Below are 113,403 nucleotides of genomic sequence, written 5' to 3'. Positions count from 1 at the left end.
ATCACCTATGGCATCGATTACGATGGTGCGCAGATATCGCCCTATACCGAGCTGCCAGGGCTTGAGCAGCCGCTGCTGTACTGGACTCCGTCCATCGCGCCCTCGGGTATGACCCTGTACCGCGGCGAACTGTTTCCGCAGTGGCAAGGCAATCTGCTGGTGTCTGCATTGGCCGGACGGGAAGTCCGCCGGGTAGTGCTCGATGGTACCGAAGTGGTTGAGCAGGAGAGTCTATTCAAGGAGTTGGGTGCTCGTTTTCGTGATGTACGCACCGGGCCGGATGGGGCTGTCTATCTGTTGACGGATAGCGCCAATGGCAGCGTGTTACGGGTCACTCCCGGTAATTGAAATCAGTCGCTTGGCCGCTGTGTTTTGTCCCGCTGAAATTGGGCGCGATACGTTTTTGGTGTCGCGCCGTACCAGCGGCGAAACGTGCGGCTGAAGTTGCTGGTGTCCTGGTAACCCAGCTTTTCTGCTACGCGCTCTACGCTTAGTTCGGTATGGGCGAGCAGCCAACCCGCTTGCTCACTGCGCAATCTATCCATAATCTGCTGATAGCTACTCCCCTCGCTGTGCAAATGGCGAATCAGGGTGCGCGCGGTGACGTGTTCCTGTTCGGCCATTTGCGCTAGCGTGGGGTAGTCTTGCTCACATTCCAGCAACCGCTGCTTTATGCGTTCACTTAGTGCGCCGCCACGTTGCAGGCGCTGAAGTTGATGTTCGCAATCACGTACAGCGTGCTGGCAAGCCTCGCTATCCGCGCCAAGGCACGGCTCCTCCATTAGCCCCGCTGGTAGGTGGATACGCAGGGCATCTGCATCGAAGCGCCAGTCGCGCGCGTAACCTCTAATCTCTTTCGACCAGTCCGGTTCTGGCAGCGGCCAGTCAATGCGGATGACGTCATGCAGCGGCTGGCCGCCAAGGGTTTCCAGTAGGCGTAGCAGGGCAGTAGTGAAGTGGCCCAACAGGTACTCGCGAATGGCTGCGGGCATCCGCGACTCGTCCAGCACCAGTACGGGTGGCTGCTTGCGCTCCCATCGGAAAGCGCCCAAGTGCTGGCGCAGGCTGCTGTAGTGTTCGGTGAGGCCGATGGCTTCGCCAATGGTGTTGGCGGTGACCGCGGCGTAGCCCGCTGGGCCATGCGCGCTAACGTCGGTGTGCATGCCTACCGCAAAGCCCAGCCAGGGACAGCCGCTAAGCCTGATGGCGCTAGCTAAAAGGCTTTGCAGGCTGCTCATGTTAAGGAAGTGATTGCTGTGCAGTAGCGCGTCCCAGTCTAGCGGGCTGTCGGCCTGTATCTGTTCGCTACTCAGCCCCTGACGTAACAACTCGGCGTAGACCAATCGAGCGTATACGGGATGAACAGCCGGGCTGAGCCAGAATTGGTTGGACTGCATACTGAACCTTGTTGTGTTTTATGAGTTGGCGGCAGTAGCTGTTGTCACAATATGACGATAATTTGCCGGTTGCAACGGGTGTTGCGGTTAACGGCTGAGCAGAAGATAGGACGGTCATAGCCATAACAACAAGAGGATGACTGCATGACTGCAACTGCTGCGCAAGATAATGGCCTTTCAGGCTACGTGGACCGCAAACGCCGCCTTTGGCTGTTTTCGTTGATGGTGCCAGGGCTGGCACTGGTCGGTCCGTTGCTTTATATGCTGGTGTCGCCGCAGATCATCTGGCTGTGGTTGTCGACCCTGTTCGGCTACGTCGTAATCCCCATGCTGGACGGCGTGCTGGGAGAAGATCTGAGTAATCCGCCGGAAGAGGCGGTTCCCGCCCTCGAGGCCGATAGCTACTACCGTTATGTGACCTACGCTCTGGTGCCCATTCTGTGGATCAGCTTTCTGGTCAATATCATTTTTCTCGGTACCCACGATCTGCCCTGGTATGGAACTCTGGCTGTCATTCTGGCGACCGGCGGCTCGCTCGGTTTTGGCCTGAATCTCGGGCATGAGATGGGGCACAAGAAGACATCGCTGGAGCGCTGGTTGGCAAAGATTACTCTGGCTTTGGGCTGTTATGGGCACTTTTTTGTAGAGCATAACCGCGGTCATCATCGCGATGTGGCTACTCCGGAGGATCCCGCTTCAGCTCGCATGGGCGAGAGTATTTACCGTTTTGTGTTTCGCGAGATGCCCGGCGCCTTCTTTCGTGCCTGGGATCTTGAAGCTCAGCGGCTGGATCGCTGCGGCAAGTCGGTATGGAGTCTGGAAAACGAGATTCTGCAGCCTGCGCTGATCAGTGCTGTGCTCTATGGTGGGCTGATTGCCTGGCTGGGTATCGAGATGCTGCCAATCATGCTGCTGATTGCCTTTTGGGGCGCTTTCCAATTGACTCAGGCCAATTACATCGAACATTACGGCCTGTTGCGTAACAAGCAGGCGAACGGGCGCTACGAGCGTTGCCAGCCGCACCATTCGTGGAACAGCAATCACCTGTTTTCCAATTGGGCGCTTTTTCATCTTCAGCGTCACTCTGATCATCACGCTCACCCAACACGGCGATATCAGTCGCTACGTGACTTCCCCGATCTGCCACGTTTACCGAATGGCTACTTTGGTATGTACCTGCTGGCCTACTTCCCGCAGCTCTGGGCTAAGGTGATGGATAAACGCCTGCTCGCTGCGGTTGATCGTGATCCGGAGCGCATCAATTTCTTGCCGGCGAAGAAAGAGATGTTGATGCGCCGCTACAATCTGGGGCCGCAAGAACAGGTGCCAGAGGAGGTTTTGGCATGACGCGATACCGTTGCCCGGAATGTGACTACGAGTATGCCGAAGCGCAGGGTGATCCCCATCAGGGATTCGCGCCGGGTACGCCCTGGGAGGCGTTGCCGGACAGTTTTACCTGTCCGGATTGCGCGGTGCGCTTCAAGGAGGACTTTACGCTGGTCGAGGATTCATAGCGGCCACACCCACAGCAGCATGGGAATGCTGACGGTAACGACCAGCAGCTCCAGTGGCAAGCCGAGGCGCCAGTAATCGCCGAAGCGAAAGCCACCGGGACCGAGGATCAGGGTATTGTTCTGATGGCCAATAGGTGTCAGAAAGGCGCAGGAGGCGCCTATCGCCACGGCCATCAGAAAGCTGTCGGCATTGACGTGTAACTGCCCGGCCACGCTCAAGGCGATGGGGCACATGACGGCGGCGGTAGCCGCGTTGTTCATGAAGTCGGATAGCGTCATGGTGACGATCAGGATTAACGCCAGGGCAATGATCGCATTGCCCTGAGCCAGATGTTCCAGCAGCGTTTTGGCCAGCAGGTCAGCAGCGCCGGTACTCGCCATGGCGGCGGCCAGCGGCATTAACGCAGCCAGCAATACGACAATCGGCCAATCCACTGCCTCGTAGATTCGGCGTAACGGAATGACGCGTGTCAGCATGTACCCCAGCACGCCGGCGATAAAAGCAACGGCTGCCGGGAGTATGCCAAAGGCGGCAAGACCGATGGCCCCCAGCATAATACTGATGGCGTATAGAGCCTTGCGGCGGTCAGGGATCAGAATGCTGCGTGCCGCCAACGGCACACAGCCATACTCACTGGCAAAGCCGGAGATGGCCTCTGGTGGTCCCTGCATCAGGAGTACGTCACCGGCTTCAATCGCGGTCCAGCGCAGGCGACGAATGGACCTGTGGCCCTGCCGCGATATCGCCAGCAAATTGATACCAAACCGGGTGCGTAGTTGAATGTCCGATGCGCTTCGACCCAGAATGTCTGCGCTGGGCTGAACGGCCAACTCGCGCAGGGTTATTTCATCGGACTGATCGGGTTTGCTGTTTTTTTCTTTGCTCGTCTCTTCGCTCGCGTCCGGATCTTCCTGCGGGCGGCTAGCATCGCTTACGTTGGCATCCTGCTCGGCGTGTTCGTCGCCATCTTCCGACTCGCTGTGTTTTTCTGTCGTACTGGTAGGTACCGCTTCTTCCAGTTTTAAGCCAAGGCGTGTCAACGAAGCGCCAAGTCCCTCTGGTTCTGCCTCAATAACCAGGATGTCACCGGCATGCAGTATTCGGCTGGGCATAGGGGCGGTGACGCGGAAGTCGTTGCGGACCATACCGACAATCTGGGCATCGCTCTCGTCCAGCAGTTTCTCCACTTCCGCGAGGGTCTTGCCGTCGGCCTTGCTGTCAGCGTCGATATGCACTTCGGTCAGATAGGTGCCGGTATCGAAACTTCCGACATCGGGTTGCGTGCGATGCGGCACCAGCCAGCGGCTGGTCAGCACGACAAAGACAATCCCTGCTGCCGCAACTGACAGGCCCACGGGAGTGAAATCAAACATGCCAAAGCTGCCCAGCTCCTGTTGCGCGCGAAAGCCCGCTACGATCAAGTTGGGTGGGGTGCCAATCAGCGTAGTCATGCCGCCGAGAATGGTGCCGAAGGCCAAGGGCATGAGCACTTTGCCGGGTGGTAGCCCTTCGCGCGCAGCGAGTTGCAGGGCCAGTGGCATCAATAGCGCCATGGCACCTACGTTATTCATGAAGGCGGAGAGGAAAGCGCCAAGCAGAGTCAGCACTATCAGGCTGAGCAAGGCGCCGCCGCGCTTGGGCAGGACGCGCTGCGCCAGCGCCTCAACAGCGCCGGTGGTCTGCAAGCCTTTGCTGAGAATCAACACTGCTGCCACGGTGATGACTGCAGGATGGCCGAAGCCGACAAAGGCGTCAGCCGCTGGCGTCAACCCGCTTACTACGCAGGCCATCAGCGCGGCCAGGGCGACCACATCGTGTCGCCAGCGCCCCCAGAGGAACAGGGCAATAGTACAACCCAGAATCAACAGAATCAGTTGCTGACTGGCATCCATGAACAGCCCTCGTTTCGGCCCGGTTACGCTGAAGGTGCGTTGCGTGTGCGCTTACGACAGTAAGCGAACTTTAAAGCGACGGCCTTTGATCTTGCCTTCACTCAGTCGAGCTAACGCTTTTTTGGCCTGATCCCGGCGAATAGCGACCAATGCTTGATAGTCGCTGATGCTGATTTTGCCAATAGCATCGCTCGCTAATCCGGCTTCACCGGTCAGCGCCCCCAACAAGTCGCCGGGACGCAGCTTGTCCTTGCGACCGCCTGCGATAGCCAGTGTAAGCATTGGTGCTACCAGGGGTTCGGTGAGTGTGGTCGGCAAGCTATCCAGCTCCTGCCAGTCCAGGGGCTCTTTACTATTGTCTTCGATTGCGCGCGCGCGCTTTAGCTCACGTGGTGCGACCAGACTGAGTGCCAGGCCTGACTGCCCGGCACGACCACTGCGGCCGATGCGATGAGTATGCGCCGAAGGATCGCCAGAAAGTTCAACGTTGATGACCGCTTCCACGCCTTCAATATCGATACCGCGCGCAGCGACATCGGTGGCGGTCAGGACACTGCAGCTTTGGTTGGCAAATAGTGCCAGCACCTGATCTCGATCACGTTGCTCCATATCGCCGTGAATGGCCTGCGCACTGATGCTGTTGGCATTCAGGAAGTCTGCCAGCTCCTGGCACTGCTGGCGCGTGTGGCAGAAGGCGATGCATGGCTGCGGACGATTGGCCGCCAGCAGTCGCAAAACGGCGTCAAAGCGTTGAGCGTCTTCGATTTCGTAGAAACGCTGGGTTATGGGGTTGCTCGGGCTCGCGTCATTGATGGTGACTTGTTTGGGGTTGCGCATGAAGTCACTGGCCAAGGATTTCAGCCCTGCCGGGTAGGTCGCGGAGAACATCAGCGTCTGCCGCCGCTTGGGCGTGTGGCCGATAATCTCGCGTATGGGATCGACGAAGCCCATATCGAGCATGCGATCAGCTTCGTCCAGTACCAGGCAGTTAAGGCTATCGAGCTTGAGGGTGCCGCGGGCCAGGTGGTCCTGGATGCGCCCTGGGGTCCCAACGATAACGTGCGCACCTTGTTCCAGAGAGGCCGCTTGCGGCCCAAAGGGCGTGCCACCACAGAGCGTGATGATCTTGATATTGGGCAGTCCCCGAGCGAGGTTGCGCAGCGCTGTGGCGGTTTGCGTTGCCAGTTCACGGGTTGGGCTCAGCACCAGTGCCTGGCAACCAAAGAACTGAGGATTCAGCGGTGTAAGCAGCCCAATACCGAATGCAGCGGTCTTGCCACTGCCGGTGCGTGATTGGGCTAACAGGTCATCACCCTGCAGAATCAGCGGCAGCGCTTCTGCTTGAATCGGCGTCATGCTCGCATAGCCCATTTGTTGCAGGGTTTCGAGCATGGCCTGAGGAAGTGTTAGCGAGTCGAAGGAAGTCTGGGTCACGGGGCAAGCCTGGCGCAAAGAAAGGGCCTGCAGTGTATCAGATCGCAGCTCTCTACTAGCAGCAGGTCAGCGCTTGGCGGGCCTGGCAATCAAGTCGGATGGAGAGAGAGCTCGCCGTTTATTGCCATACAGTCGTGCGGTTTCGCCCCTCTGCTTTGGAGCGATAGAGCGCTTTGTCTGCGCGCTCGATCAGATCCTGATACTTTTCAATATCGGGCGTTATTCCCGCAACGCCGACGCTGACAGTGAACTTCAGCGGTGTGCCCTGATGCTCAATCTGTTGCCGCTCAATACTCTCCCTGAGACGCTCGGCAAACTGCTCGGCACCTTCCAGCGAGGTATCCGGCAGCAGTATGGCAAACTCTTCACCACCGTAGCGCCCGCAGAAGTCGGTCTCTCTGGCCAACTGTTCGGTCAGTCTTGCTGCTGTGCGGATGACTTCGTCGCCAGCCTGGTGGCCAAAGCTATCATTGATTTTTTTGAACTGATCGATATCCATCATTACCAGGCTGACCTGATTGTCGTAGCGCTGGTAGCGAGCGAACTCGTGCTCAAGACAGCTTTCCCAGTAGCGGCGGTTGAGTAGCCCGGTTAAACCATCGCGCAGTGCCAATTCCTGCAGCTTGGTGTTGGCCGACTCCAGCTGACGCTTATTCACGGCAACGCCGGTCACGTCATAGATAATCAGACATACGCGGTCGGTTTTGCCGGTAATGCTGCTCAGCGGCAGGATAGTAACGTTCTGGTACATCTCGTCGGCCAGCCCGGTGATGGGCTGGTAGCTTTTGAAACGAAACAGGTTGGGGCGCTGCTCCCAGATGGTAAAGGCACGGGTACCCAGCATCACCGAGGTTTCAACTTTCTGTGTGAACCAGGCCTGGTCAATTTCCGGGAATAGCTCGAACAGCGATTGCTGGTTTACCTTGTCCGAGCCGAAGCCGGAATGGTTCTCCATAAAGCTGTTCCATACTTCTATCTTGTAGTCGCGATCCATGACTACCAGGCCTACATCGATACTTTGCACAATATCGAGCAGCCAGTGAAGTTCATTGATGTCAAACTGAGCAGCCATGCACCTTGCCTTTTTCAGTTGATCATAAAGTCTAGAGTTTCCCGCAGCCGAGGCACGGAATCTTCGGTGAACAGCAGCAACAGGTCGAAATGAATCTCCAGGTCTTCCAACCCGTAGCTGATCTCTACAGCCAGGGTGCGCTTCCAGCGACGCTGATTAATGCGTATCAAATCTTCAATGGGGCAATGTTGCCCAAGCACCATTGGGTGGCCCTGTGAAAGGGAAATATTGAGCTGTTCAGACAGGCCGTTGAGGCAGGCTCCAATGATGATGCTGGCTAGATCGAGCAGCATCTCAAGCTGAGCGCTCTCATCTTCCCGCGTGTTCAGGAGGTGTGCAACGTCGCCGATCTCTGAATCATGAAATATCAGCAATGCCTCGCCGGCCACCCCGGCGCCAATAAAGCCCTGACAGATCGCAGAAAGGCGCTGACCGCGCTGTGCGTCGGCTAACGCCATATGCAGCTCGCCGACTTCCAGGATGTTGACGTTGGGAATAGGTAACTTGATAAAAATACCGAGTACCCGGCCCAACAGCTCTGCGGCGCGGCCCATCGCGACGTTCGAGACCTCGCGAAAGGCATCTCGGAAAGACACGGTAGGCAGATGCAGATCGCTTTCTCTGCTCTCTGCAGGTGCCTCTGTCAAAGGGATCTCAACACCGAGCGAATTTAGGGCTTCGGCAAGTTGTAATGGATCGGCCGGCTTTTTCAGGAACGCCTTGGCTCCCAGTGCCTTTGCCCGCCGTACGGCTTCTTCCTGCACATCGCCGGATACAACGATGACGTCCGGTGTCAGCGCCTCTTCGCGCAGCGCCGCAAGGACGCCGAAGCCATCCAGCTCAGGCATCGTCAGATCCAGGAGTACTACCTGCCCAGCTCCGGCACGAATGGCTGCAAGTCCCTCAAGGCCATTTGTAGCTTGCGTGATCCGGAATGGCCAATTTGCTGGCAGCGCCCGAATCAGCTGCTTGCGAGCCATATTGGAGTCGTCACATACCAGCAGGGAAATTGCGGTCACTTTGAGATCCTTGGCACTATTGTCGGTTATCGCTGCTACTATCTAGTCTCTGGGCAGATGGCCATCACCTGATTTGTGTTGCAGCATGACAACATCTTGGCCCATTGAGAAGCGATTGAGGTAAAAGTTAGCGTTTTTTTGATCATTATTCGCACTACTTCCGGTTATGTGGATACTATTGTCCTCTCCTTTGTTCTGAAGTCTGTTGCCTCGCTCCAAGAAAAGAGTATTTCAAGAGGAAAAGAATGGCCGAGCAACTTGAGCAAGATCAAAGCCATCGCCGCTCCGTGTTGCGCGCGCTGTTGTGGCTTACGCTCCTCTTTGGTTTTACCTTTGCAGGTTTAAATATCTATCGAGGGCTATATCTTTTGGCTGCCATTGAGGTGGCCTATGCTTTATTCAGCTTCAGTTTGTTGCCCATCATTCCCAAGACAAAGCATCTTGATGCTTGGACAATCGCGTTTCTGGTTCCTTTTTTCTGCATCATGGTGTTCGCTTTGGTGCTGCCCAATACGTCCTTCACCGTCTTTGCCTGGATTCAGACTATCCCCATTATTTCTTACCTGCTATTGGGGCAGCGCGGTGGGCTGTGGATGTCATGCATCTTTATTTCAGCCGCGATTGTTGCCTTCAACGTGCGCTATATAACGGGTGAAAATGCGATGAATGCGCTCATTGTTACCAACCTGGCGTTCAGCAGTTTGGCCGTTATGCTTTTTTCGCATATTTATGAGCGTAGTCGAACGCGTAATGAAGCCCGGTTGATTGAGCTTGCCGGTACCGACAGTTTGACCGGCATTGCCAATCGGATGCGTATGGGTGAGGAATTCACTCGCTTACGCAGCCAGGCCGAGCGCAGCGCAATGGCGTTGTCTCTGGTGGTGCTGGACGTCGACAAGTTCAAGCACGTCAATGATCAATATGGACACGAGACAGGTGACAGGGCGTTGCAGCATATTGCGGGCAAACTCTCAGAGCGTTTGCGCGGTTCTGATATGGTCTGTCGATTGGGTGGCGAAGAGTTCGCTCTTTTGTTGCTGGGCGCGGATCATCAGCAGGCGGCAAAGTTGGCTGATCATTTGCGTCAGCAGGTCTTTGCAACGCCGTTGAAGTTGAACGGTACCGAGCTGCAGATCAGTTTCAGCGGGGGGGTCGCCACCTTGTCAGATGATGGCGATGACCTCAGTACGTTGTTGAAAGTGGCTGACCAACGCATGTACGAGGCCAAGAGCTCCGGGCGTAACCGGATCGTTTCTGCGCATAACCCTGTTCCAGAATCCCTGGTCAGCAGCTGATCATCGGCTTTCGTTGCGTTTGGTTCTCGGCGTTTCTCTCTTATCTCCAGCTACACTGGTAACTAAAGGTCTGATTAGTCAGGAGGGCAGAGCCATGCAGATTGGCGTTCCAAAAGAGATCAAGAATCACGAGTACCGCGTGGGTCTGACGCCGCAGTCGGTACGCGAACTGGTACGGCAGGGGCACCAGGTGTTCATCGAGTATGACGCGGGCACGGCCATCGGCTACAACGACGCTCTTTACCGTCAGGCGGGAGCCGAGCTGGTATCAGTTGATGACCTGTTCTCGCAGGCTGACTTGCTGGTTAAGGTCAAGGAGCCACAAGCCGAGGAGCGCGCCCGGTTGCGGCCGGGACAGGTGTTGTTTACTTATCTGCATTTGGCGCCGGATCGCGTTCAGACTGAGGAGCTGCTGGCCAGCGGCGCTATCTGTATTGCCTATGAAACGGTGACCGATGCGCACGGGCGGTTACCGTTGCTGGCACCCATGTCAGAGGTGGCCGGGCGTATGGCTATTCAGGCTGGCGCTGGCTGCCTGGAGAAAGCGAGAGGCGGTCGCGGCGTCCTGCTGGGTGGGGTGCCGGGTGTGCCGCGTGGCAAGGTAGTTATTCTTGGCGGCGGTGTGGTGGGGAGTAATGCCTTGGCCATGGCGGTTGGCCTGGGTGCAGATGTCACTGTGCTGGATAAGAATCCGGACGCCTTGCGACGTCTGGATGCCCTGTATGGCAACCGCATCAACACCTTGTACTCAACGGGTGCGACGCTGGAGGAACAGTTGTTGGGTGCCGATCTGGTTATTGGCGCTGTGCTCATTCCTGGTGCGGCGGCGCCTAAACTCATCAGTGCAGAGTTGGTCGCACGCATGCAGCCTGGGGCTGTGCTGGTAGATGTGGCTATTGACCAGGGCGGTTGTGCGGAAACGTCCGCCCCCACGACCCATGATCAGCCGACGTATATCGTCGACGAAGTGGTGCATTACTGCGTGGCAAATATGCCGGGCGCGGTAGCACGTACCTCGACCCAGGCGCTGAATAACGCAACCTTGCCTTTCGTGCTGGCGCTGGCCAACAAAGGCGTGAAGCGCGCACTGGCTGATGACGCGCATTTGGCCCATGGGTTGAATGTTAGCGGCGGTGCGCTGTGCAATGCGGAAGTCGCCGAAGCATTGGATATGCCGTGTCAGGTACTCAGTGAGGTGATTGCCGGGTTACCGGACTAACTATATTGTTGCCCAGCTTTGTGCCGCTAAGCGTTTTCCTGGCGCAGCTCGGCAATGAGCTGGTCTTTTTCTGTCCAGAGCTGGCTGACCCACTGCTGGAAACGCGCGCGATACTCCGGGTCCAGACTGTAGTCACCCGCCACCAGTTCAGCGGGTAGCGCGCGGCCACGAATGTCGACGGTAATGCGCGATACTTGGCCGCTGACCAACCGCCAAAAGCCTGGCGGACGGTCACCCGGGTAAAGAATCGTGACGTCCAGCACTGAACTCATTTGCGCGCCGAGCGTGGCGACGACAAAGGCAATGCCACCCGCCTTGGGTTTGAGCAGATAGCGATAGGGCGATTGTTGTTGGCGATGTTTGGCCGGTGTGAAACGTGTGCCCTCCAGATAATTGACGACCGTCACCGGTAGTTTCTGAAATTTCTCGCAGGCCCGGCGGGTAATCTCCAGATCCTTGCCTTGATCCTCCGGATGCTTCGCCAAATGGGCTTTGCTATAGCGCTTCATGAAGGGGTAGTCGAGCGCCCAGAAAGCCAGGCCCAGGAAGGGAACCCAGATTAGCTCGCGCTTGAGGAAGAACTTGAAGTAGGGCGTTTTGCGATTGAATGCGTTAACCAGCGCGGGGATATCGACCCAGGATTGATGATTGCTGATGACCAGGTAGGATTGATCTGCTTTGAGTGGAGTATCGCAGCGCACATCCCATTTGGTCGGCAGCAGAAGGTGAAAAATACCCTTGTTGACCTCTGCCCAGGTTTCTGCGATCCACATGACGCCCTTGGAGCAATGGCGTCGCAGGTCAGTATTGGGAATAGCGACCTTGATGATACCCAGTATCAGCATCGGGCCGATACCAATCAGGGTGTTCAGCAGAATCAACAGGCAGGTCAGCAAACCCGTCAACCAATGGGGCATGGGTAAGTATCCCTTTTCGAGCAAAGAAACAAGAATACCGGGTTTCGCTCGTGCCACGCCAGCCTGCTCTTGGCGGTTAACTCACCCTAACGGGTGATGTTGCGTTGGCGGTGGCGCTTCTATTGTCATGGCATCGCTATAACCGCCAGATCCTGAGGCTTGGCAGCAAGGTGCCAAGCTGGTGGGGCACCGCTGAATAATAACAAGAGGTTACATGTCGTCGTCTGATGCTCCATCCACGACCTTTCTGGATGATGCCCCGGCTGTGGGTCAGCCGACCCTGACCATGCCTTGGAGTACTCGTTTTCTGCTGGCGGCGATCAGCGGTGTGATGATGTTTGCTCCCTGGGTTAACCCGGCGTTGTTCTGGACCGGTTGGCTGGCCGGTCTGCCACTGCTCTTTGCCGTGCGTGGGACCCGGCTGCCGGCAGCCTTTTTACTTGGTTGGGTGGCTGGTGCTCTCTGCTTTGCCGGAGCCAGCCATTGGATGATCGACTTTATGATCCATCTCAAGGGGCTCTCATGGCTGGCTAGTGCCTGTCTGGCGATGCTGTTCTGGTTGTATACAGGGCTTGCCGTGGGCTTTGCTTGTCTGCTGTATCGCTGGGTGGCTGAGCGTTTGCCGCGTCTCGACCTGCTCACCTTTCCTCTCGTAGTGACCGCCGTGATGGCTGTTTTTCCGCAGCTTTTCGTTACCGATTTTGCCGAAGGCCAGGTTCGCTTTCTGGTTGCGTTGCAAGGCGTAGATCTGTTTGGTGCCAAGGGCCTGAATATCATAATGCTGATCTTCAGTACGCTTGTGTTTCATTTTTTGCAGGCTGCTCACCGCGGCGACCGCGCGGCTGGTTGCGCTATGCTGACGGCCGCAGGTGTATTACTGCTGTGGTTTGGCTACGGCGTATACGCCTTGAATTACTGGGATACCCAGGCGCGTCATTGGGAGACGACCCGCATTGGATTGGTGCAGCCCAATGACCCGCCGCGTCGGCGTATCCCTGAGCCGCGTGCGGGGTTTACCCGAGAGGCGCCGGAAGAAATGCTGGCTAGCCGCCGACTGGCGAGGGCGGGAGCACAATGGATAGCTTGGCCTGAAGCACGCTATAAAGGGTATTACGATCTGTTCACCGTTCGTGATGGTTACGCCAAAGAGGTCAGGCGGTGGGGCGTGCCGTTGTTTTTTCACGATGTTGAAACGCGTTGGTTGAAGTCTCAGCGGGTGAGCTATAACACCGTTGCCTGGTTGGCCTCCGATGGCGTGCGCGCGGGGCAGTATCGCAAGGTCAAGCGCATGCCGTTTGGTGAATACCTGCCGGCGTTTTTTGAGCTTCCGGGCGTTGTCCAGGTTACCAAACTTTTTATGGGTGACTATCTGCGGCCGCTGGGAGCCGGTACAGAGCATATGCAGTTCAATGCCGGTACTATGCGGGTGATCCCCAAGGTATGTTATGAGACGGCCTTTCCCGAGTTTGTAGCGGACTCCATCGGCGCTGACGCGGCCGGAAAGCTGCTGCTGTTTCTCTCCCAGGACAACTGGTTTGGTGAAACCTCGCAACCTTTCCAGCATCGCGATATGTCCATCGTACGGGGCGTGGAAAACCGCGTGCCTATGGTGCATCTGATCAATAACGGTCCCTCGGTTGCAATCTCTCCCAGCGGGCGAATTATTGCTAGCACACAGGCATTCTCAAGGGCGGAGTTGCTGGTCGATATACCCTTCTCGGCACAGTCGGGTGGCAGCTTTTACAGCCGTCATGCTGTGTTGGTGCAGCGTTGTCTCTACGCCGCCCTGGCCTTGCTATTGCTTGGCGCGCTTATGGCTGGGCGCCGCTCGCGGCGCAGTTAGAGGGCGTCTGCACGGTACACGCTTTCCCCGTCCTTAATTGTTTCCATGACCTTCAGCTCCAGTAGCTGCTCACGCGGCAGCGTGATCGGGTTTTGCGACAGTACAACCAAGTCAGCAACCTTGCCCTTTTCAATAGAGCCTTTGCTGTTTTCCTCGAAGTGCTGGTAGGCCGGCCAGATGGTCATTGCCTTGAGTGTCGTCAGCGCATCCAATCGCTCTTCCGGCCCCAGGATGACGCCGCTACGGGTGACTCGATTGGTCGCACTGTGCAAGATGCGCATGGCGTTGGGGAATGTGACGGGCGCATCAGAATGGATGCTGAACTTGATTCCTGCGCGGTAGAGTGTACCTGTCGGCGAGATAAATTTAGCCAGCTCCGGCCCGGCTACCGATGAACTATGCCAGTCGCCCCAATAAAAAGTGTGCATGGGATACAGCGAAGGGAAAATGCCGAGTCTGACCAGTTCGGGTATTTGATCCGCTCGCAGATACTGTCCGTGAATAAGCACGGTGCGAGGATCCCTGGTATCGGGTATATCTTGTTGCACTGCATCGGTCAGGCGGATCAGTTGATCAATAGCCGCGTCACCGTTTGCATGCACCAGTACCTGCCAGTCATGGTCATAGGCCTGCTTCATTATCCTGCGTGCTTCGGCCTCGTCAGCGAATAGCGGATGACCGCTATAGTTGGCATCCTCATGCTCGGGTGGCTGGAAGTAAGGGTGGGTAAACCAGGCTGTCTTGCCTTGTGGCGAGCCGTCGAAGGTTAGTTTGACGCCGCCGATACGAAAGTGATCGGCATAGTCACGAGACATCAGCGGCCCTTCAAGCATAGGGTTCTGTAGATTGCTGACCAGGTCCGGATAAGCAACTACGTCGACCTTGAAGTATCCCGCCTTGGCAGCCTGCGCAAGGCCTTGCAAGGTATCGGGTGAGGTGCGGCCGTCCTGAATAGTGGTGAAGCCGTTGGCCAGGTAAATGTCTTGCGCCTGCGTGAGCATGTCGATGCTCTGTTGTGGCGTAAACTTGGGTATCAGCTTAAGCAAGGCGCCAATATGCGCGTTCTCTGCCAGCAAGCCGTTAGGAGTGACGCCGTCTTTCTCGCGGTAAATGGTACCGCCCTCTGGATTGGCTGTATCGGCATTGATTCCTAATACTTCCAGCGCCTTGCTGTTGTAAACCCCCAGATGACCTGACTGGTGAATGGCCATGATGGGCAGGCTGGTGGATACCGCATCCAGCTCCTGTCGGGTGGGGTGGCGCTGCTCCTGCAACTGCGAATCATCGTAGTTGAAGCCGATCAGTATGCCGTAGTCCTGCGCGCGCGAACTGCTGTCCAGGTATTCCCTCAGTGCTGTCTGCAGCTCGGCGATCGAGCTGCCGGGGCCGTCTGGAGGCGGCAACAGGTTGGCAGCGATGGCTTGGATGCCAACAAAGGAAAAGTGGCTGTGAGCGTCGACAAAGCCAGGAATCAGAGTGCGACCTTGCAGGTCGTGCAGTTGGGTTTCTGGTCCGAGAAAATCGGCTTCCAGTTCGGCGCGGCTGCCGACACCGACGATGATGCCATCATCAACTGCGACGGCTTCCACGTTTGGCTGGGCATCGTCCATGGTCAGGACAGGGCCGCCGAAAAAAAGCGCGTCCGCTGGGTTTGTGACCGCTGCCTGCGCTGCACCGGGCAGGGCGAGGGTGCCCATCAACGCTGCTATAGGCAGGTGGAAACCTCGAGGAATGACCGTCATGTGTACTCCTTGTCCAAAACGTTACACCCGAATGCGGTGAACCCTGCTGTCCAGCACACGCACGCATTGCTATCGTCGTGACAGTGTAGACAAGGATGATAAGTCAGGGAGTTTAATGCGCGGCCAGATATGCTCATTGTGCGGCTGAAATAGTCATCTCAGCCTGGCAGTTAGACAAACTGGCCCGCGGTATAGCCAGATGACCAGGCCCACTGGAAGTTGAATCCGCCAAGATGCCCGGTAACGTCCAGCACCTCGCCAATGAAATACAGGCCTGCTTGATGCTTGGCTTCCATGGTCTTGGAGCTTACGTCGTCGGTATCGACGCCGCCGAGCGTGACTTCGGCGGTGCGGTAGCCCTCAGTGCCGGAAGGCTTCAGGCACCACGCATTCAGTCGCTGGCCGATATCGCTCAGCAGTCGATCGCTGAATTCGGCCAATGCCGTATCGTCCTGCTGCGGCCACCAAAGTTGCTGCAGCTCGCTGACCAGCCCCTTGGCCAAGCGTTTGCCCAATAGCGTTTTCAGTCTGCTACGTGGCTGTTCTCGCTTGGCCTGCAGTAGCCATTCAAGGGCATCAATGCCGGGGAGTAAATCAATACTGATTTCATCGCCAGGTGCCCAGTAGTTGGATATCTGCAATATTGCCGGGCCGCTGATGCCGCGATGGGTAAACAGCATGGCCTCGCTGAACGACTGGCCATTGCAGCTGACTTCAATGTCCAGCGCGAGGCCGGACAGTCGCTCACACAGGGGCTTCATGGTGTCACTGAACATGAATGGCACCAGCCCGGCCTGCCTGGGTATGAGTTTCAGACCAAACTGTTCGGCCAGTTGGTAGCCGATGCCTGAACCACCCAGTGTGGGTACCGAAAGCGCGCCGGTGGCGACCACTACGGTGGTACAGGTCAGCTTCTGCGTCCGACCGCTGTGCTGCAGATGCAAGCGATAGCGCGCAGCATTGCCAGTCTCGTTTAGCGCTTCCAGCCGCTCCAGTTCGCACTGAGTGCGGATCTCGACGCCAGCCTGTATACACTCATCTTCCAGCATGGCGACGATCTGTTTGGCGGAGTCCTGGCAAAACAGTTGGCTATGCTTGCGCTCTTCATAGGCAATGCCGTGCTGCTCGACCAGGGATATGAACTCCCATTGGTTGTAGCGCTGGAGGGCAGATTTGCAAAAGTGTGGGTTGCGCGACAGGAAATTGCTTGGCTCGACCATTTGATTGGTGAAGTTGCAGCGTCCGCCACCGGACATCAGGATCTTTTTGCCGATCTTGTTGGCGCGCTCCAGCACCAATACCCGTCTCCCACGCTGGGCCGCGGTAAAGGCGCAGAACAGCCCGGAGGCGCCGGCACCAAGCACTATAACGTCGAAGTCTGCGGAGGTGTGAGTCACGGCGGGCACTTATCGTTGGCTGGCAGGTTTGCCGCGGATTCTAACATTGTTGTTGGTATCCCGGCTGCGACGAATCAGTTCGTCGCCGCGAGCATACTGAGGGTCTTTGCATAAACGGTCGTAGAGCACCAGATTGACGGTCGCAGCCAGGTTGAGGCAGCCTTGGGTAGGGATATATACCACCGCGTCAGCGCGGTCGATGAGCGCCTGCTCCAGAGTGCCGTCCTCTGGGCCAAACACATAGAGCGCACGCTGCGGATGGACGAACTCCGGCAGTGCAACCGCGCCTTCAACCAGCTCAATGCAAACGATCTGCGTGCCAGCGGGCAGTGGCTCCAGCAGAGACTCCACACGTGTGGCAGGAATACGCTGATTAACCTTCTGGGTATCGGTATTGAATTGCGCCGCTCGGTCATGACGAGTGCCGGTATAGCGCACAGCATGGGCGTTGAAGCAACCCGCAGCGCGCAGTATAGCGCCCACGTTGGTCGGGCTCTTGGGATTACTCAGGCCGATCAAAACCTGGGGATCATTCATCTGCTATTCCATTGTCTACCGTGGCTGAATTCGCGCGCTGGGGCTGGGCAAGCCGCTCGCTGCGGGTAGAATACAGGCTTTCTTGCCCAAGCTCAGTAGAGCGGTGGCTGTATACAGATCAATCAGGATACCGATATGCCGCAAGAGCCCAGCGAGATAAAGCACGCAGACCCGCTGCATGGGGTAACGCTAAAGACGATTGTTGGCGATCTGGTTGAGCAGTATGGCTGGGAGGAGTTGGGCAGGCGCATTCCGATCAACTGCTTTCTTAGCCAGCCGAGCATCAACTCCAGTCTCAAGTTCTTGCGCAAGACGCCCTGGGCGCGGACCAAGGTTGAGGCTTTATATATTCAGTCGCAGCGCTAAGTGGCACCTTGCGCCGGCGTTTCTGCCGGAACCCAGCCAAGGGTAGCGGCGGCCAGCAGCAGGTAACGCCCACCCTTGGCCAGCGTGACGATCACGACGAACCTCCAAAGGGGTTCGCGCATCAAGCCGGCAACAATGGTCAGCGGGTCGCCGATAAAGGGCGCCCAACTCATCAGCAGCGACCAGTAACCCCAGCGGTGATAAGTAGCCTGCGCGCGATGAAGTTGTTTCGGTTTCAGAGGAAACCAGCGCTTGTGTTGCAGCTTTTCAAGGTAGCGCCCTAGTACCCAGTTGAGTATGGCCCCCAGTACGTTGCCGGCAGTGGCCACCAGCAATAACAGGGATACGGGGTGGAGGTTTTGCAGGATTAATGCCACCAGCGCAAATTCTGATTGCGCCGGTAGCACCGTCGCAGCGCCAAACGCGATCAGAAAGAGTCCTGCGTAACTTGTCAGATCCCACATGCAGCCGTTTCCTGATTCCGGGGTGGTCAGCATACCGGATTCCGGGCCTTGGCTCGATTTGACGCAGTATTAAGCGCTGTTTTCCCGGATGTATTGCGGCGAAATCATGGGTTTTTTTCCTATTTTCACAAATTATTGCCAAATCGACTGGGCAAGGGTTCTCCCAGGCAGGCAAAGGGCGAATAATCGCGCACTTTTTCTACTACACGACAGGACACTGCATGTCTGATTCATCGCTGGAAGCCCTCCCGTCCGCAGCCGAAGTACCGGCCAAAGTTGCCTCCTGGCTGATTTTGCTGGCGCTCGCGGTCGGTGGTTTTGCCATCGGCACCGGGGAATTTGTGATTATGGGCCTGATGCCTGACATGGCGGCTGACCTTAACGTTAGTGAACCTCAGGTCGGTCACGTCATCAGCAGCTACGCAGTCGGCGTGATGGTGGGTGCCCCGATTCTGGCGATCTTTGGCGCGCGGCTGCGGCGACGGCATCTTTTGCTGCTGCTGATGCTGTTTTTTGCTGCAGGCAATATAGGTAGCGCGCTGGCACCGGGATATCAGAGCTTGATGCTGGCGCGCTTTATCGCGGGTTTGCCGCACGGTGCCTATTTTGGTGTTGCCGCGCTGGTTGCCGCCTCGCTGGTTGCGCCTAATAAACGTGCTGCTGCCGTCAGCCAGGTGATGTTGGGCCTTACCCTGGCCATCCTGATTGGCAATCCTTTAGCTACCATGCTGGGGCAGTCCATCAGTTGGCGTTACGCTTTCGTTGCTGTAGCGGTTATCGCGTTAATCACGGTTGCGATGATTGCACTGTTTTTGCCGCTCGATGCGCAGCATAAACCCAGCAATCCACTAACCGAACTGCAGGCCTTTCGTCGGCCTCAGGTCTGGTTCGCGCTTGGCATCGGCGCCATCGGTTTTGCCGGTATGTTTTGTGTTTTCAGCTACCTGGCGATGACGCTGCTGGACGTAACCAAGGTCGACCGTGCGCTGGTGCCGCTGGCTATGGCGGCGTTTGGTGTTGGCGCCATTATCGGTAACCTGGCAGGTGGCTGGTTGTTTGAGCGCTTGCAGTTCCGCGCGGTAGGTGTAGTGCTGGTCTGGAGCACGCTGGTATTGCTGCTGTTTCCGCTTGCGGCCCAAGCCATGTGGAGCATCCTGCTGGCGTCCGTTGCGGTGGGCAGTATGGTGGCCTTGTCACCGCCATTGCAGACCCGCCTGATGGATGTGGCGGCTGATGCGCAGACGCTGGCTGCCTCTGCTCATCATGCGGCTTTCAATATAGCTAATGCCTTGGGCCCCTGGCTGGGCGGCATGGCGATTGTTGCCGGGTTTGGCTGGACGTCGACCGGATACGTGGGTGCCTTTACCGCGCTTGGCGGGCTCGCGCTCTATTGGTTGGCGCGGCGTCATGAGCGTCGCCATCCATTGCCAGCCTGATAGCCTCAAGCGATCCATATCACTAGGGTGTTTTTTGCAGCAGTCTGGTTGCCCGGCTAAGGTAGTAGGCAGCCAGTCTTTTTCCTCTCTGCAAGGATACCGCCTATGTCGCTGCGCAATGCCGTTCAACTCATCTGCTATCCCAATCGCCTTGGCAGCAATCTTAAAGACCTGCATGCCACGTTGGATAAGCATTTATCAGACGCCATTGGTGGTGTGCATATACTGCCGTTTTTCCCCTCCAATGCCGATGGCGGTTTTTCACCCCTGACGCACAAGGAAGTGGACCCTGAGTTCGGCGACTGGGGGGATATTGAGCGACTGGCCGCTGACTATGATCTGTGTTGCGATCTGACGGTCAACCATATCTCTGACGAGTCGGTTGAGTTTCTCGACTTTCTCGATAAAGGCTATGACTCGCTGCATGCCGAGCTTTTTGTGCACGTTGAGCGCTTCGGCGAGATTACACCGGATGATCTCGCCAAAATCCATATCCGCAAGGAGAAGGAGCCTTTTCGCGACGTGACCTTTGCCGACGGCAGCCGCGGGCGGGTTTGGTGTACCTTTACCGAACGGCAGATCGACCTTAATTACGAGTCTCCGCTGACCTATGCGTTGATGGAAGAATACATCCGCTTCCTGACCGCGCGGGGGGTAAAGCTGCTGCGATTGGACGCCTTTGGTTATACCACCAAGCGCATCGGCACCAGCTGTTTTCTGGTTGAGCCGGACGTTTATCGCATTCTGGAATGGATCAATGAGGTCGCGTTGCGTCACGGTGCGCAATGCTTGCCTGAAGTGCATGACCACACCAGTTACCAGTACGCGATTTCACGCCGCAATATGCACCCATACGGCTTTGCCTTGCCGCCATTGATGCTGTATTCACTGCTGGATGCAAATAGCGTCTACCTGAAGAACTGGTTGCGTATGTGTCCGCGCAATATGATCACCGTACTGGATACGCACGATGGCATTTGTATTCCCGATGTCGAAGGTGTTCTGCCGGACGACAAGATCAAGGAGCTGATTGATAACATCAACGAGCGCAGCGCCGATCCGATTCTTCGGCGATCGGCTGCCCGGGTTAACAGTGTCGGCGCGATCTACCAGCTGACCTGCACCTTTTACGATGCCCTGATGCAGAACGATGACGCCTATATCGCGGCGCGCGCCATCCAGTTTTTCTGTCCTGGCATTCCTCAGGTTTACTATGTTGGTTTGCTCGCAGGTTGCAACGACGAAGAGCTGATGCAGCAGACGGGCGAGCTGCGCGATATCAATCGGCATTTCTATAGTCTGGAGGAGGTAGACGAAGCAATTGAGCAGCCGGTAGTGCAACGCCTGCTGAAATTGATGCGCTTTCGCAGTAATTACCCGGCTTTCGAAGGGCGTTTTGAATTGAACTACTCCAACGATACTAGCGTCGCCATGGCCTGGCGGCATGGCGAGCACTATTGTCATCTCACGGTAGATCTGCGGTTCAAGACAGCGCGTGTTCTCTATCTGGATGAGCATGACCTGAGTGAGCAGCACTTCACGTGCTGAGCGAGCGCGCGGCGCGAGTAAATCAGTCGCCGTTCAGCCGATCTGCCGCCATGTGGGCAGGTCGGGCATAGGCGCGTTCCACATAGCGTGCAAAGGTCGGGCGTTTTTCTATAGTGCCAAGCATCATGCCCCAGCCTAACTGAGATGCGATGTAGACGTCTGCACCGGTAAATTGCGCGCCGCACAGCCAGGGACCGTCCTGCAATGCCGTTTCCAAGGCATTGATCGTATCGGCGTAACTACCGAACCCTGCCATGCGGCTTTGCCCTTCAGGCACTTTCCAGCCCAGGGTACGGGCGGTAACGGCTGTTTCCAGCGGGCCTGCGGCAAAAAACAGCCAGCGCAGATAAATGGCTCGGCGCGGATCATCTATTGCCGGTGCTAGATTATTCGTCGGAAAGCGATCAGCCAGATAGGCACAAATGGCCGCGCACTCGGTAACGATCATGGACCCATGCACCATTGCCGGGACCTTGCCCATTGGGTTGATCGCCAGGTACTCGGGGCTCTTCATCTGCTCGCCATACTCGATCCACACCGTCTCATAAGGGGTGCCGGTTTCCTCCAGCATCCAGTGCGCGATGCGGCCGCGTGATTGTGCATTGGAATAGAGCTTCAATTCGGTCATCTAATGGCTCCTGTCAGAGCTGGTTCTTGAACTTGCATGGGCTAGGCAGCCAGAATCTCCCACAGGCCAATACAACTGATGGCTAACAGGGTGATACCAAGAATGCGGAAGAATTTGCTGGTTTCGCCTTTAAGCATGTGGTCGTGAAAGCGTAGGCCAATAAAATGACCCAGGGTGACGCAGGGCAGTAACCATAGGTGGTGTATCAGCTGCAGATCGACGCCAGCGTAGATGAACGCGGCCATCTTGATTGCAACCAGAATAAACCAGAGGGCAAACAGGGTGTCGCGCAATTTTTCCTTGGCTACATGCTGTGCCGCTACGGCGATGATCAAGGGTGCGCCAATTAACGAGGTACCACTGACGTAACCGCCCAGCATCAGGAACACGGTGTCCACCAGTTTGCTGTTACTGCGAAAGGGGCGGTTGAGAATGTAGGACACCGAATAGGTGCCGACGATGCAGAAAATGATGATGCTCATTACGCTGGCCGGCAGCGTCAGTAGACCCAGCACGCCAATCATCTTTGGCACTATCATGATCCCCAACATACGCCACAAATAGCGCCAGTCGACGGTGCTCTCGCGCACCTCGCCATCGGCTTTGGGGGCACGCTTGCGGTTGTTCAAGAAGATGGTGAGCGAGGAGAACAGCAGCAGGTGTGCGGCAATCAGCGGCAAAAAAACCAACGGATCGTTATCGACCAGCAGCAGAAAGGGCAGTGATAGCACCGCGCCGCCAAATCCTAACCCCGAGCGAACAAAACCACTCCAGACAAATATGAGGCCAATCAGGGCGAGCTGGGATAGCGACAGGTCAGACATGGTGCTCCGCTGAGGCAGGCGAGAAGGGCGCTCAGTTTAGCGGTTAGGCATCCGCTGAAACAATTGTAGCTACCGCAACAGACTGATCCAGCTCGCCTGCGGTGAGCTTCGCAAAGCGGTCAGCGACAGTAACCAAAGTTACTGTTGTCGAGGTGGAAATGATTGGCATGCGGGGCATTGTAGTCCGGCCCGAGGACAGTGCCGAAATAATCACAGGCGGCGTCATGTACGTCATGCAGGAATGCTGACTTGTTTGCTGCGCTTTGATTATTCCAGTCCTTGAGGACGCTGACCCGCACGCCACTTTGGGTAGTAAAGCCGGCGATATCGAAGGCTGCCGCGCTAGCGTGCTGACTACGGCGGGCGTTTTTGCGGTGATAAATGTTGCGGCAAGCAAAGGTGCCGAAGTGCTGGATGCGGCTGATGGACTCACCAAAATGTTGCTCTGCCAGTGGCTGCAGGCGCTGGCGCTCGAACATAAGCCAACTGACGGCGACCGGACAGGTCAGGGTGAAAGGTGCACTAAAGCGAACGCCCGTGCGCTGCACGCGCACTACGTTGCTCAGTGGGCAGCCGGCGACCGGCGTGTAGTCCTCAAGCGGCATATGCTGCAGGGCGTCAGGCTCGGCGCTGTTGAGCAGCGCCAGACAGTGCTGGGGCGCACTTTGCAGTTGGTGCATTTTCCAGCGAGTAACCGGGGTGATGGCATCATCCAGGCTCAGCGGCGTACGCGGGTTCCAGGCTGATGGCAGCGTCCACCAGGGTTGCAGTAGCGCGAACAGAGTCAAAAGTAAGAGCAGGCAGAACAGGGCTGCAAAGCCGGATTTGAATAAACGCACGTGTTAACGGCTCCGGTACAAAGCCAGATCAGTTTCGCTGAATAACTGGAACTCGTCCTCTTGCTCAGCATAATCCCAGCGCTCAACGCTGCACTGGTGGCGTCCCTCATGGCACTCGTGCCTGATCAGATTGACCGAGTTGGGGATGCTACCGCGCACGCGTTGCGATACGGCGGTGCCGGCCTGTGCTGTCCAGCCGGTACGCTGCGTTTCCTGCCCGCTGAGGGGGCGTATGTAAGGCAGGTGAATATGCCCGGCCAACAGCAGGTCCATGCCAGCATCAATCCATTCGGGTACTGCTTGCGCGCGACCAATCAGCAGGTTGGCCTGGTCGGACGCTTCGATGGCGCTCACGGGATGGTGCTGCATCACGACGCGTAACTGTCCCGGATTGGCCTGCCTTAGCCGCTTGGCTACGCGCGCTATCTGCTCCGCGCTCACTTCGCCGTTCTTGTGCCGGGATGGTTTGGTTGAGTTGACGCTGATCACCAGCAGGTGCTCGGTGTCGAGTACGGGTTCCAGTTCTTTGCCGAATGCCGCTTGATAGTTGCGATATGGATAAAAAAGGCGTGCCACTACATTGAGGATCAGCGGGATGTCGTGATTACCGGGCACGGTCAAAACGGGCGCCGGTAACTGGTCGGTGAACGCCTTGGCGGCAGCAAATTGGCCTGGCCGTGCTCGCTGGGTAATGTCGCCACTGAGTAGTACGTGGTCCGGCGCCTGTTGCCTGGCCAAGCGCAGCAGTGCGTCCGGGACGCTGTTTTGTTCGGTACCAAAGTGCGGGTCAGAGATATGCAGTAGGCAGGTCATACGCGCTCCCGCAGTAACTCATTGCGTGGCACCAGCAGGGGTAGATAGTCCTTGGGCACATGAAATTCCAGGGGGGCGCGCAAGCGAAATATCTCACCGTCCATTGCCACCTTGATTCGTCGCCGTGTTGGCCCCAGGCGGACTGTCATTTTGCTGAATCCGAAGCTGATCAGGTTGTCCGCTTCGCCCATGCGGCTGATAAGGCCGCGCGCTACCAGGCCGTAAAGAGCCAGGGTGCTCAGCGGTTTTGCCGTCATGGCCACCAGGTGATCGCGCTGTAGCTCAACTTGCTGATCAACCCCTATGTGTTCTAACTGTAGTGCGTTGTTGCCAATGACGATGGTCTGCGTTTGCAGGGAGCGTGTACTGCCTTCGAAATCGAGCTGCACCGAGAGCTGGCGATGCGCGCGGAACAAGGTGACCAGAGCTGACCACAAGGCAACCCAGCGGCTGCGGCCATAGCGCTGTTTATAGGCCTCACGGTCTTCCAGCAAGGTTGGATACAGCCCCAGGCTAGCGTTCACCAGGAATACTTTGCCGTTCAGCATGCCAACCTGTACGGGCTCAATTACCGAATCAAGCAGGTTTCGAGTGGCGGTTTCAGTATCCTGTGATATACCGTAGGTACGTCCGAAGTAATTGAAAGTGCCCTGCGGCAGAATACCGAAGGGTAAGCCAGTGCCCAGTACCGCATTGCTGACGGCATTCAGTGTTCCGTCACCGCCGGCAGCAACCACTACCCCCTTATTGGCGCGCGCCAATTCAACTGCTTGCTTGGCTGCTACTGCCAGGTTGGCGCCACCCTTTACTTCTATCAGCTCGAATTGCCGACCAGCGGCATTCAGTACTTGTCTGATGCAGTCCTGTACTTCGCTGCCCTGATGTTTGCCCGAGCCGGTATTGAGCACGATATAAAAGGTTTCGTCACCGCGCAGTTGGGGCTGGGGCGCAGCAGGGCGTGAGTCGGTAAAGTTCCGCGGCATTCCATTACCCTGAGGTGGTGGACGCCAGACAGTCTTGCCTGTCGGCGCCAAAGAAATTGAGTCGCTAGTGTTGCTTAGGTCAGTCAAGCAGCTGATGGTTCCCTTGCCGCTTGGCTGAGTGTGAGGGGCGGGGGATGTGAGCAATCGCTTTTGAGCGATTAGCGGAACCTTAAGCAGAAGTTAAGCTGCTGAGCATAGGCTTGGCAGCACATTAAACCAAGACAGGGAATTTCTGATCATGACACCCGCTCCAGCCCGTTATCACCGCTTGAATATCAGCCTGCACTGGCTGATGTTGTTATTGATCGCTGCGGTTTATGCCTGCATCGAGCTAAGGGGTAATTTTCCACGCGGTAGCGATACCCGTGACTTGCTAAAACATCTGCATTTTGCGCTGGGTATGTCGGTGTTTGTGCTGGTCTGGCTGCGACTACTTGGGCGTGCCCTGTTCAAGGCTCCGGCAATCCAGCCAGTGCCGCCGCAATGGCAGACTCGTGTTGCCGGGCTGATGCATCTGGCGTTGTACGCGCTGATGATCGGACTACCTTTGCTCGGCTGGCTGATACTAAGCGCGAGTGGTAAAACGCAGATTTTCGACTGGCTCACCTTGCCTTCGTTGTTGGCGCCGAACAAGGCGTTGGCTGGCGACTTGAAGGAAATTCATGAGTGGGGCGGCGTAGCGGGCTACTGGCTGATTGGTTTGCATGCAGCGGCAGGCGTCGCCCATCACTATTTCTGGCGTGATAACACTCTGACGCGAATGTTGCCGGGCAAATAGACAAGGGTTGCTGGCAGAGTGAGCGGCTTACTCTGCCAGTGCATAGCGGTTACCGCCCTGTTGTTTGGCGCGGTACATTGCCTGGTCTGCGCGCTTGAGCAGGTGTTCCGAGCCTTCGGCGGGGGTCAGGTTTACTGCGATGCCGATGCTGGTGCCGCACTGTACCTCGTGGCCGTCCAGATGATAGACAGCGTTTAGCTTATTGCAGACTTTTTCGGCGACCTGGCAGGCGTCTTCTTCGAGCGTAATACTTTCCAGCAGCAGCACAAACTCATCGCCGCCCATGCGCGCGACCGTGTCGGCTGCGCGCACGACGCTGCGCAGCCTGCTTGCAACTTCCTGTAGTAGCAAGTCGCCAATCGCATGGCCCATGCTGTCGTTGATCTCCTTGAAGCGGTCCAGGTCGAGAAAAAGGAGTGCTATTCCGCTGCCCTCGCGCTCTGCGCGGCTGCGCGCCATTACCAGTCGATCGTTTAACAGTGCTCGATTGGGGAGACCGGTCAACTGGTCATGGTGTGACAGAAATTGTAGCCTGGACTGCATCTGCACACGCTGAACGGCGGTGGCTATCTGCGTGGAGACATATTGCAGTAGTGCGCGGTCCTCTTCGCTAAAAGTAGCGCCGCCCGCTTGACGATGCAGAACCAGTGCACCAAAGGCGGTTTCTCTGGCCAGCAGTGGCACGCCTAGCCAGTTGGCCTCGGTTGTGTCGGTTTCGTCGCCAGCGGTAAATAGCTGTTGCTTGCCATCCGCGATGGTTCTTGAAGCCAGCTCAGTTGGGGTTAGATTGCTGTCACTGCCGTGATAGCGAAAATGAATCTCGCCGCTACCGGGGTCGTGCAGCGCCAGGCTGAAAATACTGACGGGGAGTAGCCGGTCAACAATCTGATGGACGTGACTGCACAGCGTATTCAGATCCTCAGCGTTGTTGGCTGCTTCTGAAATGGCGTATACCGCCGACTGCATGACTTCGTATTGTTTGCGTTCAGTGATGTCGCGCGCGACGGCGATACGTAATTGGTCTTCTTCGGACCAGCGCGACGACCACATGATATGGACGACGCTGCCATCCTTGCGCAGGTAGCGATTTTCGAAGTGCGGGATCAACTCACCGTTACGCACGCGCTGCGCCGCCAGCAGGGTGGCATCAATATCGTCCGGGTGAAGCAGCCCCAGTATGTGGCGCCCGATCAGCTCGTCCTGGGTATAACCGAAAATGCGTTCGCACGCGGCGCTGATGTAAACAAACGTACCATGCTCATCGACCATGCAAACGGCATCAAGCAACATATCGACAAGATGGGGCGCAGGCGGCATCGGAATCTTTGAGTTCATAGTGGCGGCTTACGCATTATGCATGAAACAAGGCCTATTGATTTCGGCTTGGAAGGATGTCCGTATCCTGATGTTATGATGGCATTATAGTCATGTTACGACGGTTAGTCGCTCAACTTTACACTGAAGTGGCGCGCTCTTGGCGCGCATTGTGAACGCAAGATCAATTCTCCTGACTTTGCTCGTTCACCCCGGGGATGCGCCTTTCTGCGGGCCTTATGGCATTAAACGTGAGTTGCAGCAGTATGGGCACAACCGTGCCGAGGCAAGCTGCAACCAGCACGTCGGTTGGCCAGTGTACGCCCAGCACCAGGCGTGATAACGCCACCAGCGCTATCCATAGGCCTGCCAATATGATTGCTGGCAGGCGCGCCGCTGGCCAAAAGCTAGTCGCGCACAGAGCCAGCGCGGTGGCGCAGGCTGCGGTCCCCATGGTATGACCGCTGGGAAAGCTGTAGCCCCAATACCACGCGGTATCCCAGAGTGCCGGCCGCTCGCGCGCGACTGCCATCTTGATCAGGTAGATCAGTAATCCACTACTGATCATTGAGGTCGCCAATAAAAGCGCTTCGCGGCGGTGACGAGCAACGAGCAATACGGCGGTAAGTACTGCGCCGAGCGGTGTCAGGAAGTGCGAAGACCCCGCCAGGGTGACCCATTGGAAGAAGGTGACGGTCGTGGCAGAGGCGTGCTGGTGAAGAAACTCGAGGATCGCAATATCCAGCTCACTGGTTTCACCGCCTAGCACCTCTTGGCTGACCTGGATTGCGATCACCGATAAGGACAGCAGCAACAGCGTTACCGCTCGCCTTTCCTGTAAGCGGGTGTGCCAATGGGGTCGCCGCCAGCGCGCGTAGCTCAACAAGCTGAAGTAAAGCAGTGCGATGCTCAGGAGCACCCCGCCGAAGTCGATTAGGCTGTCTGTCAGCATGCTGGGCCTTGTTGTTTGAATGATGTTGCGACGTGATATTAACGTACCGAGGCGTGTTCTGAATGGTTGAATTTGCCGTTGGCGAGAAAGTGCAGCGTCTGCGCGATGACGTCGGGTGCTTGCATAATGAAGGTATGGGTGACAGGCAAGCTGATGTGGTCGGTCATACCTTCGAGTTTGGTACTTTGTACTGAAACCTTGCCATCATCCGGGTCGGGCAGCATGGTTGAAAGAATCAGGTTGATACTTTGGGTGCCGGCAATAATGCCCAGACTGAAGTTCGGTTGTCCCAGTTGCTTGGGTACGTCTTCAGCTCCGGTGCCCAGTTCTAGTCCGGCAGGACCATTTAACCAACTGAAACCGGCTACATCGGCAAGATTATCAACCACCTCACTGCCCTGATTTGGCGGTGCCAGCATCACCACGTGGCCCAGCTGGCCAAGCTCGTGCTGCGCCAGATAATAACGTACCAGAATACCTCCCAGCGAATGGGTAACGAAGTGCACGGTGACGTCCGGTGCGCAGGCTTGCAATGCGGGTGGTATGGCTATCTCGGCTAACCTGGCTACGGCAAAGTCGCGTGACGGGTAGTTGAGGTTGACCACCTGATAGCCCGCCTTATTGAGCGCCTCTTGCATATCGTTCATGGAGTTACTGGTACGCGCGAGTCCATGCAGGAGAACAACACATTCGCTGGCGCGCGCCTGCGCGACGGCAACAGTGCACAGCACGATGATGACCAGCAAGCGCAATCCGAATCGCAAGGTAGGCATTTGCAGCTCAGATAGTTGGCTTTTCGTCATACATGGCTCTATCGGCATGGTTGAACAGCAGCGTTGCGTTGGCTGCATCGTCTGGATAAAAGGCGGACCCAATACTGACGCCCACGCTCACTGTCTCTCCACCGCTCAGCACAATCGGGGTGCAGATCGCTTCTCGTATCTTGGTATGCAGTTTTGGCAAGTCAGCGTGATCGCCAACCGACTCAAGCACCAGTATGAACTCGTCGCCACCCATGCGCGCTACCACGTCAGTGGCGCGCACTGATGCGTTTAGCCGCCTTGCTATTTCGACCAGCACTTCATCGCCGGCCGCATGACCGAGTCTGTCATTGATATTTTTGAACCTGTCCAGATCTGCAACCAATAGCGCGAAGCGTGTCTGGCGTCGATCAGCACGAGCTTGTGCCTCCTGCAGTCGCTCAGCCAGCAGCGAGCGATTGCCAAGCCCGGTAAGAGGATCATATTTGGCTTGCTGTTCCAGTAGTTGCTGGCTTTGTTGTAATTGCTTGTTGGCCTGCTCGAGTTCGAGTGTGCGCTCGGTTACTCGTGCTTCCAGCAGGCGCTCGCTTTCGCGGACGTTCTCCAGCATCTGCTGACGAATGTGCAGGCTTAATGCTTGCGCTTGGTCGCGTGAGTGCTGAATGTCACTGATCCGATCGGCGAGTGCCAGCGATAGCAGCAACATCTCGAGTCCAGAGCCAATAGCTAGCGCGTTCGCAGTTAGTGCATTAGACGGCAATATGCCGAGATTGTGCAGTGAAATAACGGCTACGCCGGACAAAAAGGATACCCAGGCAAGGACGAAAAAGCGCGCCCCCGGCTCTTTGAAGTAAAGACTTACTGCGCCCAGAAGAAAGGCGCTAGCCGCGAATAGCAGGGAAATCAGATTCACCGCAACGGCGGCCAGATGGTAAGACCAGAATATCGCGCAGATAGCGGTCGCCGCGTAGGCGCAGCTGATCGATGGCATCAGCCACTGCAAATGAATACGCCGAGGCGTTTGTGCTAAAAAGCGCTGCACAAACATGGCGCCAAAAAAACCGGCCGCAGCAACGGCAGTGGTAGGGGTCAGATTGGTAAGCCACGCATTATCTGGCCAGATGAACTGCCCAACCAGTCCTGAAAGCCCGGCCTGGCCGATTGCCAGGCAGCTGATAAAGGCGACATAGATCAGGTATAGCGGGTCGCGCAGTGAGAGGTAAAGAAACAGGTTGTAGACCAGTAGAGCAAGCAGCAGGCCGTAGTAGACGCTCAGCATTGAGTAGGTTAATTGGTCCTGGTGCCAGAGCGCATAGGGTTGCCATAGGCTGACCGGCGCAGCCAGCGTGCCTTCTGAGGCGACACTCAGGTACAGGATGTAGTGGCTGTTCGGTTGTAGTTGTAACTCGAATACATGATTGCGGTGCTGGATGGGTTTGGCGCTAAAGGCGATATGGTCGCCAGAGTGCTGGTGTTGAAAAGGTTCTCCTTCGCGGGCCAGGTAGAGGTCAACATCGTCCAGTGAGGCATGAGCTACTTCCAGCAGCCAGGTGGTTGGCGTATCGCTGGGTGTGTCCAGCTCTGTGCGTAACCAGATTTGTGCCTGGGTCAGGCCAAAGTTACTGGCTTTGGCGCTACTGCTGGCGGGAGCGAAAGCCTGTCGGGAGTAGGCGAGTTGGGCGCCATGCAGATCGGTGGGGGAGCCTTGATGCTGATATACCGACAGTTGCGGTGACAGATTGATATGTGGCTTTGATTCCAGCTCATAGGCTTTTGCGCCGGTACTGAGCAGCAGTGCCAACAGACAGCAAGTCAGCATCAGGCAAAATGTGGGCAGGCTGCGATAACGGTTGGGCATAAGAGTCCGTTTGGTGCTTTTTTTGTCATCCATGCATAGGCACCCAGTTTGCCTTGTGGCAGCAGAGTGCGTTGACCTTCAGTGTAACGGAGCTTGAGCAGACTGGCGAAATTAGCTGCGAGTCCTCCGTCAGTGACTGGCGTGACTTATAGCAAACGGGTTATTGCGCTAAAAGGTGTAGGTTTCGTGCGCCTTGGTGGGTTCCAGTATGGCGGGCGCGGTGGGTGTCGGCTTACTCGGGGGTGGTGATACCGACTGCGGCGCTGGCGCGCTGACGGCGTACTGGCGGAGCGTATTGCTCCATAGCGTCCCCACTTCGCCCACGAAGTGATCGAAACTGGCGGCTTCTGATTCGACTCGGGCCCGGTCCACGGCGTCGGCGCTATCCCACACGCTGGTGCGTTGCTCATTGCGTTCGGTCGCCTCGGCTACGCCATAGATATAACCAGTCCGCACGTCGACCAGCAGGCCCGAGGTGGTTGAAGATACAAAGGCTTTCTTGCTGGGCAGGAAGCCCAGTGTGATGGCAGTGAGAGGCCCCAATGCCTTGCCTTCAACGTGGAAGGCGGTATCGATCGAGTAAATCAGCAGCATATCGGCCTTCAAGCGCGCCGCTGACAGTCGCAGATCCTTGATGCTATCCAGTTGCTCGGGTAGCAGTAGTCGGCCTATTGGGGCTACACCGGCAATTCTATCCATGCTCGCCAGCGTGCTGAAGTCGGCTTCGTCTTCAATGTCGCGGGTGGTTACGACGCTGTAGCGGCCGATACCATAGCTGTCGGTAGTTCGTGAGCTGTAGCCGGGAGATTGCACTCGCGCTACGGCAAGGCGAGCAGGGAACCTGGCGGCAGGCTCGACCGCCATGAGTTCGGCGATGTCACCATCGCCAAGCGATGGAATATTGACCCCGCCAGCAGGCGTTGTATAGGTGGCGCAGCCTTGGATAACGGCAAGGCAAAGCGTCAGGGCGAGGGCGGGCAACTGGCGAAACATGATGGTAGTCCTGATTGAATATGACTAATCCAGCTCGCGTCTATAGGAGTGGCGTGAGCTGGATGATGAGCAATAAAGAGTGTGCAAGGGCGCACGGCACATTCGCGGCGCGATCCTGGTTCGCTACGCGAATATTCGTAGGCGAATCTTATCCTGTTGCCCCCCGGCTACCAAGGGCCAGATAACTTAATTGGGGGCAAACAATTTCTCGATCAGATCTTCTCGCAGCTGCTCGGGAGCGCTTTTCCCTGCGATGCCTTCAGCGAGGATCAGGGGTTTACCTTCCTGGCTGAGCTGCAGCCTGAAGAGCTGGATCACTCGACCCTTGTGGTCGGTGCTGCTCATGCTGCTTTGGAGTGCCAGTTGATCTGGCTGCTTTGCGGCCTGTTTTCCTTGCGCTCCTGACTGACATCCGTGATTCCTTGGTTTGGCGGCGTGGCAGTAAGCGATTAATGGCAAGTCGCTCTGAGATCAGCCCGGCAGATATTTAACGCAGCGCTTTGGCGTTTAGTTGAAACGAGTCGATAAAGTCGCGGATGCGTTGCTCTGCCCCTGGCGTGGCGCCTGCCTGATCAGGTTGTGGGCGGTTGATCCAGATAAAAGCCGCGTTATCGCCGCGTTCCAGGTAGTAATAGCTGTGCCAGATATCCACTTCATCGGCCGTCATACCCAGCGCGCTGCGCTGCGGGATGTGTTGGCCGAAGGTCGCGCTGGTCGCTGTTACACCACTGATTTGCTGGTCCTGCAGGGTGATAGGCTCCAGCGTTGTATTGTAGCGTTCCTCAAACAACTCAAAATACTGGGCGGTAGCCTGGCGGTAAAGCTCGCCCTCCGCGGGTATATTGCCCTTGAACAGGTGCACGCGGTAAACCTCGACAGGGGCTGCCGAGGAGGTGAATTGTACTTGGCTTTCGCTGATATCGAAGGACTCGGCAATGTGCATGCTGCGATAGCTGCCAGTACCGGGTCGGAAGGGCGCGTCAGCCTGGAAGCTGTTGTCCGCTGCGCGGTAGTGCCCATTGTGCAGCTTGCCGGTTATCACGCTGTTGACCATCTGCTCGGTTTCGCTTTGATCTGCTTGCTGTATTGCGCAGGCGCTTAGCAAAAAGGCCAGGCAGGTGGTCGTCAGCAAGCGCAAGCTGAATGAGCGGAGGCGATAAATAGGCATGAGCAGACCATGTTGTAGTTTGGGTTGGAGGGCTAAGTTCAGAGTACAGTATAGCGGGCGCGCAGCTGCCTTTTGCATTCGGACTGCGTACACTGCAGCGCAGTGATAAAGCATAGAGGTATAGCATGGCGATTCTATTTGAAATTGAACAGCGCGATCCGGTGGTTTATCGCCAGCAGACGCGTAAAAGCACGCTGGTGGTCATTTGCCTGTTTGTCTTGCTGGCGATGTCATTATCCGCTCTGTTGGTGGCTTTGTTTGGGCAGCCAGAGGTGAGTAATTTCAAGTGGAATCTGACCGGGGTGATTTTGGGCCTGACGTTGACTGCGCTGATTGTGCGCTATGGGCTGTGGCATCTTGAGCTGATGCGGCCAGCTGCCTATGGCTGGGGTTTGAAGCGCAGTCTGATGCGGATTACCAATATCATGCATCAGGTCAAAGATGGTGTGGCAAGTAATCATCCAGCTGCTATGCAGTTACTGCGTTTCTATCATCTTGGGCTGCTGGAGATGCATCGCCTGGACGGCAACACCAGCGCGCTGGAAGATCTGGTGGCGGAGCGTGAGCAACTGGCCCAGGCCATGCAGACGCAGGGGTTGGCCAGCGACTGTTATCAATTGCACAGCGAGTGGCTGGAGTCAGTCAAGGCGTCAGCGCGCGCTTGAGCTAGCCAAGTTAGTGCAAGCTCAAGAGGCGGGTGGTATGACCCGCCATTCTGGATCTTCAAATTCGCCAATCAGCCGGATATCGCAGTAACGCGAAGCGCCTTTGATGATGCTGGCGATCTCCGGGTTCGGCTTGCCCTCCATAGCGTCGCGATTGGCCTTGCTGTCCCAGTGGGCAATGGCGATCAATGTGCGCGGATCCCCTATCTTGCGATGAAGCTCTGTGCCCCGCGCACCCGGCGCCTGCTGAATCAGCTGGCTGGCGCGAACCCAGGCCTCGGCGTAATCCTCAGCCCGGTAGCCCTCCTTGATCGTTACCTCGAAAATAAATTTCATGCGAGTGCCTCCTGTTGCAGTAGGGCGCTAGTGAACCTGGCATTTTGCGTTGTGTTAACAACACCCCTATTGCGCACCACCGTAGCAGCGACGTTTTTCTTTGTCGCGGCCAATAGCCTTTTGCTGTTCTTTATTGCCTGTCCCAAACCAAAAGAACCCGGCTCAAGGCCGGGTTCTTTTTATCGCTGCGCTGTGCTTACAGGCCGAACTTCGCCTTGAACTCACGGCGACGGCGATGCAGAACCGGCTCGGTGTAGCCGTTTGGCTGCTTGGTCCCTTCAACACAGAGTTCAACCGCTGCTTGGAAAGCTACGCTGTCATCAAAGTTGGGTGCCATCGGCTTGTAGGCCGGATCGCTTTCATTCTGACGATCAACAACCGCCGCCATGCGCTGCATGGTTTCCATCACCTGCTCTTCACTGCAGATGCCGTGGCGCAACCAGTTGGCGATATGCTGGCTGGAGATACGCAGAGTAGCGCGGTCTTCCATCAGGCCCACATCGTTGATGTCCGGCACCTTGGAGCAGCCTACGCCCTGGTCGATCCAGCGCACAACGTAACCGAGGATGCCCTGGGCGTTGTTGTCCAGCTCCTGCTGAATATCTTCCTTGGACCAGTCGGTGCTGGCGGCCAGCGGAATGGTCAGGATGTCATCGACAGAAGCGGGGGTGCGTTTGGCCAGTTCGTCCTGACGCTCGGCAACGTTAACCTGGTGATAGTGCAGTGCGTGCAGGGTAGCTGCAGTCGGTGAAGGTACCCAAGCAGTGTTGGCACCGGCCATCGGGTGGCCGATTTTCTGCTCCAGCATGGCCGCCATCAGATCGGGCATGGCCCACATGCCTTTGCCGATCTGGGCGCGGCCCTTGAGGCCAGTGGCCAGGCCGATGTCGACGTTGTTGTTTTCATAGGCGCCGATCCAGACCGCACCTTTGATTTCACCCTTGCGAATGAAGGCGCCGGCTTCCATGGAGGTATGGATTTCGTCGCCGGTACGATCCAGGAAGCCGGTGTTGATGAAGACAACGCGCTCGCTGGCTGCCTTGATACAGGCTTTCAGGTTGACCGTAGTGCGGCGCTCTTCGTCCATGATGCCGACTTTCAGCGTGTTACGGGTCAGGCCCAGCAGGTCTTCCACGCGACCGAAGATTTCGGTGGTGAAGGCCACTTCCTCTGGTCCGTGCATCTTCGGCTTAACGATATAGACCGAGCCGGTGCGGGTGTTCTTGCGGCTGGTGTTGCCGTTCAGGTTATGCATGGCAATCAGGCTGGTGACAACGCCGTCCATGATCCCTTCTGGTATTTCATTGCCTTCCTTGTCGAGGATGGCGTTGTTGGTCATGAGATGACCAACATTACGAATGAACAGCAGAGAGCGCCCGTGCAGGGTAAGGCTGGAGCCGTCGGCCTGGGTGTACTCACGATCGGGGTTCATGGTGCGGGTAAAATTGCTGCCACCCTTGCTGACTGTTTCAGCCAGGTCGCCTTTCATCAGGCCGAGCCAGTTGCTATAGACCACGGTTTTGTCGTCAGCGTCGACAGCGGCAATAGAGTCTTCGCAGTCCATGATGGTGGTCAGCGCGGACTCCATCAGTACGTCTTTTACGCCCGCAGCATCGGTCTGGCCAACATTGCTGGTCGCGTCGATCTGGATTTCAAAGTGCAGGCCGTTGTGCTTGAGCAGTACAGCGGTGGGCGCGTCTTCGGCGCCGTGGAAGCCAACAAACTGAACTGGCGTTTTCAGGCCTGTACTGTTGCCATCTTTCAGGGCAACAGTGAGCTGGCCATCCTTGATCGTATAAGCCGTTGAATCGACGTGGGAACCTTTTGCCAGTGGAGCTGCCTGATCGAGGAAGCTACGAGCGAAAGCGATGACCTTGTTGCCACGGATTTCGTTGTATCCTGGCCCTTTGGTTGCGCCGCCTTCTTCGGAGATGGCATCAGTACCATAGAGAGCGTCATACAGCGAGCCCCAGCGGGCGTTGGCAGCGTTCAGCGCGAAACGTGCATTCATGACCGGTACCACGAGTTGCGGACCTGCCATTATGGCGATTTCGTCGTCTACGTTCTCTGTGGTGGCATGGAAGTCTGCAGGCTCGGGTAACAGGTAACCGATCTGTTGCAGGAAGGTTTTGTAGGCAGAAGCGTCGTGGGGTTGCCCCTTGTGCGCGTGATGCCAAGCGTCAATTTGCGCCTGAAAGTCATCGCGCTTGGCCAGCAGGGCCTTGTTTTTGGGTGCCAGGTCGTTGATCAGGGCTTCAAAGCCAGCCCAGAAGGCAGTGGCGTCAACGCCGATGCCGGGGATAGCTTGCTGGTTAATGAAGTCGTGGAGAACCTTGGCAACTTGCAAACCGCCAACTTGGACGCGCTCTGTCATTTTGAAAACCCTCACTCTGCTAACAACCTGCGCGCTTTGCGCATCAGGACGTGGAATTTGGAGAGGCAGCATGTTACACGATGATCGGTTGCAAATCATGCTCATAACGTGGAATTCTGTGTGGCCGCGCGGCGTCAAGATCGCTGGTGCGGGCGCGTATCCCTTTTTCTGACTGGACACTTAATGGACCAGGCTTTTATTACTTCCTTTGTCGACCAACTGCCAGGCCTTGAGCCGGGGCGGGCGGTGGACGCGGCTGCGCGACGTTATGCCGGTTACTACGGTATCGATTTCAGCGAGCGTTCGGCACAGCATCTCGGCCGTATTGAGGTGGACGGTTTCAGCGTTGCAGTGCAGGTCTGGAAACCGCCGGTGGCGCGCGGCACCCTGCTTATTCTGCATGGGTACTATGACCACATGGGGCTGTATCGGCATTTGATCGAGTGGGCGCTGGAACAACGGTTTGCCGTGTTGGCCTTTGATCTGCCCGGTCACGGCTTGTCCAGCGGCGAACGCGCCAGTATCGATTGCTTTCTGCGCTATCAGAAAGTGCTTGATGGCGTGCTCGAACAGGCGATGTTGTGGGAGCTGCCAGCGCCCTGGCACATGCTCGGTCAGAGCACGGGTGGGGCTATTCTGATTGATCGCCTGTTGCACGGGCCCTTGCCGCAGGAGTTGGGCCAAACCATTCTAATGGCGCCGCTGGTTCGCCCCAGGCAGTGGGGTTTTTCGCAGATGGGGCTACGCCTGCTGGGCGGCTTTGTGCAACAGTTGGGGCGTAAATTCACCGATAATTCCAGTGATCAGGCGTTCCTGGATTTTATTCGAACACATGATCCGTTGCAGCCGCAGGTGTTGCCGGTGGCCTGGGTGCAGGCACTTGAGCGCTGGATTCCGCGTATCGAGTCGGCCGAGGCAGTGGGGCATCGGCCCTTGATCATTCAGGGGCAGGACGACGGTACGGTAGACTGGCAGCACAATATCCGCATACTGGAAAGCAAATTTGCTGAACCCGATACGCTTTATCTGCCTACCGCAAGGCATCATTTGGCCAATGAAGATTTAAAACTCCGTGAGACATATCTGGCTTGGCTAGCGCCGCGCTTAGGCGGCTAGGGGCAGGCTCGAAAAAGAAAAAGGGGCGCTTTGCGCCCCTTTTTTTGTGGTCTAAATGCTGACAATCAGGGGTTCAGAGCATCATGCGCCGCTGCGTTGGCGGCCTTGAAAAAGGCGCGGCCGTTGTCGGATTCGCTCCAGTCTGCGTAGCTTTTTAACTGGTTGTCATCCAGGTCACGATAAACGTAAAGCAGCGTTTGCGGCAGGTTTGGCTCCATCTGTGCGCGCAGTGCGCCGCGTTGCTGTGTCGCCAGTCCATCAGGAATCTGGAACAGGCCGCCCAGTATCTGGTTGGCGCTTTGCGTCGCCATGTTGGCCAAGGCCATGGACACTTCTTCGCCCATGTCCAGCGCGGGTAGCTGGCTGCCCAGTCGATCTATCATGGCTTGGCGCTCGGCACTGACCTTCTGCAGGGGTACCCCATTTTGCATGGCGCTGACTTCTGCGGGGGAGGTTGCGCGCGTTTCGGCAGCGACGACTTGCTGGCCTATCTCGCTCCGGTAAAACGTCAGCGCCTGTTCCAACTCGTTGTCGCTGAGGTTGACCTGCATGGTGGCAGCAGCGCGCGCGTGCATCCGGTCTGGCTCGAAGCGCGCGGTGCTCTGGCGCATGAGGTTGTCGGCCACAGCGGCGGGTAGCTGCGAAGCGTAACGCTGTTGGGCTTTTTTCAATGCCTGTTGAAAGTGCTCCTGATGCGTTTGCATGCCGGAGAGCTGATACAGCTCGTTGGTGTTGGCGAAGGCCGGAATGCTGAGTGCCAACAGGCCGCTCATTAGGGTTGTTCGAGCGGCGGAGAACAGGGTGTGACGCATAGAAGCCTCTTGTAATGACGAGCGGGCGTCTGCCCGCGCGGAAAAAATCTTGCCAGAGTGTAACCATGACATACAATGCCCGCGCCCATTTTTGTTGGGGCGCGTCGCCGTCCGGCAGCGCGCAATGGAATGCTGGCGGTGGTGTTGGTTGGGCGTTTGCACTTTTCGGTGCGGGCTCGCGGCAAGCCGTCGTATCCAGTTCGAGTGTCACAGCCATGTTCGAGTTCCCCGAGGTGCCGGTCAGCCGCTTTGAGCGGATAGCAGACGAGTTGGCTGAACGCGGCTGGTCCGTACAGGAGCAATTGCTGCCCGAGGCTTTGGCCCAGGCCCTGGGGAGTGAATGCCGGGCGCTATGGCAGCAGGCAGACCTCACTCCCGCTGCGATCGGCCGGGGTGCCGAGCAAGTAGTGGTTCCGCGTATTCGGGGTGATTACACGCGCTGGTTGGATGATTGCCCCCCCTGTGCGGCCAATACGGCTTACCTGGCACTGATGGCTGAATTGCGTAGTGTATTGAATCGTAGCCTGTTTCTCGGGCTCGACAGCTTTGAAACCCATTACGCGCTTTACCCGCCAGGTGCCGGTTATCAGCGGCACCTGGATCGTTTTGCTGATAGCCCGCTCCGCACCATCTCTGTAGTCTCCTACCTGAACCACGCCTGGCAACCGGGCGACGGCGGTGAGCTGCGCCTGCATCTGGACGCAGGTATGCAAGATTTCGCACCGCGGGCTGGCACGGTCGCTATATTTACCAGTGCCGATATTGAGCATGAAGTGCTGGCGGCTGCGAAGGAGCGGGCAAGTCTGGCGGGCTGGTTCCGCCGTCGGCCCGACAACCCGCTGCTGCGTTGACGGTTTTGCTGCGACCCCGCGCCGACTGCACTTTGGCGTTGATGTGCGTTGAATTCAGGGGGCTTTAATGGAGAAGATTCTGGTCAGTCGCTGTCTGCTTGGCCATCCGGTGCGTTATGACGGTGGTGGGTTTGATCCGCAGGCGCAGTTGCTGCGTTGGCAGGACGAGGGGCGGGTGGTGGCGGTCTGTCCTGAAGTGGCAGGTGGGCTCCCGACCCCAAGGCCGCCCGCAGAGATTCCGGGTGGGCAAGGCGCGATGGTACTCGACGGTCTGTTACCCGTGCGGACAATTGAAGGCCAGGACGTTAGCCGCGCTTTTGTCAGCGGCGCTGAACAAGCTGTGCAACTGGCCGCTAGCCAGGCTATTCGCTTCGCGCTGCTCAAGGCGCGCAGCCCTTCCTGTGGTAATCACGAAAATTACGATGGCAGCTTTACCGGTACCCGCGTGAGAGGAGAGGGCGTTACTGCCGCCGCGCTGCGCCGAGCGGGTGTGAGGGTCTTCAATGAGAGTGAAATAGAGCAGTTGGCCACGCTGCTCGGCGAATAGGGGTGCTTAGGCTGTCAGGCGTTGCCGCAAACGGCCGAGCATGCCCATAAAGTTGTTCACCCGGCTCTGTTCTTCTTCAGCGCGTGGCGCCTCGGCTTGGCGCAGCGATGGCGCGTGGGGTTGCCGTCTTGACTCAGCCACCTGGGTCACTGCGGTCTTGATCGCACGCTCCAGCATGCCGCGGCGAACCGGCTTGGGCAAATAGCGAAATATTTGTGCCTGGTTGATCAGCTTTAGCAGCAGCTGGGTGTCCTGGAAAGGGGTTACCACGACAGTGAGTAGTTGCGGGTGAGCCTGCGCCAGGCTCATTAGCAGTGGCCGCAAGTCGTCGTCACCCAAGCGAATATCGCTAAGTAAAATGTCGATTTCGTCTTCGTTAAGTCTGGCCATTGCGCCGTCCAGGCTGCTGACCGCCTGCAGCCCAACACCCAGTCGCGCACAGATGTCCCGGCTTAGTTGCAGGGTTTCGCTGTCGTCATCGATCAGCAGCAGGCGTATCCGTTTTTCCTCCACTAAGCTTGCAGGTTCTGGCGCAGCGACAGGGTTGCGCTTCAGGTAACGTCGGCGATGGCGCACTATTTCTGCCGCTTGTGCCAGGGTGTTGGCAAGATCCTGCTGGTCCCACGGCTTGGTCAGGTAGCGGAAAATGCCGCCACTGTTGAGGGCGTCGACGGCGGCGTCCAGGTCAGAGTAGCCGGTCAGCAGAATGCGCAGGCTATCGGGGTAGGCGTGCTGTATCTGGCTGAGCAGTTGGCTGCCGGTCATCTGCGGCATGCGCTGATCGCTGACGATGATGTCGAACGTATCACCCGCCAGACGCTCCATTACCTTTGCCGGATTGGTCTCGGTGGCGACCTGATACTGGCGCCGAAACTGCAGTGCCAGACTGCGCAATATGCGTTCTTCATCGTCCACAAACAAAATGCGTACTGCGTCATTGTCGTTCATTTCAGGCGCTCCGTTGCAGAGAGGACGGTTGGCTCAGTGGCAGGCTGATGACAAAACGGGTACCGCGACCAGGTTCAGAGGCAAAGCGAATAGTGCCGCCGTGCTGCTGTACTATTTTGTAGCTGATCGCCAGTCCTAACCCGGTGCCTTCGCCCACCGCCTTGGTGGTAAAAAAGGGGTCGAAAATACGCTGCTGGATGTCGTTCGGGATGCCTGCACCGTTGTCCTGAATGGATAGATAGGCGCAGCGCGTATCGGCCCAGCTTTTGATTAAAATCTGACCGCTTTTGGTCATGGCCTGCGCGGCGTTGTTGAGAATGTTCAGCAACACCTGATTGATCTGGGATGGCGTGCAGGTCAGTAGCGGCAGCTCACCTAGCCGGGTTGTCACCAGTGCCTTGTCTTTGAGCGCGTTGCGTGCAATGACCAGCGCGCTGCGCACGCAGTCGTTCAGGTCGATATCCTCGCTCATGGCGCGGTCGAGGCGGGCAAAGTCCTTCAGGCTGACCGCCAGCTCGCCGATCTGCTCAAGCCCGTACAGAGTGTCTTCCAGCAGCGGAGTGAAGTCTTCTTCAAATGTGGCGGGTGAGGCTTGATCAGTCGCCTGCTGTACCCGAGAAAATATCGCCTCGACGGTGTCGGTCGGAGTCGCCGGGTCTTGCAAACACTGGCTTAATTGCGCTTGCGCCGCGGCTAGCTCCAGCAGTGGCTGAACCAGGTCGCGCAGCAGCTGGACATTGTTTTTCACATAGCCCAGCGGCGTATTCAGTTCATGTGCAACACCCGCTACCATCTGGCCCAGCGAGGCCATTTTTTCCGATTGGATCAAGTGTGCCTGTGAATTTTTCAGCTCCTGCAGGGCGCGGCTGAGTGCCTGGTTGCGCTGGTCTACTCGGCTTTCCATCGCCTTGAGCAGGTCCAGTACCGTCCCCAGTCCCTGATAACAGCCGTGCTTATCGACCAGGATAAAGTCTTCGGTAATGGGGTATTGCAGCTGCGCGGTGACGATACGTGCCGCCTCATCGAGTGAGGTGTCGAGCGCGATCACCAGGGATTCGGGGTTGACCGCCTCGGTGACCGAGCGCTTACCCCAGAGATCACGGCCAAAGCGCTGCATAAAAATATCCTGCAGGCGGTAGCGGCTGATCAGACCTAGCGGCCGACCTTGCCTGTTTACCACCGGCAAGGAGAGAAATGCCTTGTGGCTAGGTTGCAGCAGTTGGTCGGCTACATCGCTGATGGTCATCTCGGGGCTCAATGAGCCTACGGGTTTGATCAGCGCGGCGAGGGACTGGATGCTGGACATGGTCTGGCTTCGGTTGCCGGGTTGAAGCGTCATTCAACCAGCGCGAGGTTTCCAGCGTATGACAGTGAAGGGCTCTGTTTTGGGAATCCGGGGTATCAATGGATTAACTTTCAGCGCGCTACTGCCTGCGGGCCAGCCCCGCTCTTGCGCCATAAAAAAGGGGCGCGACCGAAGTCGCACCCCTTTTCAAGCATAGCCAGGCAAGCCCGGCTATAGGCTTCGCTTAGAACAATACGCGGACGCGAATAGTGCCCTTGACCTGCAGGATCTTTTCAAACGCCAGATCAGAGTTGTCGGCGTCAACGTCGACTACGACGTAACCGACTTTCTCGTTGGTCTGCAGGAACTGACCACAGATGTTGATGCCATTGGCGGCAAACACGCTGTTGATTTCGCTCATGACGCCGGGCACGTTCTGGTGAATGTGCAGCAAACGGTGCTTGCCCGGATGCGAAGGCAGCGCCACTTCCGGGAAGTTGACCGAGGTGATGGACGTACCGTTGTCGCTGTAACGCACCAGCTTCTCGGCCACTTCCAGACCGATATTGGCCTGAGCCTCCATGGTGGAACCGCCAACGTGCGGGGTCAGAATGCAGTTCTGGAACTCGCGCAGCGGGCTGATAAACTCATCACCGTTGGCCCGTGGCTCAACCGGGAACACATCAATGGCGGCGCCGTTCAGGTGCTTGTCGCGCAGGGCGGCGGCCAGGGCGTCGATATCAACTACGGTGCCGCGCGCGGCGTTAATCAGAATGCCGCCTTGCTTGATTGCGCGGATTTCCTTCTCGCCCATCATCCACTTGGTGGCGGCGGTTTCCGGTACGTGCAGGGTGACGATGTCAGCCATGCCCAGCAGCTCAGTCAGTGAGCCAACCTGAGTGGCATTGCCGAGCGGTAGCTTGGTGACTACGTCGTAGAAGTAAACTTGCATGCCCAGGCTTTCGGCCAGAACCGACAACTGCGTGCCGATTGAGCCGTAGCCGATGATACCCAGCTTCTTGCCACGAATTTCGTAGGAGTTGTTTGCGCTCTTCATCCAGCCGCCTTCATGGCAGGCTGCGTTCTTTTCAGGAATGCCGCGCAGCAGCAGGATCGCCTCGGCCAGCACCAGCTCGGCTACCGAACGGGTGTTGGAATAAGGCGCGTTGAATACGGCAACGCCCATTTCCATGGCGGCATCGAGATCAACCTGGTTGGTGCCGATGCAGAAACAGCCGACCGCGACCAGTTTGTGGGCGTGGCTGAATACCTCAGCAGTGAGCTGGGTGCGCGAGCGCAAGCCGATGAAATGTGCGTCGGCAACGGCTTCTTTTAGTTGCTCTTCTGGCAGTGAGCCAGAGTGATACTCGATATTGGTGTAACCGGCTGCCTTCAGTGTGTCGACGGCAGTCTGGTGTACGCCCTCGAGGAGCAGAAACTTGATTTTGCTTTTGTCCAGCGAGGTTTTGGCCATGGTGTCAGTTACCCGAATGCTGTTTGAGATGAGCCGAGCAAAACCTTCTGCGATTTAGTCCGACAGAAGTGTCCTGTTTCGGAAGCCGCGTATGCTAGCATAATCTGCCTTTTTTGATGCCTGTCACTGCATGAAATGTACTCAGGCTTGCATGAATTCTGTTTGAGAGCCCGCCATGACCCCAGAAGCCGTGATCGAAACCCTAAAAACCCTGGTTGAACCGGACAAGGTTCGGGTTGACGCCGAGTCGCTCAATACGTGGGGCAAGGACTGGACCAAACACTTTGAGCCAGCCCCTCTCGCCATCGTTTTCCCCAAGACAGTGGAGCAGGTGCAGGCCGTGGTGCGCTTTGCCAATGAGCACACCTTGGCGCTGGTGCCCTCCGGTGGTCGTACCGGCCTGTCGGCGGCGGCTGTTGCTGCCAATGGCGAGATCGTGGTGTCCTTTGACTACATGAATCAGATCAGTGACTTTAATCAGTTTGATCGCACGGTCGTGTGTCAGCCTGGTGTGGTGACGGCGCAGTTGCAGTCGTTTGCCGAGGAGCAGGGGCTGTATTATCCGGTTGACTTTGCTTCTGCCGGCTCTAGCCAAATTGGCGGCAATATCGGTACCAATGCCGGCGGTATCAAGGTTATTCGCTACGGCATGACGCGTAACTGGGTGGCTGGCCTGAAGGTAGTGACCGGTACTGGCGAGCTGCTGGAGTTGAACAAAGACCTGATCAAGAACGCCACAGGCTACGATCTGCGTCAGTTGTTCATCGGTGCCGAAGGTACGCTCGGGTTTGTCGTTGAGGCGACCATGCGGCTGGAGCGCGCACCCAAGAACCTGACCGCCATGGTGCTGGGTACGCCGGACTTCGACTCCATCATGCCGGTATTGCATGCTTTTCAGGATAAGCTCGACCTGACTGCCTTTGAATTCTTCTCCGATAAAGCCATGGCCAAAATTATGGGCCGTGGCGATGTGCCTGCGCCCTTTGAAACGGACTGTCCGTTTTACGCTCTGCTGGAGTTTGAGGCGATCAGTGAAGACATCGCCAACGATGCGTTGGCTACCTTTGAGCACTGCGTGGAGCAGGGGTGGGTGGTCGATGGTGTGATGAGTCAGAGCGAGCAGCAATTGCAGAATCTATGGAAGCTGCGCGAGTTTATTTCCGAAACCATTTCTCACTGGACGCCCTACAAGAACGATATTTCGGTAACGGTGGGCAAAGTGCCAGCTTTCTTACATGAAATTGACACTATCGTAGGCGAACATTATCCCGACTTTGAAATTGTCTGGTTTGGGCATATCGGTGATGGCAATCTGCATCTGAATATTCTCAAGCCGGAAGCGTTGTCCAAGGACGAGTTCTTTGACAAGTGCGCGACCGTCAACAAGTGGGTATTCGAGGTGGTTGAGAAGTACAACGGCTCGATTTCCGCTGAACATGGTGTTGGGATGACCAAACGTGATTATCTCACCTACAGCCGCAGTCCGGCTGAAATTGCCGTGATGAAGTCGATCAAGGCGGTGTTTGATCCGAACGGCATCATGAACCCGGGCAAGATCTTTGCCTGAGTCGAGAACGTCTGCCTGTGAATGTGCATACTTGTTGCAACCGCGTTACCCACTCTTGAATCTGGAGGAATGGCATGATCTATCACCATCGTTATCTGGATGGCTCAGCGGCAAACCTGCCCATGGGCAAGGTGGTCTGCGTCGGTCGTAATTACGCCGAGCATGCGCGCGAACTGAATAATCCGGTGCCGACTGAGCCGCTTCTGTTTATCAAGCCGGCAACCTCTGTGGTTGGCATGGCAGGCGAGATCGAGTTGGTGCAAGGCCGTGGCCCGGTGCATTACGAGACCGAGATTGCGCTATTGATCGGTGAGGTGCTTTCCGGTGAGGTAAGCGACGGCGAAGTCGAAGAGGCTATCTTCGGGGTTGGCCTGGCGCTGGATTTAACCTTGCGTGAGCTGCAGGATGAGCTCAAGGCCAAGTCGCATCCGTGGGAGCGTGCCAAGAGCTTTGATGGCGCTTGCCCGCTTTCGCATTTTGTGCCGGGCGCCGACATCGGCGAACTGGATGCTCTGGCATTGCAGCTGGATATCAATGGTGAGCTTCGTCAGCAGGGCAAGGCGGCTGACATGATTACGCCTATCCTGGCGCTGATAAAGCATATCGCTACCCAGTTCACCCTGTTGCCGGGTGATGTCGTCATTACCGGCACGCCGGCTGGTGTGGGGGTGCTGCATGCGGGTGACACCCTGACGCTGTCGATACCGGGTAAGCTGCAGGTCACTACGCGTATCGCTGGCTGAGGCGCAGTGCGACAAGGCAGCGCTCTAGATGCCCCAGATGCCACTAATTGCTGGCGGCTCTAATGAAAAAAGTGATTGCTGGCTTTCTGTTTCTGCTCCTTCTGGGCACGGCCGTTTTGCATTATCTGCACCTGGATGCGCTGCTCTGGCATGCCTGGCGTCTGAATGGTGAAGCTCACCAGCACGGTGGGCTTTTGCTTAACGACTACCGCGTTGATGTAGAGGCGAGAGCGATTGAAGGGCTCCGTGACGATGTCTCTGCGCTGACCTATAACAACGAAACCAATACCTTGTTTGCCGTGCTCAATGGCGAACCCTTGTTGGTCGAGTTGAGTTTAGAGGGCGCTCTGCTGCGTAAGCTGCGGATCGATGGTGTGCAGGATATGGAAGGGCTGACCCATGTCAGCGGCAACCGCTATGTGGTTGCGGAAGAGCGCAGTCAGCGCCTTTTGGTTATTGACGTGCCGCCGCAAGCTGAGCGGATCGACGTATCGAATGTGCCGAGTCTGGTCATCGGGCTGGATCTGAACGGCAACAAGGGGTTTGAGGGTTTGTCCTGGGATGATAAGGACAAGCGCCTCTTGGTGGTCAAGGAGCGTGATCCGCTGCGGGTGCTGTCGGTTACCGGCTTTGTTGATGCATTGGCTGGTGGGCCGATGGCGGTGCAGATTCAGGAGTTAACGTCCCCAGGTTCGCCTCGCCTTTTTATGCACGATTTGTCTTCGTTGAGCCTGCATGATGAGACCGGTCATCTGCTATTGCTGAGCGACGAGTCACATATGGTGGTGGAGTATGCGGAGAGCGGTGAACCGCTCAGTCTGTTGGGGCTCTGGCGTGGCATGAGCGGCCTGCAGAAGACGGTTCCGCAGGCCGAGGGGCTGGCGATGGATGACCAGCGGAGGCTATACCTGGTCAGCGAGCCTAATTTGTTCTATCGCTTTGTGCCGGGGCGCTGAACCGGGTTCAGTCACGTTCCAGCGTCTTTACCCCATCCTTGGTGCCGAGCAGCAGAACATCTGCTGGACGAGCGGCAAACAGCCCATTACATACCACGCCGACAATGGCATTCAGGTCGCTTTCCAGCTGCTGCGGATCGACGATAGACATGTTGTAGATGTCGATAATCACGTTGCCGTTATCGGTGACACAGCCCTCTCGATACACCGGGTCACCGCCGAGTTTGACGATTTCACGGGCCACGTGGCTGCGCGCCATGGGAATGACCTCGACCGGCAGCGGGAAATTGCCTAGCACCGGCACCAGTTTGCTGGCGTCGGCGATGCAGATAAAGGTTTTGGCGACCGCGGCGACAATTTTCTCGCGGGTCAGGGCTGCGCCGCCGCCCTTGATCAGCTCAAGACGTTCGTTGCTCTCGTCGGCACCATCGACATAAAAGTCCAGGTGGGCAACGCTGTTGAGTTCATACACAGCAATACCGTGGCTTTTTAGCCGTTCAGCCGTCGCTTCTGAGCTGGCGACGGCGCCCTCAAAGGCCAGTTTGTGCTTGGCCAGCGCATCAATAAAGCAGTTGGCGGTAGAGCCGGTGCCTACGCCAATGATGCTTTGGGCGTCCAGGTGTGGCAGCAGGCGGTCTACGGCAGCTTGGCCTACGGCCTGTTTCAGTTCGTCCTGGGTCATGGTCGGCTCCTTTGGGGCGCTAGTGAAATACCGATTATACGGGCTTGCGGTGGCTCACGTGTAGTCGCGCAGGCAGGGATTCGCTAGACTGGCGGCTTTTCACCCGGAACAAGCTGACCTCGCCCATGCTGGAAACCTACGTCAAGAAAATCCTCTCCTCACGCGTGTACGATGTGGCCGTTGAAACCCCTGTGCACGCCGCGCCTTTTTTGTCTGAGCGACTGGGTAACACCGTGCTGCTAAAGCGCGAGGATCTTCAGCCGGTTTTTTCCTTCAAGATTCGTGGGGCCTATAACAAGCTGGCGCAGTTGACTGATGAGCAACGTGCCTGTGGTGTGGTGGCTGCCTCTGCCGGCAACCATGCGCAAGGGCTGGCCTACGCCGCCCGGCATATGGGCGTCAAGGCGACTATCGTAATGCCCCGCACGACGCCCGAGATCAAGGTCAAGGCGGTGCGTGCACGTGGCGGCAAGGTAATATTGCACGGTGATGCCTTTGATGAGGCGCTGGCCTATTCGCAGAAGCTGGTCAAGGAAAAGGGCTTCGTTTACATCCACCCCTATGATGATCCCGACACCATTGCTGGTCAGGGTACTGTGGCGATGGAGGTACTGCGCCAGGTCCAGGGGCCGTTGAACGCTATTTTTGTACCAGTGGGCGGCGGTGGGCTGATTGCCGGTATTGCGGCTTACGTGAAGTACCTGCGTCCGGATATCAAGGTGATCGGCGTTGAGCCGGAAGACTCCGCCTGCCTGAAGGCGGCCATGGCCGCTGATGAGCGGGTGGTGCTGAGTCAGGTGGGGTTGTTTGCCGATGGCGTCGCGGTAGCCCAGATTGGTGAGCATACGTTTGAGGTTTGCCGTCACTACGTCGATGAGGTCGTGACGGTGACGACCGACGAAATGTGTGCGGCGATCAAGGATATCTATGACGATACGCGTTCGATCTGTGAGCCGGCTGGGTGTCTGGGCGTAGCGGGTATCAAGAAGTACGTAGCGCGCGAAGGCTGTACCGGCCAGGTGCTGGTAGCGATCGATTCGGGCGCCAATGTGAACTTTGATCGTTTGCGGCATGTTGCTGAGCGAGCGGAGCTTGGCGAGAAGCGTGAAGCCTTGCTGGCAGTAACCATTCCGGAGAAGCCCGGCAGCTTCAAGAATTTCTGTGAGGCTATTGGTAAGCGCGCCATCACTGAATTCAATTATCGTTATCACAGTGGCAGCGAGGCGCATATTTTCGTCGGTGTGCAAACGCATCCAGAGCTGGACCCAAGAGACGTGTTGGTAGCTCAGCTGGAAAAGGAAGGCTTTCCGGTACTGGACCTGACAGACAATGAGCTGGCCAAGCTGCATGTGCGCCATATGGTGGGCGGCCATGCCGAGCACGTCACTGATGAAGTTGTGTTCCGCTTCGAGTTTCCCGAGCGGCCGGGCGCGCTGTTTAACTTTCTAAACAAGTTGGGTGGGCGCTGGAATATTTCGATGTTCCACTACCGTAACCATGGCGCAGCTTACGGTCGAGTGGTGGCGGGGCTGCAAGTGCCAAAGAGTGAGCGGCACCTCGTCTCGCAAGCACTGGATGCTATTGGCTATCAGTACTGGGATGAAAGCGATAACCCAGCCTACCGTCTGTATTTAGGTTAGAGCGCAGTGTTCTCGTCGGCGCTGCATGTGCGGTTCCGGCCCTGCTCTTTGGCGCGGTAGAGCGCCGCATCGGCCAATTTAATCAGGTCGTGAGGGCGCCACTCCGGCGCTGGTTGCTTGCTTGCTGCGCCGATACTGACGCTGAGTAAGCCGCTGGGATTGCTGGTTTGCGGGTGTGGTAAGCCCATGCTGGCGACCGATTCGTGGATACGTTCGGCCACTTGCAGGCACTGCTTCAGGTCTGCGCCCGGCAAAATCACAGCGAACTCCTCCCCACCATAGCGACAGACACTGTCTCCCTCTCGGGTGAGGCAGCCAGTCAGCGCTCTGGCCAGGCGTTGCAAGGCATCATCTCCGGCCTGGTGCCCGAGCCGATCGTTGAAATCCTTGAAGTGGTCAACGTCCAGCATTGAAAGTCCTAGCGCAAGTTTGTCGCGTCGTAATCTGCGCCACTCTCCCTGTAACGTCTTGTCGAAATAGCGCCGATTGTAGAGGCCGGTCAAGCCATCCTGGTTGGATAGTCTTTTCAGGCGATCAGCGATATCCAGCTGCTCGCTGTTGTTGCGGCCGACGCAGATCAGGTAGTCGCGGCCCATGCGTTGGAGGTGTCGTACACTGATCTCCAGTGGCGTGGACTTTCCTTCACGGTTGACCACGTGTTGCTGAAAAATGGCGTTACCCTGATTGTTAATAAGGCTTTTGACTGCACCTATCCAGGTGCGGGCGTCCGGCATGATCTTTTGCGGTGCGGTGCTGATCAGCTTGCGCAACTCTTCTTCGCTATAGCCCAGGCTTTGCCAGCATGTGCGGTTGAGATACACCAATTCCTGCGGCTCCAGGCCAATAATGAAAAGCGCGTCGTGACTGTGATCGGTCATGTCGATAATCAGCTTGGTACGAGCCTGAGTTCGTTTCAGGCTCTGTTCAATAGTCTGGCGCCTGACTACCTCTGCCTGTAGTTGATGATTGGTCTTTCTCAGGATGGTGTTGCGGCGAGCGCCCAGCAGCGCCAGGTATAGGGAACAGCACAGTAATAGCGCCGTTAGCGTCCCGCTGAGCATGACGATCAGGGGTAGGCGGGTACTGGTGTTGTTCATCAGATGCTGGGTGGGATGAACAACCAGAACAAAATTACGATTTTCACCGAGCATAACCGGGCTGGTAACGCGCCAGCTGTTGGCGATTTGGTCAGTGGTAGGCCGGTTTATCAGTGTCTGGCCGAGTTCTTTCAGTTCGATGCTTAAGCGGTTGGCCTGGAGGTCTCTGAGTAGGTCTGCCATGAGCACTTCAACGCGAAAGATACCCAGAAGAAAGCCGTCAAATTGGGTTTTGGTCTCGCCATCCCGATAAATAGGTACGTAGTAAGCCAGGCCCTGGCCACCCTGTATCAACTTGAATGAGTTGCTAAGTTGCGGCTGGCCTGTAGCTTGTGCTTTGACCAGTAGTGGGTAATTGGGGTGCGCCTTCGGATAGGCGAAGTTCGCCGCTGCTTCATTTCCCGCCAGTGGCTCAATCCAGCGCATGTGGTAGTCAGCGTCGAGCCATTCGATGGCCTGGAAGTTCTCGAAGTCGCGCAGCAATCTTTTTGCGTCGCTTTGCCACAAGTCTGGCTTGCCGTGCTGAAATTCCCAGCGTTGCGCCATACGTACTAACGTCGTTGCCTGTTGCTGAAAACGGGACTCGATCTGTTTGGCGAGACTATTGGACTCTAACTGCAAGCGCGCGCGCGCTTGTTCCTGTTCGGCAGTGAGTAGGGCCTGCCAGGCATAGAAAACAGCAATTAACAGCAGTGCGAACAAAGCTATGATCAGGGCAAAGGTTTTTTTCGCATTGTGGGTGGCTGAGCTAAGTAGCATGGCTGCACTCTACTGATGTTGCCTTACTGATAGCACATTGCTGGCTTTTGTAGTAGCCGGTTTTGCCGCTTTGGGGGGTAGCCCCTTCGGATTAATCGTTCTAGTCGACGCTTGTCAGTATTGCCCACTGTTTTTCGGTGATAGGCATGACCGACAAGCGGTTGCCTTTGTGCAGGAGAGGCAGCTCCGCAAGGCCGTCCATCAGCCTTATTTCCGCCAACGATAGAAGCTTGTGGAACTTTCTTGACAGGGCGACGTCAACCGCCAGCCAAGGCAGGTTTTCTGCGCTGGCTTTAAGGTCGTGGTACGGGCTGCTTGGGTCCAGTGCTGCGCGGTCTGGATAAGGGTTACTGACAATAGTGCCTATGCCTGCGATGCCCGGTGGTTTGCAGCTGGAGTGATAGAACAGAAAACTGTCTCCTGCTTGCATGTTGCGGATGAAGTTGCGAGCTTGATAGTTACGAACGCCATCCCATGGGGACGGGCTGTTACAGGCTAGATCGTCGATGGAAAAACTGTCTGGTTCTGACTTCATTAGCCAGTAGTTCATCAATAGGTCCTTTTGTCTCGAATATTGACATTGGGTTTTATAAATATTATATGAGATAAACTGATACGCCAGCTTGAAGTGTCTCGGAATCCATCAGGTTGGATTTCGGCAGGGGCTGGGTACTGAATAATAATATAGATTGCCGGATAGAGAAGGAGGCAACGCGTGCGACGTAAGCCAGATTTGTTGTGGGTATTGGTTATTGTCTTTGGTTTGGGGGTGGTCACTACCGGGTACACGCAGAGTTATCTGGATAAATCCTCGGAACGTGAAGTGGACGCCAGTTACCCCTGATATTCGGCCCAACACTTCAGGTGTGGGCGCAGCATCAGCTGCTCTTGGTCAGTCACAATGCCGTCCAGCGGGATATCCCAGCTGGCAGTGGGTAGTGAACGGGTCTTTTGGCAGTCATGAGCAAGTCCGATGAGTGCCGGCGACCGCCAGGTATTCCTTCTGTGCCTGTACGCAAAGGCGCGATCATAGAAGCCTCCGCCCATCCCGAGGCGATTACCCTGCGCATCAAATCCAACGAGCGGCATTAATACCAGGCCCAAACGCCAAGGCTTTACCTGCAAACGGCGGTTGAGTAGGGGTTCGCGTATGCCATAGCGATTCCGTGTCCAGCGCTGCCCCGGCAGCAATCGTTGGAAACTCATGCGAGTGCTTGGCCAGCGATTCAATACGGGTAGATAGCACTGCTTGAGCAGGCGACGGCAGCGAGACATTAACGGTGCCGGATCTATCTCGCCGTCGGCCGCCAGGTAAAAGGCAATATGACGACTGCGCAGAAAAAGCGCGCTTTGGCCGAGTCGGCGCGCAAGGCGTTTGCTGGCGTTTTTTTGTTCAGCCCGGCTCAAGCCGCGGCGAGCATTGCGCAGTTGCTTGCGTAATTGCTTGCGGGAGTCGGGCGTCATGGAAAAGGTCCCCAGAGTGCCGCTGTCGGGTTAGCCCTTGAACCCGAAAGTTCAAGGTGGGGGACACGGCGCTGCCTCAGGCTTTCCGTCATGCGGACATGCACACTGGCAACAACGCGTGGCCTCCTGGTACAGGAGTATCGGCTCAGGGACATCTCCGACTGGCAAACACCCCAGGGATGTTTGCCACTATACAGAAAACCCGATGCGAGTTCGATGTCAGTCGCAGTTTGTCTTTCAAAAGGCTTGGTTTTAAGCGTTGAGCTGGCTGGTATAAGCATTTAAAGCAGCGGGCACCAGTTCAGCTTTGGTGGTTTTCCAGCGCTTGATCGAGGCGTTTAACCAAATCGCTGATCTGTGCTTGCTGTTCGTTCAGTGCGCCGCTTTGATCGTGACTGCCGGTCAGCATTTCGTGGCTGATATTGAGCGCAGCCATGACCGCAATGCGTTCAACGCCGATCACCTTACCGCTATTGCGGATGTCGCGCATGGTGGTATCAAGATGGCGCGCGGCCTGCTCCAGGTTGCTTCGTTCTTCTGCCGGACAGCTGACACGATACTCTTTGTCGAGTATGTGCAGGGTGACTGTCAGGGGTTGGCTCATGAGTCGTGCTCCAGGGATTTGAGTCGCAATATCATGGCTTCGACCTTCTGACGGGCCAAATCGTTCTTTTCAATTAACTGTACGCGTTCATCTCGCCACAAACGCTCCTGCGCAAGCAGGTGCTGATTCTGCAGTTTAAGTTGGTCGCAGAGGTCAATCAGTTGGGTAATGCGTTGTGTGAGTGCGTCGATATCGGGTGCGTCCATTGTTGCCATTCTGTCTTCCCGGTGTTGAGCCACTATAGAGGCGGCCCGCAAGGTGGTCAAACCTCGCGCAATGCACTATTGACCGGTGTCCGGATTGGGCTTGCCGCTAGCAGGGCGGTAGATTTACCCCTTGCTGGGCAGGCACAATAGACCCACATTAGTTCATCTGCTTCGAGCGTCCGCGTGCAGGCCATAGCATACCTGTATTCACGACTCGCGGCAGTGCCTGTTTCTCACTTCCAAGAGGCCCGGAAACCACTATGGCTTTGATGCCCGCCGTTTTTGACTATGACCGCTACGCCCAGATCTGCAGCGATGTGGGGGCCGTTGCTCACCCGGCCGAGTTGCACGGCCATCTGGTCGGCCGCCTGTCTGCAGGTGCGCGCCTTGATCATACTACCTGGCTTGCCGTTGCCAACGAGCTGCTGGATGGTTCCGGTAGTTTGCCCGAGGCCGGCAAGGTCGCACTGATTCAGCTCTACGACGCCAGTTTGGCGGAACTCACCGGCAGCGGTTTTGATCTCAGTCTGGTGCTGCCCGACGATAGCGCTACTATTGATCACCGCACCGAAGCTCTCGGGCATTGGTGTGAAGGTTTTCTGGCGGGCTTTGGTCTGGTCGAGCGCAGCGGCGAGCTGAGCGAAGAGGCGGATAGCGTGCTACGTGACTTTGTGGCGATCTCGCAGGTGCAAACCGATCTGGATGAGTCGGAGGCCAATGAGGTCGACTTTATGGAAGTCATGGAGTACGTGCGTATGGCTGTGCTCATGGTCTTTAGTGAGTGCCAGCCAGCTACCAGCGAGCAGGACACCCCACCCGCATCACTGCATTGATCGAGGTCTTCATGCAAATCAGCAAGCAGGATTACGCCCGCCGCCGTAAGGCGCTGATGAATCAGATGGAACCCAACAGCATTGCGATTTTGCCGGCCGCGCCAGTTTATGTGCGCAACCGTGATGTAGAACATAATTACCGACAGGATAGCGATTTCCAGTACCTCACAGGCTTTCCCGAGCCGGAAGCGGTTGCCGTCCTGGTACCGGGCCGTGAGCATGGCGATTACGTGCTTTTTTGCCGGGAGAAGGACAAGGAACGCGAGCTGTGGGATGGTTATCGTGCCGGGCAGGATGGCGCTGTCAGTGAGTATGGTGCCAGTGATGCGTTCCCGATTACGGATATCGATGACATTCTGCCGGGGCTGATCGAAGGGCGCACGCGTGTCTACTACGCGATGGGCGCCAATCCTGAGTTTGATCGTCGTTTGACCAACTGGATCAATCAGATTCGCAGCAAGGCGCGCCTGGGTGCGCAGCCGCCCAGCGAGTTCGTTGCGCTGGATCACTTGCTGCATGACATGCGGCTGTACAAGAGTGCTGGTGAACTCAAGGTCATGCAGCGCGCTGCCGATATTTCCTGTGAGGCGCATACCCGTGCCATGCAAGTCTGCCGTCCAGGCATGTACGAGTATCAGCTGGAAGCCGAGTTGCAGCATACTTTCATGCGCCATGGCAGCCGTTCGCCCGCTTACTCCTCGATTGTGGCTGCGGGCCGCAACGGCTGTATTCTGCACTACACCGAAAACACCTCGCAGATTCGCGACGGCGACCTGATTCTGATTGATGCCGGTTGCGAGCTTGACTGCTATGCCAGTGATATTACCCGCACCTTTCCAGCCAACGGTCGCTTCAGCCCTGAACAACGCGCTATTTATGACATTGTTCTGGCCGCGCAATACGCATCAATCGAGGCGATTGGGCCGGATCGTAGTTGGAACGAGTCGCACGATGCCAGTCTGCGAGTCATTACCGCAGGGCTGGTGGAATTGGGGCTGCTCAAGGGCGATGTGGACGAGCTGATTGCCGCTGAAGCCTATCGCCGCTTTTACATGCACCGAGTTGGTCACTGGTTGGGTATGGACGTGCATGACGTGGGTGAGTACCGCGTCGGCGGCGTCTGGCGCGCACTCGAGCCGGGGATGGTAATGACCGTTGAACCAGGTATTTACATCTCGCCGGACGATGACAGCGTGCCCCGTAAGTGGCGCGGTATCGGCATTCGTATTGAAGATGATGTGGTGGTCACCAAAACGGGTTGTCAGGTGCTGACCGGCAATGTCGTCAAGGAACCGGACGAGATAGAAGCACTGATGGCAGCCGCACGCCAGACGGAGGCGGAGCCCGCGTGAGCAAGGTGATCAGCATTGTCGGTGGTGGCATGGTTGGCGCCAGTCTGGCGCTGGCACTGCAATCGCATGCGCAGCAGCATGACTGGCAGCTGCAGTTGATTGAAAGTCACCCGCCCGGCGCTGTTGATGATCAACCCAGCTACGATGCGCGTTCCACTGCACTGTCCCATGGCAGCCGCTTGTTGCTTGAGCGGCTACGCCTATGGCCTGCTTTGGCGCAGCGGGTTGAGCCTATTGCGCATATTCACGTCTCGGATCGCGGCCATCCTGGGGTGACTCGTTTAGCGGCGCAGCGCGAAGGCGTGCCGGCTCTCGGTTATGTCGTTGAGAACGCGGTGCTCGGCGAGGCCTTGCTTGGCGCGCTGGATCATTCGGTGGTGAGCTGGCAAGCACCAGCGCGGGTCACTCGGGTGGCCGCTGCGCCGCAAGGCTACCAACTGACAGTGGCGGCAGAACAGGGCGAGCATCAGCAGCAATCTGATTTGCTGGTGATCGCCGATGGTGGACGCTCTGGCTTGCTAGAGCAGCTAGGTATTCATCGCCAGAGTCGGCCTTATGGGCAGACGGCGATCATTGCCAACATTACCAGCGCTGACGGACACGCGGGTGTGGCTTACGAGCGCTTTACCGAAAGCGGCCCGTTGGCCTTGCTGCCGATGTCAGAGAAGCGCAGCGCCCTGGTCTGGACGTTGCCTGCAGACGAAGCGGCTGCGGTCGCTGAGTTGTCGGATGCTGCCTTTCTGGCACGATTGCAGGACGCTTTTGGCTTTCGCATGGGCGCGCTGAAGAAGGTGGGTTCAAGACACAGTTATCCGCTTAGCCTGACCGAGTCCGAGGAGCAGGTGCGCTCCGGGTTGGTCGTGCTGGGTAATGCTGCGCACAGTCTGCATCCTATTGCGGGGCAGGGGTTTAATCTGTCGCTGCGCGATGCCATGGCGCTGGCGGATACCCTTGTCGGTGCCGGTCAGGCGCAGTCGCCGGGCGATTTGCGCTTGCTGCAGCATTACCTGCAACGGCAGCAAGCCGATCAACGGCAGACCATTGCCGTCAGCGACTGGCTGACACGTTTGTTTAGTAATCAACGGCCGGTCCTGGCTGCTGGTCGCAACCTGGGTTTGCTGGGAATGGATATAGTCTCGCCACTTAAAACGGTTTTTGCGCGTCAGGCCATGGGGTTGAAGGGATGAGTACAGCAGCGCAGCAGGCGGATTCAACACAGCACTTCGATGTACTGATTGTCGGTGCCGGTATGGTGGGCTCGGCGCTTGCCTGCGCCCTGGCCGATACTCGGCTGCGCATCGGCTTGCTCGACAGCCAGGCACTGGAGCTAATTCCGGCGCCGGTTACTGGTTCGGGCTTTGATCCCCGCGTTAGTGCGCTGAGTGCGGCTTCTGAACAGATACTCAAAGGCTTGGGTGCCTGGCAGCGGCTTGGCCTTAATGCGGGCTTGCCCTATCGCAGTATGTGCGTGTGGGACGCAGAAGGCACTGGTGAGGTGCATTTTGACGCGCAAGCGCTGGGTGAGTCGCGGCTGGGTCATATTGTTGAGAATTACCGGGTGCAGAATGGCTTGCTGCAGCAACTGCACGCCAGCCAGGTAACCTTGTTGCCGGGCGTAAAGGTTCGCGGTCTGGTGCGTGAAGATAGCGGCTGGCGAATTGACGGCAATGAAGGTCAGCGTCTACAGGCACCTTTGATTGTGGCCGCAGATGGCGCGCGCTCTCGACTGCGCGAGTTGGCTGGCTTTGCCATGCGCGAGTGGGATTATCTGCATCATGCGGTGGTTACTACGGTTGAACTGTCTGAGCCACATCAGCACACGGCCTGGCAGCGCTTTTTGCCGAGCGGCCCCTTGGCGTTTCTGCCTTTGCCCTCTCAGAACGCAAAACACTACTGCTCCATTGTATGGTCGCTTTTGCCAGACGCGGCCGCAGAGGTGATGGCGCTGGATGATACGGCGTTCTGCGCAGCCATCACCGAGGCGCTGGAAGCGCGCCTGGGGCCGGTCCTGTCAGTTGATCAAAGAGTCAGCATCCCGCTGCGCCAGCGCCATGCCAAGCATTATGCGATGCCGGGATTGGTATTGGTTGGTGATGCTGCGCACAGCATTCATCCGCTGGCAGGGCAGGGCGTGAACCTGGGTTTTCTCGATGCGGCTGCGCTTAGTGATGTATTGCATGAGGCGTTAGCGCGCGGAGAAAGCCTGGCCGAGCTCGCGGTACTGCAGCGCTATGAGCGTGCACGCATGGGTAGTAATTTGGCGGTCATGGCGGCGATGGAAGGCTTTGAACGACTGTTTCATGCGCAGGCCTTGCCGCTGCGCTGGTTGCGCAATGCGGGTATGACGATCTTTGATCAGGCTCCGTTGATCAAGGCAGAAGTGATGCGACGCGCTATGGGCGTGAGTGGTGAGTTGCCCTCACTGGCCCGGCCATAAGACTGGGCAGTCAGCACTAATAGTTTGATAAGCTAAACTCTAATCATTATCATCTGCCTTCAATTTCTCGACCAAGAGGCGTTTCCATGTCAGTGATTCGCAATGCAGCCGTCATCGGGCTCGCGCTGAGCACACTGGGCAACCTGGCCCAAGCCAAGGAGCTGGTTGTCTATTCCTCCCGTCAAGATCACCTGATCAAGCCGGTGTTCGATCTGTACACCGAAAAGACCGGCACCAATATCCAGTTTATTACTGACAGCGAAGCGCCGCTGCTGGCGCGACTGAAGGCAGAGGGCGCCAACACGCCGGCAGACCTGCTGATTACGGTTGATGCTGGCAACCTCTGGCAGGCAGAGCAACAGGGGGTGCTGCGTGAGGTTAAATCCGACGTAATTGAAGCCAATATCCCCGCTCAGTATCGTTCGGCCAACGGCTACTGGACCGGTCTTTCGCTGCGTGCGCGTACCATTGCCTACTCAACCGAACGAGTTGATCCCGAGACGTTGAGTACCTATGAGGCGCTGGCTGACAGTGAGTGGCAGGGTCGCTTGTGCCTGCGTACCGCGAAAAAGGTGTACAACCAGTCTCTAACCGGCACGATGATCGAGACCCTGGGGGCGGAGCGGACTTCCGAGGTGTTGCAGGGTTGGGTCAATAACCTGGCGACTCCAGTATTCCCGGATGATACGGCGTTGCTGCAGTCCATCGCAGCCGGTCAGTGCGACGTGGGTATCGTCAATAGCTACTATTTCGGGCGCCTTGAAGTGGCCAATCCCGACTTGCCGGTCAAGCTGTTCTGGCCGAATCAGGATGACCGTGGTGTGCACGTCAATATCTCTGGTGCTGGTGTGACGCATTACGCCAAGCACCGCAAGGGCGCGATCGAGTTCCTTGAGTGGCTTACCACCGAGGAAGCGCAACGGGTTTTTGCTGATGTGAATCAGGAGTTTCCGGCGAATGAGTCGGTCGCACCCTCTGCCGAAGTGGCGTCCTGGGGCGACTTCAAGGCTGACAACGTCAATGTTGAGGTTGCTGGTCGTCGTCAGGCGGAAGCCATCATGATGATGGATCGCGTTGGCTGGCATTGATCCTGGCGCAGCTCTGAGCGCTATTTGTCGATATACTGCACGCCCGGTCGCTAGACCGGGCGTTGTTGTATCTGGGTGGGCAGCCGGTTGAAAGACTAGTTGTCTGGCCAATGCTGTGTTTGAACTGGCCCTTGTCTTGGCTGCTTCGCCTTTATTTTTCAACAGCCTGCTGGCAGGAGTTGTTGTAGTGCGCCCTTCCATTGCCGATAAACGCCGTTGGCGTCTGGTTGCCTATGCTGCCGCTGTGTTGGTGCTTTTGCCGCTCGTGGTGCTGGTGCTCAGCTGGAATAGCCTGGATGTAGATATCTGGACGCATCTGCTACAAACGCAGATGGGGCGACTGCTGAGTAATACGTTAATACTCATTATCGGTGTCGCTACCGGGGTGGTGATGTTAGGCGTGAGTCTGGCCTGGTTGACCAGTCTCTGCGAGTTTCCTGGCCGCCGTTGGTTCGATTGGGCACTGATGCTGCCCTTTGCTATTCCTGCTTATGTGCTCGCTTTTGTGATGATCGGTCTGCTGGATTTTGCTGGTCCTTTGCAAACTCTGCTGCGAGATTGGTTGGGTAACGACTTTCGTATGTGGTCGATTCGCTCTACCGGCGGCGTGATTCTGGTGCTGGTACTGGTTTTTTATCCCTACGTTTACATGCTGGCGCGCGGGGCGTTTCTGGCTCAGGGTCGCGGCTTGATGGATGCGGCGCGGGTGCTGGGGCATACCCCGTGGCAAGCCTTCTGGCGTGTAGCCTTGCCCATGGCGCGTCCGGCCATCGGCGCTGGTGCTGCCTTGGCGGTGATGGAGACGCTGGCAGATTTTGGGGCTGTCTCGGTATTCAACTACGACACCTTTACTACCGCGATCTACAAGACCTGGTATGGCTTTTTCAGCTTGCAGACGGCGACGCAGCTGGCCAGTTTGTTGCTGTTATTTGTGTTGCTCGCGCTTTACGCCGAGCGCCGCGCGCAAGGCAGCAAGCGCTTCCCCGGCGCTGAGCGCCCCCGCCAGGGCGCGCTTTACCGGCTGCAAGGTGTACGTGGCTGGCTGGCCTTCGGCTTTTGTCTGCTGGTGCTGGCTATTGCCTTCATCATTCCGGTAATGCAGTTGCTGTATTGGCTGGTCAGCAGCGGCAAGAGTGACTTCGATAGCCGGTACTGGACGCTTATCCGCAACACGCTGCTGCTGGGCGCGATTGCTGCTCTGGTGACAGTGACGGTTGCTTTGCTGCTGGTGCTGGCGCGCAGATTGCAGCCGCTACGCCGGGTACGCTCTGCTGTCGCGTTGGCTAACCTGGGCTATGCGCTGCCGGGATCGGTGCTGGCCGTCGGTATAATGTTTGCTTTCAGCTTTGCCGATAATCAACTGATTATTCCACTGCGGCAGTGGTGGGGCGCCGAGGATCCTGCGCCATTGCTTCTCGGCAGTCTTTTCGCCCTGTTACTGGCGTACCTGATACGTTTCATGGCGGTTGCCAGTGGTCCGCTCGACTCCTCGCTGGCGCGGATCAGGCCGGCGCTGCCTGAGGCTGCGCATAGTCTCGGGCATAACGGCATCAGCGTGCTGTGGCGTATTTATCTGCCTTTGCTGCTGCCCGGTATTTTCAGTGCTGCGCTGCTGGTTTTTGTCGATGTGCTGAAAGAAATGCCTGCTACGCTGTTGATGCGTCCCTTTGGTTGGGACACGCTGGCTGTGCGTATCCACAGCCTGACCGCAGAAGGTGATTGGGCGCGTGCCGCGTTGCCGGCTTTGAGCCTGGTGTTGGCGGGGCTGATACCGGTAATTGTGCTGATTCGGCGTTCGGCAGGGCGTCCGGGTTAGGCCCGGTTTCAGCTGGCATTGCCGACGCAGCGCTGGTTTAAACCATCTGCGTATCGGACCTTCGGTTGAAGTGCTGCAAAGTGATGCGGTTTGCGGCTACAATCCGGGCTTTGAAATCCTACAGAATGAAGGACTGCTGCATGGCCTCGCGGACTCCCCTGTACGAACAGCATCTTGCCGCTGGCGCCAAAATCGTCGATTTTGGTGGCTGGGACATGCCTCTCAACTACGGTTCCCAGCTGGAAGAGCACCATCAAGTGCGACGTGACGTCGGTATGTTCGATGTGTCGCACATGACAGTGGTCGACGTGACCGGCACCGAAGCGCAGAACTACCTGCAGTTTTTGCTGGCCAACGATGTTGCCCGTCTCAAGTACTCTGGCAAGGCGCTGTATAGCGGCATGCTGAACGAGCAGGGCGGCGTGATTGATGATTTGATCGTCTATCTGACCGTGAATGGCTATCGTGTAGTGGTCAATGCCGCGACGCGTGATAAGGACCTGGAGTGGATGAATCGCCAGGCTGAGTCCTTTGCCGTAACGCTGACTGAACGCCCCGACTTGGCGATGATCGCCGTGCAGGGGCCTCGCGCTATCGAGGTTGCCAAGCAAGTGGTAACCGACGCCCGTGCAGCACTTATTGTCGATCTCAAACCCTTTCAGGGCCTGCCTGACGGCGATTGGTTCATCGGCCGGACCGGTTATACCGGCGAGGATGGTCTGGAAATCATGCTGCCCGGTACCGAAGCTGCGGCGTTCTGGGATGCGCTGCTGGCTGCTGGCTGCAAGCCCTGTGGCCTGGGCGCACGCGACACGCTGCGACTGGAGGCCGGGATGAATTTGTACGGCTCGGATATGGACGAAAATATCTCGCCATTGGCCGCCAATATGGCCTGGACCATTGCCTGGGAGCCCGCTGACCGCGAGTTTATCGGTCGCGCGGCGCTGACCGAGCAGAAAGAAGCCGGCGATCAACCCAAGCTGGTTGGGCTGGTCCTGTCCGAGCGTGCGGTCTTGCGTGGTCACCAGAAAGTTATTGTCGAGGGGGTGGGTGAAGGTGAGATCACCAGCGGCACCTTCTCGCCAACGCTTGGCTACTCGATCGCTCTGGCCCGAGTGCCGCGCGGTACAGGCAGCACGGCCAAAGTCGAGATTCGTGGCAAGTTACTCGATGTACGAGTGGTCAAGCCCAGCTTCGTGCGCAAAGGCCAGGCCGTTGTTGAATAAGATTACGTTTCAATTTTGAGGACCTATCAATGAGCAATATTCCCGCTGAATTGCGTTACGCCTCCAGCCACGAATGGACCCGTCTTGAGTCTGACGGCACTGTCACCGTGGGCATTACCGACCATGCCCAGGACTTGCTGGGTGACGTGGTTTTTGTCGAATGTCCCGATGTGGGCCGCCAGGTCAGTGCCGGTGAAGAGTGTGCAGTGGTTGAGTCAGTCAAGGCTGCATCCGACATCTACGCACCTATCAGCGGTGAAGTCATTGCGGTCAACGAAGCGCTGACCGATTCCCCCGAGCTGGTCAACAGCGAGCCATACGGTGCGGCATGGTTCTTCAAGATCAAGCCCAGCGACGTTAGCGAGCTGGACAAACTGCTGGATGCTGACGCCTATGGCGCTGCCATCTGATCTGCGGTCTGTCCTGTTGCAGTAAAAGCCCTGAGTCGCCTCAGGGCTTTTTGCTTTCCTTCTTTTGCTTCATTTGTCTTTTGCAGGTAACCACTCATGAGTAACGCGTTCAGCCTCACTGATCTGGAACAGACCGACGACTTCATCCGCCGACATATCGGCCCCGATGCCGCCGAGCAGCAAGCCATGCTCGACGCCCTCGGCGCCAACTCGCTGGAGGATCTGGTTGGTCAGACCGTGCCGCAGAGTATTCTGCGTAATGAGCTGCTGGGGCTGGGCGCGCCGCGTAGCGAAGCCGAAGTGCTGAGCTACCTGAAGCAGGTCGCCGCGCGCAATCAGGTGTTTACCTCCTGTATCGGTATGGGCTACCACGGCACCCTGACGCCGACGGTGATTCTGCGCAATGTGCTGGAGAATCCGGGCTGGTATACCGCCTACACACCTTACCAACCGGAGATTGCCCAGGGCCGCCTGGAGTCCTTGTTGAACTTCCAGCAGCTGACTATCGATCTGACCGGTATGGAGCTGGCCAGTGCCTCGCTGCTGGATGAGGCTACTGCCGCAGCGGAGGCCATGGCGTTGGCCAAGCGGGTGGCCAAGAGCAAGAGCAACCTGTTCTTTGTCGATGAGGACTGCCATCCACAGACGATTTCAGTCGTACTCACTCGTGCCGAAGCTTTTGGCTTTGACGTGGTGGTGGATGATGTGTCGACGCTGGGCGAGCATGAGGTGTTCGGTGCCTTGTTCCAGTACCCGACTACCTGGGGTGAGATTCGCGATCTCAAGCCACTGATCGAGCAGGTTCAGGCGCAAAAGGGTCTGGCGTGTGTGTCCGCTGACCTATTAGCGCTGGTGAAATTGACCTCGCCGGGTGAGCTGGGCGCCGATGTGGTCTTTGGTTCTGCCCAGCGTTTCGGTGTGCCTATGGGCTACGGCGGACCGCACGCGGCCTTCTTTGCAACGCGCGATGCCTACAAACGCGCTATGCCTGGCCGCATTATTGGCGTGTCGGTCGACGCCCGTGGCAACCGCGCACTGCGTATGGCGCTGCAGACCCGCGAGCAGCATATTCGCCGCGAGAAGGCCAACTCCAACATCTGTACCGCTCAGGTTCTATTGGCCAACATAGCCAGCTTTTACGCGGTCTATCATGGTCCGCAGGGCCTCAAGGTCATTGCCGACCGGGTACATCGCCTGACTGCCATTCTGGCTGCAGGCCTGCAGGCGGCGGGTGTCACTCTGCGTAATCAGAGCTTCTTCGACACCCTGACCCTGAATGTGCCGGGTAAGGCTGGCGAGATTGTCGGACGCGCACGCGCCGCGCGTGTAAACCTGCGTATGATCGACGGTGATGCGGTGGGTGTCAGCCTGGATGAAACCACTACCCGTGCTACGGTTGAAACGCTGCTGGCCGTAATTGTCGGTGAGGCGCATGGGCAGAATTTGTCCGCGCTGGATGCACAAATTATCGGCACTGAGCCGGGCATCCCCGCCGGGTTGCGCCGTACTTCCGATTTTCTGACCCATCCAGTGTTCAACAGCTACCACTCGGAAACCGAGATGCTGCGTTACATCAAGTCGCTGGAGAACAAGGACCTGGCGCTTAACCATTCGATGATCCCGCTCGGCTCCTGCACCATGAAGCTGAACGCAACGACTGAGATGATTCCCATCACCTGGCCAGAATTCGGTCAGCTGCATCCCTTTGTTCCTCTGGCGCAAGCCGAGGGCTACAAGCAGATGATTGACGAGCTGGAAGCCATGTTGCGCGGCATCACCGGGTTTGATGCTATCTGCATGCAGCCCAACTCGGGCGCGCAGGGTGAGTACGCCGGTCTGCTGGCGATCCGCAAGTTTCATGAAGCCAATGGCGATGCGCATCGCGATGTCTGCCTGATCCCTACCTCGGCGCACGGCACCAACCCAGCCTCAGCGATGATGGCCAGCATGCGCGTGGTACTGGTCGCCTGTGATGATCAGGGCAACGTAGACGTAGCCGATCTGCGGCAGAAGGCTGAAGACAACGCCGAGAAGCTGTCCTGCCTGATGATCACCTATCCGTCTACCCATGGGGTGTACGAAGAAGGTATTCGCGAAATTTGCGAGATTATTCACCAACACGGCGGCCAGGTTTACATGGATGGCGCCAACCTGAATGCGCAGGTAGGTCTGACCCGACCAGCCGATATTGGCGCCGACGTGTCGCACATGAACCTGCACAAGACCTTCTGTATTCCGCACGGTGGTGGTGGCCCCGGCATGGGCCCGATTGGCGTCAAAGCGCATCTGGCGCCCTTTGTTGCCAATCACCCGGTGGTGCCGCTGGATGGCCCGAATCCGCAGAACGGTGCAGTTAGCGCTGCGCCCTGGGGTAGTGCCAGCATCCTGCCGATCAGTTGGACCTATATCGCACTGATGGGCGCTATCGGTCTGCGCCAGGCCACCGCCGTGGCCATTCTCAATGCCAATTATCTGGCCAAGCGCCTGGGTGATGCTTATCCGGTGCTCTACAGCGGCCGCAATGGCCGCGTCGCGCACGAGTGCATCATCGACATTCGCCCGCTCAAGGCGGCGTCCGGTATTACCGAGGAAGACGTGGCCAAGCGGCTAATGGACTTTGGCTTCCACGCACCGACTATGTCGTTCCCGGTGGCGGGTACGCTGATGATCGAGCCGACCGAAAGCGAATCCAAAGCGGAGCTGGATCGTTTTGTTGATGCGATGCTGACCATCCGTGCCGAAATCCGCAAGGTCGAGCAGGGCGAGTGGACGGCAGAGGACAACCCGCTGCACAACGCGCCGCATACCCTCGCGGATATCACTGGTGACTGGCAGCGCGCTTATAGCCGTGAAGAGGCTGTGTTCCCGCAGGCGTGGGTTGCCGCCAACAAGTTCTGGCCGAGTGTGAACCGTATCGATAACGTCTACGGCGACCGCAACCTGTTCTGCGCCTGCCCGCCGATCGAGTCCTACGAGGACTAAGCGCGCGTGCGCCCGGTGGTCGAGGCGTTGCCTTCGATTGCCGGGCGCTGGCCGCGAGCCATGGTCAGTACGGCCTCGACGCCGATATTGCAGTTGTGCAGTTCAATGTGACCATGATGTAGCTTGGCAACTTCACTGACAAAGCTCAGCCCGAGCCCGGTGCTCTTGCGCTGACTGTCCGGGCGCGGCAAGGAATAGAAACGCTCGAATACCCTATCCAGCGCGTACTCCGGTACTGACGGTCCTTGATTGCCGATACGTAGCAGCAGGTTCGCGTCCTGTTCCTCAATGCTGACCGTTACCTCGCCCTCTGGCGGGCTGAACTCGATGGCGTTGTCCAGTAGATTGCTGATCGCCTGCTCAATCAGGAAGGCGTCGCCCTGCAGTTGGCTGGCTGCTGCGCAGGTCAGCGATAGACGGACGAATTTCTTTTGCGCCAGCGGACCCTTGGCTTCCAGCTCCTTGCCTGCAATTTCAGCCAGGTCGATGATTTCGGGGTGTTCCAGATGTTTTAGTTTCTCCACGCTGGCGAGTGACAGCAGGCGGTCGATAAGACGCTGCAGGCGTTCTGACTCGTTGTCGATATTGGCCAGGAAGCGGCTGCGCATGGGTGCGGGCACATCGTCTTCCTGCAGTAGCTCGGCGGCACCGCGAATGGCGGACAGCGGCGACTTCATCTCGTGTGTCAGCGTGTGCACGTATTGCTCGACATAGGCCTTACCATCAATTTCCTGACGCATGGCTTCGGTCGCGCTGGCCAATCGGGCCAGCTCGCGGTCCGCCAGCTTCGGTGGGCTGACCCGTTCGCCGTTGCGCGCCCGCTCGACATAATCAACCAACTGCCGCACCGAGCGCGTAAGCCAATAGGCCATGCCCGCACCCAGCAACAGTGCGCCCAGCAGAATAATGCCGCCACGCTGCCAAAAATAGCCGTGTGCCAGGGTGATGAAGGGGTGCAGGCTGGCGTTTGGCTTGCCCAGGGTGAGCACACCAGCCAATTCATCGCCCTGATACACCGGTGCTGCGACATACATGAAGCTGGTTGTTTCATCCTCTGGATCATTGCGCGTCGTGCGCGCGCCGTATTCACCACGCAGAGTCATGGATACGTCGCGCCATTTTGAGTAGTCCGCGCCGATCTGGCTTGCGTCTGTGTGGAAGAGGACCTTGCCTTGGGTGTCTGTCAGGTACAACACTAGCTCGTTTTGGGTTTTGTGGCGTGACCAGATCTGGGCGTCCAGAGGCCTTGCCAGGTACCGTTTGACCGCGTTACTGAATGGGCTGTCGCTGGTAAAGCCGTCGTTCCAGTGCAGCTCAGCTATACCTGCGAGCAGGTTGGCGCTATCGACCATGACCTCCTCGCTGGCCTGACGCACCGAGGAAGGAACCTGATTAAGGATGCTGCTGAGAAACAGCACCGTGGCCAGCCCGGCAATCAGAAACCAGGCGACCAGTAACCGGGTACTCAGGGTCACGCGTGGTCACCGGGTGGTCGCACCTTGATGCTGTAGCCCACCCCGCGGTGAGTGATGATGGGATCGTGACCTGGCAATATGCGTTTCAGCTTGGTGCGAATCCCCTTTATATGGGTATCGACTACGCGGTCCAGGCTGGCAGCGGGGTCATCCCAGGCGGCGTCCATTAATTGATCGCGGCTGCGTACGTGCTCAGGATGCTGCAGCAGGGTGCTGAGTATCAGGTACTCATAGCGGGTCAGGTCCAGCCACTCTTGCTGATAACGTATGCGTCGCCGTGCCGAATCGTCGACAAACAGCGACGCGGTTTCAGTGTTGGCTGGTTCCGGGCGCGCCCGCCGCAGGATGGCGCGCACCCGGGCCGATATCTCGCGCGGACTAAAGGGCTTTACCACGTAGTCGTCGGCACCGATTTCCAGGCCGACAATACGATCTACTTCTTCCTTGCGCGCGGTCAGAAACATGATGGGCACTGATGAGAATTGGCGAATCCTGCGGCATAGTTCAAAGCCGCTCTCGTCCGGCAGGCCGACATCCAGTATCACGAGATCTACGGGATTGTTCTGTAGCCACTGCATGCCATCACCTGCCAGTGCGCACCATTGGGTGGCGAAGCCTTCGGTACCCAGCGCATAGAGCAGCGCATCGGCAATTGCCGGCTCGTCTTCAATTATCAGTATGTTGTCAGCCATGACCTGTTCGCATTCACCATCGAGCGCTGATTGTGGCTGCTCAGGCACCGGCAGCGCAATCATAGGTATGGTTCAAGTGAGGCGCTGACCACATAACGCATCGGCCCGCCGCTATTAAGCGAGGCAAACGGATAACAGGTGACCAGGCGCAATTCAGCGCGCCTGTGCTGTAGCTCAATACGTTCCTCGCGACTGTCGACCACGCGCTGGCTGTCGATACGGTATTGATACTCCTCGCCGTTGGCAGCTTGTATGCGCAGCCGGTCACCGGTTTTCAGGCGCTGCATAAAGGCGAAATGACTATCCTGGTGGCCAGCTAACAGCAAGGTGCCGATATCGCCGGGACCCACCCCGTTGTCGAGTTTGCCAGGACCAAAAGCCAGTGCCTGCCCGCTGACGCCGGACAGCACATAGCTGATGCTGCCATCGGGCGCGGTTAGTTTGGCCACTGGCCAGGTATCGGCCCAGGACCAGGGACGTACCGGCTCGCCACTACTGAGTTGCTGCTCCCAGGCCTGTGCAATCAGCCACTGGGCCACTATGGCTTTGCCCTGCAGCCAGGTGCCTTGCCCAGCAAAGCCGAGGGCACCCAGCAAGAGAGCTACCGCGATCAATTTACGCATGACGTGGCCGTTGCCAATACAGCATAGCCAGTCCAGCCATCAGCAGCATCGCTGCCAGCAGCCAGATCTGCAGCAGACCGAGCGAGGTTTGCGGGTAGGCCTGGTGGTCCATCGGGTTGAGGTTGGGTATCTGCTGGCTGTTCAGCGGCTCCTGCGCTTGACGTACCGGTGTTTTATCGACCGCCACGAAGCTGGTGTAACGGCTTGGCAGTTGATGGCGCAAGGCGACCTCAAGTACCGCTTCACGGATGATGGGTTCTGGCTCACCTTGGGTTATACGATCCATGAGTGACTCTATTTTGCTGCGCGCCCAGAGTGTGGATACGCCCTTGTGCTGTTGTGCCTGTGGCACATCTAATTCTTGCTGCCAGGGCTCGGGCTGGTTGCCGTAGAGGGTGATGCTGCGCGGCAAGCGGTTGAGTTTCATAGCGACCACCAGCGGTTGGTCAGCGTAGAGGTCGGGCAGTTTTTCCGGCCAGATTTCAGCGCTGACGCCTTCATCCATTGCAATGCGCAGGTTGGTCAGCACCGGTGCTTCCAGCTTGCTGAACAGTTGGTTCATCGCCGCGCTGACGCCTTGCCCATCACTGACCGAGGTAAATTGGCCGCGGCCAATATCCGCCGCTTTGCGCAGCAGGTAATTGTTGGGCGCAGCGCCGATACCCACGGTGAACAGCCGTGAAGTGTCCAAGCGGCGGTTGATCAGCGTCAGGACTTCCTGCTCATTACTGACCGAGCCATCGGTAATGAAAATGAGCTGGCGCAGATACCCCTGCTCGCCTTGTTGGCCCAGCGCGTTGGCGATCACAGGCAGCATTTCGGTACCGCCGCTGGCCTCCAGTTGCGCCACCCATTCAGTAGCGGTATCGCGATTTGCCTTGCTGGCCTGGCGGGGCTCCTGGAATAGCTCGCTGTAATCGCTATTGAATTCCAGTACGTTAAAGCGATCTTCCGGCTCCAGGCGCTGGATAGCGTATAGCAGGCTTTCTCTGGCCTGACGCATGCGTGAACCCTGCATGGAGCCGGAGGTGTCGATGATCAGTATTACCTCGCGTGGCTGTCGCTGGCTGATCGCCTCGCGCGCAGCGGGGGAGAGCATCAGCATGGCGTACTGCTCGCCGTCGACTGTTTCGGTAAATATCGATGCCTGATTCCCCGCGTCAGTGGGTAGTTGCCACTCGAGAATAAAATCGCGCTCCATGATTACGGTATTGTTAGCCAGCTCCACTTGATAACCACGGCCGTCGTAGTTGGCAGTAAGTGGATGGCTGGGGCTGTGAATCTGTTGCAGTTCCATGCCTCCATCCAGATAAATATTCAGTCGTGCCTGATGCGAAGGTGCGTCGGTCCATTGCTGCTGCACAATGCGGCCTTCCACCGCCGGTGCGGGTGCTTCGCCAAACTCCAGCGGTTGCGCCGCGGTGTAGCGCGGTGTCATGGTCAGCGGTAGGCGCAGGCTGAACTGGTTGGCGTCGGGGATGAGTAGTTCGGTGTATTCCAGTGTGACGCTGATAGTCTCGCCTGTGGCAATGTTGGCAACCGAGGTGCTGAACAGGTTGGGGCGTCGTTGCTCGGTCAGACCGGTCTGCTGACCATTGGCCTTGGCCTTTTCATAAATGGCTTTGGCCTCGGCTTTCTCATGAATTTCACCGACGATATGGCGCTCGCCGATATCCAGCGTCATCGCATGTACAGCGGCGTTTTCGCTCATCGGCAGCACATATTCGCCCTCGCTGAAACGCTCGCCTGGGTTGGTGAAACGTTGGCGTATGCGCACTTCGGCAACGGGGCCATTGATCTGCACGTCAATGTCAGTGTTGAGTAGCAGAGCGGCCTGCCATTCTGATTCAGCGCCGTTGCGCATTAAGAGCAGTCCGGTCTGTGGTTGGTCCGGATCGGCTTCATTGGCCAAGGCCTGCTGGCCAAACAGACTGCTTATGATGAGTAGCCATCCAATCATGCGTTTCATGCTGAGTCTCCCTGGTTGATTAACGAGTGCCAGTATCGAGAGCTTCTTTGTGAGCATGATGTGGTTTGTGTGTGGTCAGCTATTTTCTGCTTCTGGCGATCTGCGAAGCCAGCCGAGAGCAGTCAGAGGCGTGACTGTGTTCTGGTGCAGAGCGTCTGCCAAGAGTACATTAGAACCTGTCTGCAACAGCACCTGCCACCAGACGGCTTTGGCCGTCACCACCTTATTTGAGCGCAGGCTTTCACTGCGTTGGATGTTGTGCGGGGCCTTGACTGTCCGTTGTCCTATTCAGCCACAGGAGTAGTACCCGCCCATGAGTGAAAACGGTAGCCGCGCCATTCATACTGAACTTGATGCCATTGCCGAAGCTCTGTCCAAGGGCAAGCGCAAGCGTGTGCGTAAAATGCTGCGGACCATGCATCCGGGCAAAGTGGCCAGCGTTCTGGAAGCACTCGATCCAGAGCAGCGGCAAGCTGTCTGGCAGCAGGTGGATGACAACACAGAAGAGCAGGTCTTGCGCCATCTGGATGCGCTGATGGCTGCGGCCTTGCTGCGCGACCCGCTGGATGATGCGTTATCCGACGAGCTGGATGAGGATGACGAACACGGTGCGACGACTCAGATTGCCCGTGTGCGTGACGCGTTGGAAGCGGGCAAGTTCAAGCGGGTGGGCAAGGCGTTTCGGCAAATGCACCCGGCCAAGGCTGCGGGTCTGTTGGAAGCACTGCCGCCGGAAGAGCGGACCAGCGTGTGGGATATGCTGGACGCCGAGCGTGCGGGCAAGATTCTGGTGCATTTGCACGATGAGGTACGTGCTCGGCTGGCGCTGGAAATGGAAGAGGAGGAGCTGGCAGCCGCTGCGCAGAATCTGGATCTGGATGACCTGGTCGACCTGATTCAGGACCTGCCGTCAAATACCGGCCGCGAATTGCTGCAGACCATGGACGTGCGTAAGCGTCAGCAGCTGCTCTCGATGCTGTCCTACCCGGAGGACTCCGCTGGCGGCTTGATGAATACTGACCATCTGTCGGTGCGAGCAGACGTGCGGGTTGGCTCGGTGCTGCGCTATTTGCGCTTGCTGGAAGACCTGCCTGATCATACCGACAAGGTGATGGTGGTTGATCGTAAAAACCGCTATCAGGGCGTTCTGCGCCTCAGTCGCTTGCTCACCAGTTTGCCTGAGGCTCATGTCGGCGATGTGATGGATGCAGAATTCAAAGCGCTTGATGTAACCCTGTCCAGTAGTGAAGTCGCTCGTCGCTTTGAAGATCTCGACATTCTTTCTGCCGGCGTTGTGGATGAGAATAATATTCTGCTCGGGCGTATCACGGTGGATGACGTGATGGACATCATTCGCGAAGACTCAGAGCGCGCGATGATGAACATGGCGGGTCTTAATGATGAGGCGGATATGTTTGCCCCGGTACTGACCAGCGCGCGTCGCCGGGCTGTCTGGCTAGGGATCAATCTGGTAACCGCGTTTCTTGCCGCCTGGGTTATCGGTCTATTTCAGGGCACTTTGGAGCAGATTGTGGCGCTGGCGGTGCTGATGCCGATTGTTGCCAGTATGGGCGGGATTGCTGGCAGTCAGACTCTGACACTGGTGATTCGCGGATTGGCGCTTGGGCAGGTAGAAGGTGGTAACGCGCGCCTGCTGCTGGCCAAGGAGTTGGGGATTGGATTTCTCAATGGCCTGTTGTGGGCAGGCGTAGTTGCTGCACTAGCGATTCTCTGGTTTGGTAGTTGGCAGATCGGCGCCATCATCGGCGCCGCCATTCTGCTCAACCTGCTGTGTGCGGCCTTTGCTGGTCTGCTTATTCCGCTCTTGCTGCGCCGTCTGGGCATTGATCCGGCACTGGCAGGCAGTGTGATACTGACCACAGTAACCGACGTGATTGGCTTTCTTGCCTTCCTGGGGCTTGCGACCGTCTTTTTGCTCTAACGCTTGGCTGCTCAAGCGATCGGGTTGCTGATGCTCTCGATCTCTCGTTTGACCGCCATTGGCTCATCAATGTTCTTGAAGGTCACATCGCTGATGCCGCGGCCGGTGAGCTTGACTGTGCCATAACCGAACATGCGGCCCCAGACACTCTGCTCGATCTCCACGGTTTCGATCGAGGTCAGTTTCATTTCCTCTGTCTGCCGGCTGATGATGCCCTTCTTGAGAATAACCCGCTTGTTAGTCACGCCCTGCTCAATCGAGCGCAGGCGAAAGTACTCGTAGATCGCGACCAACCAGGTAATACCCAAGGTCGGAATGCCCAGCACAATCCAGCAGTACATGGGCACTTTGGCGAACCAGTGCAGTTGAAAGACCTTGTGGACTACTTCACCGGTGGACAGCGATTCTTCGATATAAGACATGATTCACTCATTAAGGATGATGGCGCGAAGAGACAGACTTCTATCTTTCGCGTGTTAACGGAACTCTAACCAAAAGCATGGTGTGACGACAGCGGTGTCATCTGTTTTTCTCTGGCGCTTTAGCCGAGCTGATGCGTCGGCAGCATTGTTTCTGATGGGATACGCAGTGTTTCCGTAATGCCTATTAACTTAGCTTGCTAAATAAATGCACGAAGTTAGACTATTAATTAGCAAGCTAACTAGTTTTTCCGCCAGGCATACCCGGAGATATTGATGACCACGCCCGCTGCCCCCGATCTGTTTCTGTATCAGACCCTCAAACCGTCCATGGGTTCTGCCTTGGGGCGTGTACATCGCCTATGGCGTAACGCAATCAACCAGGCGGTGGGCGATTTGGGAATGACCGAGGCGCGCTGGGCGGTGATGATGCACCTGGATAAAGTAGGTGAGGGCTGTACGCAACAGGCGCTGGCGACCGAGCTGGCAATAGAGATGCCTTCACTGACACGCACACTGAATCAGCTGCAGCAGCAAAAGCTGATTGAGCGACGTAGCCACGCCACTGATCGGCGAGTGCATTGTTTGTGGTTTACCGCACAGGGACGTCAGCGGGTGCAGACGTTGGAAGAGCACATTGCAAAGGTCCGTGAGGAAATCTATCACGGACTATCGCACCAGCAGCTTGACGCTTTTGCCAGCGTGTTACTGAGCATGGAAGGTAATGTGCGGACCCTGCTCGATAAACATACGGAGGAGGGCGCATGACACCCGATCAGGTTTTTGCGCGCTGGGTGCGCGCTGCGCTCATCGTCTTTGCGGTGGTCTTTATTTACTTTCTTGCCGCTGATTTGTGGATGCCCCTGACCCCGCAGTCGCGGGTCATGCATCCCGTTATTCGCGTTGCACCGCAGGTCAGCGGCCAGATCGTCGAGGTGCGGGTCACGGATAATCAGCACGTTCGCGCCGGTGATCTGCTATTCAGCATCGATTCACGTCCCTATGAGCTGGCGGTCAATCAGGCTAGGTTGGCGCTGGAGGCGGCCGAGCGTGATAACTCTGGATACGACGCATCCCTGGCTGCAGCGGAAGGCGAGGTTCGTTCGGCGCAGGTTCAGGTCAATGAGTTGTCGCGTGAACACAAGCGTCTGGCAACATTGTTGAGCAGCGGCAATGTCGCGCAGCAGCTATATGATCAGACCCAGGCCAAGTATCACGCGGCGCAGTCGAGTCTTGCCAGTGCCAAGGCGCGCGCAGAGCAATTGCGCGTGCAACGCGGCATGACTGATGATGACAATCTGCGTTTGCGCCAGGCGCGCAACGACCTGGAACGCGCCGAGCTGAATCTGAGTTATACCGAGGTACGTGCCGAAGAAAACGGCGTGGTCTCCAACTTGCAGATCAAGCCAGGCACCTATGCGGCAGTAGGTAATTCGCTAGCCGCACTGGTCAGTGATGAGGCTGATGTCATCGCCGACTTCCGTGAAAAATCCCTGGTTCACATGGATGAGGGTGAAGACGCAGCGATTGTATTTGATGCCTTGCCCGGCAAGGTGTTTGCGGCTCAGGTAACGGCGGTCGATGCAGGTACCTCACAGGGCCAGCTCTTGCCTGATGGCAGCCTTGCGGCGCCCGAGACCTCTGATCGCTGGGTGCGGGATGCGCAGCGCCAGCGTATTCATTTGATCCTGCAAGACGAGCATGACTTGCTGGCGCAGTTACCCTCAGGTTCACGGGCTACCGTGCAGTTGTACCCCGTTGGTGGCCTGGCCAGATTATTCGGTGGCCTGCAGATCCGTCTGGTCAGCCTCATGCATTACATATACTGAGGCTTGCCATGCGACCCATACTACTGACCAGCAAGCGACAGCTCGAACCCAACGATGTACGCCAGTGCCTGCGTATCGCGTTTGGCGGAGTGCTGGGTTTTATTATTTGCAAACTGGCTGGCTGGAACTATGGCGCTTTTTTTGTGGTGCAGCCCATTCTCTTGTTGGGCATGGTTCCGACACTGAATTCCCACGTCATGCGTCAGTTTGTGGGCAATATGCTGGTGGTCAGCTTTTCGGTATTGATCATTCAGGGCATGTTTGGTGATAAGCCAGTGCCTATGACGATCATGGTGATGGCCATGTTTGCGCTGCTGTTTCGTGAGATGAGTCGCGGGCCTAACTTTCTGTTTGGTGCCATGTCGATAGTCAACATGTCCATGCAGCTGCACTTTGCCAGTTACCCGACTGCAGATATCGGCGACATCGTGGCTTCCAATATCGTTTCGGTACTGACAACGCTGTTCATTGCCATGCTGATGCACGTACTGTTTGCCGACGTTGAGCCGCGTCAGCCACGCCAGATGCCAAGCAAACCGCTGACCAACCAGCGTCATGAGGTGATACTCGCAACGACAGTGGCAACATTGTCGTTTGTCGTATTTCAGGTTTTTAACCTGCAGAGCGGCTTGTCTGCTCAGGTTGCCAGTATTCTGGTGCTCTTTCCGTTGAACTGGAGAGGAGCTGGTCCGGCAGGCTGGAACCGCGCACTTGGCACGCTGGTTGGTTGCAACGTGGGGCTGGTTGTACAGCTTGTACTGATGGATCACTTTGATGTGCTGCCATTTATCGCCGCAGGGCTATGGATCTGCCTCATGCTGTTTGCCCGGATACATCTTCTGGAAGGTGGCTCTGGTGCCGGTTTCGCCGCGCTAACCACCATGGCCATCCTGTTTGGCCAGTACCTGTCGCCACGCCAGGACCTCTTCTATAGCGATCTTTATCGCTTCTTCTCGTTATCTATCGCGGTGACGTTGTCACTGACTGCGGTCTACCTTATGCATCTGCTGCTCAACCGCTTTGCTGCTACTCGTTTTCAGATCTAGAGCTAACAGGGCGTTAGGTGAGCAGGTTGTTCGCTTTGTGTATAAGTTGTGTATAGATTGTTTGCGCGTATGGCGTTAAGTTATGCAGGCAGCGGCTGCCAAGCGTAATGGTCAGTCGCCTGCCGTTGTGTATAGTTTGCTTTGTACAATTATTTTGCTGCTTTTATTAGCGGAACTGAACGCAGTGAATGGCTAAGAAATGAACAGGTTTAAAATGCTGAACTTAACGCTGTCAGGGCTACGCTGATGCTGCGTATGCACTCTCTGGGAGACAATTACCGCGTATTGGTGATTGGCGGTAGCGGTGCGCTCGGACAGGCGTTTTGTGCTGCTCTGCGGAGCGATTCGGCCTGTGCGCAGGTAACCGAGTTAGGCCGAAACACGACGCCGCGGCTTGATCTGGAAGACCCGGTCAGTATTGCTGAATCAGCCGACACTTTGGCGCAGCAGGGCCCGTTTCAGTTAATCCTGCTGGCCACCGGTATTTTGCATGGTCCAGCGGTGCAGCCGGAGAAGTCGTTGGCTGCGATAGAGGCGGAGGCTCTGCGGCGCGTTTTCCAGATCAATACCTTGGGCCCGGCGCTGGTGTTGCGGCATTTTTTGCCCTTGTTGTCTGCTGACGGTGCCATGGCTGTGTTATCGGCCAAGGTCGGCAGTATCGGCGATAATCGATTGGGTGGGTGGTATGCCTATCGTTCGTCGAAAGCGGCGCTGAATATGCTGATCAAGACGGCAGCTATCGAGCTGAGGCGTCAGTGGCCCAAGGCGCGCCTGCTCAGTCTGCATCCGGGAACCGTGGTTTCCCCCTTATCGCAACCCTTTCGCGGTGCTGCCAATGCTCGGCCAGCGGCTCAGGCCGCGGCCGAGCTGCTGGCGGTGGTTGATGAAAGCACTGCGCACGACAGTGGTGGTTTCCTTTCCTACAACGGCGATCGACTGCCTTGGTGATGAAAGGCGCTACACAGGAGGTCTTTATGACCCTGCAGGACATGATAAAGCTGGCTACCGAAGGCAAGATTTGTGAGCTGGAGTTGTTGTCACTGGAAGGTGGCTTTTATATTTTGCGTGCGCAGCTACAGGAGACATGCTGCACCTTGCTGGATAACAAGGGGCAAACCATGCAGCTGCGCTCGACTACGCATCTGCGAGATCTGTTGAGTGACCTTCCGGCATCCGCGCCGCCACTGTCTTGCGTGTTGGTGCAGCACGTTGTACATGATGAAATGTGTGGTGCCCGTGAAGGCCCCATTGAGCCGCTACGTATGCCCTTTTCGCTGACCTCTAGCTGGTAACTTGAGTTGCACCTGGCGGCGCTCTGAACTGCTTGAGCCCGTATCAAGGTTCTCTTTATGCCCTGCTCCCCATTATCAGGTCGCTAAAGATATCAACCGCCAGGATGCGTGCACTTCATAGAGTTCACTGTGATTCATCGGTCGCCTGCTGCGCGCAATCTGCTTGCGCACTCCACGTCGTTGCAGGCTCTGCCCTCTCTGTCGCGGTACTTCGAGCGTTATCTTGAGCAAGGGCTATACTGAATAGTGGCACTTTAGCCAGATCCTATGCATTCACCGTTCAGCCTATCAGGCAGAATACTTGAAATATTCAACCGTTATTTCAACGCTGGCCTTTCTGCTGCTAAGTACGTCTCTTAGGGCAGAGCAATATCAGATCGTGACCGAAGAATGGGCTCCTTATAATTATGAGGAGAACAATCAAATTACCGGTATGACGACTGAAATAGTGCGCGCCATCATGGCCGTTACCGGTGATAACTTCGACCTGGTGCTCCTACCGAGCATGCGAGGCAGTCGCACCTTGAGCGTGCGACCCAAAACGATCTTTTATTCGATGTTTCGCACGCAGGAGCGTGAAGCCCTCTACAAGTGGGTCGGCCCCATAGTGGAAGAGTCTATTTATCCCTATCAGCTTGCCTTTGCTCAAGAGCCGGTCAATACCTTGCAGCAGTTACTTAGCGCTCCGCGGATCACGACGCGTCATGCTGGCCTGATGCCGGATTTATTGCGGTCGCTGGGATTCACCAATCTCGATACAAGCGCTACACACAATCGTCAGCTTTACCGGATGCTGCTGGCTGGGCGCACCGGGATTATTGTCGGCGATACAGCTGCAGGGGTGGCTCACTACAGCCGCAAATTGAGTATAGCGCCTGGCACATTGCGGCAGATACCTATCGAAATCTATCGCTCATCGCTTTATATCGCCTTTAGCCTGGACTCTGAGGGTGAGGTGGTCGCCGCATGGGCTAGCGCTTTGGAGCAATTGCGTCAGTCGGGTGAGGTGGAACGCATAAAGCGTCGTTATGAGATGGTGTCATCACCAGCACCTTAAGCGACTCCCTATCAGTCTGCGGCCCTGGAGAGGGTTAGCGCCGATTTAGCTGCTGCCATTCTTCCAAAGCGAGTAATACGGCGAGCAATAGCAACAAGTCAGGTGTTCTGGTTACTCTTGCAAGCGTGGTATCTGACGCTTATGCAGAAGGTAGTCGGAGTGCTCCACTATGGGGTTGTTGAATCCATTGCTCATCTGGCAGGTTGCCATTCGGCTGTTGTCTGTTTAGTGAGCTTGGGCAGCAGAGATTTTCGGCGAACACCTGTGTGTTTGGGTATCATGTGTCGACTTAATAGGGTAGTTAGGGGCCTTTACATGTTCCGGTTTTTGCGTCCGGTATTGTTTGTCTGTGGCATTCTCGTTTTGATCATGTCGGGGCTTATGGCTTGTGTCGCCCTGTTTGCATGGGTTCGCCAGGATCCTGAAATGGAGGTCTTTCTGATCTCCTGTGGTATTACGCTGGCCTTTGGATTGATGCTGGTCCTTGGTTGTCGCGCTAGTGGGTTTCATCTGATCTCGCGGCAGCTGTATCTGCTGACCAGTCTCAGTTGGGTAATGATGTCTTTGGTCGGCGCGCTACCTCTGTTCTTCAGCCACTTTCAGCTTAGCGCGGTAGACGCGGTATTCGAGGCTGTCTCAGGTATTACCACTACAGGCTCTACTGTCCTCAGTGGCATCGAAAATCTCTCTCCCAGTCTGCTACTGTGGCGCTCGCTGCTGCAATGGTTGGGCGGTCTGGGGGTCATTGGCATGGCGGTATCCATCCTGCCGTTTTTGCGTATTGGTGGCATGCGCTTGTTCCATACCGAGTCGTCTGACTGGTCGGATAAGTCAATTCCGCGAATTCAGTCGTTGGCCCGTCTGCTTGTACTCACCTATCTGACGCTGACGGTCGCCTGCATTACCAGTTATTGGTTGGTTGGCATGACGTTTTTCGATGCCGTGAACCACGCCATGGCGACGGTTTCTACCGGCGGGTTTGCAACGGATGACCGCTCGATGGGCCGCTTTGATGCGCCGATACTCTGGGTCTCTATTTTGTTCATGATCCTTAGCGCTTTGCCGTTTACGCTCCTGATTGGCTTTGCTCGTCGGCCATCGTTAGCATTGCTTAATAATCAGCAGGTGCTGGGCTTTTTCGGCATTATTGTCGCGGTGACCTTGCTGCTGACCGTTGATTTGATCAACCTTAACCTGTTTACCCCCTATGAGGCCGTCACCAAGGCGGCCTTCAATCTGGTTTCGGTGATCACCACCACCGGCTTTGCCGCTGACGACTACACCCAGTGGGGAACCTTCGGTATTGCGCTGTTCTTTGTCGTGACCTTCATCGGCGGGTGCTCCGGCTCGACCAGCGGCGGTATGAAGGTATTTCGCTTCCAGCTCAGTTACCTGTTCCTGCGTACACAAATTCGTAAATTGGTGCACCCTAACGGTGTCTTTGTCACTCAGTACAACGGCAAACCGGTGCAAGACGACATCATACTGTCGGCTATCGCTTTTTCTTTTCTATTTTTCCTGACGCTGGCGATAGTTACCTTGCTACTGGCGATGATGGGGTTGGATTTGCTGACGAGTCTGACGGCAGCAGCGACCGCGCTGACCAACGTGGGGCCAGGGCTGGGTGAGATTATTGGGCCTGCCGGCAACTTTGCCAGCTTGCCTGACGCTGCCAAATGGTTGCTGTCACTGGCGATGTTGATGGGACGCTTGGAACTGTTGACCTTGATGGTACTCTTTACCCCCATGTTCTGGCGCGGCTGAGGACTTTCAGACGCGCAGTAAAATGGTCGGAGATAGTTGATGCGAATCATAGTACTGGGCGCGGGGCAGGTTGGCCGCAGCCTGGTAGAAAATCTGGTCGGTGAGGCCAAAGACATCACTGTGGTGGACATCGATAAACAGCGCCTGCAGCTCCTGCAAGAGCGCTTCCCATCCATCAAGGTAATTTGTGCCCCCGGCTCGCACCCGGTAACGCTGTCACGAGCGGGTGCCGAGGATGCCGATATGCTGGTCGCGGTGACCAATAGCGATGAGATCAATATGATCGCCTGTCAGGTCGCGCAATCGCTATTCAATGTGCCGCGCAAAATCGCCCGTGTGCGAGAGCCCGGCTATATGGAGCAGGGGCAGGCGCTATTCGCCAAGGCGTCGGTACCGGTTGATGTGTTGATCAATCCGGAGGCGCTGGTTACCCGTAACCTGAAGAAGCTGATTCGTTACCCCGGCGCACTGCAGGTCATCAACTTTGCTGACGGCCGTGCGCAGCTAGTTGCGGTACGCGCGCTCAAAGGGGGCGCGCTGATTGGTCATGAGATTTCCTCGCTGCGAGATTTATTGCCCTCTGTCGAAATTCGTGTGGCTGCGATCTTTCGCCGTGATCGCTCGGTAATTCCGCAGGGCGATACGGTGATCGAGGAGGGTGATGAGCTCTTTTTCGTAGCTGCCAAGTCGGATATTCGTGCGGTACTAACCGAGCTGCGGCGGCGCGAAAAGCCTTACAAGCGCATCATGATTGCCGGTGGCGGCAGTGTTGGTGCGCGTCTGGCGCAATCGCTTGAAAGTGCTTATCGGGTTAAATTGATTGAGCATGACTTGCCGCGCTGCCAATGGTTGTCGCAACAGCTGCTGCACACAACGGTGCTGCATGGCAGCGCCTCGGATCGCGAACTGCTGATCGAGGAAAGTATTGAGAGTATCGATGTTTTCCTGGCGGTGACCAATGATGACGAGGCTAATATCATGGCGTCCATGCTGGCCAAACGTATGGGTGCGCGTACCGTTATCACCTTGATCAGCAATCCGGCCTACGCCGAATTGGTGCAGGGTGGTGATATTGATATCGCGATTTCGCCGCAACAAGCGACCATAGGCGCGTTGCTGACGCATGTGCGTAAAGGCGACGTCGTCGCTGTGCATTCGCTGCGGCGCGGCGCTGCCGAGGCTATGGAGGCAGTGGCTCATGGTGATGTGCAGAGCTCCCAGGTCGTGGGGCGGCGTCTGGACGAGTTGGCTCTGCCTTCAGGAACGGTAGTGGGCGCAGTGGTGCGTGGTGAGAATGTGATTATCGCGCACGACAGCACGGTCATTGAGGATGGCGATCACATCATTGTGTTTGTCCCGGATCAGCGGGATGTTCCGGCGGTGGAGCGTCTATTCCAGGTTGGACTAACCTTTTTGCTGTAGTGCAGAGAAGTAAACAGGCCCTCAACAAGAAGGGCCGACTTTTCCCGTGAGTATGTATTGAAGTGTTAATTCTGAGGAGAAATCGATATGTCGAGTGAAGGCTACCATGAACCCGTCGCGGAGCTGAGCGACGAAACCCGTGACATGCATCGTGCCGTGGTGTCGTTGATGGAGGAGTTGGAGGCGGTCGATTGGTACAACCAGCGGGTTGACGCCTGCAAGGATGAAGAGCTGAAAGCGGTTCTGGTCCACAACCGTGATGAAGAGAAGGAGCACGCGGCAATGACGATCGAGTGGATTCGACGCCGTGATCCTGTTTTCGATGAGCAACTGCGCGAATATTTGTTTACCGAAAAGAAACTCGGCAAGCACTGAGGTTTTGTTGCGCTCTTTTGCCACTGCCCCGGGCTTCGGTGCAGTGGCGCTCAGGCCTCGTCTCAGCTTTCCGGTAGCGCCTGCAATTCGACCATCAGGTCGTCAGCAAGATTTTCCAGCGCGTCACGCAGAGCATCCAGGTCGGTTTGCGGATACACGCCAAGTTGCGCCTGCGCCTTGAACAGCAGGTCTGCGCTCATCGGTGCAGGTGAGCATTCTGTTTCCAGTGACTCCACATTGACGCCGTGGCTGGCCAGTACCTGAGAAACCTCATGTACGATGCCTGGGCGATCATTGCCCACCAGGTTAAGCAGTAGCGTCTGCTGCTCTGGTTCAGCGGCGAGACCGCTGATAGCTACCTGCACATTAATACCAAGATGCGTCAGGTTGTCGAGTTCAATGCGCAGTGCCTCAACCTGATCGCTGGCAATATCCACACGCAGAATACCGGCGAATTGTCCCGCCATGCGCGCCATGCGGCTCTCCAGCCAGTTACCGCCCTGGTTGCTGATGACGTTGGCCAGACTTTCTACCAAGCCTGGCTTGTCGGCTGACATTACGGTGATCACGAGCGGGGTGGTCATGCGTTATCTCCTGTGAGTCTGCAGATAGCAGCTGCTGAAGTTGTTTGCTCAAGCGTGAAGATAGCAACCTTAACTGGTGGTTGTCAGTTCCTGGCAAACGGCTTCCAGATTTTCAAAATCGTACTCGGATAGGCCAACATATTCGAGGATGGCGCCGCCAACCGCATTCCACTCATGGTCAATTTGTTGATTACCCAGCACTCGGTAGGCTTTACAGATGTGCTCGGCCATTTTCAGAATCGCCAGCAGGTTTTTCTGTACGGCATCAACGTTGTCTGGTGTGAGAAACAACTGCTGAGCATTGTGGTGGCTGGCGATAGCCTCACAGAGGTGCTTGGGCAGTAACCAGGATTTTGCTGTGTAGTAACCAATGACGGCGTGGTTGGTATTCATTCGCTGGTTTTCCACATCGACTATGCGGGTCTGGTCCTGTGCGTAGGACTCTTCCATCACTTCGATGTAGTAGGGAAAACGACTGAGCATTAAGGGAATGCCACAGTTGTGAAACAGACCCAAGGCGTAGGCCTCATCGGGCTCAACGCAGCCGATGCGTTTGGCGAGTGTCATGCAGGTCATGGCGATGTCCTGCGCGCTGTCCCAAAATCGGTTCAGGTTGACGATATTCTCATCCGTCAGTTCGCCACGAATTGACTGCGCATTGACGATGTTGATGACGCGGCTGACACCCAGCAGGTTCACTGCCTGCTGGATGGAGGTAATTCGGTTGGCCAGGCCAAAGAACGGTGAATTAACAATTTTCAGCAGGCTACCCGAGAGCCCTGGGTCCTGGCTTATCAGCCGTGCGATGGATTTAAGATCAGGGTCTGGCATGACCTGTTCCATTTGCAGGTCAACCATGATTTGCGGCTGCGGCGGCACACTGATGCCCTGCAGGGCTCTGGCTATTTGCTCATCCGTAAGGTCCGGGGTCATGGTTTTCTGATCCATTACTGTCTCGATTGTCTGACTGCTGAGTTTAGCCGGAGACTAGTGCGCTTGGCACCCTGTATAATTGTATGCTGCTATATTTTTCAGCTGAATCCTACCCGGAGTACCCCATGACACTGCCAAGCCTGCGTCTCAAACATAGTTCCGAAAGACGCATTCGCGGAGGCCATCTGTGGGTCTTCAGTAATGAAGTCGATACCGCTCAGACCCCCTTGACCGAGTTGCAACTGGGCCAGGAAGTGCAGCTTGAGACATCGACGGGCAAGCCGCTGGGTCTCGCCTGCGTTAGCCCCAACAACCTGATCTGCGCGCGTTTGCACAGCCGCGATACCAGCCATTTGCTGGACAAATCATTGCTGGTACATCGTTTCAAGATTGCGTTGAGCCTGCGCGAACGTCTGTTCGGCAAGCCTTTCTATCGTCTCGTTTACGGTGAATCTGATCTGTTGCCGGGACTGGTGATAGATCGCTTTGGTGACTACTTTGTCGTACAGATTGGCACGCCCGGGATGGAGCGTGTGCGCGATGACATCGTTGCGGCTCTGGTTCAGGTATTTAAACCGCAGGCGGTGCTATTCAAGAATGACAGCGGGGCGCGCAAGCTGGAAGGGCTGCCTTCCTATGTTGAAGACGCCTTTGGCACCATGCCCGAGTTGGTAGCTTTGGAAGAGAATGGCGTCGCTTTTCAGGCACCGGTCCGTGATGGACAGAAAACCGGCTGGTTCTATGACCACCGAAACAATCGTGCACGCCTTGCGCCTTATGTAGAAGGCAAGCGCGTCCTGGATCTGTATAGCTATATTGGTGGCTGGGGCGTGCAGGCCGCGGCTTTTGGCGCGACCGAGGTTATGTGTGTGGATAGTTCCGCGCCGGCGCTCGATCGGGTAGAAGCCAATGCCGAGCTTAATGGCGTAGCGGAAAAAATGGTCGTGGTCGAGGGCGACGTGATGACGGCCCTTAAAGAGTTGAAGAACGCGGGTGAGCGTTTTGATGTGGTGATTGCTGATCCGCCAGCCTTTATCAAGAAGCGCAAGGATATTCGTAACGGCGAAGCGGCGTACCGTCGTCTGAACGAACAGGCCATGCGCTTGCTTAACAAAGACGGCATTCTGGTCTCGGCGTCCTGCTCGATGCATCTGGAAGAAGATAAGCTGAAAGAAGCGCTCCTGGGTGCCAGTCGACACCTGGATCGCAATCTGGTGATTACCGAGCGCGGCTATCAAGGCGCGGATCATCCGGTGCATCCGGCGATTCCAGAAACCGCTTATATCAAGGCACTTTTCTGCCGTGTCACGCCGGTCTGAGGAGCAGCGAGCTGCAAGGCCCAAGCCGCAAACTACAAGCTACAAGCAGCCCAGGTTGGCCTATGGGTTGGGCCTCAAGTAAAACAGCCAGCGGCCCGAGACAGAGCTCCCATCACACCACTCGGACCGCTTCCAGCTTCCAGCTTCTAGCTTGCCGCTTATAGCTTATAGCTTGTAGCTTGCGGCTGTGGTGTCAGCGAAGACTGACGACGGGCCAACCCTGCGCTTCGGCATGTGCCTTCAGTGTCTCGTCCGGATCAACCGCGACCGGGTGCTCGACCATGCTTAGCAGTGGCAGGTCGTTGTGCGAGTCGCTGTAGAAGTAGCTGCCGTTCAGTGTTCGATTGTTTTCCAGCAGCCAGCGTTGCAGTCGAGTTACCTTGCCTTCGCGGAAGCAGGGCACGTCGGTGGTGCGGCCGGTGAAACCTTTGTCATCGCGTTCACACTCGGTCGCCAGCAGGATATCAATCCCGAGTTTGCGTGCGATAGGCGCAGTGATAAACCGGTTGGTTGCGGTGATGATCATCAGGGTATCGCCTGCGGCACGGTGCTCTTCGATCAAGGCCAGGGCTTTGGGCAGTATAATGGGCGTAATCTTCTCGGCCATAAACGCTTCGTGCCAGGCATTCAGCTGGGCCGTCTCATGCTCGCCAAGTAGCTGCAGACAGAAATTCAGATAAACCTGAATATCCAGCTTGCCGGCCAGATAGTCATTAAAGAACCTGTCGTTTTGGGCCTGATAGGCCTCGGGATCGACAATCTGATGGGCAACAATGAATTCGCCCCAGGCGTGATCGCTATCGCCGCCGAGCAGAGTGTTATCGAGATCAAAAATGGCAAGGCTCAAAAGAGGCTCCTGGAAAGTCGGATATGGTTAAAAACAGCTGTTAGGATAATGCACTGAAGGGAGAAATGCGCTCCTGAGCTGCGCTGGCAGTATTGCCTGTTTCTATAATTGCCGCTTCAGCTGTCTTTGTGGAACAATGCAGACGATATAAAAAGAAGGATACTGGCTGTGATTGACCTCGATGGTTTTAGACCCAATGTTGGCATCATCCTGACTAATGAGTTGGGACAGGTGCTTTGGGCCAGACGTATCGGGCAGGATTCCTGGCAGTTTCCACAGGGGGGCATTCAGCGTAACGAGAGCCCCGAGCAGGCACTGTATCGCGAACTTCACGAGGAGGTTGGCCTGCTGCCGGAAGATGTCGAAATTCTTGCCTGTACGCGTGGCTGGTTGCGTTATCGCTTGCCACAGCGCTTGATCCGTAATCACTCGCAGCCGGTCTGCGTTGGTCAGAAGCAGAAGTGGTTTCTGTTGCGCCTTAAGGCTGAAGAACGGCAGGTATGTATGACCAAGACCGCAAAACCTGAATTCGATGGCTGGCGCTGGGTCAGTTATTGGTATCCTCTGGGGCAGGTAGTTCCATTCAAGCGTGATGTTTACCGGCGTGCCATGAAAGAGCTGGCGCCGCGTCTACTCACCAGTCTTCCAGGTTGTTGAATATGCTCAACACGTTGCGCCGAATTGTCCAAGAGGTGAACTCTGCCAGGGATCTGGCAGCGGCTCTGGACATTATCGTGCAGCGTGTACGCGAGGCGATGGGCACCGAGGTCTGCTCGGTGTACTTGCTGAATCCCGATATTGGCCGCTACGTGCTGATGGCTACCGAGGGTTTGAACAAGGACGCCGTGCGCACGGTTACGCTCGCTACCAACGAGGGTTTGATTGGCTATGTCGGCACCCGTGAAGAGCCCGTTAACCTTGAAGATGCTGCCTCCCACCCGCGTTTCCGCTACTTTGCCGAAACCGGCGAAGAGCGTTACGCCTCCTTTCTGGGTGTGCCGATCATTCACCACAGGCGGGTGATGGGTGTTCTGGTTATTCAGCAGAAAGAGCGCCGTCAGTTCGACGAAGGCGAAGAAGCCTTTCTGGTGACTATGAGCGCTCAGCTCTCAGGTGTTATTGCCCACGCAGAAGCTACTGGTGCTATTGGCGGCCTTGGCTGGGGCGGTGAGGTCGTTCAGGACACGCGCTTTGACGCGGTTGCTGGTGCTCCCGGCGTCGCCATCGGCCATGCCGTGGTTATCCTGCCGCCAGCCGATTTAAAGGCAGTTCCGGACAAACCGGCGAAAGACATCGAAGCGGAGATCCGCCTGTTCCGTGGCGCGCTGGATAGTGTGCGTGCCGATATGCAGGCGCTATCTGCCAAGCTCTCAAGTCAGTTACGTCCGGAAGAACTCGCGTTGTTCGACGTGTACATGATGATGCTCGACGACGCGGCTTTGGGTAATGAGGTGAGCAAGGCTATTCGCGCTGGCCAGTGGGCGCAGGGTGCGCTGCGTGAGGTGGTGAGTGCGCACGTGGGTCGTTTCGAGCTAATGGATGACCCCTATTTGCGCGAGCGTGCGGCAGACGTCAAGGATCTCGGGCGTCGTATTCTGGCCTACCTTCAGGCGGTTGGTCAGCAGGAGCTAGTGTTTCCTGAGCATACGATTCTGGTGAGTGAAGAGCTGTCACCGGTGATGCTCGGCCAGGTACCCAAGGAAAAGCTGGTCGGTTTGGTCTCGGTGCTGGGCTCCGGTAGCTCTCACGTCGCTATTTTGGCCCGGGCCATGGGGATACCCACAGTGATGGGTGCGGTTGATCTGCCCTACACCCGGGTAGACGGTATGGAGTTGATCGTCGACGGTAACCGTGGCGAGGTATACACCAATCCGTCGCCGGAACTGAGGCGTCAGTATCTTGAGCTGGTGCGCGAAGAGCGTGAGCTGGTGCAGGGGCTGGAGAAGCTGCGTGATGTGCCCTGTGTCACCCTGGACGGCCACCGTATGCCTTTGCTGGTCAATACTGGCCTGTTGGCCGACGTTGCCCGTTCGCTGGATCGCGGTGCCGAGGGGGTAGGGCTCTATCGCACTGAAGTGCCCTTCATGATTCAGGATCGCTTTCCCAGCGAGAAAGAACAGCAGGCAACTTATCGTGAGCAGCTTGAGGCATTTCACCCATTGCCAGTGACCATGCGTTCTCTGGATATTGGCGGTGACAAGGCGTTAACCTATTTTCCGATCAAGGAAGACAACCCCTTCCTCGGGTGGCGAGGGATTCGAGTCACTCTCGATCACCCGGAAATTTTCCTGGTTCAGACCCGTGCCATGCTCAAGGCCAGCGAGGGGCTAAATAACCTGCGCATCATGTTGCCGATGATCAGCAGTGTGTTTGAGGTTGAAGAAGCTCTGCATCTTATTCATCGTGCCTATGGTGAGGTGCTGGACGAGGGCGTTGATGTGCCGATGCCGCCGATTGGCGTCATGATTGAAGTGCCGGCAGCGGTCTATCAGGCACGTGAAATGATTCAGATGGTCGACTTTCTCTCCGTTGGCACCAACGACCTAACGCAGTATTTGCTGGCGGTGGATCGCAACAATCCGAGGGTGGCCGATCTCTATCACTCGTTGCACCCAGCGGTATTACAGGCGCTGATCAAGGTTGCTACCGCTTGCCGTGAAGCGGGCAAGCCGATGAGTGTCTGCGGTGAGATGGCTGGCGACCCCGCAGCAGCTGTACTTTTGATGGCCATGGGCTGTGATGTGCTATCGATGAATGCGACCAATCTGCCCAAAGTTAAATGGTTGCTCAGGCAGATCAAGCTGAGCGACGCTAAGGCGCTGCTGGATGAGGTTATCGAGCTGGATAACCCGCATTTAGTGCTCAGCACCCTGCATCTGGCATTGCGTCGGATGGGGCTTGGCAAAGTGCTCAGTCAGGCCCGTTGAGTTTGCGCTGGCAGTAGCCAGCGGTTCTCTCCTTCCTTCTGGCCCAGTGGGCCGAAGCGCTGTTCTATCAACTCCACGTCATGATTGGCATGCAGGCGCAGCAAGCTGCTGGCGCGGGTACCATAGTCCTGGTTACCAATAATAAAGCAGGCTGAAAGCATGCGTTCCAGATCAGAACTCACGCCGGTCTGCGGCAGCAGTTCATCAGCATAAATATGCTCATCATGCAGCAGGGGTAGCAGCTGTTCGGGTGCTGCCTGCGGCATGGCTGTGAGCTGCTCGCGCAATTGCGTCAGCTTTGGCCATGGGGTGTTTAGCGCGGCGTTGGAGAGCCCATAGACGCCTGGCGGCAGCTCACGTGGTTGGCCCTCCTGGCTATTTAAGTACCATAGCCTGTGCCGATCCCCCACCAGTAGGTTGAAGCCGGCAAAGTCAGCGGACTTCTCGCTTAATTGGCTAAGGTAGTCTGCCGCAGTGTCGGTTCCTGCCAGGTAGTCGAGCACCAACTTCCCTCGTGACAGGGGGCCACGTATGGCGCCGGGGGAACGAATATTGGTTAGTGCTGCAAAGCGCCCGCTACGCGTGACACCGAGCCAGGTTCCGCCAGCCTCCAGGTCCTTGCCGGCCAGCAGTTCGGGCATGCCTTCCTCCTGCCATGGCTGTGCCGGGCGGGTAGGTCTGTGGTGAAATTCATCGCGATTGCCGATCAGGGTCAGCGGATAGTCAGCGGCCACCTGCCAGGCCAGGGCGAGCAAACACATGCGGTTCTCCTATTTGAATCTGATTAGTCTACCCGTTGTCGCCATTAGGTGGGTGGGACATTAGTTGTTGGCTATGCGTGGTTATGGTGGCGACGTGTTTTCCGCTAAACTAGCGCACTCGACGGATGCCGGCAGCGCATCCGAATCGGTTTTGGCTGGGGGCTCTGTGGAATTTTTGATCTACCTGATACTGGGCGGCTTCGCTGGTACCCTCGCCGGGCTGTTTGGCGTGGGCGGCGGCATGATCATAGTGCCGGTGCTGGTCTACAGTTTTGCCCTGCAGGGGTTTTCGCCTGAGGTATTGACCCACATGGCTGTGGGCACCTCGCTGGCGACTATTGTCTTTACGTCAATCAACGCCGTACGTGCTCACCATCGCCTCGGCGCCGTGCGCTGGCCACTGTTTGTCTGGATGACCCTGGGCATTGTGGTGGGTAGCGTGTTGGGAGCGCTGACTGCAGCCTATATTTCTGGTCCCGCGTTGCAGAAAATTATTGGTGTGTTCGCCATTCTGGTGGCGGCCCAGATGGCCTTCAAGTTGCAGCCCAAGGCCGCGCTTGATGTGCCGGGCAAGCCGACGCTGACGTTAGCCGGCGGCTTTATTGGTTGGGCCTCGGCTATTTTCGGTATTGGCGGCGGTTCGTTGACCGTGCCCTTTCTGGTCTGGCGCAGTGTGCCGATGCAGCAGGCGGTAGCCACCTCATCTGCGTGCGGCATGCCTATCGCGCTGGCGGGTGCAGCAAGCTTTGTCTGGACTGGCTGGTCTGCTGCGCCCTTGCCGGAGTGGAGTGTTGGGTATATTTACCTGCCGGCGATGATTGGCATCGCGGCAACCAGTATGCTGTTTGCAGGCTTTGGTGCGCGCTTGGCGCATCGCCTGTCACAGACGTTGTTGAAACGATTATTCGCACTCCTGCTGTTGTGTGTGGGTATCAATTTCCTTGTCTAGAGAGTCCTTATGTTGACCTACCCGAATATCGACCCGGTTGCGGTTTCGCTGGGTCCGTTGCAGATCCACTGGTACGGACTGATGTATCTGATCGGCATCGGTGGAGCCTGGTGGCTAGCCAAACGCAGGCTGCCTGAACACTTTCCTGAGTGGACTAAAGAGACGCTATCTGACCTGGTGTTTTGGGTGGCGCTCGGTGTGATTGCCGGGGGGCGGCTGGGTTATGTGTTGTTTTATGATTTGTCGGCCTATATCGACAACCCGTTGCTGATTCTGGAAATCTGGAAAGGGGGTATGTCTTTCCATGGTGGGTTGCTGGGTGTGTTGCTGGCGGTACTATGGTTTTCGTATAAGCAGAAGGCGCCTTTCTTTCGCCTGATGGACTTCGTTGCCCCCTTGGTGCCCATAGGTTTGGGAACAGGTCGTATCGGTAATTTCATTAATTCCGAACTATGGGGCAAAGCGACTGATCTGCCTTGGGCTATGGTGTTTCCCAATGACCCGGCGCAACTGGCACGTCATCCCTCGCAGTTGTATCAGTTTGCTTTGGAGGGCGTGGCGCTCTTTACCATCCTCTGGATTTACTCCAGCAAGCCGCGTCCGACCATGTCGGTCAGTGGGTTGTTTGCCATCTGTTACGGCATTTTCCGCTTTGCGGTCGAGTTCGTTCGAGTACCGGATGCCCAGCTGGGTTATCTGGCCTTTGGCTGGCTGACCATGGGGCAGCTGCTATGTATACCCATGATTCTTCTTGGAGCCCTGATGATGGGCCTGGCTTACCGTCGTGAGGGGCGCCAACTATGAAACAGTATCTCGATCTGATGCGCCTGGTGCGCGAAACCGGCACCTACAAGAGTGATCGCACCGGTACCGGTACTTACAGCGTTTTTGGTCATCAGATGCGCTTTGATCTGGCTGCCGGGTTCCCCATGGTGACCACCAAGAAGTGCCATCTCAAGTCTATTGTTCATGAGTTGTTGTGGTTCCTGCAGGGCGACACCAATATCCGCTATTTGAAGGAAAATGGCGTCTCCATCTGGGATGAATGGGCTGATGAGAATGGTGATCTGGGGCCGGTTTACGGTTATCAGTGGCGGTCATGGCCGGCGCCGAATGGGGAGTCCATCGACCAGATCAGCAAGTTGATTCAGATGATCAAGTCCAACCCTGACTCGCGGCGGCTGATTGTGTCAGCCTGGAATCCCGCCCTGGTTGATGAGATGGCCCTGCCGCCCTGTCATGCTCTGTTCCAGTTCTATGTGGCCGATGGAAAACTGAGTTGCCAGCTGTATCAGCGCTCAGCCGACATCTTTCTTGGTGTGCCTTTCAATATTGCCAGCTATGCATTGCTGACGCTTATGGTTGCTCAGGTCTGTGAGCTGGAGCCCGGCGACTTTGTCTGGACCGGTGGCGATTGCCACCTGTACTCCAATCACATTGAGCAGACGGACCTGCAGTTGTCGCGTGAACCGCTGCCGCTGCCAACGATGCGCTTGAATCCGGCGATCAAGGATCTGTTTGCCTTTACCTTTGATGACTTCACCCTGGAAGGCTATCAATGTCATCCGCATATCAAGGCACCGGTGGCGGTATGAGTGTGGCGGAGCGGAGCGTAAAGGTCGCCATGATTGCGGCTATGGCACGCAATCGGATTATTGGCCGGGATAACAAGATGCCTTGGCACTTGCCGGAAGATCTCAAGTATTTCCGTGCGACCACTTGGGGCAAGCCAATCATCATGGGCCGAAAGACCTTTGATTCGCTGGGTCGGCCCTTACCTGGGCGAGCCAACATTGTGATCAGTCGTCAGCCCGGACTTCTCATTCCTGGGGTGCAGGTAGTGGGTGATATCGATCAGGCGCTGGCGTTGGCGCATCATCAGGCTGAGCTGGACGCGGTCGATGAAATCATGATTATAGGCGGCGGCAATCTATACGAGCAGTGTCTCGACCTGGCTGATCGGCTGTATTTGACTCGCGTTGAGCTTGAGCCCGATGGTGATGCCTGGTTTCCTGAGGTTGTTGACGCTCAGTGGCGCCTGGTAAGCGAGCGCGCGGTCGCTGCGGGGGAGGAGTATCCGGCGCATTGCTATCAGGTGCTGGAGCGCTGCACTGCAGCCTGATTGATTGCCGGTTTTTCGGGATGGCTTGCTATGACGCAATGAAGGGGCGCTTTACTGGCCCTTGTTATTGGCGCCAGCAATGATCGACTCTAGCGGGCGAGGCTTGCCAATCCAATAACCTTGCAAGAAGTTACCACCCCAGCTTGAAAGCTGTTCAGCACTGTGAGCATCCTCGACGCAATTAGCGGTAACATGTTTGTCCATGCTGCGCGTGAGTTTGATCAGGTTCTTTACGTACGCGGCCTGCTCCGGGTCGCGCTGCGGATCAAGATCATTGGTATTGATCTTGACGCCTTTGATGGGGAGTCGGTTCAAGTAGCCAAAGGCGCCGTACTCGGTGCCAAAATGGTCCAGCCATATATCAACGCCAAGCGCGGCTACGGCATTGCATAGCTTGGCGGCCTGACTGGCGTGTTTCAACAACGCATCCTCACGCAGTTCAAGTTGTAGCAATTGAGGAGGCACCTTGCTTTTGATCAGCAGCTGTTGGAGTTGATCGGCAAAACGAGGTTGTTTCAGTTCGCGATCACTCAGGTTGATTGACAGCCGGCAATTGACGCCTGCCTCCTGCCACTCGCGCACAGCCTCCAGTGCCTGGCCTATCACCCAGTGCCCCATGGGCAGAATCAGGCCACTATGCTCCGCCAATTTCAAGAAGGCATCCGGCGATAGCAGTCCCAGGGTCGGATGTTGCCAGCGTAGCAGTGCCTCCCACGCCACAGTATCACCATGCTGGGTATCGACTATGGGTTGGTAGTGCAGGCGGAACTGACCTTCCAGCAGGCCATGGCGTAGCCCCTGCTCAACATCAATATTGTGGCGGGTGTGGGCCTTTTCCTCGGGGTTGTAGAACGCGTAGGCGTTGCGACCATTCGCCTTGGCCCGGTACAGGGCCTGGTCGGCGTGCTGCAAAAGCTCTGCGGCGGAAGCGCCATGCGCGGGGAAGGTAGCTATGCCGATGCTGGCTGAAATGAGTAGATGATGACCGCTGAGGGTAATAGGCTCGCTGAGCGTGTGGATTATCTTACTGGCAATCAGCGCGGCGTCGTTTGGATCGTGCAGGTCATTGAGCAAAGCAACGAATTCATCGCCGCCAATGCGCGCAATCAGGTCGTCTTGACGCATGGTGCGCCTTAGTCGATTGGCAATAACCGCCAGAAGCAGGTCGCCAAGGCCATGGCCAAAGCTATCGTTGATCTGCTTGAAATAGTCCAGGTCGATGTAGAGCAGTGCAAAGCCGGTAGGGCTGCGTTGACCGCGAATGATCATGCGCTCGAGCTCATCTTCCAGCAGTGCCCGATTGCCTAGTCCGGTTAGTGGGTCCTGGCGTGCGAGTTGCGCCAGCTTCTTACCGTTGCTACGCCTTAGTGCGGCGTGTATGAGTGCACGCTGTAGTTGCTCGGTATCGAGATTGGCATAGGCCAGGACGTCGTCAGCGCCTTCGTGGATGGCTTTACTGTCTTGCTCTGGCGTAGTTCCATCGCTGATGAGTAGATATAGCGTATCGGGCGCCGCACGGCGCGCGGTTTGCAGCAGGTCGATGTCATTGGGCAGCAGGCTCGCCTGGAAGCTGCCTTTGGCCAGGCGCGCTATCGCCTCGTTGGGTCGAGTGCAGACTTCGACTTGCAGTTCGGCGGGGGAATGGGCACGGCACAACTCGAGCAGTCGCTCGCGCTTCGCGGGGTCTGTTTCAACCAGCAGCAACTTAAATGTGGTTGTTTCGATCGGATCCGTGCCAGGCATCTGCGTTAGTGGTCGTCCATGCACAATTCAATGACGACCCGATGTTAACGCCATCACAGACTGCTTACATCATTTTGATGTAGGAAGTGGGGATAATCCCCGACCAGTGGTATGGCACAACGCCTTTAGTGGCGTAACTATGTCGTTTTACCGTCTTTTTTTGCATTTTGACCGTATTTTGGCGTGGAGCGGGTTGCCCGCTCCACGACGTCTTCATCCTTCAAGCATGGCCTTGTCGCGCACTGCACCCTTGTCGGCGCTGGTAGCCAGCAAGGCATAAGCCTTGAGTGCGGTAGTGACTTTGCGCGGGCGCTTTTCGGCCGGCTTCCAACCCAGTTTGTCCTGCTCAATACGGCGATGGGAGAGCTCTTCATCGCTGACCAGCAGGTTGATGCTGCGATTGGGGATATCGATCAGTATTTTGTCGCCGTCGCGCACCAGGCCAATGGCGCCGCCAGCCGCTGCCTCGGGTGAAGCGTGGCCGATAGACAGCCCTGACGTGCCGCCAGAAAAGCGACCGTCGGTCAGTAGCGCGCAGTCCTTACCCAGTCCCTTGGATTTCAAGTAGCTGGTTGGGTAAAGCATTTCCTGCATGCCTGGGCCGCCCTTGGGGCCTTCATAGCGAATGATGACAATATCGCCGGCTTTGACTTCATCGGCGAGAATGCCTTTGACCGCGGTGTCCTGGCTCTCGAAGATTTTTGCGCAACCTTCAAATACGTGGATAGACTCGTCTACCCCAGCGGTTTTCACGACGCAGCCGTCCATTGCGATGTTGCCATAAAGCACCGCTAGGCCGCCCTCGGCGGAGTAGGCGTGCTCGACGCTGCGGATGCAGCCGTTTTCGCGATCGTCGTCCAGCGTATCCCAGCGTGTGGATTGGCTGAACGCGGTCTGGGTGGGGATGCCTGCCGGACCTGCCTTGAAGAAGGTATGAACGGCTTCATCGTCAGTCTGGGTGATATCCCATTCGGCGATCGCCTGCGCCATGCTCGGGCTGTGTACGGTGGGCAGGTCGGTGTGTAGCAAACCGCCGCGCGCCAATGAGCCGAGGATGCTGAAGATGCCGCCGGCGCGGTGCACGTCTTCCATGTGGTACTTCTGGATATTTGGCGCGACCTTGCACAGCTGCGGGACGGAGCGTGACAGGCGGTCGATATCGCGCAGATCAAATTCGATCTCGCCTTCCTGAGCGGCAGCGAGCAAATGCAGAATGGTATTGGTTGAGCCGCCCATGGCAATGTCCAGCGTCATGGCATTTTCGAATGCCTTGAAGTTGGCAATGCTGCGGGGCAGGACGCTATCGTCGCCGTCGGCATAATAGGTTTTGCACAGATCAACAATCGTACGTCCCGCGCGCAGGAACAGCTCTTCACGATCGCTGTGGGTGGCCAGAAGCGAACCGTTGCCCGGCAGTGCCAGGCCCAGTGCTTCAGTCAGACAGTTCATGGAGTTGGCGGTAAACATGCCTGAGCAGGAGCCGCAGGTTGGGCAGGCGGAACGCTCATACTCGGCGACTTTTTCGTCTGAACTGCTCTCGTCGGCGGCGATTACCATGGCATCGACCAGATCCAGACCATGGCTGGCCAGCTTGGTCTTGCCGGCTTCCATCGGGCCGCCAGAGACAAAAACCACAGGTACGTTGAGACGCAGTGCGGCCATCAGCATGCCGGGGGTGATCTTGTCGCAGTTGGAGATGCAGACGATGGCATCAGCGCAGTGGGCGTTGACCATGTACTCGACCGAATCAGCGATGATCTCGCGGCTGGGTAGTGAGTACAGCATGCCATCGTGACCCATGGCGATGCCGTCATCGACTGCGATGGTGTTGAATTCCTTGGCTACGCCGCCGGCCTTTTCGATTTCACGGGCGACGAGTTGGCCCATGTCTTTCAGGTGTACGTGCCCCGGAACGAACTGGGTGAATGAGTTCGCAACGGCGATGATGGGCTTCTTGAAGTCTTCGTCCTTCATGCCGGTGGCGCGCCACAGGGCGCGAGCGCCGGCCATGTTGCGACCGAAGGTGGAGGTTTTTGAGCGATAATCTGGCATGAGGGTACTCTCGTGATGTGTTGCAATCGGGCAAGCATACCAATTCGCCGCTCGGCTTGCAGCCGCGTGCGGCGTCAGTGTGTTGTCTCCCTGCCTGGGTGGCCTGGGGTTTTGTCTTGTGCTGCCTGCGCTAAAGTGCTTTCTCAAACACCTTGGAGTTGCGTTGGTAGTTGTACAGCTCTGCTCTTTTGGCGGGCAAACGCTCCACGCTGCTGGGCACAAAGCCCCGCTCGCGGAACCAGTGCGCAGTGCGCGTGGTGAGCACGAACAGGGTGTCGATCTTCAGGCTGCGGGCCTGCGATTCAATGTGCTGCAGCAACTGGTCGCCGCGGCCACCCTGACGATAGTTGGGGTCAATGGCTACGCAGGCCAACTCGGCTGACGTTGACCCTTCCAGCGGATAAAGCGCCGCGCAGCCGATGATGGTGCCATCACGTTCGACCAGAGCAAACTGGCTGATCTCGGTTTCCAGCACTTCGCGCGAGCGGCGTACCAAAATACCGGCGTCTTCCAGTGGGCGCAGCAGGTCGATCAGGCCGCCAACATCTTCAATGGTGGCCGAGCGGATCTGCTCAAAGGCTTCCTGCGCCACCAGCGTGCCGCTGCCGTCGCGGGTGAATAGCTCATTCAGCATCGCGCCATCTTCGGCAAAGCTGACAATATGCGAGCGCCGCACGCCGGCGTTGCATGCCTTACAGGCTGCGCGCAGCAGGTTGCCCGGTAGCGAATTGCCTAGACTATTGAGCAGTGGTGCTGCGCGGGTCGGCTTCAGCTCGCGCAGTAGTAGCCCGTTTTCGTCCTTGATGCCAGCGTCTTCGCCAAACAGAATCAGCTTGTCGGCGCCCAGCGCGGCGGCCACGCTGGTGGCGACATCTTCACAGGCCAGGTTGAACACCTCGCCAGTGGGCGAGTAGCCGAGGCTGGAGAGCAGCACTATGTCGTGCTCATCCAGGTGGCGGCTGATGGCTTTGCGATCTATGCGGCGTACTTCGCCGGTGTGATGAAAGTCGACGCCATCGACCACGCCAATCGGCTTGGCGGTCACCATGTTGCCGCCGGTCACTCGCAGATGCGCACCCTGTTGCTGCGTGCACAGTTGTGCCTCGATTGCGATGCGCAGCGCTCCAACCGCTTCGGTTACACAGGTCAGGGTATCTATGTCGGTGATGCGCAGGTCATTGTGATAGCGCGAAGTGATGCCGCGAGCGCTCAAGCGTTCTTCAATCTGTGGGCGCGAACCATGTACCAGCACGAGTCGCACGTCCAGGCTGTTGAGCAGCATGATGTCGTGGACGATATTGCTGAAGTTGGGGTGCGCCAGGCCTTCGCCGGGCAGCATGAGCACGAAAGTGCAGTCCCGGTGCAAGTTGATGTAGGGCGTCGAGTGGCGGAACCAATTGACGTAATCGTGCATTCGCGGCATTTCCATGCAAAAGATCTATTAAAAGGGTTTTACGCTGCCAGCTTCAAGTCCTCTGTCGCCGGTCCTGCTACTGCAGGCAAAATTGTTTGATCAACTGGCGCAAAATATCGACGGTCGGGTTAAGGCGATCCATGGCTAGAAATTCGTCCGGCTGGTGTGCCTGGTCAATGTCGCCCGGGCCGAGAATCAGCGTCTGCATCCCCATCTGATTAAGGTACGGGCCTTCAGTAGCAAAGGCTACGCTGCCAGCACTGTGCCCGGTCAGGGCTTCGCACGCTTTGACCAGCGGTGCGTCGGCGGCGGTATTCAAGGGCGGCACCCCGGGAAACAGAGGTGAGTAGACAATCTCGACCTGACGCTCGGCGGCAATCAGGTCCAGCCGGGCCTGGATGTCGGCGCGCAGGGCATCCGGGTCCATACCCGGCAACGGGCGGATATCAAACTCCAGAGCGCATTTGGCGCAAATGCGGTTGGGGTTGTCGCCACCATGAATGCAGCCGAGATTCAACGTAGGCGTCGGTACGCCGAACAGCGGGTTGTTCCAGCGCTTCTGCCAGCCGCTACGCAGCGTCATCAGTTCGCTGATGACGCTATGCATGGCTTCCATTGCATTGTTGCCCAGCGCCGGGTCCGAGGAGTGGCCGGCCTGACCGGTAATGTCGATCCGCTCCATCATGATGCCCTTGTGTACACGGATTGGCTTGAGACCGGTAGGCTCGCCAATCACCGCGTGCCGAGCTTTTGGCAGGCCGCTGGCGACCAGCGCGCGGGCGCCGCTCATGGAGCTCTCCTCGTCGGCGGTCGCGAGTACGATCAGTGGCTGCTTGAAAGGCTGATCCACATAGCTACGTACCGCTTCAATAATCAGCGGAAAAAAGCCCTTCATGTCACAGCTGCCCAGCCCGTACCAGCGGCCATCCTGCTCGGTCAGCTTGAACGGGTCGTGCTGCCAGCGTTCCGGGTTGCAGGGCACGGTATCGGTATGACCAGCCATTACCAGGCCGCCGGGACCACTGCCGAGGGTGGCAATCAGGTTAGCCTTGCCAGCTTCCCCCGGAATTGGTTGGATTTCGCAGGCAAAGCCCAGGTCGCCGAGCCAACTGGCCAGTAAATGCACCACGGGCAGATTGGATTGATCCATATCGTCCTGGGTGCAGCTGATAGAAGGTAGTTTGAGCAGGGCGTCGAATTGCGCTTTCAGCGAGGGCAAAGCCATGGAAACTCCGGGCGGCGTATGCGAACAGTGGTGTTCAGCTTACGCCGCCCATAGCCGTTCGTCAGCTGAAAATGGCGGAAAGGGTAAAGAAGTAGATGATGGAAAGTACGGCGCCAGCAGGCAGGGTGACTACCCAGGAGCTGAAGATGGTACCGATCACGCGCAGGTTCAACGCACCGATGCCGCGCGCCATACCTACGCCAAGTACCGCGCCCACCAGGGTGTGAGTGGTGGAGATCGGCAGGCCAATGCTGGAGGCACCTACTACAGTGGTAGCCGTCGCCAGTTCGGCAGCGAAGCCGCGGCTGGGGGTCAGCTCGGTGATGTGCTGGCCGATGGTCGCAATCACACGATAACCGTAGGTGGCCAGGCCGACTACTATGCCGACGCCGCCGAGCAGCAATACCCAGCCAGGCACGACTGATTTATCCACGATATCGCCGCCTGAGCTAAGCACGCCAACGATAGCGGCCAGCGGACCTACTGCATTGGCGACATCATTGGAGCCGTGCGCAAAGGCCATGGCGCAAGCGGTAAAGATCATCAGGATGGCAAAGACCTTTTCCACGCTGGCAAAGTGAAAGCTCTTGTCCGCGACAGGGTCAGGCTTGATGCGTCTGAGCAGCATGATGCCGATGGCGCAGATGATGGCACCAAACAGTAGTGCCAGGCCCAGACTTTGCCAGCCACTCAGATGTAGGCCAACGTGCTTGAGGCCTTTGGTCAGGGTGACAATAGTGACGATAAAACCGACCGCAAACATGTAGTAAGGGACGTAACGCTTGGCGTTGGTGAAGGGGTCTTCAGTGTCCAGGATCAGCTTGTGAACGCTCATGAAGATAAGGAATGCAACTGTCCCGGACAGCAGGGGAGAAATTACCCAGCTGGACACAATGGGGATTACGCCGCCCCAATGGACTGCGTCCATGGATACACCGACTGCACCAAAACCGATAACGGCACCAATGATGGAGTGAGTGGTGGAAACTGGCCAGCCCTTGATGGATGCGATCAGCAGCCAGGTTCCGGCTGCGAGCAGAGCGGCCAGCATGCCGAAGATCATCTGGTCCGGGCTGATCAGGTCAGCATCAAGGATGCCGCTGCGAATAGTTTGGGTAACCGAGCCGCCGGCCAGATAAGCGCCAAGAAACTCGAATACCATGGCGATCACAATCGCCTGTTTGATGGTTAGCGCGCGGGAACCAACCGAAGTGCCCATGGCGTTAGCCACGTCGTTAGCGCCTACCCCCCAGGCCATAAAAAAGCCGAAGAGGCAGGCCAGAATGAGCAGGACAGTGCCGTACTCTGCAATCAGCGTCATATTCTTAATACTCTATTGGGTGCATGGTTCAGCCGGCCCTTAGCGGGCCATCAGCAATTCCAGGCGGTTGCCTACGCGCTGAGCACGGTCGGCGACATCACCAATCCATTCGATGATCTGATACAAAAACATCACGTCTACTGGTGACAGGTCCTTTTCCAGTTTGTACAGCTCCGAGCGCAGCTTGATCTGCATGTTGTCGGTGTCGTGCTCGATGCTGTCGAGTTCCTCGATCATACGTTCTACCAGCGTAACTTCACGGCCTGAAAATCCGGTTTCCAGCAGTTCGTCAAGTTCGTTCATGGCCGTTAATGCCTGAGCTGCAGCATCGATAGAGCGTTGAACGAAGGCTTTGAATGAACCGCTTAGCGGGACCGGAATCATCATCTTGCGACCCAGCATCAGGCCGGCGATATCCTTGGCGCGGTTGGCGACTTTGTCCTGTACACTGAGCAGTTCCAGCAGGTCCGAACGAGGCACCGGCAGGAACAGACTTTTGGGCAGATTGACGCGGACATCCTTTTTGAGTTTGTCGGCGTCCCGTTCTAGCTGAGCGATGTGTTGCTGTACGCGCTCGGCTTCGGTCCAGTCGTTGGCGATGACCGCCTCAATAAAGGGCAGCAGCTGCGCTGCACACTCATGTGCCTTGGCAATGTGCTGCTGCATCGGCTTTATGGGGGAGCGACCGAACAGGCTGAGAAATGGGTTGTTAGGCATAGCGCCTCCAGCGGGAGTTTAGGCCGCAAAGTATAGGTCCTGCATGCCTGATCGTCATCTGATTGACATGAAAAGAACACATTTTTACCGCTTGCCCCTGAGGCGGCGGTATGGCAGAGAAATCCGATGGGTAAAGAAACCGAAATTAAATTGCGCGCCAGTGCCGACGTACTGACCGCACTGCGTGAACACCCGCTGGTTAAAAGCCGTCTGGTTGATGACTGGCAAACCGGCACCCTTTATAACCAGTATTACGACACCGCGAACCGAGACCTGGCTGCGGCCAAGGTGGCGCTGCGCTTGCGCCGTGATGGTGATGCCATCATCCAGACGCTGAAAAGCCGCGGCCAGAGCGTAGCGGGGCTGTCCGAGCGTAACGAGTGGGACTGGAACCTGCAAAAGCTTGAGCTGGACTTCACATTGCTGGATGACAGTTGCTGGCCGGCCTCGCTGGCAGAGCTCGACAAATCTGCGTTACAGCCGGTTTTCACCACAGACTTTCAGCGTACCCGCGCACTGCTGCGCTGGGAGCGTGATGGCGAACAGGTGGAAATCGAGGCGGCGCTGGATCAGGGTGAGGTTTCCGCTGGCGACAGCGTAGAGCCGATAAGTGAGCTTGAGCTCGAGGTGCGCTCCGGTTCGCCGCAGGCGCTGCTGGAACTGGCACTGGAGCTGTGTCGCGATCAGGTGCTGATGCCATGCGATATCAGCAAGGCTGAGCGTGGCTATCGGCTGTTTGACCAGAGCAGTTACGCGCTGCGCCTGGACGCGCCAAAATGGCAGCCCGACTCGAGCGTCGATGCTGTGATTGAAGGCTTGATTACTCAACTATTGGGACGCGTGCAGCGGCTGGCCGAGCAATACCGCTTTGCCCGTCAGTGGAAGTTGTTCCGCGAGATGACGACCAACCTGGCTGCCTTGCGTGCCTGTTTCGGCGTGTTCGATCTCGCCTTGCCACGCTCATCTGCACAGCCTTTCATTGTGCCGCTGGACCAACTTCTCGAGAGGTTTCAGCCGCTGGTGCTCGCGGGCTGGGCTGACGATGTTGAAGGTGAAGCTGCGCGCAAGCAAGCCAGCGAAGTGTTTGACCAGCAGTTGGCAGACCCTGCCTGGGGGCAGTTGTTTGTCGAGCTGGCGCTCTGGCTGCTGGATAAACGCTGGCAGACCAAGCGGCCACCACGCGGTGACCGTATTGCCGCGCTGCCGCTGTCTCGCTGGATGCTTGGCGCGGTCGGCAAGGAGATTCAAGAGCTGCGGGTGCCGCATCACAATGATACCGACCATCAGGTCCATGAGTGGCTGGATCAACTGCCACGACTAGGTCGCTTGCAGCTGATGCTGGGCAACTTCCGCTCCTTTCTCGATGTCTCCGAACCGGATCGTTTGTTTGGCGAGTTGAACAAGCTGCACGCCTTGTTGGAGCAATATCCGCAGATAGATGATGAGCAACGCGAGCTATTGCTGGCAGCGCTGCGCAAGCAGGGACAGCGGGTCCGCAAGTTGAATGCCTGGCGTGAGCTGAATCAGTAAAAGTCATAACAGGACTGGCCGCTAGGTCGGACGGGGCAGGGACAGCCTGGTAACAAGGGAGAGGCGGTATGAAGCGTTTGGCGGATCTGGCGATACCTGGTAGTGATCGCCCATTGGATTTGGGTGATTTCCTCAACGTGTTGGCGGCGCAAGGGAAGATCGACCCTGAAACGGTTGACCACCTGGTGACGCTCAGGCGCTCAGGTTCCGGTGATACCGCCAAGCTACATCCGCTGCAGTTTATCGCGGCGCAAGAGGTGGCTGATCTTACGCGCCCCGGTAAGAAGCTGGATCTGGATACGCTGAGTCGCTGGTTGGCGGTTGAAACCGATCAGCCTTTCTTTCGCATTGACCCGCTCAAGATCAATGTATCGGCGGTAACGCCGCTGATGTCGTTTGCGTTCGCCCAGCGGCACAAGATTCTTGCGGTGGATGTAAACGAGAAAGAAGCCGTTATTGCCAGTGCGCAGCCTTTTGTCAGCGCCTGGGAGGACAATCTGCGTCATGTGCTGCGCCGCGACATCAAGCGCGTGGTGGCCAATCCTGCGGATCTGCAACGCTATACGGTAGAGTTTTATCGGCTGGCTCGTTCGGTCACCGGCGCTAATGCGGGCGATCAGAAAATAAGCGGCATCGGTAACTTTGAACAGCTGCTGAATCTGGGCAGCATGAGTCAGGAGCCGGACGCCAATGATGCCCACGTGGTGAATATTGTCGACTGGCTATTTCAGTATGCGTTCGAGCAGCGCGCCAGTGATATTCATGTCGAGCCGCGCCGAGATACTGGCAGTGTTCGTCTGCGCATTGATGGTGTGCTGCACACGGTGTATCAGTTCCCTATTCAAGTGACGGTTGCTGTGGTTAGTCGCCTGAAAACTCTGGGCCGAATGAATGTGGCCGAGAAGCGTAAGCCGCAAGACGGCCGTATCAAGACCAAGTCGCCTAAGGGCAACGAGATTGAGCTACGCCTATCAACCTTGCCTACCGCCTTTGGCGAGAAGATGGTGATGCGTATCTTCGACCCGGACGTTTTGCTGCGCACCTTTGATCAGTTGGGGTTTTCCAGCGAAGATCAACGTCGTTGGCAGAGTATGGTGTCGCAGCCCAACGGTATTGTGTTGGTGACCGGTCCCACCGGCTCGGGCAAGACGACAACGCTCTATACCACCCTCAAACAGTTGGCCACACCCGAAGTCAACGTCTGTACCGTGGAAGACCCGATTGAAATGGTTGAGGACAGCTTCAACCAGATGCAGGTACAGCACAATATTGATCTGAACTTTGCCAACGCAGTGCGGGCGCTGATGCGCCAGGACCCGGACATCATCATGATCGGTGAGATTCGCGACCTGGAAACCGCCGAGATGGCAATTCAGGCAGCACTGACCGGGCACCTGGTGCTGTCTACCCTGCACACCAACGATGCGCCCAGCGCGGTAAGCCGTTTGATTGAGCTGGGTGTGCCTGCCTATCTGATCAAGGCGACGGTGCTGGGAGTGATGGCGCAGCGCTTGGTGCGCACACTTTGCCCGCACTGCAAGGCTCCCATCACGGTGGACGAAGAGGGCTGGGTCGATCTCACCAAGCCCTGGAATGCCCCCGTCCCGACCCAGGCCCAGCAGCCTGTAGGCTGTGTGGAGTGCCGGGAGACAGGCTACCGTGGACGCGCGGGCGTATATGAACTGATGCCCATTAGTGAGGGCATCAAATCATTGATTCACGCTGATACCGATCTGGGCGCTTTGCGTCGTCAGGCTTATAAAGAAGGTATGCACAGTCTGCGGTTGTCGGGGGCGCAGAAAGTAGCGTCCGGCTTGACGACCATCGAGGAAGTGTTACGGGTTACGCCTCAGAGTCAGCAGAGCTGAGCGCCGCTGACTCTCGTTGGCAGACCGTTAAAATGAGCCTACAACATGCGCCGCCAGCCAGGCGTCCGGTTCCTGTCCTTCGCTGGTGGCGCTGGCGCTGACAATAAACTTGAGCGGTGACAGGGTCCAGATACCGCCCACGGATGCCTTCAGCCAGCTGCGTTTTTCGCTATCAGCCTTGACGCTGAATTGCTCGCTGCCGTTCAATGCGCCGGTTATAGTCGAGCTCGATTGGTTGAATCGGTGCACTGCTTCCAGTCCTGACGTCAGGCTGAAGACCGGGCTGATCGGCTTGAGCGCATTAACCCCAACACGGCCTTCCGAGGTGGATAGATCGCTATCATCAAAAGCGGCGGGTGCGGCGCCTGAGCGCTCCGTGTAGCCGTCCATCTCGCTGTTGATATGCGACAGGTCAACAAAAGGCGAGATCGCTGCGCCCGCTACTACGCCTGCGCGCTCCCAGTCGGTGCGCACGCGCAGCGCCCAGGTTGCAGCATCGGTTTTACCCAGCGAGCGGTCGCGCTCTTCACCGGTCAGATAACCGCGCTTGATCTTGAGGTCAGCATCGCTGTAATAAGCGGTTACTGTGCCCCACGCATTGGCGCCAAGGCCGGATACGGGTGTAATCAGTTCCAGCACCGCGTATTGCCCCGTCTGTTCCTGTGATCCGTTGAAGACAGTCTTCTGATCGCTCCAGGACTTGCCCAGCCCCAAACCGACTTGCGTGCGGTTATCGTCGATAACCCAGCAACCGCCGATTTCTGCGAGTTTGATCGAGCCGTCCCGCTGCTCATGGTTGTCCGCAGCCCAGTCGCCTGACGCCCATAGGCAGGAGTCGCTGCCAGGCTCAGCACGCATATCCAGTGGGTTGTCATGGCTGCCGTGCAGTACCAGTCCCGCTCGGGTGACTGCTGCCTGCAATAGTCGCGTTTGCTCGGTCAGACTTTGCAGCGTCGTTGGGGTAAGCAGCGTTGCTCGGCGCAAATATAGCGTCACTTCTTTCTGGATATTGTAGTCGGCCAGTGTCTTACCGTCCTCCAGCAGCTTGCCCGCAAAGACCAGGTTCTGATCAGCCGGGTCGATTCCCTCCTTGTCCTGGATCTTGGCTTTGACGTTTTCGATAGAGTCGTTCGCCTCTACTTCCAGCGAGATGATCTTGTCGGTCAGTGTTTTAACGAAAATCTGCAACGCGTAGCTAGGCAGGGAAAAAGACAGCAGTAACAGCAGGCACACAAGCTTAACGGGTTTTTTCACGGGGAGAGTGGCTCAGGTAGGGCTGGCGGTTGCAGCGTTGTTGGTATCGTGCGAAAGATGTTAAAGCATATGCTAATTACCTTGATACCCTTTGTTTGCTCAACTTGTTTGCTCAATCGTCGCCAATCCAGACCCAGCCATAGCCTGGCTATGACGATAGGAGCGTTCTCGTTTTCAGCCTGGACTCGGCTGGCGGGCGGAGCAGAGCGGCTGGGCAAAAAAGCCTGACAGCCTGTTAGAATGCGCGCTTTACATTATGCTCTTACGCGGGAATACCCATGAACTACCGTCACAGCTACCACGCCGGTAACCACGCCGATGTCCTCAAGCACGCGCTCCTGCGCCGACTGCTCGAGCTTATGCAGCGCAAGGATACGCCGCTGTGCTACCTGGATAGTCACGCGGGTACCGCCTTTTATGACTTACAGGGTGAAACCGCCGGTAAGACGGGCGAGTATCAGGATGGCATCGGGCGGCTTTGGCAGCGTGATGACTTGCCCCTGTGGCTGAATGATTTTCGTGCTGCCGTAGCAGGTCATAACACTGCTGATGAGCTGCGTTACTACCCCGGTTCTCCCCAGTTAATTGCCGACCTGCTGCGCCCGCAAGACCGGATGATTCTTAGCGAACTGCATCCGGTGGATGCGGAGACGCTCAAACAGTATTTTGCGGATCAGGAGCAGGTGGCCGTGCATCAGCGTGATGGCTATCAGTTGCCCAAGGCATTTCTGCCGGTGGCCGAGAAACGCGCGCTCTGGCTACTTGATCCGCCGTTCGAGCAGCCTGATGAATTGCAGCGGTGCATCAGTGCTCTGCAAATTGCTATTCAACGGATGCGACAAACGATTATCGCGCTTTGGTATCCCATCAAGGATCAACGACTGTTGCGCGACTTCTACCAGCAAATCGCTGATGCCGGTTTGCCCAAGGCGTTGCGAGTTGAGTTGAATATTCGACCGGCCGATAACCAGATGGGGTTGAATGGGTCAGGACTTATTCTGGTCAATCCGCCCTGGCCGATATGGGAGGAGCTTGAGCAGGTGCTGCCTTGGCTGGCGCGGACGTTAGCGCAGTCGGGGGAGGGGAGTTATCGGCTGGATTGGTTGGCTGGCGAGCCTTGAGGTGTGAGCGGAGGGCTCCCTGAAGGAATCCTCCGCTCGGCTGGATCAGGATTCCAGTTTGAAGGTCAGGCCAGCGTGCTCCTGCAGGCGCTTGATCAACTTGTCGCCCATTGCCGGTGCGGTCGTCCAGATACCGCCGGCGGTATCGGTTGCATCGCGTACCAGGCAGATGGCACTTTCTGCAATCATGCGTGAGGTAGAGCCATAACCTGGGTCGCGCTTACCGGAAACGCTGGCCAGCAAGGTTTTACCCGCACCGTCTTCGCCGATGAACAGTACATCGTAAAAACCGTTCTCACGCTCTTCCTTGCTTGGGCCTTCACCGGGCTTGGGCGCGGAATCGCCGGATAGGGACTTGTCGCCAGCGACGGCATTGGCGATTTGCTCACCTTGCTCGCCTGGGCCGGTCAGCAGCATTTCGTCATACACAAAGTCTTCGCCATAGGCGTGGCCCAGCAGGGCGTTGGAGCGGTGCACATTGCGGGTATTGATCGCGGCCATGATGAAAGGCGCAGCCCAACTGCCCAGCGACTCGTCAAATTCGGGCTTGGCCGCTGGTGGTTGCGCTGGACCGGTGAAGCCAGGTGTCAAGGCAAAGTGATTACCGAGCAGTTGGTATATTTCCGGATTCTGCTTGGCGGCGATCAGGGTGGCTTTCAGACTGGCTGCAGTGCCGCCAGAAAAAGTGCCCTTCATCTTGCGGACGCGTCCCTTGACGCGAGGGAGGGCCTTACCCAGTTGTTTCTTTGCGGCCTGTTGCAGGAAGTAGACACCCAGATCGAAGGGGATGGAGTCGAAGCCGCAGGAAAAGACGATGCGTGCGCCGCTCTGCTTGGCTGCTTCGCCATGCGCATCGATCATCTGGCGCATCCACGCCGGCTCACCGCAGAGGTCAACATAATCAGTCCCGGTAGCGGCGCAAACGGCAACCAGTTCGGAGCCGTATAGCTGATACGGGCCGACGGTAGTGAGAATTACCTTGGTACGCTCTGCCATTGCTTTCAGGCTGGCGGCATCTTCGGTGTCCGCTACTACCAGCGGCGTATTCGCCGGTGCGCCAATCTCATCACGCACGGCTTCGAGTTTGGCTTGGCTGCGACCGGCCATGGCCCAGCGTAACTGGCCATCATTGGCGTATTCCTGGCTCAGATATTCTGCGACCAGTCGCCCGGTATAGCCGGTGGCTCCGTAAACGATGATGTCAAACTCAGTAGCGGTTTTCATACTTGTGTCCTGTGTTTCTTTGGCTGTGTCGAACCCGGCCGCCAAGTTAAAAGCTGAACTCGTCTGCCGGTATCCGGTCATATTCTCTGTGCGGTGATCAAGTTGTTCGTCAGATAGTCTGGCACAGCTTGTCACCCGTGCATGTACATCTAGCCTCAGGTTGATTTTTTATCAGTGGCGGGTAAAGGCCAAAGCGCGGATTTCGCCGCTGCGAATGGTAGCTGATAAGGTGTGTGCATGACTGGCTTCGGGTCGGTCTATGGTGCATGCTGAACTGTTGTATCAGGCTGAGTCTGGATGTCAGCGGATGGTCTTAACAGGGTTATCCAATTCCAGTTTGTACTAACAAGGAGAACGACCATGGCGACTTCAAATACCGCAGCGACTACCACCAGCAAGGAAAAGGAACTCGCGGCAAGCAAGGAGGCTGTAGCCGAGGCTTATGAGAAGCTGTTGGAAGCAAAGAGCCACTTTAAATCGGCCGCTGAATCCGCTGGCGTAGATCTGAAGCATGATGCTGTAGAGCAAATGCTGAAAGGTCGTGAGAAAGCCGAAATGCTCGGCAGCCAGGCAACCTCTTACATGCGTGAGAAGCCGCTGGCTACCTTGGGCATCGCCTTTGTTGCAGGCTTTGTTATCTCTCAGGTAATGTCGCGCAAATGAGCGCAGAACCAGCCGCTGAAGAGCAGCAAGAAGCGCAGGATAAAACTGCCAGCCAGGATCATATGCAGGACGCATCGTTGCAGGAACTCCTGCAGCAGCTGACAGCGATGTTCAAGCACTCGATGGCGGCTGGCGGTGAGCTTGCAAACTTGTTCAAGCTGGAACTGCAATTGACGCTGGGCGATGCCCGGCGTCTTTTGTTGGTAAGTATTGCCTTACTTCCGGTGCTACTGCTTTCCTGGGTATCACTGGGCGTATTGGCGGCGTGGCTGGTTTACGACGCCTCTGCTTCCGTAACCTGGGGTCTGGTCACCTTTACGCTATTACAGCTGCTGTTGGCCGGAGCTCTCTCATTCATGGCAACGCGCTATCGTCGGCAGCTTGGCTTCCGTCGAACCCAAGCGCACGCGAAACGTTTGTTGCAAGGAGTGCAAGGTGAGCCGCCGACAACTGATTGAGAAAATTGATAGCCTCGACCGACAGCTCGGTCTGCGCGCTGAAGTCATTAGCCTGGTATCGCAACACGCGCAGCACACGCTGGGATGCATCAATCCTGCCTGGCTGCTGGGTAGCGGTGCTCTGGCTGGTGTGCTCGCTAATCGGCTGGGCATCGGCAGTACCTACACTCTGGGCATGACGGGTGTTCGCTTATTCCCGCTGGCGCAAAACGCGTTCAATCTTGGGCGTAACTTTGGGGCCGGCGAATGAGCGGACTGGAGCAGGACGCTCCGCAAAATGAAATTGAAGAAATAACCGGGCCACGCAAGAAAGTGCCGCCCATCCAGATGGCGCTCTATTGGCTGCTGGCGCTGGCTGTTATGTACACCATGTATTTTGCCAAAACCTTGTTCCTGCCGGTGGTGGTGGCAGCGTTATTCGCGTTGCTGTTGAGCCCGTTGGTTGGCGTGTTTAAACGATTTCACGTTCCTCGTGTGCTCTCGGCGTTGCTCCTGCTGGCGTTGATTGGCGTACCCTTTACCCTGCTGGGCGTGCAACTGGCTGAGCCCGCGGAGAAATGGGCGACGCGGATACCAGAGTTGTCTGCGCAGTTAACGGACGAGCTGGATGAGTTCAGCGAGAAACTGTCGCCATCCAAGGTAGAGGCTCATCGTCCGCAGGCAATCGAAGTGCAGGAGAAAGAAAGCTTCAGGTTGTTCGGCTGGTTTCGTAACGATGAGCAGGACGAACAACCGACTGCACGCGTACCCGCGCCGGCTCCAGAGCGGTCCTCCGATAGCGCGGTTTCCGATCGCGTAATGCAGGGTGGCGTCGAACTGATGGTGCAGTTGTTGGGTGCTACGCCTGTAGTACTGGCCCAGTTCGTGACCTTTATTATTCTGGTCATTTTTATGCTGGTGTTTGGGCCATTGCTTTACAGCAATTTCATTACCGTCTTTCCACAGATTCGGGATCAGGAAGCGGCAAATGAGCTATTGGCAGATGTTCAGCATGAGCTGTCGCGCTACATTCTGACAGTGAGCGTCATCAACACGGCGCTAGGCGTGATAACCGGGCTTGCACTTTGGGCGGCCAGCGTCGAGGATGCCTTGCTATGGGGCGTCATGGTCGCGCTATTAAACTTTGCGCCCTATATCGGCCCTATCATTGCGATGGCGGTGCTCTGTTTGGCGGGTGTGGTGCAATACGGGCCGGCTCTGATGGCGCTGCTGCCAGTGGTCATCTTTTTTGCCATCAATTTGCTCGAAGCGCAATTTGTTACGCCTATGGTGCTTGGTCGGCATATGCGCCTGAATCCGCTCATCCTCATGCTGTGGCTTATTGGTTGGGGCTGGGTGTGGGGCGTTGTAGGTGTACTGATCGCAGTGCCCTTGCTGGTGTGTCTCAAGTTGACTGCAGCGCGGCTCAAGGTGCTGCCGCACTGGGTCAAGCTGATCGAGACCCCAGGCTGACAATACACTAGGCAGGCTTGGGTGCGCGCTGCACCAGCATCAGCGCGCTGACGATAAGAATGCCGCCCAATAGCATGCGCAGGCTGGGCTCTTCGCCGAACAGGTACCACGCAAACAGAATGCCGTAGACGGGTTCGAGCGCAAAGAACAGTGACGCTACCCGCGCCTTGAGTACGGTTAGACTGGTAACGAAAAGGCCGTGCGCGACACCGGTGCAGAGCATGCCCAGCAGGGCAATCCACAGCCAGTCCAGGGCCGGCAGCTGCAGCATGGCTTTGCTACTAATGGGGAGTAGGCAAAGGGCAATCACCACATTCTGCCAGCAGGCGATTTGTATCGGGTTGAGCTTGCCACTGGTGAGTCGATTGCCAACCGATACCGCGGCAAAGCAAAAGCCGGATGCCAGCGCCCAGATCAACCCCTCGGCACCGCTCTGCTGTAAGTCGAAACTGGGCGGTACCAGCATCAAACCGATACAGACCAGTCCCACCTTGAGTAGGTCCAGGCGGCTGGGTTTTTCCTGCCAGAGTACCCACTCCAGTAACACTACAAACGCGGGAAAGCTGGCAAAGCCCAGGGTAGCGATACCAACGCCGGACAGGTCGATGGCATGGAAGAAGGTGATCCAGTGCGCGCCCAAGAGCAGGCCACAGACGCCCAATTGAATCAATCGTTGGCTGTTGAGCCCCTTGATGAGCGAACGGCGATAGAAGCGCGCGAATACCAGTAGAGCCAACACGGCGAACAGCGCACGGCCCAATACAATAACGTCGGGTGCCGCACTGGCCAGCTTGCCGAAAATACCGGTAAGGCCGAACAGCAATGCGGCGATATGCATGTAGATCAGGGCGCGTTGGTGGGTTAACACTGACATTTCAACTCTGCTGGGTGCGTTGGCGTGGGCACCCAGTGTAACGATCAGCAGCTGTGTTAAGTGTTGTTTGTTGCGCGGATATTGTCGTGTTTTGCCTGCCGTCTGGCGTCACGCGGCGATACGCCCCAGCGCTGCTTGAATGCCTGCGCGAAGGCGCTTTGGCTGCTGTAGCCTGCGCGCTCGGCAATCAAGGCAATGGGGTCTCGATTTTGCTCAAGTTGCTGACGTGCAAAGCATAGCCGCCTGCGGCGCACATACTCACCTGGGCTGCAGCTCAACTCCAGAGCAAACCAGTGACGCAGGCGCGAGTTAGACGTGTGTGCCAGCTTGGCCAGGTCACTTATTTCGATCGGATAGGCCAGGTGCGCATCTATGTAGGCATCGAGCGCAGCCATTGGTAGTCGGCTGGTTTCTGCTGGGTGATGCAGCAGGCTGGCCAGCAGTAGGCTGGCACCAGCCTCGGCAAGACCCGGTTGTATGCTTATGGTGTTGGCGAGGCTACCCACCAGCCCCATCTGCTGGGGCGTCAGTGAGCGCAGCTGAGTGCTTTCAAGCAGGCGTTCTTGCGTACCAGCGGTCAGTTCCAGTCCGACGAGTGCCTGCTGCGGGGGAATATCCAGTACCAGGCAGCGGCCGTTGTCTCGGCTGAGGAAGGTATGATCGTCACCGGGCGCGATGATGACAACCGCAGCACTATCAACCAGTGCTCCGCGTCCTTCGATCTCCAGTTCCAGGCTGCCATGTAATCCAAACACTAGCTGGCTGTGATCCGCGTGCGCGTGGCTGGCTGCGGCGCTGGCATAGTGGTGAATGTTTAATTGAGTCGGATTCATCTGGCTATCTGGTATAAGGCCGCAGTGACCGTTTTTGTAGGCTGGACTGGTCCATCAGGCCAAGCCCCGGTTGGTTTTGCTGCTATACCCGCGTTCATGGGCAACAGCTTATTTAGCCTGGCATGCAAACGCCGGTGCCGCCCAGGCCACAATAGCCGTTCGGATTTTTATCGAGGTACTGCTGATGGTAGGACTCAGCGTAGTAGAAGGTCGGTGCCTCCATTATTTCGGTGGTGATGCCGCCCTTGCCGGCTTCGTCCAGGGCGTTGGCAAAGTTCAGTCTGCTTACTTCGGCTTTGGCGCGTTGAGCCATATCACTGACGTAGATGCCTGATCGGTACTGGGTACCGCGGTCATTGCCCTGTTGCATGCCCTGCGTCGGGTCGTGGGATTCCCAGAATATCTTGAGCAATTGCTCCAGGCTGACTTGCTCAGGATCAAACACCACCAGTACGGCTTCAGTATGCCCTGTGCGACCTGAACAGACCTCGTCATAGGTTGGGTTGGGCGTCATGCCTGCGATGTACCCGACGGCTGTGCTGTAAACGCCGGGCACGCGCCAAAACAGGCGCTCGGCGCCCCAGAAACAGCCCATGCCGATAATCAGTTGTTGCATACCCTCAGGGAAGGGCGGCTTGATCGGTGTACCCAGCACGGTATGTACCGAGCTGGTTTCCATAGGCTCAGAGCGGCCGGGCAGCGCCTGTTCTGCGCTGGGCATACGTGCTTTGTATTCGGGTGTGCTGTGGAAGAACATAGTCGGCTCCCGTTGCGAAAATGGGCAGCAGCGCTCAGGGCGCCGCAGGTATTGCTTGGACCAGTTCGAGACTGGTTTGTTACAGGCTCAGCGCGTCAGCTCGCCGCGCTGCTCCAGCAGATCACGCACCAGATAGAGCGCTGCCAGGGCGCGACCTTCAGTGAAGTTGTCGCGCTGGGTTAGCTCACTTAGCTGATACAAGTCGACACTGTCGACGCGAATCGGCTCTGGCTCGTCGCCGGGCAGTCGCTTGGCGTAGAGCCCGCGAGCCAATACTACGCTGATTTCCTGGCTCATATACCCTGGGGACAGTGAGAGTTTAGTTAACAGCTCTAGCTGCTCAGCGCCATAGCCTGCTTCTTCCATCAGCTCGCGGTTGGCCGCTTCCAGGACGTCTTCTCCTGGCTCGACCAATCCTTTGGGCAGCGACAATTGGTAGTTGTCCATGCCACCACAGTATTCCTCAATCAACACGGCAGTGCGTTCATCCTGCATGGCAACAACCATCACAGCGCCATAGCCCTGGCCCTTGTTGACCAAGCGTTCGTAAGTGCGTTCGACGCCATTGCTAAAGCGCAGCTGCACGCGTTCAACGGTAAATAGGCGACTCTTGGCGACAATGCTGGCTTCGAGGGTTTCTGGCTTTTGCGGCATGCGGACTCCGTGGTGATTGGCCTGGTGCTTGGGTATCATAGCCGCACCTTTAGCCCAAGCCCAACTGCCCATGCTTAATTGGAACAATATTGATACCGTCCTGCTCGATATGGACGGCACTTTGCTGGATTTGCACTTCGATAATCATTTCTGGCTTGAGCACATGCCTGCCCGTTACGCGCGTCATCATGACCAGTCGCTGGAGTGGGCCAAAGCCGAGGTTTATCCCATGATGCGCACTATCCAGGGCCAGCTTGACTGGTACTGCCTGGATTACTGGACGCGTGAACTGGGTATGCCGATCATCGAACTGAAGCGCGAGATTGCGCACCTGATCAGCCTGCGCCCCGGAGCCGACCTGTTTTTGCAGGCATTGCAGCGCAGCGGCAAGCAGGTGGTGCTGATTACTAACGCACACCGCGACTCGCTATCACTCAAAATGGAGCGCATCGAGCTGCGGACGTATTTTCAACGCATGATCAGCTCGCATGATTACGGTTACCCAAAGGAAACCCAAAGCTTCTGGCAGGCGCTGCGTTCAGATATGCCCTTTGATCCCGAGCGCTCGCTCTTTATTGACGATAGCCTCAACGTGCTGCGCGCCGCGCGTGATTACGGCATT

General features: G+C 57.0%; 108 protein-coding genes and 1 other RNA gene (2 of these 109 only partly in view). 53 read left to right on the top strand and 56 right to left on the bottom strand.

Annotated features, from left to right (window positions below; genetic code table 11):
- A protein-coding gene (locus H4J77_RS01615) for a PQQ-dependent sugar dehydrogenase (protein WP_182246753.1) crosses the window boundary here: on the top strand, positions 1-348 show its final stretch. It extends 753 nt beyond the left edge of the window; the window shows 348 of its 1,101 coding nt (coding positions 754-1,101); the start codon falls outside the window, past its left edge; the stop codon is at positions 346-348.
- 2 nt (positions 349-350) lie between these two features.
- On the opposite strand, the gene H4J77_RS01610 is transcribed toward H4J77_RS01615, so the two are convergent.
- Positions 351-1,397: an AraC family transcriptional regulator gene (locus tag H4J77_RS01610; RefSeq protein ID WP_182246751.1), complete on the bottom strand. Its 1,047-nt coding sequence runs from the start codon at positions 1,395-1,397 to the stop codon at positions 351-353.
- 144 nt (positions 1,398-1,541) lie between these two features.
- On the opposite strand from H4J77_RS01610, the gene H4J77_RS01605 reads away from it, so the two are divergent.
- Positions 1,542-2,744, top strand: coding sequence for an alkane 1-monooxygenase (locus tag H4J77_RS01605; RefSeq protein WP_182246749.1), 1,203 nt, complete (start codon positions 1,542-1,544; stop codon positions 2,742-2,744).
- A complete protein-coding gene (locus H4J77_RS01600) occupies positions 2,741-2,911 on the top strand; it encodes a rubredoxin (protein WP_123888332.1) in 171 nt (56 codons plus the stop codon). Before H4J77_RS01605 ends, H4J77_RS01600 begins: the two co-directional genes overlap by 4 nt.
- Here H4J77_RS01600 and H4J77_RS01595 read toward each other — a convergent pair.
- From H4J77_RS01595 to H4J77_RS01580, 4 genes are all read right to left on the bottom strand, one after another.
- Positions 2,906-4,804 (bottom strand): SLC13 family permease, encoded by a 1,899-nt coding sequence (locus tag H4J77_RS01595; RefSeq protein WP_123888333.1) that lies wholly within the window; start codon positions 4,802-4,804, stop codon positions 2,906-2,908. The genes H4J77_RS01600 and H4J77_RS01595 overlap by 6 nt on opposite strands.
- Positions 4,805-4,855: 51 nt before the next feature.
- Complete coding sequence (gene dbpA / locus H4J77_RS01590; RefSeq protein ID WP_123888334.1) at positions 4,856-6,238, bottom strand: ATP-dependent RNA helicase DbpA; 1,383 nt, start codon at positions 6,236-6,238, stop codon at positions 4,856-4,858.
- A 118-nt stretch (positions 6,239-6,356) separates the two neighbouring features.
- Positions 6,357-7,310, bottom strand: a complete 954-nt coding sequence (locus H4J77_RS01585; RefSeq protein WP_123888335.1) for a sensor domain-containing diguanylate cyclase — start codon at positions 7,308-7,310, stop codon at positions 6,357-6,359.
- A 14-nt stretch (positions 7,311-7,324) separates the two neighbouring features.
- Positions 7,325-8,329 carry a response regulator gene (locus H4J77_RS01580; RefSeq protein ID WP_123888336.1) on the bottom strand — a complete coding sequence of 335 codons (1,005 nt, stop codon included), beginning with the start codon at positions 8,327-8,329 and terminating at the stop codon, positions 7,325-7,327.
- A 245-nt stretch (positions 8,330-8,574) separates the two neighbouring features.
- Here H4J77_RS01580 and H4J77_RS01575 point away from each other — a divergent pair, with 245 nt between their 5' ends.
- Entirely contained in the window at positions 8,575-9,624 is a 1,050-nt protein-coding gene (locus H4J77_RS01575) for a GGDEF domain-containing protein (protein ID WP_123888337.1), read from the top strand.
- Between the two features lie 94 nt (positions 9,625-9,718).
- Positions 9,719-10,843, top strand: coding sequence for an alanine dehydrogenase (gene ald, locus H4J77_RS01570; RefSeq protein ID WP_182246747.1), 1,125 nt, complete (start codon positions 9,719-9,721; stop codon positions 10,841-10,843).
- A 26-nt stretch (positions 10,844-10,869) separates the two neighbouring features.
- Here the strand turns inward: ald and H4J77_RS01565 are convergent, their stop codons facing one another.
- Positions 10,870-11,760: an acyltransferase gene (locus H4J77_RS01565; protein ID WP_123888339.1), complete on the bottom strand. Its 891-nt coding sequence runs from the start codon at positions 11,758-11,760 to the stop codon at positions 10,870-10,872.
- 214 nt (positions 11,761-11,974) lie between these two features.
- On the opposite strand from H4J77_RS01565, the gene lnt reads away from it, so the two are divergent.
- Positions 11,975-13,603 (top strand): apolipoprotein N-acyltransferase, encoded by a 1,629-nt coding sequence (gene lnt, locus H4J77_RS01560; protein ID WP_182246745.1) that lies wholly within the window; start codon positions 11,975-11,977, stop codon positions 13,601-13,603.
- Here the strand turns inward: lnt and H4J77_RS01555 are convergent.
- From H4J77_RS01555 to H4J77_RS01545, 3 genes are all read right to left on the bottom strand, one after another.
- Positions 13,600-15,345, bottom strand: a complete 1,746-nt coding sequence (locus tag H4J77_RS01555; RefSeq protein ID WP_220469196.1) for an amidohydrolase — start codon at positions 15,343-15,345, stop codon at positions 13,600-13,602. The genes lnt and H4J77_RS01555 overlap by 4 nt on opposite strands.
- A gap of 170 nt (positions 15,346-15,515) precedes the next feature.
- Positions 15,516-16,742, bottom strand: a complete 1,227-nt coding sequence (locus tag H4J77_RS01550) for an NAD(P)/FAD-dependent oxidoreductase (RefSeq protein ID WP_310734913.1) — start codon at positions 16,740-16,742, stop codon at positions 15,516-15,518.
- Between the two features lie 9 nt (positions 16,743-16,751).
- A complete protein-coding gene (locus H4J77_RS01545) occupies positions 16,752-17,279 on the bottom strand; it encodes an RNA methyltransferase (protein WP_182246740.1) in 528 nt (175 codons plus the stop codon).
- A 135-nt stretch (positions 17,280-17,414) separates the two neighbouring features.
- Between H4J77_RS01545 and H4J77_RS01540 the strand changes: the two genes are divergently transcribed.
- On the top strand, positions 17,415-17,645 hold the full coding sequence (locus H4J77_RS01540; RefSeq protein ID WP_123888344.1) for a VF530 family DNA-binding protein: 231 nt from the start codon (positions 17,415-17,417) through the stop codon (positions 17,643-17,645).
- Here the strand turns inward: H4J77_RS01540 and H4J77_RS01535 are convergent.
- Complete coding sequence (locus H4J77_RS01535; protein ID WP_182246739.1) at positions 17,642-18,109, bottom strand: YqaA family protein; 468 nt, start codon at positions 18,107-18,109, stop codon at positions 17,642-17,644. The two genes, H4J77_RS01540 and H4J77_RS01535, sit on opposite strands and share 4 nt — an antisense overlap.
- A 221-nt stretch (positions 18,110-18,330) precedes the next feature.
- Between H4J77_RS01535 and H4J77_RS01530 the strand changes: the two genes are divergently transcribed.
- Positions 18,331-19,545, top strand: a complete 1,215-nt coding sequence (locus H4J77_RS01530; protein ID WP_182246738.1) for an MFS transporter — start codon at positions 18,331-18,333, stop codon at positions 19,543-19,545.
- Between the two features lie 105 nt (positions 19,546-19,650).
- Positions 19,651-21,093, top strand: a complete 1,443-nt coding sequence (gtfA, locus tag H4J77_RS01525; protein ID WP_182246737.1) for a sucrose phosphorylase — start codon at positions 19,651-19,653, stop codon at positions 21,091-21,093.
- 22 nt (positions 21,094-21,115) lie between these two features.
- On the opposite strand, the gene H4J77_RS01520 is transcribed toward gtfA, so the two are convergent.
- The 5 genes from H4J77_RS01520 to H4J77_RS01500 all read right to left on the bottom strand — a co-directional run bounded on the left by H4J77_RS01520 (position 21,116) and on the right by H4J77_RS01500 (position 25,180).
- Entirely contained in the window at positions 21,116-21,721 is a 606-nt protein-coding gene (locus tag H4J77_RS01520) for a glutathione S-transferase family protein (RefSeq protein ID WP_182246736.1), read from the bottom strand.
- A 41-nt stretch (positions 21,722-21,762) separates the two neighbouring features.
- Entirely contained in the window at positions 21,763-22,545 is a 783-nt protein-coding gene (locus H4J77_RS01515) for a sulfite exporter TauE/SafE family protein (RefSeq protein ID WP_123888349.1), read from the bottom strand.
- Positions 22,546-22,664: 119 nt separating this feature from the next.
- Positions 22,665-23,384: an extensin family protein gene (locus H4J77_RS01510; protein WP_310734912.1), complete on the bottom strand. Its 720-nt coding sequence runs from the start codon at positions 23,382-23,384 to the stop codon at positions 22,665-22,667.
- Positions 23,385-23,387: 3 nt separating this feature from the next.
- Entirely contained in the window at positions 23,388-24,197 is an 810-nt protein-coding gene (locus H4J77_RS01505) for a metallophosphoesterase (protein WP_123888351.1), read from the bottom strand.
- Complete coding sequence (locus H4J77_RS01500; RefSeq protein ID WP_123888352.1) at positions 24,194-25,180, bottom strand: diacylglycerol kinase family protein; 987 nt, start codon at positions 25,178-25,180, stop codon at positions 24,194-24,196. The genes H4J77_RS01505 and H4J77_RS01500 overlap by 4 nt, the downstream gene beginning before the upstream one ends.
- 238 nt (positions 25,181-25,418) lie before the next feature.
- On the opposite strand from H4J77_RS01500, the gene H4J77_RS01495 reads away from it, so the two are divergent.
- A complete protein-coding gene (locus H4J77_RS01495; RefSeq protein ID WP_123888353.1) occupies positions 25,419-25,958 on the top strand; it encodes a cytochrome b in 540 nt (179 codons plus the stop codon).
- A 27-nt stretch (positions 25,959-25,985) separates the two neighbouring features.
- On the opposite strand, the gene H4J77_RS01490 is transcribed toward H4J77_RS01495, so the two are convergent.
- From H4J77_RS01490 to H4J77_RS01460, 7 genes are all read right to left on the bottom strand, one after another.
- A complete protein-coding gene (locus H4J77_RS01490; protein ID WP_182246735.1) occupies positions 25,986-27,293 on the bottom strand; it encodes a diguanylate cyclase domain-containing protein in 1,308 nt (435 codons plus the stop codon).
- A gap of 163 nt (positions 27,294-27,456) precedes the next feature.
- On the bottom strand, positions 27,457-28,224 hold the full coding sequence (locus H4J77_RS01485) for a phosphatase PAP2 family protein (protein WP_123888354.1): 768 nt from the start codon (positions 28,222-28,224) through the stop codon (positions 27,457-27,459).
- A 38-nt stretch (positions 28,225-28,262) separates the two neighbouring features.
- Positions 28,263-29,027 (bottom strand): triacylglycerol lipase, encoded by a 765-nt coding sequence (locus H4J77_RS01480; protein WP_218565705.1) that lies wholly within the window; start codon positions 29,025-29,027, stop codon positions 28,263-28,265.
- Positions 29,005-30,876, bottom strand: coding sequence for a diguanylate cyclase (locus H4J77_RS01475; protein WP_182246734.1), 1,872 nt, complete (start codon positions 30,874-30,876; stop codon positions 29,005-29,007). Before H4J77_RS01475 ends, H4J77_RS01480 begins: the two co-directional genes overlap by 23 nt.
- 135 nt (positions 30,877-31,011) lie before the next feature.
- Entirely contained in the window at positions 31,012-31,836 is an 825-nt protein-coding gene (locus H4J77_RS01470; RefSeq protein ID WP_182246732.1) for a hypothetical protein, read from the bottom strand.
- Positions 31,837-32,022: 186 nt separating this feature from the next.
- On the bottom strand, positions 32,023-32,181 hold the full coding sequence (locus H4J77_RS01465) for a hypothetical protein (RefSeq protein WP_158611234.1): 159 nt from the start codon (positions 32,179-32,181) through the stop codon (positions 32,023-32,025).
- 142 nt (positions 32,182-32,323) lie between these two features.
- Positions 32,324-33,004, bottom strand: coding sequence for a hypothetical protein (locus tag H4J77_RS01460; protein WP_123888357.1), 681 nt, complete (start codon positions 33,002-33,004; stop codon positions 32,324-32,326).
- A gap of 125 nt (positions 33,005-33,129) precedes the next feature.
- On the opposite strand from H4J77_RS01460, the gene H4J77_RS01455 reads away from it, so the two are divergent.
- Positions 33,130-33,669 (top strand): DUF3087 family protein, encoded by a 540-nt coding sequence (locus tag H4J77_RS01455; protein WP_123888358.1) that lies wholly within the window; start codon positions 33,130-33,132, stop codon positions 33,667-33,669.
- A 21-nt stretch (positions 33,670-33,690) separates the two neighbouring features.
- Here the strand turns inward: H4J77_RS01455 and H4J77_RS01450 are convergent, their stop codons facing one another.
- Together H4J77_RS01450 and H4J77_RS01445 are read right to left on the bottom strand one after the other, a co-directional pair.
- Positions 33,691-34,005, bottom strand: coding sequence for an antibiotic biosynthesis monooxygenase (locus tag H4J77_RS01450; protein ID WP_123888359.1), 315 nt, complete (start codon positions 34,003-34,005; stop codon positions 33,691-33,693).
- Positions 34,006-34,201: 196 nt separating this feature from the next.
- On the bottom strand, positions 34,202-36,379 hold the full coding sequence (locus H4J77_RS01445) for a malate synthase G (protein WP_182246730.1): 2,178 nt from the start codon (positions 36,377-36,379) through the stop codon (positions 34,202-34,204).
- A gap of 183 nt (positions 36,380-36,562) precedes the next feature.
- Here H4J77_RS01445 and H4J77_RS01440 point away from each other — a divergent pair, with 183 nt between their 5' ends.
- On the top strand, positions 36,563-37,495 hold the full coding sequence (locus H4J77_RS01440; protein ID WP_182246728.1) for an alpha/beta hydrolase: 933 nt from the start codon (positions 36,563-36,565) through the stop codon (positions 37,493-37,495).
- Positions 37,496-37,560: 65 nt separating this feature from the next.
- Here H4J77_RS01440 and H4J77_RS01435 read toward each other — a convergent pair whose 3' ends face one another.
- Positions 37,561-38,307 carry a DUF2059 domain-containing protein gene (locus tag H4J77_RS01435; RefSeq protein WP_182246726.1) on the bottom strand — a complete coding sequence of 249 codons (747 nt, stop codon included), beginning with the start codon at positions 38,305-38,307 and terminating at the stop codon, positions 37,561-37,563.
- Between the two features lie 65 nt (positions 38,308-38,372).
- Here H4J77_RS01435 and H4J77_RS01430 point away from each other — a divergent pair, with 65 nt between their 5' ends.
- Together H4J77_RS01430 and H4J77_RS01425 are read left to right on the top strand one after the other, a co-directional pair.
- Positions 38,373-39,158 carry a 2OG-Fe(II) oxygenase gene (locus H4J77_RS01430; RefSeq protein ID WP_310734910.1) on the top strand — a complete coding sequence of 262 codons (786 nt, stop codon included), beginning with the start codon at positions 38,373-38,375 and terminating at the stop codon, positions 39,156-39,158.
- 67 nt (positions 39,159-39,225) lie between these two features.
- Positions 39,226-39,705 (top strand): DUF523 domain-containing protein, encoded by a 480-nt coding sequence (locus H4J77_RS01425; RefSeq protein WP_182246724.1) that lies wholly within the window; start codon positions 39,226-39,228, stop codon positions 39,703-39,705.
- Between the two features lie 6 nt (positions 39,706-39,711).
- Here H4J77_RS01425 and H4J77_RS01420 read toward each other — a convergent pair whose 3' ends face one another.
- From H4J77_RS01420 to serA, 3 genes are all read right to left on the bottom strand, one after another.
- Positions 39,712-40,653 (bottom strand): response regulator, encoded by a 942-nt coding sequence (locus H4J77_RS01420; RefSeq protein ID WP_182246722.1) that lies wholly within the window; start codon positions 40,651-40,653, stop codon positions 39,712-39,714.
- A 1-nt stretch (position 40,654) separates the two neighbouring features.
- On the bottom strand, positions 40,655-41,959 hold the full coding sequence (locus H4J77_RS01415) for an ATP-binding protein (protein ID WP_182246720.1): 1,305 nt from the start codon (positions 41,957-41,959) through the stop codon (positions 40,655-40,657).
- Between the two features lie 223 nt (positions 41,960-42,182).
- Positions 42,183-43,412 carry a phosphoglycerate dehydrogenase gene (gene serA, locus H4J77_RS01410; RefSeq protein WP_182246718.1) on the bottom strand — a complete coding sequence of 410 codons (1,230 nt, stop codon included), beginning with the start codon at positions 43,410-43,412 and terminating at the stop codon, positions 42,183-42,185.
- 175 nt (positions 43,413-43,587) lie between these two features.
- Here serA and H4J77_RS01405 point away from each other — a divergent pair, with 175 nt between their 5' ends.
- From H4J77_RS01405 to H4J77_RS01395, 3 genes are all read left to right on the top strand, one after another.
- Complete coding sequence (locus H4J77_RS01405) at positions 43,588-44,979, top strand: FAD-binding oxidoreductase (RefSeq protein ID WP_123888367.1); 1,392 nt, start codon at positions 43,588-43,590, stop codon at positions 44,977-44,979.
- Between the two features lie 74 nt (positions 44,980-45,053).
- A complete protein-coding gene (locus H4J77_RS01400; RefSeq protein WP_123888368.1) occupies positions 45,054-45,722 on the top strand; it encodes a fumarylacetoacetate hydrolase family protein in 669 nt (222 codons plus the stop codon).
- Positions 45,723-45,784: 62 nt separating this feature from the next.
- Positions 45,785-46,678, top strand: a complete 894-nt coding sequence (locus H4J77_RS01395) for an SdiA-regulated domain-containing protein (RefSeq protein ID WP_182246716.1) — start codon at positions 45,785-45,787, stop codon at positions 46,676-46,678.
- 7 nt (positions 46,679-46,685) lie between these two features.
- Here the strand turns inward: H4J77_RS01395 and rpiA are convergent, their stop codons facing one another.
- Complete coding sequence (rpiA, locus tag H4J77_RS01390) at positions 46,686-47,360, bottom strand: ribose-5-phosphate isomerase RpiA (RefSeq protein WP_123888370.1); 675 nt, start codon at positions 47,358-47,360, stop codon at positions 46,686-46,688.
- Between the two features lie 125 nt (positions 47,361-47,485).
- On the opposite strand from rpiA, the gene ilvA reads away from it, so the two are divergent.
- Complete coding sequence (ilvA, locus tag H4J77_RS01385; RefSeq protein ID WP_123888371.1) at positions 47,486-49,000, top strand: threonine ammonia-lyase, biosynthetic; 1,515 nt, start codon at positions 47,486-47,488, stop codon at positions 48,998-49,000.
- Here ilvA and H4J77_RS01380 read toward each other — a convergent pair.
- Both H4J77_RS01380 and H4J77_RS01375 read right to left on the bottom strand, forming a co-directional pair.
- Complete coding sequence (locus tag H4J77_RS01380; RefSeq protein WP_182246714.1) at positions 48,997-50,856, bottom strand: diguanylate cyclase; 1,860 nt, start codon at positions 50,854-50,856, stop codon at positions 48,997-48,999. The genes ilvA and H4J77_RS01380 overlap by 4 nt on opposite strands.
- Positions 50,857-50,956: 100 nt before the next feature.
- Positions 50,957-51,406 (bottom strand): EVE domain-containing protein, encoded by a 450-nt coding sequence (locus tag H4J77_RS01375; protein ID WP_123888373.1) that lies wholly within the window; start codon positions 51,404-51,406, stop codon positions 50,957-50,959.
- Between the two features lie 165 nt (positions 51,407-51,571).
- On the opposite strand from H4J77_RS01375, the gene H4J77_RS19875 reads away from it, so the two are divergent.
- On the top strand, positions 51,572-51,700 hold the full coding sequence (locus H4J77_RS19875) for a hypothetical protein (protein ID WP_256671245.1): 129 nt from the start codon (positions 51,572-51,574) through the stop codon (positions 51,698-51,700).
- Here H4J77_RS19875 and H4J77_RS01370 read toward each other — a convergent pair.
- From H4J77_RS01370 to H4J77_RS01355, 4 genes are all read right to left on the bottom strand, one after another.
- Positions 51,691-52,320, bottom strand: a complete 630-nt coding sequence (locus tag H4J77_RS01370; RefSeq protein ID WP_182246712.1) for a 5-formyltetrahydrofolate cyclo-ligase — start codon at positions 52,318-52,320, stop codon at positions 51,691-51,693. The two genes, H4J77_RS19875 and H4J77_RS01370, sit on opposite strands and share 10 nt — an antisense overlap.
- 4 nt (positions 52,321-52,324) lie before the next feature.
- Positions 52,325-52,503: non-coding RNA, 6S RNA (gene ssrS, locus H4J77_RS01365), on the bottom strand.
- Between the two features lie 118 nt (positions 52,504-52,621).
- The gene (locus H4J77_RS01360) at positions 52,622-52,924 is read right to left on the bottom strand and encodes a cell division protein ZapA (protein WP_123888375.1); all 303 of its coding nucleotides are present in this window, start codon (positions 52,922-52,924) and stop codon (positions 52,622-52,624) included.
- Positions 52,921-53,139, bottom strand: coding sequence for a TIGR02449 family protein (locus H4J77_RS01355; protein WP_372237842.1), 219 nt, complete (start codon positions 53,137-53,139; stop codon positions 52,921-52,923). Before H4J77_RS01355 ends, H4J77_RS01360 begins: the two co-directional genes overlap by 4 nt.
- A gap of 251 nt (positions 53,140-53,390) precedes the next feature.
- On the opposite strand from H4J77_RS01355, the gene H4J77_RS01350 reads away from it, so the two are divergent.
- The 9 genes from H4J77_RS01350 to gcvP all read left to right on the top strand — a co-directional run bounded on the left by H4J77_RS01350 (position 53,391) and on the right by gcvP (position 65,274).
- On the top strand, positions 53,391-53,963 hold the full coding sequence (locus H4J77_RS01350) for a UPF0149 family protein (protein ID WP_218565704.1): 573 nt from the start codon (positions 53,391-53,393) through the stop codon (positions 53,961-53,963).
- An 11-nt stretch (positions 53,964-53,974) separates the two neighbouring features.
- On the top strand, positions 53,975-55,315 hold the full coding sequence (gene pepP / locus H4J77_RS01345; protein WP_123888376.1) for a Xaa-Pro aminopeptidase: 1,341 nt from the start codon (positions 53,975-53,977) through the stop codon (positions 55,313-55,315).
- A complete protein-coding gene (gene ubiH, locus H4J77_RS01340; RefSeq protein WP_182246710.1) occupies positions 55,312-56,502 on the top strand; it encodes a 2-octaprenyl-6-methoxyphenyl hydroxylase in 1,191 nt (396 codons plus the stop codon). Before pepP ends, ubiH begins: the two co-directional genes overlap by 4 nt.
- Complete coding sequence (locus H4J77_RS01335; RefSeq protein WP_182246708.1) at positions 56,499-57,752, top strand: FAD-dependent monooxygenase; 1,254 nt, start codon at positions 56,499-56,501, stop codon at positions 57,750-57,752. The genes ubiH and H4J77_RS01335 overlap by 4 nt, the downstream gene beginning before the upstream one ends.
- 86 nt (positions 57,753-57,838) lie before the next feature.
- Complete coding sequence (locus H4J77_RS01330; protein WP_123888379.1) at positions 57,839-58,840, top strand: extracellular solute-binding protein; 1,002 nt, start codon at positions 57,839-57,841, stop codon at positions 58,838-58,840.
- Between the two features lie 187 nt (positions 58,841-59,027).
- Positions 59,028-60,656: an iron ABC transporter permease gene (locus tag H4J77_RS01325; protein WP_310734909.1), complete on the top strand. Its 1,629-nt coding sequence runs from the start codon at positions 59,028-59,030 to the stop codon at positions 60,654-60,656.
- A gap of 140 nt (positions 60,657-60,796) precedes the next feature.
- On the top strand, positions 60,797-61,882 hold the full coding sequence (gene gcvT / locus H4J77_RS01320; protein ID WP_182246706.1) for a glycine cleavage system aminomethyltransferase GcvT: 1,086 nt from the start codon (positions 60,797-60,799) through the stop codon (positions 61,880-61,882).
- 29 nt (positions 61,883-61,911) lie between these two features.
- Positions 61,912-62,292: a glycine cleavage system protein GcvH gene (gene gcvH, locus H4J77_RS01315; RefSeq protein ID WP_123888381.1), complete on the top strand. Its 381-nt coding sequence runs from the start codon at positions 61,912-61,914 to the stop codon at positions 62,290-62,292.
- A gap of 96 nt (positions 62,293-62,388) precedes the next feature.
- On the top strand, positions 62,389-65,274 hold the full coding sequence (gene gcvP / locus H4J77_RS01310) for an aminomethyl-transferring glycine dehydrogenase (RefSeq protein WP_182246704.1): 2,886 nt from the start codon (positions 62,389-62,391) through the stop codon (positions 65,272-65,274).
- Here the strand turns inward: gcvP and creC are convergent.
- From creC to H4J77_RS01290, 4 genes are read right to left on the bottom strand one after another with little or no spacing between them, the layout of a single operon-like run.
- Positions 65,271-66,749 (bottom strand): two-component system sensor histidine kinase CreC, encoded by a 1,479-nt coding sequence (creC, locus tag H4J77_RS01305; protein ID WP_182246702.1) that lies wholly within the window; start codon positions 66,747-66,749, stop codon positions 65,271-65,273. The genes gcvP and creC overlap by 4 nt on opposite strands.
- On the bottom strand, positions 66,746-67,441 hold the full coding sequence (creB, locus tag H4J77_RS01300) for a two-component system response regulator CreB (RefSeq protein ID WP_182246869.1): 696 nt from the start codon (positions 67,439-67,441) through the stop codon (positions 66,746-66,748). Before creB ends, creC begins: the two co-directional genes overlap by 4 nt.
- A gap of 59 nt (positions 67,442-67,500) precedes the next feature.
- Positions 67,501-68,064: a class GN sortase gene (locus H4J77_RS01295; protein WP_182246700.1), complete on the bottom strand. Its 564-nt coding sequence runs from the start codon at positions 68,062-68,064 to the stop codon at positions 67,501-67,503.
- On the bottom strand, positions 68,057-70,033 hold the full coding sequence (locus H4J77_RS01290) for a marine proteobacterial sortase target protein (RefSeq protein WP_182246698.1): 1,977 nt from the start codon (positions 70,031-70,033) through the stop codon (positions 68,057-68,059). Before H4J77_RS01290 ends, H4J77_RS01295 begins: the two co-directional genes overlap by 8 nt.
- 313 nt (positions 70,034-70,346) lie before the next feature.
- On the opposite strand from H4J77_RS01290, the gene mgtE reads away from it, so the two are divergent.
- The gene (mgtE, locus tag H4J77_RS01285) at positions 70,347-71,975 is read left to right on the top strand and encodes a magnesium transporter (protein ID WP_123888386.1); all 1,629 of its coding nucleotides are present in this window, start codon (positions 70,347-70,349) and stop codon (positions 71,973-71,975) included.
- 11 nt (positions 71,976-71,986) lie between these two features.
- Here mgtE and H4J77_RS01280 read toward each other — a convergent pair whose 3' ends face one another.
- Entirely contained in the window at positions 71,987-72,397 is a 411-nt protein-coding gene (locus H4J77_RS01280) for a PH domain-containing protein (protein WP_123888387.1), read from the bottom strand.
- Positions 72,398-72,670: 273 nt separating this feature from the next.
- On the opposite strand from H4J77_RS01280, the gene H4J77_RS01275 reads away from it, so the two are divergent.
- The 9 genes from H4J77_RS01275 (at position 72,671) to H4J77_RS01235 (ending at position 81,179) form a co-directional block, all read left to right on the top strand.
- Complete coding sequence (locus tag H4J77_RS01275; RefSeq protein ID WP_123888388.1) at positions 72,671-73,162, top strand: MarR family transcriptional regulator; 492 nt, start codon at positions 72,671-72,673, stop codon at positions 73,160-73,162.
- Entirely contained in the window at positions 73,159-74,223 is a 1,065-nt protein-coding gene (locus H4J77_RS01270; protein ID WP_123888389.1) for an HlyD family secretion protein, read from the top strand. Before H4J77_RS01275 ends, H4J77_RS01270 begins: the two co-directional genes overlap by 4 nt.
- Before the next feature lie 8 nt (positions 74,224-74,231).
- Entirely contained in the window at positions 74,232-75,269 is a 1,038-nt protein-coding gene (locus H4J77_RS01265) for a DUF2955 domain-containing protein (RefSeq protein WP_123888390.1), read from the top strand.
- 246 nt (positions 75,270-75,515) lie between these two features.
- A complete protein-coding gene (locus H4J77_RS01260; protein WP_123888391.1) occupies positions 75,516-76,217 on the top strand; it encodes an SDR family NAD(P)-dependent oxidoreductase in 702 nt (233 codons plus the stop codon).
- A 26-nt stretch (positions 76,218-76,243) separates the two neighbouring features.
- Entirely contained in the window at positions 76,244-76,561 is a 318-nt protein-coding gene (locus tag H4J77_RS01255; protein ID WP_182246696.1) for a DUF6482 family protein, read from the top strand.
- A gap of 301 nt (positions 76,562-76,862) precedes the next feature.
- Entirely contained in the window at positions 76,863-77,618 is a 756-nt protein-coding gene (locus tag H4J77_RS01250) for an ABC transporter substrate-binding protein (protein ID WP_123888394.1), read from the top strand.
- Positions 77,619-77,933: 315 nt separating this feature from the next.
- On the top strand, positions 77,934-79,382 hold the full coding sequence (locus tag H4J77_RS01245; RefSeq protein WP_182246694.1) for a TrkH family potassium uptake protein: 1,449 nt from the start codon (positions 77,934-77,936) through the stop codon (positions 79,380-79,382).
- A gap of 39 nt (positions 79,383-79,421) precedes the next feature.
- The gene (trkA, locus tag H4J77_RS01240; protein ID WP_182246692.1) at positions 79,422-80,804 is read left to right on the top strand and encodes a Trk system potassium transporter TrkA; all 1,383 of its coding nucleotides are present in this window, start codon (positions 79,422-79,424) and stop codon (positions 80,802-80,804) included.
- An 87-nt stretch (positions 80,805-80,891) separates the two neighbouring features.
- Positions 80,892-81,179, top strand: a complete 288-nt coding sequence (locus H4J77_RS01235; protein ID WP_123888397.1) for an encapsulin-associated ferritin-like protein — start codon at positions 80,892-80,894, stop codon at positions 81,177-81,179.
- Between the two features lie 62 nt (positions 81,180-81,241).
- On the opposite strand, the gene H4J77_RS01230 is transcribed toward H4J77_RS01235, so the two are convergent.
- Together H4J77_RS01230 and H4J77_RS01225 are read right to left on the bottom strand one after the other, a co-directional pair.
- On the bottom strand, positions 81,242-81,763 hold the full coding sequence (locus tag H4J77_RS01230) for a glycine cleavage system protein R (protein WP_123888398.1): 522 nt from the start codon (positions 81,761-81,763) through the stop codon (positions 81,242-81,244).
- Between the two features lie 69 nt (positions 81,764-81,832).
- Positions 81,833-82,696 carry an HDOD domain-containing protein gene (locus H4J77_RS01225; protein ID WP_123888514.1) on the bottom strand — a complete coding sequence of 288 codons (864 nt, stop codon included), beginning with the start codon at positions 82,694-82,696 and terminating at the stop codon, positions 81,833-81,835.
- Positions 82,697-82,821: 125 nt separating this feature from the next.
- Between H4J77_RS01225 and H4J77_RS01220 the strand changes: the two genes are divergently transcribed.
- Positions 82,822-84,015, top strand: a complete 1,194-nt coding sequence (locus H4J77_RS01220) for a class I SAM-dependent rRNA methyltransferase (protein ID WP_182246690.1) — start codon at positions 82,822-82,824, stop codon at positions 84,013-84,015.
- A 193-nt stretch (positions 84,016-84,208) separates the two neighbouring features.
- On the opposite strand, the gene H4J77_RS01215 is transcribed toward H4J77_RS01220, so the two are convergent.
- Positions 84,209-84,862: an HAD family phosphatase gene (locus H4J77_RS01215; protein WP_182246688.1), complete on the bottom strand. Its 654-nt coding sequence runs from the start codon at positions 84,860-84,862 to the stop codon at positions 84,209-84,211.
- A gap of 168 nt (positions 84,863-85,030) precedes the next feature.
- Here H4J77_RS01215 and rppH point away from each other — a divergent pair, with 168 nt between their 5' ends.
- Together rppH and ptsP are read left to right on the top strand one after the other, a co-directional pair.
- A complete protein-coding gene (gene rppH, locus H4J77_RS01210; RefSeq protein WP_123888401.1) occupies positions 85,031-85,519 on the top strand; it encodes an RNA pyrophosphohydrolase in 489 nt (162 codons plus the stop codon).
- Positions 85,520-85,521: 2 nt separating this feature from the next.
- The gene (ptsP, locus tag H4J77_RS01205; protein WP_123888402.1) at positions 85,522-87,789 is read left to right on the top strand and encodes a phosphoenolpyruvate--protein phosphotransferase; all 2,268 of its coding nucleotides are present in this window, start codon (positions 85,522-85,524) and stop codon (positions 87,787-87,789) included.
- Here ptsP and H4J77_RS01200 read toward each other — a convergent pair.
- Entirely contained in the window at positions 87,777-88,550 is a 774-nt protein-coding gene (locus H4J77_RS01200) for an NRDE family protein (RefSeq protein ID WP_182246686.1), read from the bottom strand. The two genes, ptsP and H4J77_RS01200, sit on opposite strands and share 13 nt — an antisense overlap.
- A 166-nt stretch (positions 88,551-88,716) precedes the next feature.
- On the opposite strand from H4J77_RS01200, the gene H4J77_RS01195 reads away from it, so the two are divergent.
- Genes H4J77_RS01195 through H4J77_RS01180 form a run of 4 tightly spaced genes read left to right on the top strand, consistent with a single transcriptional unit; the run spans position 88,717 to position 91,621 of the window.
- Complete coding sequence (locus H4J77_RS01195; RefSeq protein ID WP_182246684.1) at positions 88,717-89,499, top strand: sulfite exporter TauE/SafE family protein; 783 nt, start codon at positions 88,717-88,719, stop codon at positions 89,497-89,499.
- 9 nt (positions 89,500-89,508) lie between these two features.
- Entirely contained in the window at positions 89,509-90,303 is a 795-nt protein-coding gene (lgt, locus tag H4J77_RS01190) for a prolipoprotein diacylglyceryl transferase (RefSeq protein ID WP_123888405.1), read from the top strand.
- The gene (locus H4J77_RS01185; RefSeq protein ID WP_182246682.1) at positions 90,300-91,094 is read left to right on the top strand and encodes a thymidylate synthase; all 795 of its coding nucleotides are present in this window, start codon (positions 90,300-90,302) and stop codon (positions 91,092-91,094) included. Before lgt ends, H4J77_RS01185 begins: the two co-directional genes overlap by 4 nt.
- Positions 91,058-91,621: a dihydrofolate reductase gene (locus H4J77_RS01180; RefSeq protein ID WP_235869627.1), complete on the top strand. Its 564-nt coding sequence runs from the start codon at positions 91,058-91,060 to the stop codon at positions 91,619-91,621. The genes H4J77_RS01185 and H4J77_RS01180 overlap by 37 nt, the downstream gene beginning before the upstream one ends.
- 51 nt (positions 91,622-91,672) lie before the next feature.
- Here the strand turns inward: H4J77_RS01180 and H4J77_RS01175 are convergent, their stop codons facing one another.
- The 6 genes from H4J77_RS01175 to H4J77_RS01150 form a co-directional block, all read right to left on the bottom strand.
- A complete protein-coding gene (locus H4J77_RS01175) occupies positions 91,673-93,364 on the bottom strand; it encodes an EAL domain-containing protein (protein ID WP_182246680.1) in 1,692 nt (563 codons plus the stop codon).
- A 213-nt stretch (positions 93,365-93,577) separates the two neighbouring features.
- Positions 93,578-95,416, bottom strand: a complete 1,839-nt coding sequence (gene ilvD, locus H4J77_RS01170) for a dihydroxy-acid dehydratase (RefSeq protein ID WP_182246678.1) — start codon at positions 95,414-95,416, stop codon at positions 93,578-93,580.
- A gap of 130 nt (positions 95,417-95,546) precedes the next feature.
- Positions 95,547-96,830 carry an amino-acid N-acetyltransferase gene (argA, locus tag H4J77_RS01165; protein ID WP_123888516.1) on the bottom strand — a complete coding sequence of 428 codons (1,284 nt, stop codon included), beginning with the start codon at positions 96,828-96,830 and terminating at the stop codon, positions 95,547-95,549.
- A gap of 76 nt (positions 96,831-96,906) precedes the next feature.
- The gene (argE, locus tag H4J77_RS01160; protein ID WP_182246676.1) at positions 96,907-98,055 is read right to left on the bottom strand and encodes an acetylornithine deacetylase; all 1,149 of its coding nucleotides are present in this window, start codon (positions 98,053-98,055) and stop codon (positions 96,907-96,909) included.
- A gap of 61 nt (positions 98,056-98,116) precedes the next feature.
- The gene (locus H4J77_RS01155) at positions 98,117-99,376 is read right to left on the bottom strand and encodes an inorganic phosphate transporter (RefSeq protein ID WP_123888410.1); all 1,260 of its coding nucleotides are present in this window, start codon (positions 99,374-99,376) and stop codon (positions 98,117-98,119) included.
- 39 nt (positions 99,377-99,415) lie between these two features.
- Positions 99,416-100,093, bottom strand: coding sequence for a TIGR00153 family protein (locus H4J77_RS01150; protein ID WP_182246674.1), 678 nt, complete (start codon positions 100,091-100,093; stop codon positions 99,416-99,418).
- A 126-nt stretch (positions 100,094-100,219) separates the two neighbouring features.
- Between H4J77_RS01150 and H4J77_RS01145 the strand changes: the two genes are divergently transcribed.
- Positions 100,220-101,623, top strand: a complete 1,404-nt coding sequence (locus H4J77_RS01145; RefSeq protein ID WP_182246672.1) for an inorganic triphosphatase — start codon at positions 100,220-100,222, stop codon at positions 101,621-101,623.
- A gap of 68 nt (positions 101,624-101,691) precedes the next feature.
- Complete coding sequence (locus H4J77_RS01140) at positions 101,692-103,491, top strand: GspE/PulE family protein (RefSeq protein ID WP_123888413.1); 1,800 nt, start codon at positions 101,692-101,694, stop codon at positions 103,489-103,491.
- 27 nt (positions 103,492-103,518) lie between these two features.
- On the opposite strand, the gene H4J77_RS01135 is transcribed toward H4J77_RS01140, so the two are convergent.
- On the bottom strand, positions 103,519-104,745 hold the full coding sequence (locus tag H4J77_RS01135) for a ubiquitin-like protein (RefSeq protein ID WP_182246670.1): 1,227 nt from the start codon (positions 104,743-104,745) through the stop codon (positions 103,519-103,521).
- A 278-nt stretch (positions 104,746-105,023) separates the two neighbouring features.
- On the opposite strand from H4J77_RS01135, the gene H4J77_RS01130 reads away from it, so the two are divergent.
- Positions 105,024-105,866, top strand: coding sequence for a 23S rRNA (adenine(2030)-N(6))-methyltransferase RlmJ (locus tag H4J77_RS01130; RefSeq protein WP_123888415.1), 843 nt, complete (start codon positions 105,024-105,026; stop codon positions 105,864-105,866).
- 45 nt (positions 105,867-105,911) lie between these two features.
- Here H4J77_RS01130 and H4J77_RS01125 read toward each other — a convergent pair whose 3' ends face one another.
- Positions 105,912-107,090: a trans-acting enoyl reductase family protein gene (locus tag H4J77_RS01125; protein WP_123888416.1), complete on the bottom strand. Its 1,179-nt coding sequence runs from the start codon at positions 107,088-107,090 to the stop codon at positions 105,912-105,914.
- A 360-nt stretch (positions 107,091-107,450) separates the two neighbouring features.
- On the opposite strand from H4J77_RS01125, the gene H4J77_RS01120 reads away from it, so the two are divergent.
- From H4J77_RS01120 to H4J77_RS01105, 4 genes are read left to right on the top strand one after another with little or no spacing between them, the layout of a single operon-like run.
- Positions 107,451-107,753, top strand: coding sequence for a hypothetical protein (locus tag H4J77_RS01120; RefSeq protein WP_123888417.1), 303 nt, complete (start codon positions 107,451-107,453; stop codon positions 107,751-107,753).
- Positions 107,750-108,211: a hypothetical protein gene (locus H4J77_RS01115; RefSeq protein ID WP_123888418.1), complete on the top strand. Its 462-nt coding sequence runs from the start codon at positions 107,750-107,752 to the stop codon at positions 108,209-108,211. Before H4J77_RS01120 ends, H4J77_RS01115 begins: the two co-directional genes overlap by 4 nt.
- Entirely contained in the window at positions 108,189-108,461 is a 273-nt protein-coding gene (locus H4J77_RS01110; protein WP_123888419.1) for a hypothetical protein, read from the top strand. Before H4J77_RS01115 ends, H4J77_RS01110 begins: the two co-directional genes overlap by 23 nt.
- Positions 108,458-109,663, top strand: coding sequence for an AI-2E family transporter (locus tag H4J77_RS01105; protein WP_220469195.1), 1,206 nt, complete (start codon positions 108,458-108,460; stop codon positions 109,661-109,663). The genes H4J77_RS01110 and H4J77_RS01105 overlap by 4 nt, the downstream gene beginning before the upstream one ends.
- A 7-nt stretch (positions 109,664-109,670) precedes the next feature.
- Here the strand turns inward: H4J77_RS01105 and H4J77_RS01100 are convergent, their stop codons facing one another.
- The 4 genes from H4J77_RS01100 to nudE all read right to left on the bottom strand — a co-directional run bounded on the left by H4J77_RS01100 (position 109,671) and on the right by nudE (position 112,781).
- Complete coding sequence (locus H4J77_RS01100) at positions 109,671-110,537, bottom strand: DMT family transporter (protein WP_182246668.1); 867 nt, start codon at positions 110,535-110,537, stop codon at positions 109,671-109,673.
- A gap of 56 nt (positions 110,538-110,593) precedes the next feature.
- Complete coding sequence (locus H4J77_RS01095; RefSeq protein WP_182246666.1) at positions 110,594-111,370, bottom strand: AraC family transcriptional regulator; 777 nt, start codon at positions 111,368-111,370, stop codon at positions 110,594-110,596.
- Positions 111,371-111,482: 112 nt separating this feature from the next.
- Complete coding sequence (gene msrA, locus H4J77_RS01090) at positions 111,483-112,127, bottom strand: peptide-methionine (S)-S-oxide reductase MsrA (RefSeq protein ID WP_123888422.1); 645 nt, start codon at positions 112,125-112,127, stop codon at positions 111,483-111,485.
- A gap of 87 nt (positions 112,128-112,214) precedes the next feature.
- Positions 112,215-112,781 carry an ADP compounds hydrolase NudE gene (gene nudE, locus H4J77_RS01085; RefSeq protein WP_182246664.1) on the bottom strand — a complete coding sequence of 189 codons (567 nt, stop codon included), beginning with the start codon at positions 112,779-112,781 and terminating at the stop codon, positions 112,215-112,217.
- 64 nt (positions 112,782-112,845) lie between these two features.
- Here nudE and yrfG point away from each other — a divergent pair, with 64 nt between their 5' ends.
- On the top strand, positions 112,846-113,403 hold the 5' portion of the coding sequence (yrfG, locus tag H4J77_RS01080; protein WP_182246867.1) for a GMP/IMP nucleotidase. 105 nt of this gene lie beyond the right edge of the window; only the first 558 of its 663 coding nucleotides appear in the window; its start codon is at positions 112,846-112,848; its stop codon lies off the right edge, out of view.

It is taken from the genome of Pseudomonas sp. 5Ae-yellow (assembly GCF_014077575.1).
Lineage (GTDB): Bacteria > Pseudomonadota > Gammaproteobacteria > Pseudomonadales > Pseudomonadaceae > Halopseudomonas > Halopseudomonas neustonica.
This window is presented reverse-complemented; position numbering and strand designations above follow the sequence as displayed.

Coding starts and splice junctions, on each gene's coding strand:
- H4J77_RS01555 (WP_220469196.1), bottom strand. CDS start 15,345: ATGACGGTCATTCCTCGAGGTTTCCACCTGCCTATAGCAGCGTTGATG.
- H4J77_RS01400 (WP_123888368.1), top strand. CDS start 45,054: ATGATCTATCACCATCGTTATCTGGATGGCTCAGCGGCAAACCTGCCC.
- rpiA (WP_123888370.1), bottom strand. CDS start 47,360: ATGACCCAGGACGAACTGAAACAGGCCGTAGGCCAAGCTGCCGTAGAC.
- ald (WP_182246747.1), top strand. CDS start 9,719: ATGCAGATTGGCGTTCCAAAAGAGATCAAGAATCACGAGTACCGCGTG.
- H4J77_RS01565 (WP_123888339.1), bottom strand. CDS start 11,760: ATGCCCCATTGGTTGACGGGTTTGCTGACCTGCCTGTTGATTCTGCTG.
- H4J77_RS01180 (WP_235869627.1), top strand. CDS start 91,058: ATGTCATCCGCATATCAAGGCACCGGTGGCGGTATGAGTGTGGCGGAG.
- H4J77_RS01270 (WP_123888389.1), top strand. CDS start 73,159: ATGACACCCGATCAGGTTTTTGCGCGCTGGGTGCGCGCTGCGCTCATC.
- H4J77_RS01435 (WP_182246726.1), bottom strand. CDS start 38,307: ATGCGTCACACCCTGTTCTCCGCCGCTCGAACAACCCTAATGAGCGGC.
- H4J77_RS01610 (WP_182246751.1), bottom strand. CDS start 1,397: ATGCAGTCCAACCAATTCTGGCTCAGCCCGGCTGTTCATCCCGTATAC.
- H4J77_RS01535 (WP_182246739.1), bottom strand. CDS start 18,109: ATGTGGGATCTGACAAGTTACGCAGGACTCTTTCTGATCGCGTTTGGC.
- H4J77_RS01595 (WP_123888333.1), bottom strand. CDS start 4,804: ATGGATGCCAGTCAGCAACTGATTCTGTTGATTCTGGGTTGTACTATT.
- gcvT (WP_182246706.1), top strand. CDS start 60,797: ATGGCCTCGCGGACTCCCCTGTACGAACAGCATCTTGCCGCTGGCGCC.
- H4J77_RS01480 (WP_218565705.1), bottom strand. CDS start 29,027: ATGACGAAAAGCCAACTATCTGAGCTGCAAATGCCTACCTTGCGATTC.
- H4J77_RS01395 (WP_182246716.1), top strand. CDS start 45,785: ATGAAAAAAGTGATTGCTGGCTTTCTGTTTCTGCTCCTTCTGGGCACG.
- H4J77_RS01155 (WP_123888410.1), bottom strand. CDS start 99,376: ATGACGCTGATTGCAGAGTACGGCACTGTCCTGCTCATTCTGGCCTGC.
- serA (WP_182246718.1), bottom strand. CDS start 43,412: ATGGCCAAAACCTCGCTGGACAAAAGCAAAATCAAGTTTCTGCTCCTC.
- H4J77_RS01505 (WP_123888351.1), bottom strand. CDS start 24,197: ATGACCTGCCTACTGCATATCTCTGACCCGCACTTTGGTACCGAACAA.
- H4J77_RS01290 (WP_182246698.1), bottom strand. CDS start 70,033: ATGAAACGCATGATTGGATGGCTACTCATCATAAGCAGTCTGTTTGGC.
- ilvD (WP_182246678.1), bottom strand. CDS start 95,416: ATGCCAGATTATCGCTCAAAAACCTCCACCTTCGGTCGCAACATGGCC.
- H4J77_RS01485 (WP_123888354.1), bottom strand. CDS start 28,224: ATGCTGACAGACAGCCTAATCGACTTCGGCGGGGTGCTCCTGAGCATC.
- H4J77_RS01230 (WP_123888398.1), bottom strand. CDS start 81,763: ATGACCACCCCGCTCGTGATCACCGTAATGTCAGCCGACAAGCCAGGC.
- H4J77_RS01360 (WP_123888375.1), bottom strand. CDS start 52,924: ATGAGCCAACCCCTGACAGTCACCCTGCACATACTCGACAAAGAGTAT.
- H4J77_RS01420 (WP_182246722.1), bottom strand. CDS start 40,653: ATGAACGACAATGACGCAGTACGCATTTTGTTTGTGGACGATGAAGAA.
- H4J77_RS01145 (WP_182246672.1), top strand. CDS start 100,220: ATGGGTAAAGAAACCGAAATTAAATTGCGCGCCAGTGCCGACGTACTG.
- H4J77_RS01440 (WP_182246728.1), top strand. CDS start 36,563: ATGGACCAGGCTTTTATTACTTCCTTTGTCGACCAACTGCCAGGCCTT.
- H4J77_RS01520 (WP_182246736.1), bottom strand. CDS start 21,721: ATGACCGAATTGAAGCTCTATTCCAATGCACAATCACGCGGCCGCATC.
- H4J77_RS01370 (WP_182246712.1), bottom strand. CDS start 52,320: ATGACGCCCGACTCCCGCAAGCAATTACGCAAGCAACTGCGCAATGCT.
- H4J77_RS01515 (WP_123888349.1), bottom strand. CDS start 22,545: ATGTCTGACCTGTCGCTATCCCAGCTCGCCCTGATTGGCCTCATATTT.
- H4J77_RS01465 (WP_158611234.1), bottom strand. CDS start 32,181: ATGAGCAGCACCGACCACAAGGGTCGAGTGATCCAGCTCTTCAGGCTG.
- nudE (WP_182246664.1), bottom strand. CDS start 112,781: ATGCCGCAAAAGCCAGAAACCCTCGAAGCCAGCATTGTCGCCAAGAGT.
- H4J77_RS01200 (WP_182246686.1), bottom strand. CDS start 88,550: ATGTGTTTGCTCGCCCTGGCCTGGCAGGTGGCCGCTGACTATCCGCTG.
- msrA (WP_123888422.1), bottom strand. CDS start 112,127: ATGTTCTTCCACAGCACACCCGAATACAAAGCACGTATGCCCAGCGCA.
- H4J77_RS01295 (WP_182246700.1), bottom strand. CDS start 68,064: ATGCGTAAATTGATCGCGGTAGCTCTCTTGCTGGGTGCCCTCGGCTTT.
- H4J77_RS01500 (WP_123888352.1), bottom strand. CDS start 25,180: ATGCCGCGGAACTTTACCGACTCACGCCCTGCTGCGCCCCAGCCCCAA.
- H4J77_RS01150 (WP_182246674.1), bottom strand. CDS start 100,093: ATGCCTAACAACCCATTTCTCAGCCTGTTCGGTCGCTCCCCCATAAAG.
- ptsP (WP_123888402.1), top strand. CDS start 85,522: ATGCTCAACACGTTGCGCCGAATTGTCCAAGAGGTGAACTCTGCCAGG.
- H4J77_RS01375 (WP_123888373.1), bottom strand. CDS start 51,406: ATGAACTACTGGCTAATGAAGTCAGAACCAGACAGTTTTTCCATCGAC.
- H4J77_RS01245 (WP_182246694.1), top strand. CDS start 77,934: ATGTTCCGGTTTTTGCGTCCGGTATTGTTTGTCTGTGGCATTCTCGTT.
- H4J77_RS01350 (WP_218565704.1), top strand. CDS start 53,391: ATGGCTTTGATGCCCGCCGTTTTTGACTATGACCGCTACGCCCAGATC.
- H4J77_RS01355 (WP_372237842.1), bottom strand. CDS start 53,139: ATGGCAACAATGGACGCACCCGATATCGACGCACTCACACAACGCATT.
- H4J77_RS01115 (WP_123888418.1), top strand. CDS start 107,750: ATGAGCGCAGAACCAGCCGCTGAAGAGCAGCAAGAAGCGCAGGATAAA.
- H4J77_RS01220 (WP_182246690.1), top strand. CDS start 82,822: ATGACACTGCCAAGCCTGCGTCTCAAACATAGTTCCGAAAGACGCATT.
- H4J77_RS01100 (WP_182246668.1), bottom strand. CDS start 110,537: ATGTCAGTGTTAACCCACCAACGCGCCCTGATCTACATGCATATCGCC.
- H4J77_RS01445 (WP_182246730.1), bottom strand. CDS start 36,379: ATGACAGAGCGCGTCCAAGTTGGCGGTTTGCAAGTTGCCAAGGTTCTC.
- H4J77_RS01095 (WP_182246666.1), bottom strand. CDS start 111,370: ATGAATCCGACTCAATTAAACATTCACCACTATGCCAGCGCCGCAGCC.
- H4J77_RS01575 (WP_123888337.1), top strand. CDS start 8,575: ATGGCCGAGCAACTTGAGCAAGATCAAAGCCATCGCCGCTCCGTGTTG.
- H4J77_RS01475 (WP_182246734.1), bottom strand. CDS start 30,876: ATGGATGACAAAAAAAGCACCAAACGGACTCTTATGCCCAACCGTTAT.
- argE (WP_182246676.1), bottom strand. CDS start 98,055: ATGGCTTTGCCCTCGCTGAAAGCGCAATTCGACGCCCTGCTCAAACTA.
- H4J77_RS01225 (WP_123888514.1), bottom strand. CDS start 82,696: ATGACCCCGGACCTTACGGATGAGCAAATAGCCAGAGCCCTGCAGGGC.
- H4J77_RS01335 (WP_182246708.1), top strand. CDS start 56,499: ATGAGTACAGCAGCGCAGCAGGCGGATTCAACACAGCACTTCGATGTA.
- creB (WP_182246869.1), bottom strand. CDS start 67,441: ATGGCTGACAACATACTGATAATTGAAGACGAGCCGGCAATTGCCGAT.
- H4J77_RS01540 (WP_123888344.1), top strand. CDS start 17,415: ATGCCGCAAGAGCCCAGCGAGATAAAGCACGCAGACCCGCTGCATGGG.
- lgt (WP_123888405.1), top strand. CDS start 89,509: ATGTTGACCTACCCGAATATCGACCCGGTTGCGGTTTCGCTGGGTCCG.
- H4J77_RS01460 (WP_123888357.1), bottom strand. CDS start 33,004: ATGCCTATTTATCGCCTCCGCTCATTCAGCTTGCGCTTGCTGACGACC.
- mgtE (WP_123888386.1), top strand. CDS start 70,347: ATGAGTGAAAACGGTAGCCGCGCCATTCATACTGAACTTGATGCCATT.
- H4J77_RS01185 (WP_182246682.1), top strand. CDS start 90,300: ATGAAACAGTATCTCGATCTGATGCGCCTGGTGCGCGAAACCGGCACC.
- H4J77_RS01600 (WP_123888332.1), top strand. CDS start 2,741: ATGACGCGATACCGTTGCCCGGAATGTGACTACGAGTATGCCGAAGCG.
- argA (WP_123888516.1), bottom strand. CDS start 96,830: ATGCACGATTACGTCAATTGGTTCCGCCACTCGACGCCCTACATCAAC.
- H4J77_RS01280 (WP_123888387.1), bottom strand. CDS start 72,397: ATGTCTTATATCGAAGAATCGCTGTCCACCGGTGAAGTAGTCCACAAG.
- H4J77_RS01605 (WP_182246749.1), top strand. CDS start 1,542: ATGACTGCAACTGCTGCGCAAGATAATGGCCTTTCAGGCTACGTGGAC.
- H4J77_RS01105 (WP_220469195.1), top strand. CDS start 108,458: ATGAGCGGACTGGAGCAGGACGCTCCGCAAAATGAAATTGAAGAAATA.
- H4J77_RS01405 (WP_123888367.1), top strand. CDS start 43,588: ATGACCCCAGAAGCCGTGATCGAAACCCTAAAAACCCTGGTTGAACCG.
- gtfA (WP_182246737.1), top strand. CDS start 19,651: ATGTCGCTGCGCAATGCCGTTCAACTCATCTGCTATCCCAATCGCCTT.
- H4J77_RS01380 (WP_182246714.1), bottom strand. CDS start 50,856: ATGCTACTTAGCTCAGCCACCCACAATGCGAAAAAAACCTTTGCCCTG.
- gcvH (WP_123888381.1), top strand. CDS start 61,912: ATGAGCAATATTCCCGCTGAATTGCGTTACGCCTCCAGCCACGAATGG.
- ilvA (WP_123888371.1), top strand. CDS start 47,486: ATGCTGGAAACCTACGTCAAGAAAATCCTCTCCTCACGCGTGTACGAT.
- H4J77_RS01530 (WP_182246738.1), top strand. CDS start 18,331: ATGTCTGATTCATCGCTGGAAGCCCTCCCGTCCGCAGCCGAAGTACCG.
- H4J77_RS01175 (WP_182246680.1), bottom strand. CDS start 93,364: ATGCCTGGCACGGATCCGATCGAAACAACCACATTTAAGTTGCTGCTG.
- H4J77_RS01265 (WP_123888390.1), top strand. CDS start 74,232: ATGCGACCCATACTACTGACCAGCAAGCGACAGCTCGAACCCAACGAT.
- H4J77_RS01490 (WP_182246735.1), bottom strand. CDS start 27,293: ATGAACTCAAAGATTCCGATGCCGCCTGCGCCCCATCTTGTCGATATG.
- H4J77_RS01260 (WP_123888391.1), top strand. CDS start 75,516: ATGCTGCGTATGCACTCTCTGGGAGACAATTACCGCGTATTGGTGATT.
- H4J77_RS01585 (WP_123888335.1), bottom strand. CDS start 7,310: ATGGCTGCTCAGTTTGACATCAATGAACTTCACTGGCTGCTCGATATT.
- H4J77_RS01470 (WP_182246732.1), bottom strand. CDS start 31,836: ATGTTTCGCCAGTTGCCCGCCCTCGCCCTGACGCTTTGCCTTGCCGTT.
- H4J77_RS01495 (WP_123888353.1), top strand. CDS start 25,419: ATGACACCCGCTCCAGCCCGTTATCACCGCTTGAATATCAGCCTGCAC.
- H4J77_RS01415 (WP_182246720.1), bottom strand. CDS start 41,959: ATGTCCAGCATCCAGTCCCTCGCCGCGCTGATCAAACCCGTAGGCTCA.
- trkA (WP_182246692.1), top strand. CDS start 79,422: ATGCGAATCATAGTACTGGGCGCGGGGCAGGTTGGCCGCAGCCTGGTA.
- H4J77_RS01275 (WP_123888388.1), top strand. CDS start 72,671: ATGACCACGCCCGCTGCCCCCGATCTGTTTCTGTATCAGACCCTCAAA.
- H4J77_RS01545 (WP_182246740.1), bottom strand. CDS start 17,279: ATGAATGATCCCCAGGTTTTGATCGGCCTGAGTAATCCCAAGAGCCCG.
- H4J77_RS01450 (WP_123888359.1), bottom strand. CDS start 34,005: ATGAAATTTATTTTCGAGGTAACGATCAAGGAGGGCTACCGGGCTGAG.
- gcvP (WP_182246704.1), top strand. CDS start 62,389: ATGAGTAACGCGTTCAGCCTCACTGATCTGGAACAGACCGACGACTTC.
- H4J77_RS01255 (WP_182246696.1), top strand. CDS start 76,244: ATGACCCTGCAGGACATGATAAAGCTGGCTACCGAAGGCAAGATTTGT.
- H4J77_RS01330 (WP_123888379.1), top strand. CDS start 57,839: ATGTCAGTGATTCGCAATGCAGCCGTCATCGGGCTCGCGCTGAGCACA.
- H4J77_RS01120 (WP_123888417.1), top strand. CDS start 107,451: ATGGCGACTTCAAATACCGCAGCGACTACCACCAGCAAGGAAAAGGAA.
- H4J77_RS01425 (WP_182246724.1), top strand. CDS start 39,226: ATGGAGAAGATTCTGGTCAGTCGCTGTCTGCTTGGCCATCCGGTGCGT.
- lnt (WP_182246745.1), top strand. CDS start 11,975: ATGTCGTCGTCTGATGCTCCATCCACGACCTTTCTGGATGATGCCCCG.
- pepP (WP_123888376.1), top strand. CDS start 53,975: ATGCAAATCAGCAAGCAGGATTACGCCCGCCGCCGTAAGGCGCTGATG.
- H4J77_RS01140 (WP_123888413.1), top strand. CDS start 101,692: ATGAAGCGTTTGGCGGATCTGGCGATACCTGGTAGTGATCGCCCATTG.
- H4J77_RS01125 (WP_123888416.1), bottom strand. CDS start 107,090: ATGAAAACCGCTACTGAGTTTGACATCATCGTTTACGGAGCCACCGGC.
- H4J77_RS01235 (WP_123888397.1), top strand. CDS start 80,892: ATGTCGAGTGAAGGCTACCATGAACCCGTCGCGGAGCTGAGCGACGAA.
- H4J77_RS01455 (WP_123888358.1), top strand. CDS start 33,130: ATGGCGATTCTATTTGAAATTGAACAGCGCGATCCGGTGGTTTATCGC.
- H4J77_RS01130 (WP_123888415.1), top strand. CDS start 105,024: ATGAACTACCGTCACAGCTACCACGCCGGTAACCACGCCGATGTCCTC.
- H4J77_RS01430 (WP_310734910.1), top strand. CDS start 38,373: ATGACATACAATGCCCGCGCCCATTTTTGTTGGGGCGCGTCGCCGTCC.